Annotated in this window: 104 protein-coding genes, 11 tRNA genes, 2 rRNA genes, 4 pseudogenes and 1 other annotated feature (2 of these 122 only partly in view); of the genes and pseudogenes, 84 read left to right on the forward strand and 37 right to left on the reverse strand. The window is 41.7% G+C overall.

All coding sequences use genetic code 11. The features are described 5' to 3' along the window. The 6 genes from CDZ94_RS14785 to CDZ94_RS14810 form a co-directional block, all read left to right on the forward strand. Positions 1-361, forward strand: partial view of a GNAT family N-acetyltransferase gene (locus CDZ94_RS14785; protein WP_096440884.1) — the 3' portion only. 173 nt of this gene lie to the left of the window's left edge; 361 of the gene's 534 nt are visible here — the last part of the coding sequence; its start codon lies beyond the left edge, outside the window; it ends in the stop codon at positions 359-361. Between the two features lie 14 nt (positions 362-375). Then, complete coding sequence (locus CDZ94_RS14790) at positions 376-1,209, forward strand: nucleotidyltransferase domain-containing protein (protein WP_096438310.1); 834 nt, start codon at positions 376-378, stop codon at positions 1,207-1,209. A gap of 500 nt (positions 1,210-1,709) precedes the next feature. Then, a complete protein-coding gene (locus tag CDZ94_RS14795) occupies positions 1,710-2,714 on the forward strand; it encodes an ATP-binding cassette domain-containing protein (RefSeq protein ID WP_425352541.1) in 1,005 nt (334 codons plus the stop codon). Next, positions 2,714-3,556 (forward strand): ABC transporter permease, encoded by an 843-nt coding sequence (locus tag CDZ94_RS14800; RefSeq protein WP_198546723.1) that lies wholly within the window; start codon positions 2,714-2,716, stop codon positions 3,554-3,556. The genes CDZ94_RS14795 and CDZ94_RS14800 overlap by 1 nt, the downstream gene beginning before the upstream one ends. Positions 3,557-3,731: 175 nt before the next feature. Then, a complete protein-coding gene (locus CDZ94_RS14805; protein WP_210421732.1) occupies positions 3,732-4,223 on the forward strand; it encodes a methyltransferase family protein in 492 nt (163 codons plus the stop codon). A gap of 114 nt (positions 4,224-4,337) precedes the next feature. Further along, positions 4,338-4,694 (forward strand): SpoIIAA family protein, encoded by a 357-nt coding sequence (locus tag CDZ94_RS14810; RefSeq protein ID WP_096438318.1) that lies wholly within the window; start codon positions 4,338-4,340, stop codon positions 4,692-4,694. A gap of 372 nt (positions 4,695-5,066) precedes the next feature. Here the strand turns inward: CDZ94_RS14810 and mbcS are convergent, their stop codons facing one another. The 4 genes from mbcS to CDZ94_RS14830 are packed head-to-tail and all read right to left on the reverse strand — an operon-like array spanning position 5,067 to position 9,154. Beyond that, a complete protein-coding gene (mbcS, locus tag CDZ94_RS14815; RefSeq protein WP_096438320.1) occupies positions 5,067-6,647 on the reverse strand; it encodes an acyl-CoA synthetase MbcS in 1,581 nt (526 codons plus the stop codon). Between the two features lie 13 nt (positions 6,648-6,660). Beyond that, complete coding sequence (locus tag CDZ94_RS14820) at positions 6,661-7,212, reverse strand: hypothetical protein (protein ID WP_232735663.1); 552 nt, start codon at positions 7,210-7,212, stop codon at positions 6,661-6,663. Positions 7,213-7,234: 22 nt separating this feature from the next. Next, positions 7,235-8,881, reverse strand: a complete 1,647-nt coding sequence (locus CDZ94_RS14825; RefSeq protein WP_096438324.1) for a solute symporter family protein — start codon at positions 8,879-8,881, stop codon at positions 7,235-7,237. A 3-nt stretch (positions 8,882-8,884) separates the two neighbouring features. Beyond that, positions 8,885-9,154 carry a hypothetical protein gene (locus CDZ94_RS14830; RefSeq protein WP_232735662.1) on the reverse strand — a complete coding sequence of 90 codons (270 nt, stop codon included), beginning with the start codon at positions 9,152-9,154 and terminating at the stop codon, positions 8,885-8,887. 274 nt (positions 9,155-9,428) lie between these two features. Here CDZ94_RS14830 and CDZ94_RS14835 point away from each other — a divergent pair, with 274 nt between their 5' ends. The 4 genes from CDZ94_RS14835 (at position 9,429) to CDZ94_RS14850 (ending at position 12,566) form a co-directional block, all read left to right on the forward strand. Then, complete coding sequence (locus CDZ94_RS14835) at positions 9,429-9,638, forward strand: hypothetical protein (RefSeq protein ID WP_096438326.1); 210 nt, start codon at positions 9,429-9,431, stop codon at positions 9,636-9,638. Between the two features lie 662 nt (positions 9,639-10,300). Next, a complete protein-coding gene (locus tag CDZ94_RS14840; protein ID WP_096438328.1) occupies positions 10,301-10,963 on the forward strand; it encodes a hypothetical protein in 663 nt (220 codons plus the stop codon). Positions 10,964-11,076: 113 nt separating this feature from the next. Further along, the gene (locus tag CDZ94_RS14845; RefSeq protein WP_096438330.1) at positions 11,077-12,060 is read left to right on the forward strand and encodes a Gfo/Idh/MocA family protein; all 984 of its coding nucleotides are present in this window, start codon (positions 11,077-11,079) and stop codon (positions 12,058-12,060) included. Between the two features lie 134 nt (positions 12,061-12,194). Next, entirely contained in the window at positions 12,195-12,566 is a 372-nt protein-coding gene (locus CDZ94_RS14850; protein WP_096438332.1) for a hypothetical protein, read from the forward strand. 69 nt (positions 12,567-12,635) lie between these two features. Here CDZ94_RS14850 and CDZ94_RS14855 read toward each other — a convergent pair whose 3' ends face one another. The 3 genes from CDZ94_RS14855 to CDZ94_RS14865 are packed head-to-tail and all read right to left on the reverse strand — an operon-like array spanning position 12,636 to position 15,825. After that, the gene (locus CDZ94_RS14855) at positions 12,636-14,246 is read right to left on the reverse strand and encodes an ABC transporter permease (RefSeq protein ID WP_198546724.1); all 1,611 of its coding nucleotides are present in this window, start codon (positions 14,244-14,246) and stop codon (positions 12,636-12,638) included. Next, entirely contained in the window at positions 14,239-15,162 is a 924-nt protein-coding gene (locus CDZ94_RS14860; RefSeq protein ID WP_096438336.1) for an ABC transporter ATP-binding protein, read from the reverse strand. Before CDZ94_RS14860 ends, CDZ94_RS14855 begins: the two co-directional genes overlap by 8 nt. A gap of 15 nt (positions 15,163-15,177) precedes the next feature. Further along, the gene (locus tag CDZ94_RS14865) at positions 15,178-15,825 is read right to left on the reverse strand and encodes a TetR/AcrR family transcriptional regulator (RefSeq protein WP_096438338.1); all 648 of its coding nucleotides are present in this window, start codon (positions 15,823-15,825) and stop codon (positions 15,178-15,180) included. A gap of 196 nt (positions 15,826-16,021) precedes the next feature. Between CDZ94_RS14865 and CDZ94_RS14870 the strand changes: the two genes are divergently transcribed. Together CDZ94_RS14870 and CDZ94_RS14875 are read left to right on the forward strand one after the other, a co-directional pair. Next, positions 16,022-17,110: a tetraprenyl-beta-curcumene synthase family protein gene (locus tag CDZ94_RS14870; protein ID WP_096438340.1), complete on the forward strand. Its 1,089-nt coding sequence runs from the start codon at positions 16,022-16,024 to the stop codon at positions 17,108-17,110. A 400-nt stretch (positions 17,111-17,510) separates the two neighbouring features. Next, positions 17,511-18,548, forward strand: coding sequence for a DUF4367 domain-containing protein (locus tag CDZ94_RS14875; RefSeq protein ID WP_096438342.1), 1,038 nt, complete (start codon positions 17,511-17,513; stop codon positions 18,546-18,548). Between the two features lie 137 nt (positions 18,549-18,685). On the opposite strand, the gene CDZ94_RS14880 is transcribed toward CDZ94_RS14875, so the two are convergent. Continuing rightward, positions 18,686-19,318 carry a uracil-DNA glycosylase gene (locus CDZ94_RS14880; protein WP_096438344.1) on the reverse strand — a complete coding sequence of 211 codons (633 nt, stop codon included), beginning with the start codon at positions 19,316-19,318 and terminating at the stop codon, positions 18,686-18,688. Positions 19,319-19,600: 282 nt separating this feature from the next. Between CDZ94_RS14880 and CDZ94_RS14885 the strand changes: the two genes are divergently transcribed. The 6 genes and pseudogenes from CDZ94_RS14885 to CDZ94_RS14910 all read left to right on the forward strand — a co-directional run bounded on the left by CDZ94_RS14885 (position 19,601) and on the right by CDZ94_RS14910 (position 23,190). Continuing rightward, the gene (locus CDZ94_RS14885) at positions 19,601-19,984 is read left to right on the forward strand and encodes a hypothetical protein (protein ID WP_096438346.1); all 384 of its coding nucleotides are present in this window, start codon (positions 19,601-19,603) and stop codon (positions 19,982-19,984) included. Further along, positions 19,974-20,234 (forward strand): metal-sensitive transcriptional regulator, encoded by a 261-nt coding sequence (locus CDZ94_RS14890; RefSeq protein WP_096438348.1) that lies wholly within the window; start codon positions 19,974-19,976, stop codon positions 20,232-20,234. Before CDZ94_RS14885 ends, CDZ94_RS14890 begins: the two co-directional genes overlap by 11 nt. A 251-nt stretch (positions 20,235-20,485) precedes the next feature. After that, a complete protein-coding gene (locus tag CDZ94_RS14895; protein WP_096438350.1) occupies positions 20,486-20,962 on the forward strand; it encodes a DsrE/DsrF/DrsH-like family protein in 477 nt (158 codons plus the stop codon). 240 nt (positions 20,963-21,202) lie between these two features. Next, positions 21,203-21,769, forward strand: coding sequence for a sulfurtransferase TusA family protein (locus tag CDZ94_RS14900; RefSeq protein ID WP_096438352.1), 567 nt, complete (start codon positions 21,203-21,205; stop codon positions 21,767-21,769). A gap of 28 nt (positions 21,770-21,797) precedes the next feature. After that, a pseudogene (locus tag CDZ94_RS14905) lies at positions 21,798-22,924 on the forward strand (MBL fold metallo-hydrolase). A gap of 32 nt (positions 22,925-22,956) precedes the next feature. Continuing rightward, complete coding sequence (locus CDZ94_RS14910) at positions 22,957-23,190, forward strand: sulfurtransferase TusA family protein (RefSeq protein ID WP_096438354.1); 234 nt, start codon at positions 22,957-22,959, stop codon at positions 23,188-23,190. A 108-nt stretch (positions 23,191-23,298) separates the two neighbouring features. Here the strand turns inward: CDZ94_RS14910 and CDZ94_RS14915 are convergent, their stop codons facing one another. After that, positions 23,299-23,517, reverse strand: a complete 219-nt coding sequence (locus tag CDZ94_RS14915) for a hypothetical protein (protein WP_096438356.1) — start codon at positions 23,515-23,517, stop codon at positions 23,299-23,301. Positions 23,518-23,948: 431 nt separating this feature from the next. Continuing rightward, positions 23,949-25,082: a UDP-N-acetylmuramoyl-tripeptide--D-alanyl-D-alanine ligase gene (locus CDZ94_RS14920; RefSeq protein WP_096438358.1), complete on the reverse strand. Its 1,134-nt coding sequence runs from the start codon at positions 25,080-25,082 to the stop codon at positions 23,949-23,951. A 508-nt stretch (positions 25,083-25,590) separates the two neighbouring features. On the opposite strand from CDZ94_RS14920, the gene CDZ94_RS14925 reads away from it, so the two are divergent. From CDZ94_RS14925 to CDZ94_RS14950, 6 genes are all read left to right on the forward strand, one after another. Next, the gene (locus tag CDZ94_RS14925; protein ID WP_096438360.1) at positions 25,591-26,253 is read left to right on the forward strand and encodes a futalosine hydrolase; all 663 of its coding nucleotides are present in this window, start codon (positions 25,591-25,593) and stop codon (positions 26,251-26,253) included. Further along, on the forward strand, positions 26,254-27,087 hold the full coding sequence (locus tag CDZ94_RS14930; RefSeq protein WP_096438362.1) for a 1,4-dihydroxy-6-naphtoate synthase: 834 nt from the start codon (positions 26,254-26,256) through the stop codon (positions 27,085-27,087). Between the two features lie 25 nt (positions 27,088-27,112). After that, complete coding sequence (locus CDZ94_RS14935; RefSeq protein WP_096438364.1) at positions 27,113-27,298, forward strand: hypothetical protein; 186 nt, start codon at positions 27,113-27,115, stop codon at positions 27,296-27,298. 253 nt (positions 27,299-27,551) lie between these two features. Next, complete coding sequence (locus CDZ94_RS14940) at positions 27,552-30,851, forward strand: ATP-binding protein (RefSeq protein ID WP_096438366.1); 3,300 nt, start codon at positions 27,552-27,554, stop codon at positions 30,849-30,851. Next, entirely contained in the window at positions 30,841-31,551 is a 711-nt protein-coding gene (locus tag CDZ94_RS14945; protein WP_321196058.1) for a response regulator transcription factor, read from the forward strand. Before CDZ94_RS14940 ends, CDZ94_RS14945 begins: the two co-directional genes overlap by 11 nt. 625 nt (positions 31,552-32,176) lie before the next feature. Then, complete coding sequence (locus tag CDZ94_RS14950; RefSeq protein ID WP_096438369.1) at positions 32,177-32,341, forward strand: anti-repressor SinI family protein; 165 nt, start codon at positions 32,177-32,179, stop codon at positions 32,339-32,341. 43 nt (positions 32,342-32,384) lie between these two features. Here the strand turns inward: CDZ94_RS14950 and CDZ94_RS21855 are convergent, their stop codons facing one another. The 4 genes from CDZ94_RS21855 to CDZ94_RS14965 all read right to left on the reverse strand — a co-directional run bounded on the left by CDZ94_RS21855 (position 32,385) and on the right by CDZ94_RS14965 (position 34,705). Beyond that, complete coding sequence (locus CDZ94_RS21855; protein WP_280951858.1) at positions 32,385-32,516, reverse strand: hypothetical protein; 132 nt, start codon at positions 32,514-32,516, stop codon at positions 32,385-32,387. Positions 32,517-32,558: 42 nt separating this feature from the next. After that, on the reverse strand, positions 32,559-33,656 hold the full coding sequence (locus CDZ94_RS14955; RefSeq protein ID WP_096438371.1) for a tetratricopeptide repeat protein: 1,098 nt from the start codon (positions 33,654-33,656) through the stop codon (positions 32,559-32,561). A gap of 212 nt (positions 33,657-33,868) precedes the next feature. Next, the gene (locus CDZ94_RS14960; protein WP_096438373.1) at positions 33,869-34,090 is read right to left on the reverse strand and encodes a hypothetical protein; all 222 of its coding nucleotides are present in this window, start codon (positions 34,088-34,090) and stop codon (positions 33,869-33,871) included. A 111-nt stretch (positions 34,091-34,201) separates the two neighbouring features. Next, on the reverse strand, positions 34,202-34,705 hold the full coding sequence (locus tag CDZ94_RS14965) for a YusW family protein (protein ID WP_096438375.1): 504 nt from the start codon (positions 34,703-34,705) through the stop codon (positions 34,202-34,204). Positions 34,706-34,955: 250 nt separating this feature from the next. Between CDZ94_RS14965 and CDZ94_RS14970 the strand changes: the two genes are divergently transcribed. Then, positions 34,956-35,414: a MarR family winged helix-turn-helix transcriptional regulator gene (locus CDZ94_RS14970; protein ID WP_096438377.1), complete on the forward strand. Its 459-nt coding sequence runs from the start codon at positions 34,956-34,958 to the stop codon at positions 35,412-35,414. 5 nt (positions 35,415-35,419) lie between these two features. Then, on the forward strand, positions 35,420-36,817 hold the full coding sequence (locus tag CDZ94_RS14975; RefSeq protein ID WP_096438379.1) for an MATE family efflux transporter: 1,398 nt from the start codon (positions 35,420-35,422) through the stop codon (positions 36,815-36,817). Between the two features lie 57 nt (positions 36,818-36,874). Here the strand turns inward: CDZ94_RS14975 and CDZ94_RS14980 are convergent. Further along, positions 36,875-37,943, reverse strand: a pseudogene (locus tag CDZ94_RS14980) (IS630 family transposase). A gap of 445 nt (positions 37,944-38,388) precedes the next feature. Between CDZ94_RS14980 and CDZ94_RS14985 the strand changes: the two are divergent. The 4 genes from CDZ94_RS14985 to CDZ94_RS21860 all read left to right on the forward strand — a co-directional run bounded on the left by CDZ94_RS14985 (position 38,389) and on the right by CDZ94_RS21860 (position 43,572). Beyond that, a complete protein-coding gene (locus CDZ94_RS14985) occupies positions 38,389-38,808 on the forward strand; it encodes an RDD family protein (RefSeq protein ID WP_096438381.1) in 420 nt (139 codons plus the stop codon). A gap of 632 nt (positions 38,809-39,440) precedes the next feature. Further along, complete coding sequence (locus tag CDZ94_RS14995; protein WP_157911767.1) at positions 39,441-41,159, forward strand: transglutaminase domain-containing protein; 1,719 nt, start codon at positions 39,441-39,443, stop codon at positions 41,157-41,159. A 169-nt stretch (positions 41,160-41,328) separates the two neighbouring features. Beyond that, positions 41,329-42,249: a TIGR01777 family oxidoreductase gene (locus CDZ94_RS15000; RefSeq protein WP_096438387.1), complete on the forward strand. Its 921-nt coding sequence runs from the start codon at positions 41,329-41,331 to the stop codon at positions 42,247-42,249. Between the two features lie 30 nt (positions 42,250-42,279). Beyond that, positions 42,280-43,572, forward strand: coding sequence for a globin-coupled sensor protein (locus CDZ94_RS21860; protein WP_280951859.1), 1,293 nt, complete (start codon positions 42,280-42,282; stop codon positions 43,570-43,572). A gap of 152 nt (positions 43,573-43,724) precedes the next feature. Here the strand turns inward: CDZ94_RS21860 and CDZ94_RS15010 are convergent, their stop codons facing one another. Further along, positions 43,725-43,925 carry a YuzK family famiily protein gene (locus tag CDZ94_RS15010; protein WP_096438389.1) on the reverse strand — a complete coding sequence of 67 codons (201 nt, stop codon included), beginning with the start codon at positions 43,923-43,925 and terminating at the stop codon, positions 43,725-43,727. Positions 43,926-44,122: 197 nt separating this feature from the next. Between CDZ94_RS15010 and CDZ94_RS15015 the strand changes: the two genes are divergently transcribed. From CDZ94_RS15015 to CDZ94_RS15025, 3 genes are all read left to right on the forward strand, one after another. Beyond that, the gene (locus CDZ94_RS15015; RefSeq protein WP_096438391.1) at positions 44,123-45,961 is read left to right on the forward strand and encodes a GAF domain-containing sensor histidine kinase; all 1,839 of its coding nucleotides are present in this window, start codon (positions 44,123-44,125) and stop codon (positions 45,959-45,961) included. A gap of 4 nt (positions 45,962-45,965) precedes the next feature. Then, complete coding sequence (locus CDZ94_RS15020; protein ID WP_096438393.1) at positions 45,966-46,607, forward strand: response regulator; 642 nt, start codon at positions 45,966-45,968, stop codon at positions 46,605-46,607. Positions 46,608-46,764: 157 nt separating this feature from the next. Then, a complete protein-coding gene (locus CDZ94_RS15025) occupies positions 46,765-48,219 on the forward strand; it encodes a S8 family peptidase (protein ID WP_245415742.1) in 1,455 nt (484 codons plus the stop codon). Positions 48,220-48,630: 411 nt separating this feature from the next. On the opposite strand, the gene CDZ94_RS15030 is transcribed toward CDZ94_RS15025, so the two are convergent. From CDZ94_RS15030 to CDZ94_RS15075, 10 genes are all read right to left on the reverse strand, one after another. Continuing rightward, positions 48,631-49,233 carry a class I SAM-dependent methyltransferase gene (locus tag CDZ94_RS15030; protein WP_096438395.1) on the reverse strand — a complete coding sequence of 201 codons (603 nt, stop codon included), beginning with the start codon at positions 49,231-49,233 and terminating at the stop codon, positions 48,631-48,633. A gap of 128 nt (positions 49,234-49,361) precedes the next feature. After that, positions 49,362-50,102 (reverse strand): amino acid ABC transporter ATP-binding protein, encoded by a 741-nt coding sequence (locus CDZ94_RS15035; RefSeq protein ID WP_096440894.1) that lies wholly within the window; start codon positions 50,100-50,102, stop codon positions 49,362-49,364. Positions 50,103-50,202: 100 nt separating this feature from the next. After that, complete coding sequence (locus CDZ94_RS15040; protein WP_096438397.1) at positions 50,203-50,904, reverse strand: amino acid ABC transporter permease; 702 nt, start codon at positions 50,902-50,904, stop codon at positions 50,203-50,205. A gap of 251 nt (positions 50,905-51,155) precedes the next feature. Next, positions 51,156-52,031, reverse strand: a complete 876-nt coding sequence (locus CDZ94_RS15045; protein WP_096438399.1) for a transporter substrate-binding domain-containing protein — start codon at positions 52,029-52,031, stop codon at positions 51,156-51,158. Between the two features lie 336 nt (positions 52,032-52,367). Then, positions 52,368-52,838 (reverse strand): hypothetical protein, encoded by a 471-nt coding sequence (locus tag CDZ94_RS15050; RefSeq protein WP_096438401.1) that lies wholly within the window; start codon positions 52,836-52,838, stop codon positions 52,368-52,370. A gap of 197 nt (positions 52,839-53,035) precedes the next feature. After that, positions 53,036-53,527 carry a spore coat protein gene (locus tag CDZ94_RS15055; protein ID WP_096438403.1) on the reverse strand — a complete coding sequence of 164 codons (492 nt, stop codon included), beginning with the start codon at positions 53,525-53,527 and terminating at the stop codon, positions 53,036-53,038. 77 nt (positions 53,528-53,604) lie between these two features. Next, positions 53,605-53,928, reverse strand: coding sequence for a hypothetical protein (locus CDZ94_RS15060; protein ID WP_096438405.1), 324 nt, complete (start codon positions 53,926-53,928; stop codon positions 53,605-53,607). A gap of 209 nt (positions 53,929-54,137) precedes the next feature. Beyond that, positions 54,138-54,626 carry a DinB family protein gene (locus tag CDZ94_RS15065; RefSeq protein ID WP_096438407.1) on the reverse strand — a complete coding sequence of 163 codons (489 nt, stop codon included), beginning with the start codon at positions 54,624-54,626 and terminating at the stop codon, positions 54,138-54,140. A gap of 333 nt (positions 54,627-54,959) precedes the next feature. Continuing rightward, positions 54,960-55,034 carry a YjcZ family sporulation protein gene (locus CDZ94_RS15070; RefSeq protein WP_096440896.1) on the reverse strand — a complete coding sequence of 25 codons (75 nt, stop codon included), beginning with the start codon at positions 55,032-55,034 and terminating at the stop codon, positions 54,960-54,962. Between the two features lie 189 nt (positions 55,035-55,223). Continuing rightward, the gene (locus CDZ94_RS15075) at positions 55,224-55,307 is read right to left on the reverse strand and encodes a YjcZ family sporulation protein (protein WP_096438409.1); all 84 of its coding nucleotides are present in this window, start codon (positions 55,305-55,307) and stop codon (positions 55,224-55,226) included. 431 nt (positions 55,308-55,738) lie between these two features. On the opposite strand from CDZ94_RS15075, the gene CDZ94_RS15080 reads away from it, so the two are divergent. From CDZ94_RS15080 to CDZ94_RS15100, 6 genes and pseudogenes are all read left to right on the forward strand, one after another. Further along, positions 55,739-56,824, forward strand: a complete 1,086-nt coding sequence (locus CDZ94_RS15080) for an extracellular solute-binding protein (protein ID WP_096438411.1) — start codon at positions 55,739-55,741, stop codon at positions 56,822-56,824. Between the two features lie 147 nt (positions 56,825-56,971). Next, positions 56,972-57,964, forward strand: a complete 993-nt coding sequence (locus CDZ94_RS15085) for a LacI family DNA-binding transcriptional regulator (protein WP_096438413.1) — start codon at positions 56,972-56,974, stop codon at positions 57,962-57,964. Between the two features lie 133 nt (positions 57,965-58,097). Then, on the forward strand, positions 58,098-59,507 hold the full coding sequence (locus CDZ94_RS15090; protein ID WP_096438415.1) for a sucrose-specific PTS transporter subunit IIBC: 1,410 nt from the start codon (positions 58,098-58,100) through the stop codon (positions 59,505-59,507). Positions 59,508-59,698: 191 nt separating this feature from the next. Further along, a pseudogene (locus CDZ94_RS21575) lies at positions 59,699-60,154 on the forward strand (SAM-dependent methyltransferase); the annotation flags it as partial. A gap of 33 nt (positions 60,155-60,187) precedes the next feature. Beyond that, positions 60,188-60,688, forward strand: a pseudogene (locus CDZ94_RS21580) (GrpB family protein); the annotation flags it as partial. Between the two features lie 421 nt (positions 60,689-61,109). After that, complete coding sequence (locus CDZ94_RS15100; protein ID WP_096438419.1) at positions 61,110-61,469, forward strand: helix-turn-helix domain-containing protein; 360 nt, start codon at positions 61,110-61,112, stop codon at positions 61,467-61,469. Positions 61,470-61,519: 50 nt separating this feature from the next. Here the strand turns inward: CDZ94_RS15100 and CDZ94_RS15105 are convergent, their stop codons facing one another. The 3 genes from CDZ94_RS15105 to CDZ94_RS15115 all read right to left on the reverse strand — a co-directional run bounded on the left by CDZ94_RS15105 (position 61,520) and on the right by CDZ94_RS15115 (position 65,342). Beyond that, positions 61,520-62,170, reverse strand: coding sequence for an FMN-dependent NADH-azoreductase (locus tag CDZ94_RS15105; protein ID WP_096438421.1), 651 nt, complete (start codon positions 62,168-62,170; stop codon positions 61,520-61,522). A 464-nt stretch (positions 62,171-62,634) separates the two neighbouring features. Continuing rightward, the gene (locus CDZ94_RS15110; protein ID WP_096438423.1) at positions 62,635-64,458 is read right to left on the reverse strand and encodes a BCCT family transporter; all 1,824 of its coding nucleotides are present in this window, start codon (positions 64,456-64,458) and stop codon (positions 62,635-62,637) included. 158 nt (positions 64,459-64,616) lie between these two features. Then, on the reverse strand, positions 64,617-65,342 hold the full coding sequence (locus CDZ94_RS15115; RefSeq protein WP_096438425.1) for a GntR family transcriptional regulator: 726 nt from the start codon (positions 65,340-65,342) through the stop codon (positions 64,617-64,619). Positions 65,343-66,044: 702 nt separating this feature from the next. Here CDZ94_RS15115 and csaA point away from each other — a divergent pair. Then, positions 66,045-66,383, forward strand: a complete 339-nt coding sequence (gene csaA, locus CDZ94_RS15120) for a chaperone CsaA (protein ID WP_096438427.1) — start codon at positions 66,045-66,047, stop codon at positions 66,381-66,383. A 112-nt stretch (positions 66,384-66,495) separates the two neighbouring features. Here csaA and CDZ94_RS15125 read toward each other — a convergent pair whose 3' ends face one another. Next, positions 66,496-67,386, reverse strand: a complete 891-nt coding sequence (locus CDZ94_RS15125; protein ID WP_096438429.1) for a DUF2628 domain-containing protein — start codon at positions 67,384-67,386, stop codon at positions 66,496-66,498. Positions 67,387-67,656: 270 nt separating this feature from the next. Beyond that, positions 67,657-67,866: a binding site (T-box leader), on the forward strand. Between the two features lie 72 nt (positions 67,867-67,938). Between CDZ94_RS15125 and argS the strand changes: the two genes are divergently transcribed. From argS to CDZ94_RS15145, 4 genes are all read left to right on the forward strand, one after another. Next, complete coding sequence (gene argS / locus CDZ94_RS15130) at positions 67,939-69,621, forward strand: arginine--tRNA ligase (RefSeq protein WP_198520777.1); 1,683 nt, start codon at positions 67,939-67,941, stop codon at positions 69,619-69,621. Positions 69,622-69,718: 97 nt separating this feature from the next. Beyond that, positions 69,719-70,741 (forward strand): F510_1955 family glycosylhydrolase, encoded by a 1,023-nt coding sequence (locus tag CDZ94_RS15135; protein ID WP_096438433.1) that lies wholly within the window; start codon positions 69,719-69,721, stop codon positions 70,739-70,741. Between the two features lie 133 nt (positions 70,742-70,874). Further along, complete coding sequence (locus CDZ94_RS15140) at positions 70,875-73,118, forward strand: heavy metal translocating P-type ATPase (RefSeq protein WP_096438435.1); 2,244 nt, start codon at positions 70,875-70,877, stop codon at positions 73,116-73,118. A 652-nt stretch (positions 73,119-73,770) separates the two neighbouring features. Beyond that, positions 73,771-74,118: an AbrB/MazE/SpoVT family DNA-binding domain-containing protein gene (locus tag CDZ94_RS15145; RefSeq protein WP_096438437.1), complete on the forward strand. Its 348-nt coding sequence runs from the start codon at positions 73,771-73,773 to the stop codon at positions 74,116-74,118. Between the two features lie 5 nt (positions 74,119-74,123). On the opposite strand, the gene CDZ94_RS15150 is transcribed toward CDZ94_RS15145, so the two are convergent. Beyond that, positions 74,124-74,684, reverse strand: a complete 561-nt coding sequence (locus CDZ94_RS15150) for a hypothetical protein (protein ID WP_096438439.1) — start codon at positions 74,682-74,684, stop codon at positions 74,124-74,126. Positions 74,685-74,963: 279 nt separating this feature from the next. Here CDZ94_RS15150 and CDZ94_RS15155 point away from each other — a divergent pair, with 279 nt between their 5' ends. Genes CDZ94_RS15155 through CDZ94_RS15165 form a run of 3 tightly spaced genes read left to right on the forward strand, consistent with a single transcriptional unit; the run spans position 74,964 to position 77,904 of the window. Then, on the forward strand, positions 74,964-75,332 hold the full coding sequence (locus tag CDZ94_RS15155) for an ArsR/SmtB family transcription factor (RefSeq protein WP_096440898.1): 369 nt from the start codon (positions 74,964-74,966) through the stop codon (positions 75,330-75,332). Further along, on the forward strand, positions 75,325-77,478 hold the full coding sequence (locus CDZ94_RS15160) for a heavy metal translocating P-type ATPase (RefSeq protein WP_157812064.1): 2,154 nt from the start codon (positions 75,325-75,327) through the stop codon (positions 77,476-77,478). The genes CDZ94_RS15155 and CDZ94_RS15160 overlap by 8 nt, the downstream gene beginning before the upstream one ends. Before the next feature lie 18 nt (positions 77,479-77,496). Further along, the gene (locus CDZ94_RS15165) at positions 77,497-77,904 is read left to right on the forward strand and encodes a hypothetical protein (protein ID WP_096438443.1); all 408 of its coding nucleotides are present in this window, start codon (positions 77,497-77,499) and stop codon (positions 77,902-77,904) included. Between the two features lie 355 nt (positions 77,905-78,259). Here the strand turns inward: CDZ94_RS15165 and CDZ94_RS15170 are convergent, their stop codons facing one another. Continuing rightward, positions 78,260-78,937, reverse strand: a complete 678-nt coding sequence (locus CDZ94_RS15170; protein ID WP_100832427.1) for a GerMN domain-containing protein — start codon at positions 78,935-78,937, stop codon at positions 78,260-78,262. 473 nt (positions 78,938-79,410) lie between these two features. On the opposite strand from CDZ94_RS15170, the gene sigX reads away from it, so the two are divergent. The 3 genes from sigX to CDZ94_RS21410 are packed head-to-tail and all read left to right on the forward strand — an operon-like array spanning position 79,411 to position 81,449. Further along, positions 79,411-79,956, forward strand: coding sequence for an RNA polymerase sigma factor SigX (gene sigX, locus CDZ94_RS15175; protein WP_096438447.1), 546 nt, complete (start codon positions 79,411-79,413; stop codon positions 79,954-79,956). Then, positions 79,953-81,269: a hypothetical protein gene (locus CDZ94_RS15180; RefSeq protein ID WP_096438449.1), complete on the forward strand. Its 1,317-nt coding sequence runs from the start codon at positions 79,953-79,955 to the stop codon at positions 81,267-81,269. The genes sigX and CDZ94_RS15180 overlap by 4 nt, the downstream gene beginning before the upstream one ends. Before the next feature lie 42 nt (positions 81,270-81,311). Further along, on the forward strand, positions 81,312-81,449 hold the full coding sequence (locus CDZ94_RS21410; RefSeq protein ID WP_157812063.1) for a hypothetical protein: 138 nt from the start codon (positions 81,312-81,314) through the stop codon (positions 81,447-81,449). Positions 81,450-81,856: 407 nt separating this feature from the next. Here the strand turns inward: CDZ94_RS21410 and CDZ94_RS15185 are convergent, their stop codons facing one another. Further along, complete coding sequence (locus CDZ94_RS15185) at positions 81,857-83,269, reverse strand: sigma-54 interaction domain-containing protein (RefSeq protein WP_096438451.1); 1,413 nt, start codon at positions 83,267-83,269, stop codon at positions 81,857-81,859. A gap of 285 nt (positions 83,270-83,554) precedes the next feature. Between CDZ94_RS15185 and pruA the strand changes: the two genes are divergently transcribed. The 4 genes from pruA to rocF all read left to right on the forward strand — a co-directional run bounded on the left by pruA (position 83,555) and on the right by rocF (position 88,688). After that, entirely contained in the window at positions 83,555-85,105 is a 1,551-nt protein-coding gene (pruA, locus tag CDZ94_RS15190) for an L-glutamate gamma-semialdehyde dehydrogenase (RefSeq protein ID WP_096438453.1), read from the forward strand. A gap of 57 nt (positions 85,106-85,162) precedes the next feature. Continuing rightward, entirely contained in the window at positions 85,163-86,356 is a 1,194-nt protein-coding gene (locus CDZ94_RS15195) for an ornithine--oxo-acid transaminase (protein ID WP_096438455.1), read from the forward strand. A gap of 305 nt (positions 86,357-86,661) precedes the next feature. Further along, positions 86,662-87,573: a proline dehydrogenase family protein gene (locus tag CDZ94_RS15200; protein WP_096438457.1), complete on the forward strand. Its 912-nt coding sequence runs from the start codon at positions 86,662-86,664 to the stop codon at positions 87,571-87,573. Between the two features lie 212 nt (positions 87,574-87,785). Next, positions 87,786-88,688, forward strand: coding sequence for an arginase (gene rocF / locus CDZ94_RS15205; protein WP_096438459.1), 903 nt, complete (start codon positions 87,786-87,788; stop codon positions 88,686-88,688). A 619-nt stretch (positions 88,689-89,307) separates the two neighbouring features. On the opposite strand, the gene CDZ94_RS15210 is transcribed toward rocF, so the two are convergent. Together CDZ94_RS15210 and CDZ94_RS15215 are read right to left on the reverse strand one after the other, a co-directional pair. After that, positions 89,308-90,336, reverse strand: a complete 1,029-nt coding sequence (locus tag CDZ94_RS15210; RefSeq protein WP_096438461.1) for a cytochrome d ubiquinol oxidase subunit II — start codon at positions 90,334-90,336, stop codon at positions 89,308-89,310. Positions 90,337-90,348: 12 nt separating this feature from the next. Beyond that, a complete protein-coding gene (locus CDZ94_RS15215) occupies positions 90,349-91,680 on the reverse strand; it encodes a cytochrome ubiquinol oxidase subunit I (protein ID WP_096438463.1) in 1,332 nt (443 codons plus the stop codon). Between the two features lie 315 nt (positions 91,681-91,995). Between CDZ94_RS15215 and CDZ94_RS15220 the strand changes: the two genes are divergently transcribed. Beyond that, entirely contained in the window at positions 91,996-93,054 is a 1,059-nt protein-coding gene (locus CDZ94_RS15220; protein WP_096438465.1) for an ABC transporter ATP-binding protein, read from the forward strand. Positions 93,055-93,289: 235 nt separating this feature from the next. After that, positions 93,290-94,948, forward strand: coding sequence for an ABC transporter permease (locus tag CDZ94_RS15225; protein ID WP_096438467.1), 1,659 nt, complete (start codon positions 93,290-93,292; stop codon positions 94,946-94,948). Positions 94,949-94,996: 48 nt separating this feature from the next. Here the strand turns inward: CDZ94_RS15225 and CDZ94_RS15230 are convergent, their stop codons facing one another. After that, the gene (locus tag CDZ94_RS15230; protein WP_096438469.1) at positions 94,997-95,755 is read right to left on the reverse strand and encodes a rhomboid family intramembrane serine protease; all 759 of its coding nucleotides are present in this window, start codon (positions 95,753-95,755) and stop codon (positions 94,997-94,999) included. Between the two features lie 325 nt (positions 95,756-96,080). On the opposite strand from CDZ94_RS15230, the gene acpS reads away from it, so the two are divergent. The 14 genes from acpS (at position 96,081) to CDZ94_RS15300 (ending at position 108,430) form a co-directional block, all read left to right on the forward strand. Beyond that, a complete protein-coding gene (gene acpS / locus CDZ94_RS15235) occupies positions 96,081-96,443 on the forward strand; it encodes a holo-ACP synthase (protein WP_096438471.1) in 363 nt (120 codons plus the stop codon). A gap of 1,216 nt (positions 96,444-97,659) precedes the next feature. Beyond that, complete coding sequence (locus CDZ94_RS15240) at positions 97,660-98,706, forward strand: LolA family protein (protein WP_096438473.1); 1,047 nt, start codon at positions 97,660-97,662, stop codon at positions 98,704-98,706. Positions 98,707-98,954: 248 nt separating this feature from the next. After that, positions 98,955-100,133 carry an alanine racemase gene (alr, locus tag CDZ94_RS15245; RefSeq protein ID WP_096438475.1) on the forward strand — a complete coding sequence of 393 codons (1,179 nt, stop codon included), beginning with the start codon at positions 98,955-98,957 and terminating at the stop codon, positions 100,131-100,133. Positions 100,134-100,327: 194 nt separating this feature from the next. After that, positions 100,328-100,606 carry a CopG family ribbon-helix-helix protein gene (locus CDZ94_RS15250; RefSeq protein WP_096440900.1) on the forward strand — a complete coding sequence of 93 codons (279 nt, stop codon included), beginning with the start codon at positions 100,328-100,330 and terminating at the stop codon, positions 100,604-100,606. 4 nt (positions 100,607-100,610) lie between these two features. Further along, positions 100,611-100,961: a type II toxin-antitoxin system PemK/MazF family toxin gene (locus CDZ94_RS15255; RefSeq protein WP_026688731.1), complete on the forward strand. Its 351-nt coding sequence runs from the start codon at positions 100,611-100,613 to the stop codon at positions 100,959-100,961. A 291-nt stretch (positions 100,962-101,252) separates the two neighbouring features. Further along, a complete protein-coding gene (locus CDZ94_RS15260) occupies positions 101,253-102,074 on the forward strand; it encodes an RsbT co-antagonist protein RsbRA (RefSeq protein WP_096438477.1) in 822 nt (273 codons plus the stop codon). Positions 102,075-102,088: 14 nt separating this feature from the next. After that, the gene (locus CDZ94_RS15265; RefSeq protein ID WP_096438479.1) at positions 102,089-102,445 is read left to right on the forward strand and encodes an STAS domain-containing protein; all 357 of its coding nucleotides are present in this window, start codon (positions 102,089-102,091) and stop codon (positions 102,443-102,445) included. Between the two features lie 3 nt (positions 102,446-102,448). Beyond that, a complete protein-coding gene (locus CDZ94_RS15270) occupies positions 102,449-102,850 on the forward strand; it encodes an anti-sigma regulatory factor (protein ID WP_096438481.1) in 402 nt (133 codons plus the stop codon). 14 nt (positions 102,851-102,864) lie between these two features. After that, positions 102,865-103,878 (forward strand): PP2C family protein-serine/threonine phosphatase, encoded by a 1,014-nt coding sequence (locus tag CDZ94_RS15275; RefSeq protein ID WP_096438483.1) that lies wholly within the window; start codon positions 102,865-102,867, stop codon positions 103,876-103,878. Positions 103,879-103,940: 62 nt separating this feature from the next. Continuing rightward, positions 103,941-104,270: an STAS domain-containing protein gene (locus tag CDZ94_RS15280; RefSeq protein ID WP_096438485.1), complete on the forward strand. Its 330-nt coding sequence runs from the start codon at positions 103,941-103,943 to the stop codon at positions 104,268-104,270. Positions 104,271-104,272: 2 nt separating this feature from the next. Continuing rightward, entirely contained in the window at positions 104,273-104,767 is a 495-nt protein-coding gene (gene rsbW / locus CDZ94_RS15285; protein ID WP_096438487.1) for an anti-sigma B factor RsbW, read from the forward strand. Then, positions 104,730-105,518, forward strand: coding sequence for an RNA polymerase sigma factor SigB (sigB, locus tag CDZ94_RS15290; RefSeq protein ID WP_096438489.1), 789 nt, complete (start codon positions 104,730-104,732; stop codon positions 105,516-105,518). Before rsbW ends, sigB begins: the two co-directional genes overlap by 38 nt. Beyond that, complete coding sequence (locus CDZ94_RS15295; RefSeq protein ID WP_096438491.1) at positions 105,519-106,127, forward strand: PP2C family serine/threonine-protein phosphatase; 609 nt, start codon at positions 105,519-105,521, stop codon at positions 106,125-106,127. 122 nt (positions 106,128-106,249) lie between these two features. Beyond that, positions 106,250-108,430, forward strand: coding sequence for a Tex family protein (locus tag CDZ94_RS15300; RefSeq protein WP_096438493.1), 2,181 nt, complete (start codon positions 106,250-106,252; stop codon positions 108,428-108,430). A 163-nt stretch (positions 108,431-108,593) separates the two neighbouring features. Here the strand turns inward: CDZ94_RS15300 and cmpA are convergent, their stop codons facing one another. Then, a complete protein-coding gene (gene cmpA / locus CDZ94_RS15305; protein ID WP_096438495.1) occupies positions 108,594-108,710 on the reverse strand; it encodes a cortex morphogenetic protein CmpA in 117 nt (38 codons plus the stop codon). A 173-nt stretch (positions 108,711-108,883) separates the two neighbouring features. On the opposite strand from cmpA, the gene CDZ94_RS15310 reads away from it, so the two are divergent. The 14 genes from CDZ94_RS15310 to CDZ94_RS15375 all read left to right on the forward strand — a co-directional run. Next, entirely contained in the window at positions 108,884-109,345 is a 462-nt protein-coding gene (locus tag CDZ94_RS15310) for a SprT family protein (protein WP_096438497.1), read from the forward strand. A gap of 142 nt (positions 109,346-109,487) precedes the next feature. Then, a tRNA-Asn gene (locus CDZ94_RS15315) sits at positions 109,488-109,562 on the forward strand. 4 nt (positions 109,563-109,566) lie between these two features. Beyond that, positions 109,567-109,657, forward strand: a tRNA-Ser gene (locus CDZ94_RS15320). Between the two features lie 20 nt (positions 109,658-109,677). Then, positions 109,678-109,752: transfer RNA gene (locus CDZ94_RS15325), tRNA-Glu, on the forward strand. 267 nt (positions 109,753-110,019) lie between these two features. After that, positions 110,020-110,095, forward strand: a tRNA-Val gene (locus CDZ94_RS15330). A 22-nt stretch (positions 110,096-110,117) separates the two neighbouring features. After that, positions 110,118-110,193 (forward strand) — tRNA-Asp (locus CDZ94_RS15335). Positions 110,194-110,200: 7 nt separating this feature from the next. Then, a tRNA-Leu gene (locus CDZ94_RS15340) sits at positions 110,201-110,285 on the forward strand. A gap of 4 nt (positions 110,286-110,289) precedes the next feature. Continuing rightward, positions 110,290-110,375 (forward strand) — tRNA-Leu (locus CDZ94_RS15345). 49 nt (positions 110,376-110,424) lie between these two features. Continuing rightward, a tRNA-Arg gene (locus CDZ94_RS15350) sits at positions 110,425-110,501 on the forward strand. A gap of 20 nt (positions 110,502-110,521) precedes the next feature. Beyond that, positions 110,522-110,598: transfer RNA gene (locus CDZ94_RS15355), tRNA-Pro, on the forward strand. Between the two features lie 8 nt (positions 110,599-110,606). Further along, positions 110,607-110,680: transfer RNA gene (locus tag CDZ94_RS15360), tRNA-Gly, on the forward strand. A 65-nt stretch (positions 110,681-110,745) separates the two neighbouring features. Then, positions 110,746-110,822 (forward strand) — tRNA-Ile (locus tag CDZ94_RS15365). Between the two features lie 124 nt (positions 110,823-110,946). Then, positions 110,947-112,512: ribosomal RNA gene (locus CDZ94_RS15370) — 16S ribosomal RNA — on the forward strand. 221 nt (positions 112,513-112,733) lie between these two features. Then, positions 112,734-115,343: ribosomal RNA gene (locus tag CDZ94_RS15375) — 23S ribosomal RNA — on the forward strand; it runs 325 nt beyond the window's last position. The 16S and 23S rRNA genes sit together here with 11 tRNA genes alongside, the layout of an rRNA operon.

The following is a 115,343-nucleotide window of genomic DNA, read 5'->3' on the forward strand; positions in this document are numbered from 1 at the left end:
CTCTAAATGCTACATCATACAGGAGAAACACTTACAAACTCCTATCGGCATTACCTCATTAATTAATATTGACGATAAGAACCGTAATGCTGAATGTATTATTGATATTGGTGAGAAGGAGTATTGGGGAAAGGGGTATGGCACAGAGGCTATGAAGTTACTTCTTGATTTTGCTTTTCTAGAACTGAACATGCATCGAGTGTCATTAAGCGTTTTTTCCTTTAATAAAAATGCGATTCATTTGTATGAAAAGATAGGGTTTAGCAACGAGGGTAAATCACGCCAAAGCCTGTTTCGAGAGGGAAAATGGCATGATACTATTCATATGGGATTGCTTCAGAATGAATATATAAAGCAGTAGGAGATGAGACTTTCGTGACTGTGCAAAAGATAATAAATGACGTAAAGAATGAATTTCAAGGCGTACCTGGCATTATAGGTGTCGTTTTAGGTGGTTCGAGAGCGAGAGGCACACATCGTCCGACTTCTGATATCGATATTGGGATTTATTACGATGAATCCAAGGGGTTTGACGTAAGAGAAGTTGGCAAGCTAGCTATGAAGCTAGATGACGATCATAGAGAGAAGATCGTTACGTCTTTAGGCGAATGGGGTTCCTGGATTAATGGGGGTGGATGGCTTGTCGTTGATGGCTACCATGTTGATCTCATTTTCCGCGATGTAAACAGAGTGACACAGGTAATTGAGGACTGTTTAGTCGGGTCTGTTTCAACGAACTATCATGCTGGTCACCCGCATGCCTACTTGAATGTGATGTATATGGGGGAAATTTCGATTTGTCACATTTTAGTTGACCCGACAAATAGAATTACTGAATTAAAAGCAAAGACGATGCCATATCCACATGCATTGAAAGGCGCCATAACCAGTTACTTTATGTTTGAAGCGTCTTTTTCTATGATGTTTGCTAATGATAACGTTGATAAAGATGATGTCTCCTATGTTTCCGGGCATTGCTTCCGAACCGTTTCCTGTTTAAATCAAGTATTATTTGCTAAAAACGAAGAATACTGCATTAATGAAAAGAAGGCAGTTGCGATGGTTAACGGTTTTAACATCAAACCACATAGCTACAAGGAAAGGGTAGATAATGTCTTCGCAAAGCTGTCTACCGACCCAACCAGTACAAGAGAGGGAGTAGCGATACTTCAAGAGCTTGTCACGGAAATAGAACATTTATTAAATTGATAAACCTGCTTTGACGAATAAAAAAGATAAACCAATAGAAAGCATCGTTTCTACTCAAACGGTGCTTTCTATTGGTTTTTTATCCACCTTTAGATGGAGTCAAATTCAGACCGTAGTCTGTTAATCATTGGTGGAGCGGGGAGTATAATCAATCTATAAGCTAATAAAGGAGGAACGGAAGAAAATGTTTGTTTAACGACTAAAGCGTTTCTTTTGAGAGATTTTTCGGGAAGATTACTGAATCTACGTAGGTTTTCGACTTGTTAAACAAACGTTTGTTTAAGTTGAGAGAATTGTAGTTAATGCTCGAGTTAAGGTTGTTTTCTACCAGTAGTGTCCCTTCCAAAGCACTCGGTTACCAAATAAAACCCCCCATTATGCCACTTAACTTAACCTAATCGAACAGTGCCATTCTACAAGCTGCCAATAAAATGATATATTTCCCATCCATATGTAATATGCTGGAATGTAAAACGTGAGAGCAATGATTTTTTGAAAGGGTGAAAAAAGTGAAGAATTCCAATAACAATGAAACTAATTCTGACCTTGCCATTGAAGCAACTGGACTCGTCAAGACGTTTGGTGAAAATAGAGCGGTCGATGGTGTAGATCTGGTTGTACAAAAAGGTACGGTTTATGGTTTTTTAGGACCTAATGGTGCAGGTAAAACGACGACGATTCGGATGCTTGCTACGTTGCTTCAACCCGATGAAGGAGGAGCACAGATCCTTGGGTATGACCTTGTAGAAGAGGCAGACGAGGTTCGAAGCAAAGTCAGTCTAACAGGACAATTTGCCTCGGTTGATGAAGATCTTTCAGGTCTTGAGAACCTCATATTGATTGCCCGCCTTCTAGGTTACTCACGAAAGCAGGCAAAGGAAAGGGCGTACGAATTACTTAAGGCATTTGGTCTGGAAGACGCAGCAAAGCGGCAGGTGAAAAAATATTCTGGGGGTATGAGGCGGAGAATCGATATTGCTGCGAGTATCGTTGTCACTCCAGATTTGTTATTTCTAGATGAACCCACGACAGGGCTCGATCCACGCAGTCGTAATCAAGTTTGGGAGATTGTTCGAGCACTTGTCAGTACGGGTACGACCGTTTTGTTAACAACGCAATACCTAGATGAAGCAGACCAGCTGGCTGATCGGATTGCCGTGATTGATCAAGGGAAGATCATTGCGGAAGGGACGAGTGGTGAGCTTAAAGCATCTGTGGGATCGGGAGCGCTACATGTTCGGTTGCTTCACCCTGAAGTTCGACCACAAGCAGAACAATTACTAGCTGAGAAATTAGCGACTTCCATTCAGCTCTCATCGGATCCAGCTGCGCTTTCTGCTCAGATCTCGGACACCGAGCGTGTCGCCTATGCTCTCAGAGAATTGTCTCGGGCCAACATTACTGTTACTGATTTTTCATTAGGGCAGCCAAGTCTTGATGAGGTGTTCCTTAGTTTGACCGGACGACCAGCTGATGATGATGACACGACTGAGGAGGTAAGATGATGACTACATCTTCTAAAACGCGAAATAAGATTGAGATAGATGAAACGTTGCAAGCAGCGCTTTCAAATCGCAAACGTCCTTCTAAACCGAATGCATTGACCAACTCACTTACATTCGGCTGGAGAGCATTCCTGAAGATTAGATATGTTCCTGAGCAATTGTTCGATGTCACTGTGTTTCCGATCATGTTCTTATTAATGTTTACCTATCTGTTTGGAGGTGCAATTGCTGGGTCAACGGGCGATTATTTGCAGTTTCTTCTGCCGGGCATTCTCGGCATGACAGTGGTGACGATCACGATGTATACCGGGATGGAGCTGAACAACGACATTACCAAGGGGGTATTTGACCGTTTCCGTTCATTACCAATCTGGCGGCCATCTGTTCTCGTCGGTGCTTTGCTCGTGGATGCGGTTCGTTACACGATGGCGTCTGCAATTATGATCACGCTAGGTCTGGTGCTCGGTTTTCGACCAGAAGGAGGCGTACTAGGAGTGGTGGCAGCGGTGGCTTTGCTAGTCGTATTCTCGTTTAGCCTGTCATGGATATGGACCACTCTCGGATTGATTTTGAGAACGGAAAAATCACTAATGGGCGTCAGTATGATGGTTTTGTTCCCGTTAACCTTTGTTAGTAACGTTTTCGTAGATCCAGAGACACTACCTTCTTGGTTGCAATCATTTGTGGAAGTAAACCCAGTTTCGCTTTTGGTGACGGCAGTGCGCGGTTTGATGCACGGTACGGTGACGTTTGACCAGGTTGGGTGGGTGCTCTTAGCATCCGTAGTGATAACGGCCATTTTCGCTCCATTAACTATGTATTTGTATCGGAATAAAAAATAAATCGACTAAGCGGGGTGTAAAACCTAGATTTAAATGTTATAAGTGCTAGCCTTGTTTAAAAAAAGGGTGTTTCAATTGGTGGACAAAAAACAGTTGAAGCACCCTTTACTTATAAATTGAAGTTCGTGAAAGGTAGTGTGAATCAAGGTTGAAAAAACAAGGAGAAACGTCTTTATTGTCTCATCTGATCGCAATACTATTGTTACCGTTTAATGTGACCGTGATTATTCCTTCGCTCTTATTGTTTCTCTTCAATAACGCGATGCTTTGGCGGTTGGACTTTCCACTAACTGCCTTTATCTTGTTACTCGGTGCCACATGCACCTTAATAGGTTTAACTCTTGTAACGGCAACGGTAAGGCAGTTTGCTACTAGAGGAAGAGGAACGTTAGCACCTTGGAATGCTCCTAAAAATCTAGTTGTTACTGGTCCTTATCAATACACGAGAAATCCCATGATCAGTGGAGTTGTTTTTATTTTATTAGGAGAAATGATCTTATTTGGTTCGGTTCCATTACTCTTCTGGTTCTTGTTATTTTCAGTTGTGAACTATACCTACTTCATAGTTGGAGAAGAGCCTGCTTTACAAAAGAAGTTCGGTGAGGAGTATGCTCAATATAAAAAGAATGTACCTAGATTAATACCGAGAAGAACGCCGTGGAATTGAAAATAATGAGTTTCTTTTACTAGACCATGTTTTTAATAGCCTTCTGAACGGGAATGGATTCGTAAGAGGTCATTGTCACATTTGAATATTCCAGTTAAGTGGAGGTGAGATGCTGTGATTAGAAAGCTAGACTCAAGTAAGGGGAATGTCTTGGAATATGAAGTGAAAAGTAAGATGACAAAAGAAGAAAATGATCAGCTTATGGTAGAAGTTTCAGCAGCCATTGAGAGATTTGGAGAAGTTCGGTTGCTTGTTCGGTTGTGGGATATGCCGGGAGTCGAGTTTTCAGCTATCGATGACCGGTTGAAGTTTGCGAAAGATCATTTAATTGACATTGAACGATATGCCCTTGTGAGCGATTCTAATTTAGCTGAGTACCTGGCCGAAGTGACAGACACCGTGACGGGGATTGACCTTCGCCACTTTCGAATGGAAGAGGAAGCTGAGGCAAGAGCCTGGGTGCATGAGTAATAAATCACTTGAAAAGCTTAAAACGATAGAAGGGAAGTAGTTTGGTAAAACTGCTTCCCGTTTTTTGAAAGGTAGAATTTTTAAGTAGACAGCTACCTTTACGCCGCTCGTCTCAAGGGTATTCTTCCCTTGAGACTTAAAAATATGCGGCGGAAGCTAACGCTGCTACGATAAACCTTCAGCTATCCGGATCGTTTGACTAATCCTAATGCCGCATGCGGACCGCGGCCGGATATGTGTCAGGATCATGGCGAGTTCTTCAGGAGTGCTGGAAGCTACCCGCCCACTATGAAAAAACAATTTTAGCGGGCTTTTAAAAAATGCAGTAACTTCGTTTATTACTATGCTTCAAAAGGGTGAAAAGCCCCTTCTCTACTTCGCTAGTTCTTTCTGCCGTAGTTCAACGCGGCGTATTTTTCCTGATGTTGTCTTCGGAAGTTCTTCCAAAAACTCAATTTGACGTGGGTATTTGTACGGCGCTGTAATGTCTTTCGTATGGTTTTGAAGTTCTTTTACTAAGTCTTCATCTTGTGTCCTTGACGCGTCTCGCAGAACGACATAAGCCTTGACGATGCTACCGCGAATTTCATCTGGTGCGGCAACCACAGCGCATTCCCGAACGGCCGGGTGTTTTAGTAGTGCGTCTTCAACTTCAAAAGGGCCAATCGTGTAGCCGGAGCTGATAATAATGTCGTCACTTCTGCCTTCAAACCAGAAGTAGCCGTCTTCGTCTCGTGAAGCTTGGTCACCTGTTAAGTACCAATCCCCTCGAAAGGCTGATTGTGTGCGTTCGGGATCATCTAAGTACTCTTTAAATAGTGCTGGACAATCTTTGTGGACAGCAATATCACCGACTTCTCCAGCTTTAGTAGGTTCACCGTACTCGTTAATGATATCGACAGGGTTACCTGGCGTTGGTTTTCCCATCGAGCCAGGTTTTGTTGTCATCCCTTGCAGTGTACAGACGAGAAGGGTATTTTCGGTTTGTCCATAGCCATCCCGTAAATCAACGTTAAACGCGGAATGGAACGCTTCGATAACAGGGCGGTTTAGCGGTTCTCCAGCTGATACAGCACTTTTTAGTTTCGGCAGCTTATAGGAAGAGAGTTCATCTACTTTAGCCATGAGTCGATATTCAGTAGGTGTGCAACAAAGAACGGCGATTTTTTCCTCTTCCAAAATGTCCAAATACGTTGTTGGGTCGAAGCTACCATTGTAAACAAAGGCTGTTGCACCGAGTGTAATTGTTGAAAGAAGCGGGCTCCAGATCCATTTTTGCCAGCCAGGTGCTGCTGTTGCCCAAACGAGGTCTCCTTCTTCGACACCGAGCCACTCTTTAGCAGCTGTGCGTACGTGGGCGTAACCCCAGCCATGTGTGTGGACAACTCCTTTTGGATTTCCGGTTGTTCCAGATGTGTAGGATAAAAAGGCCATGTCATCACGCGTTGTCTGTTCTCCTTCATAGACGACAGACTCTTTTTCCGCAAGAGATTCTAACGACTTCCAGCCTTTTTCTTCGCCACCGACGATGAATTTATTTTGCAGAACTGGGAGGTCTTCGTCGATGTCATTTACTTCACTCGTCGTTTTATAGTAGGCAACGATGCCTTTTGCTTTGGCATGATGAATACGATAGAGCAGATCTTTTTTACGCAGCATTTCTGAACTCGGGATCGCGACAATGCCGGCTTTTAAACAAGCGAGATAGGTCATATACGCTTCTGGAATACGTGGAAGGATGATAAGAACTTTATCACCTTTACTAATACCTTGCTTTTTAAAGGCGAGTGCGATTTGGTTTGTTTTTTCCATTAGCTCCTTATAGTGAACGTCTCGGCGATTCCCTTGTTGATCGAGCCAGCGAATGGCGGTACGGGTATCGTCATTTGCATATTGGGAAAGTTCTTCTGCGATATTGTAGTGTTCGGGTGCGATTAATTCTTCTCGATTCATGATGAACTCCTCCTTAAGTAATGGTTCCAGTTGGTATGATCATGTAATAAATACTTGCAAAAAAAACAAAAACGGCAAAAACGGCTGCATACGCTTTCCAAGGAGCAAAACCTTGCGTGATTTCATGGATTTTTACACAAATGAAATACATCCAAATAACGCCGGCCACTAAAGAAACAACGAGAGCGAATCCTCCGTCAATGCCTGTTAGGAAGGGGATGGCTAGTAATCCAGGCACTAAAGCAATCGAAGCAGAGCGACTCACTTCACTGATTTTACCTGGGCCACCAAAACCTCTCGCCCCTGCCCAGAGAAGCACGGTAAGACCGAGCTTTGTTAACCAAACGGAAAATAATCCGAATAAGATAAAAATTAGGGGAACGACTACGTTACGTAGCAGTTCGGATTCGAAACTTGCAACAAAGGATGCATTGGCCAAAATGCCAAAGATTCCATAGACGATGCCTACTGCAATGACAATGAGTCGGCTGTAAAGAATGGATTTAGGTGCATGTGCAAATGCCCGAAAAGAAGGGGCGTGAAGTAATATCATTTTTCCAATCATGTGAACGGTCTCCTTCATAACACTACATATTCCAAGGCATCACTGCCCAAATGGCGATGACGGTAAAGAAAACGACGGTAATCGCTGCTCCCATTGTACTGTTGTAGCGTCTTGGGTGGATATCTTTCCAGCCGTGAATCCGCTCTATCAACGCATGGTCTTCTTTCGTCGTTAATTTTGAGGAAAGGCTAGGCATCCGGTTCGTTACATAGGACACGACAATAAGTAATATAAAGCTGACCGGAATCGCGAGCATCGCGCCAGATAAGCCCATACCATCGGTTACCTCATGACCCGTCATGACGATTTGCGGGAAGACGAAGGGTGACACGACGATATAGAGGGCACCTCCAATGACAGAAGAGACAATCGCGCCAAACTTGTTCGCTTCTTTCCACCAAACACCGACTAAAATAAGCGGAGCATTGGTTACACCAGCTAATCCAAATGCCCACAGAATACTAACGACCAGGAAGGCAGGAGGATTAATGGCGAGTAAAATACTGACAACTCCTCCAGCGAAAATAGCAATATAGCCGAGGCGTACCCGTTTTTTCTCCGGAAGGTCAGGTTTAAGTGTTGTGAATATGTCTTGAGATAACAACGCGCCAATGGCTAAAAGGTTTCCACTAAGTGTGGACAATCCAGCTGAAATGGCACCGGCAATAACAAGGGCTGTTACCCATTCAGGGTTGTACACTAAATTTAAAATGATCGTCAGCTTATCTGCATCAGCAGCAGAGATGGCAACCCCTTGTGTTTCAGTGGCATAAACGCCTACAAATCCCATGGCATATGTAGCTGAGAACACAAGCCCGATAATAAAAGCAAACCATACCATCGCGGATCGTGCACTTTTTAAACTGGATGCAGTATAAATACGCATCGCTAAATGCGGTAACCCGAGCGAACCAATGGTCAAAGCGATAAGAGAAACGTACCATTTCGTGGAGTACTGATAATCAAAGAAGTTCGGCATCGCTTCAATCATTGCTGGGACCATATCTGAATACAACAACGGTGGGAAAAACCAACCACTTCCACCGACAGCCTTCATAATCGCACCGAGGGGAACGATGAACATTAGCGCGATGATCACCATTTGAATAGCAGCGTTATTGGAAGCCCCAGCCATTCCGCCGATTGTAATATAGCCGACGATAATAAGTCCACCCACAATCAGTCCGGTTAAATAAGGGATACCGAGGACCGTCTCAAACGCGAGGGCGATTCCAATCATTTGGCCGAGTGAGTACATAATCGACACAAGAATCATAAACACCGCAGCGATGATTGACGCTGAAACACCGTAACGCTCACGGACAAAGTGAGTAGGGGAGAATGCTCCCATCCGCCGTAAGCTCGTTCCGTAAATGATGGTTATAAGCGGAATTGATAAAATGAGCTGAATCCACAACATAATAAACGGGACTTGCAGTTGTAAGATCAGTGCGGTGATTCCAAGAAATGTGGCTAAGCTCATATAAGTTGAAGCCATTGCAAGACCATTTGTAAGCGGCCCTATGCTTGAACCTGCTACATATAAGTCGGTAACAGATTTACTTTTACGGTTGGATATGTATCCGACGATATAAAATAATAGAAATGTCGCAATGATTGCGACAACCCCTAAAATGGGGTTCGATAACTGCCATGCTTCTTCTCCCATTACTTATGCCCCTTCCTGTTTTTGATCTTCTTGTAACGTATTTTCCCGCTCAATTTCTTGGTCAATGTGGTTGCCTAATTTACTAGCAACAATTGTTAAAAAGAAAATACCAAACCAGCCAAACAAAATCGGTACGATGTACATAATCGGGAAGCCAAATAACGTACCCTCAACGGGGAAAATGGAGAAAAATAAGCCCACATTTCCTGCCGCTAAAAGCAAAGCCGACATAATGATGGTGAACCGTACTTCCTTTTTATAAGCGTTGTTCAAGACACTACCTCCTTTCCTGTGGAGTAACACACGACTGAGTTAAGTACCTTACGACTGACTGTTCAGTCATTGCAAGAACGCTCGTACATTTCCGCTTTAAGACGATAAACTATGCAGCCTGCCTTAGCAGATAATATTGTCCCTATCTTCGGATATGTAGTCGATGACATTCTTTTGTTAGTACCGTAACGGTTATTTGTTGATTGTAAACGCTTTCGACAAACTATGTCAATGATATATTTTAAATTTTCTGAATTTGAAGGAGGGGGAGACGATGGCGGTGTATCATGTGGACCAAGCATTTGAACTGTTAAAGAAATATAAAATCACCACACATAAAGAGAGCGTTCGGCGATGGTTTCGGCAGGGTGTTATTGAAGCTAAGTCTCCAACACCTCGTAAAGACGGCTGGTTGCTTCCGAAAATATCTCTCCATGCTTTATTCAAGAGCGTTTACCTTACTTTAATGAAACGGATGTTGTAAAAGGTACGGAAAAACATAATGCAACGACTGTTGTAGTGGTGAAGAGGATATTCGTGCAAAAATGTGGATTCTGAATTAGCCCATAAAAATATTTGGGAAGGTTCTTGGAGCTTAAGAAAAATCGAATTCAAAAATGCATTAAACACGTGGTTATTCAAGTACATTGAGAGGGAGGTATGGAAGACTTGTCAGGGAAACAGGAGTACTTAAAGTACTTATAGCAAGTGTAGAGTCTTCAATTTACTTGATGCATTTGGTGTTGAAGATCGGCGGCACTTGTTAGATCAAAATTTCAGTGATCTCGAGGAATTTATCATTTTTTCGATCATTGAGTATGTTCAGAAGGAAAAGGTCGTGGACTTGTCTTAATTGCTCAGTCAGCAGTTACGTGCGCACATATCTCGTATGAGGGTATAAGCCCTTCTTAATATGGCTTATACTCTTAGGTATTAAAATGAAAAAAGGTGCTTGGAAACCTGTGTTTTTTTGAAAACTTAGGTTTTGAATGGAACCTTCTAGGAGTTCAAGTAACACGTACTTTAGCCCTTTTTATGGTTTTGGGAGATAGTAGATTTCTATACAAATGTTGCTTTACCTATGGATCTACATTACTATAGTTTACTAGGTCAAAATAATGTCACTTACAAAGGAGCAAGAGCAGGGTGAAACGATTATCAACATTAGTTGCTATTGGCTCTCTTACATTTGTTATAACAGCTTGCACAAAGACAGCAGAACAAAATGAAACGAGTGAAAGTGAACCAGTGGAACAAGAAGAGATTAATGACAGTGAACAGGAAGAAGGTGGAAGCCACGAAGCACTGACGAACAAAAGTAAAGGGGATGTCCTCTTACAGGAGTACACAGTGATTGAAGGAGCAAACCTTAACGAAGTTCAAACATCAGGTCCTGTGGATGTGACGTTACGTGACCTTTACATAGTGGAAAGCAATAAGACTCAAGGTGACTACCACGGACTGGCCTATGTTCATGTGAAAAATACCGGAGATGATTCGGTTATCTTTGATTTCTCTGCAGGTTTCGTACCAGATTCAGAGAGTCGTCTTCTGATTGACAATCAGGATATTGAACAGGAATATAAGACTCACGCGATTAGTCCGCATTTGGTAGGAAATGAAGAACAAAGTGCCCTTCTGTGGTTTCCTTTAAATGAAACCGATCCAAACAGACTGACACTGGTTATAAGTGGCCCTTATTTATTTCCATTAGAGGGAGACTCTAAAAGCATAAATGTCGATGATATGGAGGCACTTTCAGCAGAGGATAGGATAAGTGATGATATTCACTTTGATATCACATTTTAGGAACCGCCCCTTGCTTCCCGGTGCCTGACCCCCGGCGCGCTAACGCGTCACCGCGCCGGGGGTCAGGCACCGAAAAAGGAACCGAAAAAAGGAGCCGAAAAGGAGTGGGTTAGATGAATATCGCAACAATAGGTACTGGGATGATTGTAGATCGCTTTCTATCAGCGTTAGAAAGTATTGAAGATGCTAAATGTGTTGCCATGTATTCACGAAAGGAAAGCACAGCAAAGCCGTTAGCTGAAAAGTATAATATAAATAGCATTTATACGGAATTAGATGGGATGTTAAATGATTCTGCTGTTGATTTTGTTTATGTTGCATCTCCTAATAGTTTACATTACGAACATACTTACAGAGCGCTTCAAGGTGGGAAGAATGTTATTTGTGAAAAGCCGTTTACTTCGACCTTAAAAGAACTTGAAAGCTTGATGTCGCTTGCTAAACGAAAAAGTTTAATGTTGTTTGAAGCGATAACGACGATTCATCTGCCAAATTTTAAAATAATTAAAGAAAACTTAACTAAACTTGGGACGATTAAATTTATTCAATGTAACTATAGTCAATATTCCAGTAAATACGATCGTCTGCTAAACGGAGAGACGCCGAATGTTTTTAATCCAAAATTTTCAGGTGGAGCCTTAACGGACATCAATATTTATAACTTACACTTTACGATGAATTTGTTTGGAAAACCAAAAGCAATAAATTACACAGCTAATCAACATCCTAATGGTATTGATACATCAGGTGTTTTAGTATTGAAATATTCTGGTTTTATCGGGGAGTGTGTAGGGTGCAAAGATACTCGGAGTATGAACTTTGCGCTTATTCAAGGTGAAAAGGGCTATATTCATGTTGAAAATGGGGCAAATGGCTGTCAAAAAGTGATCCTCCATACAGACGATGAAGAAGCCACGTTGAATGTACAAACAGAATCTAATCCGTTATATTATGAAGTGCTGGCTTTTAATAATATCTACAAATCAAGCGATATTGAAAAGTGTTATGAACTGCTTGATTACAGTCATTCTGTCATACATATGCTTGAAGAAGCGAGAATGGATGCAGGTATCGTTTTTGAGGCAGATACTCATTAGTTAAACTGAAATTCCGATCAGAAAGGTAGTCAGAAGGGTGCCACAGCCTACCTCTTCAAAAATGAAAGAAAGGGATAGGCTCATTTTATATTTTCTTATCATTTGCATAAACTAATGAAAAAGGGGTGTTTGTGATGAGTCCATTAATAGACAGACTAAATGATGTTTCTAAACATATTGGTGAAGGGGTCACGAATCTTTTTAAACGAGGAGAAAAGCGAAATATTCGGATTCGTGACTTGGCTTCGTCTATTCTCACACACCAAGAAACGACGAAGAAGTCCCGAGCCATGTTAGGACTTGTATTTAACGAGTATCGTCTTTCTATTGGTCCAGTTGCGTTCAAACTTGAAACAAAAGGCAAAAACGACGAACACATTTTGGAACTATCAGCAATGGAGCAAGGTGTGAAGCTTTTCACCTACAAGTCCTTTGATGAAAAACATTCCGAAAAGGACAAACACCCCCTCCCAGAATACGCATACCACTATTTGACCAAAGCTTAAAGGTGCCTGACCCCCGGTGCTGTACCGCGTCACCGCGGCGGGGGTCAGGCACCTTTTCACAACGATCCTTTATACATCGAGGTCACGTCGCCGGAATCCAAGCCAGCCAATAATGATTAGGATGGCTGCTACAGCTGTAAGGCTGAGAAGAGGCATCCAATCAAATTCCTCAGCTGGGATTCTTGGTATATGACCGAATGGAGAGAGGTTTGTCATCCAATCGGGCATTTGGAGTGCTCCTCCAAGATAGACGACAACAAAGGCGTACACGACAATGGCCCAGCTCAATGCAGTTCCTTTAGGGAAAATACCAAACAATGCAACGGCTAACCCGATGGCAACCCAAAGAGCGGGTGTGAAGGCTATTCCTGCAATCGTTAGGTCAACGAGGTAGCTGGAATCGTCCATACTTTGACTTCCGGTAATTCCCATCCCAATGCCTGCCATGAAAAGTAGAAAAACACTGCTGATTAATGCAACGATTACATAACTGCCGAGTAGACGGGAACGGGATAATGCCGCTGAAAGCATCGGCTCCGTTCGACCTGCATTTTCTTCACTACGCAGCTTCAAAATGCTCTGTAAGGCAGGAATGCTTGCAACCATTGCAGCTACCGACATAAACATTGCGGCAAAACTGTCAGCAAGTACGCCACCGTCCAGAGTCGGGAGCATATCATCGAGCGAATCTCCGAGGGTACCCATCATTTCTTCCGCTTCTCCTATGAATGCACCGTAAGCCATACCAAACAAAAGCATAGCCACGCTCCAGATGATTAAATTGGTGCGCTGCAAGCGAAAGGCAAGGCCAATCGGTTTTGTGAGAAAATTAGTCGCGTGAGCTTTTCCGCGACGTGGACGAACCATGCCCGCACCCACATCTCGCTTTGTACTCAGTGGGTAAGCAATCGCAATAAGAACGATAGTGAAAGTCAGGCTCAGTAATAATGGCGCCCAGTTATTATCAACATAAGCGGCCGTCTGTTGTGCCCAGCCGATTGGTGAAAGCCAAGATAAAGCTCCTTCTCCAAGGTCACCAACAGCGCGAAGACTAAAGGCGACAGCAATCATTCCTGCACCTAATCCAGTTGCGCCACGTGCATGCTCCATTAGCTGCACGAAAAGAATCGCAACACCTGCAAAAGAAAGTCCAATGGAGGCTAAGGCAGCTCCAAAAAGAAATGAACCTGCCCACGTTACAGATTCAAACCCTAATACTCCCATCCCTAAAGCCAGGATGAGCGCGAGTACAAGATTGACTCCTACAACGAAAATTAAAGCCGCTGTCGTATTTGCATGTCTTCCTGTCACAGAAGCACGAACAAGCTCAGCGCGTCCGGTTTCTTCTTCCTTGCGTGTATGACGAACAATGAGTAACACACTCATTAAAGCAACTACAATTCCTGTCATACCAAGCATTTGGTGAGAGATCATCGCACCAACTGTATAATTTTCCAAATAAAGGTCAGGACCTGTCATCGCAATCGACGCTGGATTCGCCATCGTCACAGCCATTCCTTGACGCTCAGCATCTGTCGGATAAAGCTCCTCAAAGCTGATGAGGGAAGCTACGACAGCAATCGTAATTCCGAGAATCCATATTGGAACCCGGATACGGTCTCGTCGCAGCATAAAACGAAGCATTGTCCCCGTTCCTGTGAATGACTGTTGTTTACTCACGTTTGCCACCTCCTTGAGAAGCACCTTCCTTACTACTATCGTCGCCATAGTGACGCATGAAGAGCTCTTCTAATGTTGGCGGTGTGCTTGTTAAACCTCTCACCTCAAACTGTGTTAAAAATTTAAGCACTTGGTCCATTTCGGAAGTATCGACCTGGAACTTCGCTTCTTTGCCATTCAATTCGAGGTCATGAACACCAGAAAAGCTACTAAGACCATCAATTTTTTGCGCGGTTTTAACCGTGATGAATGTACGAGTTAAATGGCGTAGCTGATCGAGTGAGCCGGATTCAACAATCTTTCCTTCACGAATGATTCCGACACGGTCACAAAGCTTCTCGACCTCAGCCAAAATATGACTCGAAAGTAAGACCGTTTTGCCTTGCGCTTTTACCTCTGCGACACACTCTTGGAAAATAGCCTCCATTAATGGATCAAGTCCGGAAGTTGGTTCATCTAAAATAAACAGGTCTGCTTGTGAAGCAAAGGCAGAAACAAGCGCCACCTTTTGCCGGTTTCCCTTGGAATACGTACGGCATTTCTTCGTCGGGTCAAGGTCAAATCGTTCTAGCAATTGATCGCGCTGCTTCGGGTCAATGTCTCCTCGCAGACGGCCGAATAGGTCAATCGCTTCTCCACCTGTTAAGTTCGGCCATAAATTGACATCACCAGGTACGTAGCTAATACGACGGTGAAGTTCAACCGCTTCTTTCCACGGATCTTTGCCAAATAAGCGCACCTCTCCACCTGATTTACGGAGAAGACCAAGTAATACACGAATGGTTGTCGATTTTCCAGCTCCGTTTGGTCCAATAAATCCGAGGACCTCTCCTTTATTTACTTCAAGATCCAGACCATCAAGTGCTAAAACCTTCCCATAATACTTTGTTAGCTTTTTCATTTGAATCACTGACATCTTTTCCACCCCCGCTTATTTGTAAAAGGCTTGCTTTAACACTTTTAAATAGTCATCGAACTCTTGAAACAAAACATCATATTCCTCTCGTCTCAACTGTTTACCTTTTAATTCTCTTTCTTTCGCAGACCGGTAGCCATCCATGGCCCAGGTGAGAAGCTGAAGGGCTTTTTCAACGTCCATCTCATCTCGAAACATGGTTGTATCAATATTTTTATATAGCCTTCCATATCCATATTTTTCTAGTTTCTGTCTACGGTCATTTAGCTCTTCCATTAAGTGGTCGGTATTCGTGATTAGCGCCATACTCATAAAGTCAAATAAGTAAGGCCGTTTCATTAAAATTTCTTGTTTCAGCAATGAAGCTTGTCGAAATCGTTTAATGATATCTCCTTCCTCGATATCAATCGAATACAAATACTCCCTCTTCATAATCTCGCTGCAGTAATCAAATAGATAAAGAAACAGGTCTTTTTTGCTATTAAAGTAATGAAAAAGCATTCCCTTTCCTATTTGTGCCTTTTTTACAATGGCATTCGTAGACGCCTGCTCGAAGCCTTTCTCAACAAACTCTTCAATAGCAGCATCAATAATCCGCTGTTTTTTCGTCTCCTCTAATTTATGAAATGCAGAATTAATATGGACTACCTCCTTACGTATCAACGATCATACGACATATTGACCACCCGGTCGACCACATCATATCACAACTTAGACCACCCGGTCTACATATATTCAGAAAATTTTTTTGAGGCACCAGTAAAACTTGATTTCGATGATTGTTTCAAAGGATAATAGAATTAGTCATAAAACGTCGAATAATGTAAAAGTATACAAGACTGGATGAGGAGGCTAACCTTTGAAAGCACCGACAACAATGTGGATGATGGTTTATAAAGTGTATAAAGAAGTTGTTCCGGAGGTTCATCAAATTTTGGATGAGTGGAGGAAAAAAGCCGAAAAAATTGAGAATAATGAGCTTAGAATGTATGCGCTCGAAAGTATCAATGAAAACACCTTTCACAATGAAGGGGGCGGGGTATTTGCCCTCTTAACAAAAAAAGAAGTGAGGACGGATGTCCTCTGGTTTATCGTGTCCTACCAAATTATCTGTGACTATTTGGATAGCTTGTGCGATCAAAGCGAATCACTGGATCCGAATGATTTTCGCTCACTTCACGAAGCGTTGCGCCAGGCGTTGGCACCTGGTTCACAAGAAGATGTCTATTACGAGCACCGTGAACAAAAGGATGATAACGGGTTTTTAAGAGATCTCGTCACGACTTGTCAGGAAAAAGTGCAAGCTTTTCCTGGATTTACAGGCGCACAAGCATCGATGGAAGAGCTTTCCTTGCATTACCGGAACCTTCAGGTGTATAAGCACGTAGAAAAAAAGGACCGAGAACCGTACCTAATCAGTTGGTACGAAGAAACCAAGGAAAAATACCCTTATTTAGCAGATATGAGATGGTATGAGTTCGCTGCAAGCACGGGATCTACTTTAGGCGTCTATACGTTAGCAGCATACGCTTCAAAAGGGAAGATGGCCAAAGCAGAGGCTGAGTCGATGAAAGACAAGTATTTTCCGCATGCCCAAGGGTTACATATTTTGCTTGATTATTTTATTGATCAGGAAGAGGACCTTGAAGATGACGAGTTGAATTTTTGTGCTTACTATAAGAACGAAGAAGATATGGTAGAAAGAATGCGCTACTTTAAAACGGAAGCTGAGAGAAAATTAAAGCAGATGCCCGATTCCGCTTTCCATTCCCTTATCAACAAAGGGATTATCGCCATTTATTTAGCCGATGAAAAGGTGCAGAAAAACCCTCAAATAAAAAAGACCGCTAATAGAATGATCCGTTTTGGTGGACTCTCGACGGCATTTTTCTACTTGAATTCGTGGATTTTCAGGAGAGTCTCTGATAACAACGAAATCGCTTCTTAAGTTTTCTACTAACAGTTAAATATTTATACAATTTTTCATCTTTGTACCTCGAGTTCTCTTGTATAATTAAAAGAGGTAAAAATTTCTTAAGGTGGAAGGTGGTTGGGAGTTTTTATTCAGAGTTAATAAAGTACAAAAATCTACGCTTCAATGTCTAACTCCAGCGACAAGCATTACTTCGTGAAAAAGCTACGGATTGTCTCGGGCGGATACACGCCGGAGCATGACTAACAGAGGAAGAGACAGCTACGAGGTTACTTTAGCTTGTTAGAAGAAGCCAAAAAAGCGACTTCAATCTGCCAGTCGAAAGTGCTTGTCACACGACGCCAATATTACTAACGGAAAATGAAGCGAAGTACTCGTTATTGACTTTAATTAAATTATATTGGGGGAACAAAAAATGAAGAAACAACTATTATCATTGGGTATTGCACCAGTGGTTTTATTCGCCGCAGCTTGTTCAGTTGAAGATACGGATGAAATCATTGAAAATGCTGTTGAAGCTCAAGGAAATCTAGAAAGCTACTATGCAGAAGTCTCGAGCAGTTTTGAATTTGATGGTGTTTCAGAAGAGGACTCATATAAAGAGTGGTCTGCTAAACCGAACAAACACCGCATTGAGCAGGACGGATTTATCTCTGTATCAAACGGAGAACAGTCATGGTCATATAATGAAGAAGAAAATAGTGTCATAGTTTTTGATGATATAGGTGAATGGTCAGAGGAAATGCCGGATGAATCCGAAATGATGCGTGAGATGTTAACGGAAATGATGGGTTCAAATGATGTAGTTGCCCATGGTAAAGAAACAGTTGCTGATCGCTCAGTGATTCATTTGTCACTTACACCTAAAGAGGGTGAAGAGGAGTTCTTATTAGGTGATGGAAGCTATGAAGTTTGGGTTGACGAAGAGACATATATGCCGTTAAAAATGAAAATGGAGGGCGAGGAATTCTCCTCAGAAATGGAATACACCCATATTGAGTACAACATCGATATCGATGAGGAAATTTTTGAGTTTGACATTCCAGAAGGAGCAGAACTTCAATCGATGGATGACTTGATGCCAGAAAGCCTTTCTATCGATGAACTTCAAGAGGTCACAGCTTTCGATGTACCTGAATTCACAAAACTTCCAGATGGTTATGAATTTCAAGGAGCAAATTACCTTGAAGAAATGGATTCGGCGATGATTGAGTACATCGATTCAGAAGGTAATTACCTCATGCTGTCCATTTCATCAGAATCGACGGACTTTTCACTTGAAGGGGAAGAATCTGAAAGTCTTGAGATCGGTGAGCACGAAGGAACGTATATGAGCATGCATCAAATGCAATTTATCACATGGAGCGATGGAGACCTTCATTATGAGCTATCTTCTTTCGCTGAAGACATGACAAAAGAAGAACTTGTCGAAGTAGCAAAAGGCCTTAAATAATAAAATAAATGAGCTGAAACCGTTGAGGAGTCATCCTTAACGGTTTTTTCATAAAGATAAAAATAAAGCTACCTTCACGCCGCTCGTCTCAAGGAAAAACATCTTTGAGACTTGTAAAGGTCATTTGGGTACGTACGCTACCGTGTCAAGAACTCTTTTAACTTTGCCAAGTCGGCATGTATTAAGTCCAACAAGCCTCGGTTATAAAAAATTGAAGCTGGGTGGAAGGTTGGGAAAAGTAAGTAGGATTCGTTTGTCCATTCGTAACGGCCATCCTTTCCTAGACGTTGTACAGGTTGGTGTAAAAACCTTCCGTGGCATTCAGTTATTTTTTTATTTGCACCGCCCAATCGTTTGAGTCCGATATTTCCGAGGGTGACAATGACAGGTACTTTTACGTGTTCGATTTCGTAATCTAGAAGAGGAGCGTGGGCGACGATTTCTTTTGCTGTCGGCGGTCGGTTGTATTTTCGTTTTACTACCTCACCATTCCTTGACTTTTTCTCTCCCCACCGATAAGGGCGGCTGCGAACCGTACTTGTAATGTAAACATCTTCCCTCGTGAGCTCAAGCCGATCCAAAAAACTCATCAGTTCTTTCCCAGCTCTACCGCTAAAAGGAACGCCATTATGAATTTCTGTTTCACCAGGTGCTTCTCCGACGAGCATAAGTGCAGGGGTATCAGGTCCCTCCCCATAGACAAACCCCTCTACTGGATAGGAGTAAATTCGTTTTTTTCCCTCTTCGGCAAGGCTTTCTGGTAAGCGCATGTGATTTCCTCCTCTAGGTTCTCTAATATCAGATATACACTTTTTCACCATTTTTTACACGCGGTTTGTTGTTTGGAATGAGAAAAATGCGTGACATAGTGAGAACCAGTAACAATAAATCGTAAAGGACCAACAAAAGACCTTTCTCCCTTCCCTTATTTGTGCTATTTTCTTCTTAGTGTCAAAAGCTTATAGGTTGACTACATACCCTCGTAGGTATAAAATTGCTTTGAGACAAGCTCCCCCGGAAAAGTGAAGTAACGAGTAAAAAGAGGTGATGTTATGAAGATGGTGTTGATTTTCACTATCTCCATTATTATAATCCGTATTTTATATTATCGATACGTACCCTTGTTTGGTGTCGAATGTGTAAAGCTAGACGATATTCGCAATCAAGAGAGTATGGTTATTCTCGATTTGAGAGATTTTCAAACGGCCCATCAGTCTCCTATTCAAGACGCTGTAAATATCCCAATGGCTCATGTAAACAGGCATTATGTCGAGGTAGGAGAAAAGAGTGTTTGTCTTGTTGCCTCAAGCATGGTAGATATCCACTTAATAGGGCGATTTTTAAAAAAGAAAAGGATAAATGTTGGAGGTTTTGCTCTAATAAATGAAGCGAATCAACAATTATGTAAAAAAGGACGTGAGATCCATGAATTATAATGATCAAATGAAACATCGTGTAAAGAGAATTGAAGGGCAAGTAAAAGCAGTCTCGAGAATGATGGAAGAGGAAAAAGATTGTAAAGATCTTATTGTGCAAATGTCAGCGGCGAGAAATGCATTAGACAGAGCTATTGGTTTAGTAGTGAGCACAAACTTAGAGCAGTGTGTTCGGGAACAAATTGAAAAGGGCGAAGACACAGATGAATTGATCCAAGAAGCCGTTAACTTATTAGTGAAGAGTAGGTAAAAAGATAGGAAGTTCAAAAAGGCGGGTGTCATAGTCGCGAGCCTGGTTGGAGTGACTTCCGTATTTTTGAGCACGTACTATCAAGGGACTAGCAGTATTCAGGTGAAATTGTTGACAAGGACATTTCAATCGGTTAATATACCCCCCATGGGTATATGTTGTTTTTATCTATAAAAAAGAAAATGTATATTTTTTTATCATTTAATATACCCATACAGGTATATGTATATTATTAAAGGAGGAGCGCATTAATGGAAAATAAAAAAACAACAATTGTCTTATTTAGCGGAGAATACGATAAGGCAATGGCAGCTTATATTATTGCTAACGGTGCCGCGGCATATGATCACGAGGTGACGATCTTTCACACTTTTTGGGGGTTAAATGCCTTACGTAAAGACGAGCAAGTCTCAGTTAAAAAGGGATTCATGGAAAAGGTGTTCGGCAAAATGATGCCGCGCGGTGCTGACAAAATGGGACTTAGTAAAATGAACTTTGCTGGTATGGGACCGAAAATGATTAAGCAACTCATGAAAAAGCATAATGCGATGCCATTGCCTCAGTTAATTGAAATGGCGCAAGAACAAGGTGTAAAACTTGTATCCTGTACGATGACAATGGACCTTCTCGGCTTACAGAAGGAAGAATTACTTGATGAGATCGAATATGCGGGAGTAGCCGCTTACCTCGGGGACGCATCAGAAGGTAATGTGAACTTATTTATTTAAAAGTTGTGCTATTTGATTATTAAGCTTGTTGATTTATTTATTATGAAAAACCTTTATAATTCGGCAAACTTTGAACTATCTGCAATTTTTCGACTTGTTAAACAAACGTTTGTTTAAGTTAAGAGGATTGTAGTAATGGCTCGAGCGAACGAGGAGGTGATTCGCTGTTTTAGGAGTAGGAGAGAATTAGCTTTTTAATTCGAATGGATGTCAGCTTGCAAAAGAACAGGAGGAGTAACTATGATTAAAACCGACCGCGTGTTAGATGCAAAAGGGTTAGCTTGCCCGAGTCCAATAGTAAGAACAAAGAAAGTGATGCAGGACCTTTCCCCTGGCCAAGTACTAGAGGTGCTAGCAACAGACAAAGGCTCAACAGCTGACTTGCAAGCATGGGCAAAAAGCGGGGGACACGAGTATATAGGCACTACTAACGAAGGGGAAGTGTTAAAGCACTACCTTAGAAAGGCGTGTAGTTACGAGGAAAAGCAAGAAACAAAACACCCTCACGTGATCGATAATGATGGATTAAAAAAGAAGCTTGACGAAGGAAACGCCGTTGTTGTGGATGTTCGTGAGCAAGCGGAATACTCGTTTAATCATATTCCAGGATCACTCTCACTTCCACTTGGTGAGTTGGAATACCGTTTGAATGATTTAAAGAAAGGTGATGAAATCTATGTCGTTTGCTACACGGGTAACCGAAGTGATATGGCGGCAAAAAAGCTAGTTGAGAGTGGGTTTACCAATGTAATCAATGTGGTTCCTGGTATGAGTGACTGGTCAGGTCCAACCGAAAAAAATTTTTAATCTACAACATACACTGGGGGGTATGAAGATGACTATAAAAGAAATGAAACCAAAAGAATTGGCTAAAAAAGTAATTAAGAAAGAAAATTTATTTATTTTAGATGTTCGTAATGTACCTGATTTTGAAAATTGGAAAGTTGACGGTGAACGATTTGATTATTTAAACGTTCCTTATTTCGATTTACTAGATGGAGTAGAAGGAATCATTGATCAAATTCCTAGGGACAAAGAGGTACTCGTTGTTTGTGCGAAGGAAGGCTCTTCTATTATGGTGGCAGAAATGCTGTCAGAAGCAGGGCGTGATGTTTCATATCTTAAAGGTGGTATGAAGGCGTGGAGTGAACATTTAGAACCAGTTAAAATTGGTGACCTTGAAGGCGAAGGTTCAATTTACCAATTTGTCCGTTTAGGGAAAGGCTGCCTTTCTTACTTGGTTGTCTCTGGTAATGAAGGGGCCATAATCGATCCGCTTCGTTTAGTTGATCAATACAAAATGTTCGCTGATGAGTTAGGTATCAAAATGCTCCACATGCTTGATACACACTTGCATGCCGATCATATTTCCGGGGGCCTCAGGCTAGCAGAGGCAACGGGAGGAACGTACTACCTGCCGCGAAAAGATGCCGAAGAAGTTCAGTTCAATTACAAACCACTAGAAGGTGGAGAAATAGTAACCTTTGGTGAAAGTGGGGTGAAGGTGAGGGCTGTCTATACACCTGGTCATACGATTGGTAGCACCTCACTCATTGTCAATAATACGTATTTAATAACAGGTGACATTCTCTTCCTAGACTCGATTGGCCGTCCTGACTTAGCAGGTAAAGCAGAAGACTGGGAAATGATTTGCGCGAATCATTATATGTGCGTTACAAAGCTTTGAACCAAGAATTACTTGTGTTGCCTGCTCACTTTGCAAAATTAACAGAGCTTGATGACGAAGGACGCGTAGTTGCTCGGCTCGGTGATTTGTATCAAGAAAACCATGGTCTGCAAATTGAAGACGAAGAGGAGTTCCGCAAACTTGTATCTAAAAACTTACCGCCACAACCTAACGCATATGAAGAAATTCGCAAAACAAACATGGGTTTAATCACCCCGGAACCAGCAGAGGAAACAGAAATGGAAATCGGACCTAATCGCTGTGCAGTTAGCTAGGTAGTAAAATATTAAAAACAGGAGTGGTTGAGATGTCAAGCAAGTCAGATAAAGTTTTAGATGCAAAAGCTCTGGCATGCCCAATGCCAATCGTAAGAACGAAAAAGGCGATGGAGGAATTGGCGAGTGGTGAAGTCCTTGAAATTCACGCTACGGACAAGGGTGCGAAGAGTGATCTTATTGCTTGGGCAAAAGCGGGTGGACACGAATTTCTTGGTGACAAAGATGAAGATCCAGTGTTGAAGTTTTGGATTAAAAAAGGATAGTAGTTGACTGAAAGCTGTTGAGGAGAAATCCTTAACAGCTTTCAAGTAAGCAAAACCTGTTGATTTACAAGCAGAAAAAATCCTACACAAAGCACCATTTATGCTAATTCAGCTTCCTTTATTTTTGATCATTCTCGCTCCTTGTAATAAAACAAACCCAACTATCATCCAGACAAGAAGAACCGGAGCATATGTAATAATTTCGTTCGGATCTCCTGCGCGTATGTCTTTTAGCCAAATGAATGAAGTCGCTAAAAGGGGAAGCATCAAAAGCAGAAGAATTGATTTTGTAACGGCGTTGGACAAGGTGTTCCACTCCTTTTTCATAGTGGTATGCTCCTTATAATTTTAACAGGATTTTACTAATCCGCAATATATGAACTCCCGTAATGAAGGTGAGGTAAGTGTTGATCTAACGCTCAGAAAACAAAATAGAGCAAGGTTTATAGTGTCTGTTTTCTTTACAGCTCTTTGCTTTTCAACTCAAATGATCGTGGAGGTGTGATCATTTGAGCTGAAAAACTGTCACGCTATCCGCGACTGTTAACCATCCACTTGCCTAGCGCTCAAAAAGAATTCTTTTAGAAAAGAAACTTTATAGAGGATGTTCAAAAATTCCGCTTAAAATAGCTATCGTATCTCTTCGCCTTTTGATCTACTCGGCTCTTTTTTATGCTCCAATTGAAAACGCACTTATAATAATGCCATTGAAAAAGGAGTGTCCTTTATTGGACCTCCTATTTTTCGAATATAGATCGCTATGCTTTTTTTCTTTTGCTTCTTGTTTTTCGCTTACGAGTGCTGTATCTGGCGAGAAAGCCTACGGTTATCGTCATTCGCTTTCGGTGAGAACCTTTAACTAGATATACAGTGTTGGGGCTAAAAGTTTTCTTTAACTCATTGTGGAGTTTGGTTCGGTCTGTAAACGAGTGAACATTTTTAGCAGGAAAACCATGCTTAACTGCAGCTTTACAGATCCACCTGGCCGCATTTCCATAGGTGTAGATTTTTTGGATGTTCTTTTTAGCCAAATACTCCCCGACAGACTGATGTCCTGCTGTAGAGAGATCCCCAAGTTCGAGCATACTTCCTAAAATAATAATCTTCCTTTTCTTTTTCGCTACATTTTCGAGGACATCCGCCGCTGCTTTAACAGATTGCGGATTTGCATTGAACGTGTCATCAATGAGGAGAGAGTTTTGTGGCAGTTTGGTTACCTTTAAGCGACTTAACGGAACTCGGAATTTCTTTAAGCCTAACCTCATTTGTGCAGGAGTAAAGCCAAGGCGGTGGCTGATGGCGATCGCAAATAAAGCGTTAATCACATTGTGGCGTCCGAATGTAGGGATGAAAAAGTTTTCTCTTTTCTTATTTAAAACGACTTGAAAGCTCATACCTGTTTCTAAATAACGAACGTTTAGACCATTATAGGTTGCTTTATTTTTAATGCCAACAGTGATAATGGTTCCTTTGAAAGGTGTAATTTTCAGTAATTTTGAGTTGTTGTCGTCTTGGTTGATTAGTAACGTTCCTGAAGAGCTTAAGTTACGAATTAAGACTGATTTAGATTTAGCTGTAGCTTGGATACTATTACCAAGTTTTCCGAAATGAGCTGTTCCAATGTTGGTAATAACACCAAAGTTAGGGCGAACGTGACTAAAATGATATCTGCCGGCATCACGACCTAACCCCATCTCCAAAATAACGGCCTTGTGGTGTGAGCGAATCTGACTGATCGTCTTTTTTGTATGCCGTGGTAAATTATTATTTCCTTTTGTTTTTAACACGTTCCATCTTGTACTCAAGATTGAATATATAAATTCACATGTTGTAGATTTTCCGGCGCTTCCGGTAACTCCAATGGTTGGAATGGAGGGCTTTAGTGGTCTCAAATGACTAACTCCTTTCTAAAATGCTAGGATACTATCATCCTATTTTTACTAGGAGGGACCTGTGTAGTTTATAAGCCAAGCTTTTACAAAAAAAGGCTATCGCTGAAGTCAATTTCTTGACAGGTGTTGATGTAATGGAATATTTACTTACAAAAAGTAGGTATTATAGGGAAGATGTGTTCTACCACCATCAGATTGGACTTACCACGTGAGAGCAGGTAGTATAAAAGACCGCTATGGGTTTTACCTTGAAAATAAAGCCAGGACTAGCGATATTTTCAGCAATTTTTTACTTCTTTCGGGAAATTATTTATTTTAATCAAACGTTTATTTAACATGCTTTTTTTAGAGAATCATGTTAATTCCAGAAAGTCTTCTAGTTTGATTTTAAAAGTCGAAACGTTGTTATCGTAGCTTTAACATTACAGGACTCGCCTTGTTAAAAACGGTGAACTATTGGTAAACTGGTAACGAGACACTCCGATATATTGTAGTAAGGGAGCATGCTATGAGTGAAAATACAGATTTACATACAAAGATTCTAATTATTACTTCTGTGGAGGCGGAAAAAGAAGCTGTGCTTAATGGGCTTGAAGATGATCCGCGTTTTAATGTAGTTGTTGGAGGTGTCGGCTTGGCTTCGGCAGCTGCCAGTACAGGAGCAGCATTAGCAAAAAACGCTTACGATCTTGTCATTAATATGGGGATTGGTGGTGGTTTTGCTGGAAGAGCAGAGGTAGGTTCTCTTGTCATCTCCAGTGAAATTGTCGCAGCTGACTTAGGAGCGGAAACAATGGAAGGATTTAAACCGATAGATGAATTGGGCTTGGGTAACTCACGAATTTTGTGTGACGAAGAACGAGGAGGACGATTAAAGATAGCGCTGGAGAAGATGAATTTATCTGTCCATTCCGGCCTGATTCTCACGCTTTCTACTGTCACCGGAACGGCAGAGACGGCTCGAGCTCTATCCAATCGATTTCCCGAAGTTTTTTCCGAGGCGATGGAAGGGTATGGCGTTGGCATTGCGGCTAAGCAATATGACCGTCCGGTAATGGAAGTCCGATCTATCTCTAATACCGTAGGTCCCAGGGATCGCGGTGCTTGGAAAATTATCGAGGCACTCGCTCAATTAACAAAAGCGAGCCGTGTATTACGGGAGGTTATCTAAATGAATATCGCATTTTCACCGTGTCCAAACGACACATTTACTTTTCATGCATGGGTGCATGGACTTATTTCCGGCGGAGAAAAACTTGATGTAACGTATGCAGATATTAATATAACGAACAACTGGGCTACTGAAGTGAAGGGACCTGAAGTGATGAAAATCTCGTATGCGGCGCTCCCATGGGTGTTGGAGGATTATGCATTAATTCCTTGTGGAGGAGCTTTGGGCAGAGGCTGTGGCCCTCTTGTGTTAACCGCAGGGAACATGAAAGACCCGGCATCATTAGCAGGAAAAAAAGTAGCGGTGCCAAGTGAAAAATCAACCGCGTATCTCCTATTCCGGCTTTGGGCTGCAGACAATGTTCCAGGTGGTGTTGGAGAAATAGAAGTGATGCCATTCGATCACATTATGCCAGCTGTCCGTGATGGTAAAATCGATGCTGGTCTCGTTATCCATGAAGCGCGGTTTACGTACCATCAATTTAACTTAACGATGATGAGCGATTTAGGTGAGTGGTGGGAAAAAGATACTGGCCTTCCGATTCCTTTAGGAGCAATCATCGCCCACCGGTCACTCGATCTGAAAAGCATTGAAAAGTGGACGAGAGAATCGGTAGAGTATGCGTGGGATAATCCGGAAGCATCTCGCGAATATGTTCTCGAGCATGCACAAGAGATGTCGCCCGAAGTTGTACAAGCCCATATTGATCTTTATGTAAATGAGTTTACAAGAGACTTGGGTGATGAAGGATACACGGCTATTGAAGCTCTCCTCGGACGTGCAGCAAAAGAAGGAATCGTCCCAGAGTTTGACCTAAAAGCTTTACGAAAATAGTAATGTCAGGTAAAAGGAGAATGGAATGAAAAAAATACAAGAATCGATCGGATTGTTGTATGCTTACTGCCTTATTATCGGTCTGGTAATCGGTTTGGCAGTAGGCCTTTATTTAAATGTACTCTTTATTGGATTCATGATGGGATTGGGTGTCGGGGTAGGCCTCGGCTTAATGGTTCATGGGCTCATTCTCATAAAAAACAGTTCGTAACAGAAGGAGAACAACATTTAATAGATAGAAAAACATGCTTTAGAGGTAGAATAATCGATAATTTCGTTAGAAAAGAGGACTGCTATTCTAAAATAGTCCAAAATGAATGTAATGTTAAAACGCTTGAGAAGATTCTCAAGCGTTTTTGTTCCTCATTTTTTCAGAATATTACGTAATATAAACTATCAATTTCTACCAGGTTTTAGTATGATTTCATTAGAATCTAGTTCATTGAATACTGGGGGGAGAGTAGATGAAGATTTTGAGACTAGCAGGTCTGTTGGCAATCTTATATCTAGTGCTTGATTCTCTCCCTGAAACAGTAACTAAAGCATCTTCTATAAAGGTGGACGGTGAATCGGACCGTTACGAACTCCATTCTCAGATGGAATTGTTAGAAGATAAGGACCGCCAATGGGACATAGAGAAGGTGAGGCAGCCACCATTGAATGCACAATTTATTGAGAGTGGCAAAGGGGTGCCGAGTTATGGTTACACGTCCGCGGTTTATTGGGTTCGATTCGAAGTACATAACACGACATCTGAGGAGAACTGGTTATTAGAAGTTCCGTATCCGCCTCATGATGCGATAACGTTATACACTGAGGAGAATGGGAGTTTTACTAGTAATGAAACGGGAGATTTATTGCCGTTTGTGGAACGCGATGTTGAGCATCGGAATTTCGTATATCAGTTATCGTTGGAAGAGGATTCATCTCAGACCTTTTATGTAAGGTTTGAGAGTGAAGGCTCCATGCAGCTTCCATTAACATTATGGTCGGAGGAACAGTTTCTTCAAAAAAGTCAGCATGAATACCTTTTGCTCGGTTTGTATTATGGGATTGGGTTTGTGATGATTTTGTACAATTTATTTTTATTTTTTTCGCTCAGGTTACGTAGTTATCTGTGGTATGTCTTGTTCATATTTAGTTTACTATTTGTTCATTTTACGCTGAACGGCTTAGCATTCCAGTATGTATGGCCAGAATTACCATGGTGGAATCACCGGGCGATTGTATTTTTTATGGCGGTGGCAAATGGAACGGCTCTCTTGTTTTCGAGGAGCTTTTTAAATCTTCGTCTCCACATCCCTAAACTTGACTCGATGTTTAAGTGGTTTGTACTTTTTCAATTTTTTATAGCTGTCATTTTAATGGTAAACTACCAGCTAGCTTTGAATTTGGTGATGGGCTCTACCATTGTCCTTGTTTTTGCAGTCATTTGTGCTGCGTTTATTTGTTGGAAACGTGGGTACCGTCCAGCTCGTTTTTTCTTGTTTGGATGGGTGATCTTCCTCATTGGAGTGTTTGTTTCATCTTTAGCAGATGCGGGTCTCATTCCCGTTTTGTTTCTAACGAAGTACGCTTCTCAAATTGGATCGGTGTTGGAAGTTATTCTTTTTTCCCTTGCGTTAGCGGATAAATTTAAGATTCTTCAGCTTGAGAAAGAGCATGCTGAACGAGAAGCGAAAGAAAGTCAGAAAATGGCTGTTGAACACTTGCAGTGGGCTAACAAAATGAAAGATGATTTTTTAGCGTCAACGACTCATGAGCTGCGAACGCCATTAAATGGGATTATCGGGATAGCAGAATCTTTAAAAGACGGAGCGGCTGGTGAGGCAGATGAACGATTAAAGCAAAACCTCGGACTCATTATTAGCAGTGGCATGCGCTTATCACACTTAGTTAATGACCTGTTGGATTATTCGAAGCTAAAGCATAAAGACATCTTACTTAAAATAAAACCGGTTCGTGTGAGAGAAATGGTGGATGTTATTTTTTCACTCCTTTCGTCATTAAAACGAGAGTCGGTCCAGTTTGAAAATAATGTTCCAGTAAATTTGCCACCAGCAAAAGCAGATGAGGATCGGATACAGCAAATCTTTTATAACTTAATAGGAAACGCCCTTAAATTCACTGAAAAAGGAAGCATTTCCGTTTCTGCATTTTTAAAAGACGACAAAGTTACCATTGAGATTGCCGATACTGGAAAAGGCATTACACCCACTACGATGGAGGTCTTGTTTGATGACTTCGAACAAGGCGAAGGTGCTCATAAGAAAATGGGGACTGGAATTGGTCTAAGTATTACGAAACATCTTGTGGAGCTGCACGGCGGGAGCATTCGAGTTGATTCTAGAATAGGAAAAGGATCGACCTTTTCATTTGATATGCCATTTTATGCTGACGGGACAGTGCAAAAACATGATGAGGCTCAGCCAGGTGTGAATGCAATTGAATTTCCGGTTTTTGGGACGAAGAGGATGAAGTCAGAAAAAGGAACCATTCTTGTAGCAGATGATGAACGGGTAAACTTACAAGTGATTGTCAATCAACTGGTGTTAAATGGATATGAAGTACTCATGGCCCAGAACGGTCAGCAAGTTCTTGAGATGGTAAAAGAACCTGGGAGGATCGATCTCATTATACTAGATGTCATGATGCCGAAAAAAACGGGTTATGAAGTAAGCCGTGAAATAAGGAAGTCGTTTTCGCTGACTGAACTGCCGATTCTTATTCTTACCGCTCGAAGTGATATAAAAGATATTGTTACTGCTTTTGAGTCTGGTGCAAACGATTATTTAATGAAGCCCTGCTCAAAAGAAGAGTTGCTGGCTAGGGTGGAGACGCTCATGACGCTAGAGAAAGTAATGGAGCAAGTACATGAGAAAGCTGAACAGTTGAGTGTGCTCAATGAGGAACTTTCACGATTAAACAACAATTTAGAAGCTAGGGTAAAAGATAGAACGGAACGTCTAGAGAAAAAAACAAATGAGCTAGCGAGGGTAGAAGCTTCAAGGAGGAAGCTATTATCGAATATCTCTCATGAGTTAGGCACACCCATGACGTCTCTTCAAGGGTATGTAAAAGCGATGATTGATGGGATAGTTGAAGTCAATGACCCTCACTATTTAAATTTGATCTACCAGAAGGTCTGCTTTTTAGACCGGATAATACAAGACTTATATGACCTGTCCAGGCTTGAAGCGAGACAAGTAAGCTTTCAATGGCGTGAAATGACGGTGGAAAATGTGATCGACTATTTTTACGATAGATTTGAGCTGGATATTACCTCTCGGGGAGTTCGATATGAATACAATGTAAAAGACGTGATAAAAAAAGAGCGAGGTGCGACTGCTCGAGTCGTTGTAGATTTGGACCGCCTTGAGCAAGTGATGTCCAACCTTGTGTTTAATGCAATAAAGCACACATCTAAAGGCGGCCATGTTGAAGTAAGGTTTGAAACACAAGAGGTAAAACAAATGCCGTCTCAAGAGTCATCTTTTAGCGATTCTGCTTTAGTAATGAGCGTGCATGACAATGGACAAGGCATTCGCGAAGATGAATTGCCACAAATTTTTGATCGTTTTTTCAGGGGAGATGAATCTCGGACGAGTAAAGGGGGCAACACTGGGCTTGGTTTAGCCATTTCAAAAGAAATTGTCGAGTACCATAAGGGAAGAATTTGGGCTAAAAGCAAAACCGATGCAGGAAGCTCTTTTTATGTAGCGTTGCCTTTACAACCAGTGAAAGGAGTGGTCGATGTTGGCTAGTGAACGAGTGTTGATCGTAGAAGATGACAAAGAAATTCAACAGCTCCTCAAGTTGTATTTGGATAATGAATTTGCTGTTTATACCGCAGAGGACGGTGAGGAGGTACTGCGGTGTGTTGAAGAAATAGAGCCGGATTTGATTTTATTAGATATTCTCCTTCCGAAACTGAATGGTATTGACGCTTGTAAAAAATTGAGATTGAAAGGAAAGACAGCACCGGTTATATTTTTAAGCTGTAAACGAGAAAATGAGGATAAAATTATTGGACTTGATGCAGGTGGGGACGATTATATTACCAAGCCCTTTGACCCAGGTGAGGTAGTTGCTCGTGTAAAAGCTCATTTAAGAAGAGCAAAAATGAATCAAGGATCATTTGGTGAATCGTCTGATGGAGTTAAGACATTTGGCTCGCTAAAAATAAACGTGAACAGCTATACAGTTTCCATTAACAACAAACCAGTAAGCCTCTACGCAAAAGAAATGCAGCTGCTCTTATTTTTTGTAAACCGGCCTGGTCAAGTTTTTAGCACGGAGCAACTGTATGATCAGGTCTGGGGTACTGACCGGTACGGCGACATGAAAACGGTCATGGTACATATCAGCAACCTAAGAAAGAAAATAGAAGAAAACCCGGCTGTGCCTCTATACATTCAGACGATCAGAGGCTTTGGATACAAATTTAACCCCGTAACGATATAATGGTGAAAGGTAAGTTTTCTTTACTATAATAGAGCGGAAAGCTACCTTCACGCCGCCTTTATCAAGGGAAGAATATCATGGAGACTCTAAAACACAGAGAGCTAACACTGTTTTTTAACACCTATTATAGCTTGTATGAATTTCATAACTCTGACCCAGGCGACTCAAGGGCTCTAAGACATAAAAAAGGAGCACCTACCCAAATGTCGAATTTAGTAAGTGACTAAACAAACGAAATGAAATGGGAGGAAACCCCTGTGTCTATTGTACGACAAGAGAGTCTTTTTAGCCCCCTACGTAGTAGGCCGGATTCTGCGAGACTCCTGCGGAAAAACGGGCCAGCCAAGACCCCGCAGGGCGCATTTCCCGAGGAGGCTTGGCGGTTCGTCCGCGGAAAGCGAGCAGATGCAGGCCAACGGAGCTGCAAAAAGATACGCTTTTTACAATAGTAGTAATCAAAAATGGAAAGAAATATTTTCTTGAAGTAGTGTGCTTTTTTAAACAAATGATTTATGAAGGTGAAAAATTTCAGTTTTTTAACGCTATTTAACCTTAGCCCCTTATGCTTATCATACCGATATAGTTTGTTCACGATAATGGATATCTTTTGGATGGGGTGAAGGCAATGCAGATCCAAAAAGACAGCCAGAAATTAGATGCCGAATGGATTGAACTGGTGGAGGAGGCCAAGGAATTAGGGTTAACAGTCGATGAAATTAGACGCTATTTAAAAAATGGAGCAATCCCAGAGGGGAAGACGGAAGAAGCTTTGGTCAAGAAAGTGCCGTGAATGAAAAACCGTTCAAACGTAGAATGTGTTTGAACGGTTTTTGTTAGTTATTCTTTTCCCCTGAAGTTGGTTCAGGATGATCTTCGGCGAAAAGATCGAATGTGGGAACTGGATTGATCACTGCAACTAAACCTAAAGAACAAGAGATAAAAAGCAGACAAACGAATCGCTTCATCTTCAGTTTCTCCTTTAAAGGTTATTATATAGCTTGGCAACATTATTGAAAGTGAGCTACTTCCTTAAGGTGTTTATTGCTCAATTTTAGATAGAAAGTTGCTTGGATAAAATCTTCTTTTTCAATATAGGTTTCTGCTAGTTTTTCCGCATAAAAGTGAATTTGCTCACGATCTCCAATGCGTTGGAAGAAAGGAATCGCCTTATTTTTTAAGAAATCTTCTAGTAAATGAGCGTTCGTTGTAGAGTGCTGCAAGTAAAAATAGGTGATATGGTAAGTATAGGGGTCATCTTCATGACCCTTTGTTAGTTCGTACCCTATTTCTAACCATTCGGCCATTTCAGCCGTTCGATTCGTTTTATTTAATTCCTGAAGAATGGAGTAGACTGTCACAGTTTTTCCTCGTCCAGTCTTGTGTTCGAACCCTTCTTTATAAAACGAAATGGCCGTATCATGATCGCCGGATTTTGCATAAAATTCGCCGAGGTTTGTAAGCACTCTGCCAATTAACTCAACATTATCAATGTCTTTTGCCATTTGCATGCTTAATAACAAGTAATTTTCCGCTTTTTCGAAATCATTTACCCGTTTATGTGCTAATGCCATTAAGATATAGCAGTCGGTCATTCGTTCAAAGAAGTTCAATTCACTATATAGCGGGATTGCTTTTTGTGCGTAATTAATGCTTTGGTTCACTTCATGAACTTTAATTGCTACTAGCGAAAGTTGAAAGTAGAGATCAGCTTCTTCCATTTTTGATAAATCCGTGCTTGTCCGTAACAGAAATGCACGGTGATAACTTTTTTGAGCTTCTTGAAAATCTAGCTTTAAAAAAGCTAGCAAAGCTGAGAATTTATGAAAATAGTATAAGATTAATGGTTTTTTTTCATCATAAATAATCTTGCTTAAATTATCTAAAATAATTTCAGCATTGTCAATTTTTCGGTGGAGCAAGTGATGTCGTGCTGTCAATAAACTGTGTAAAATAAACAATTCTGTATTAGAATTCTTCTTCATTGCATTATTTACAAGCGTATAAAAATGCTCTGCCTTTTCTTTGTCACGGTATAAAATTGCACCTTTCCACTGACGCAAAAGCTGACGAATTTCTTGGTGATGATGAAGGTTCAGTCTTTGCATAGGAATGCCTCCTACATAAATCCTTTCATTTAAAGAGGATGTTTAAAAACTCCGCTAAAATAGCTGGCGTACTAAAGGAGCTTCTGCTCTTTTTAAGAAGATAAGATAGTATATGTGGTCAAGTGCAAGGCGCCATTTAGCGGGCGCCTTGCGATTTTCTTAACTTATTTATAAAGTATATCATAGTAATTAGAAAGAATTGTTGGGTCCGGTTAGTCTTTGAGGATGTTTCGTACATTCTCAGCTTCTTCGGCCATTTCGAGGTACAAGTCCTCTTCCTGCTTATTGACTTCGGCCATTTCACGTAAGATGTCAGCTCTGTCTTTTAAAGCTAAATCAAGAACCGCCATTTCCTTTGGTGTTACGTCTTTTAAATCATAAACCGGGTCATCAGGTTTAATCTTTTGATCCGTTTCTTTAATCGATTTTCGCACGGGAAAAACTCCTTACAAAACAAGTGTCTTCATATTATGTCATACTTAGATTCAATAAAGAAAGAGGGTATTTCAAAAGGTTTTTTTCGACCTATGAAATACCCTCATCCCTTATTCGTCTTCTACTTCAGCTTCTGTATCGTCAAAATACTCGACTTCGATTTCAAACTCAAGGTAATCTTCCTCGAGGTCAAAAGCTTCAATAGTCGCATCGATAACTTCCTCATGATTCATGTCGCTTGTAATTTCGAGAGACGTAAGAGGACTTTCAAGTTCTTCTAATGCTTCCTGTCCTTCCATCGAAATCGTTTCTCCTTGTCTAGTGTCGTCAATTTCAGCTTCTGGGTTGCCGTTATTATACTCATATTCAACCTCATAATCCCCGTGGTTGTACTCGACATCCAATTCAAAATCCTTAAAGGTCAGTTCTTGATACCAATTTCCAGCACCTTCTTCAGCCATGTCGTCTTCAGTAGTGTCATCATCCTCTTGGTTTATATCTCCTGTGTCTGGATCATCTATTGTTCCAAGGTCGTCGTTATCTTCAGCTGTGCCACATCCAACTATGATGAAGGCAAGACAGGCAGCTGTGAAGGCTAATCCGAATTGTTTCATGTTGTCATCCTCCTATTATTATGATGGTGGGATGGAGCCTTTAATAGGGTTCCCTGTAAAGATGTAAAGTAAACTTTGAGAGCGATTTCTAGAAAAATGGAATCGATTTCACTTCGGAATGTAGCTTATTTTAAATTTCGGAATATTAGTAAGCTAAATAAATTTGGAGTGAATAAGCTGTGAAACTATTGATTATTTGAGATAAAAATGATTAAATGAGGATGTATGTTTATTAGGGGGCTAAGTAATTATGAAGCATGAAATGAATCAAATGGTCGGTTATCATATTAATTTGGTTTCTCATTTTATGCAGAATCAATATAACCGAAACCTTTCGGATCTGGGATTAACGATGGCTCAGGCAAAAGTTCTTTATCTACTATTTAATGATGGCAGTCAATCGCAGTCTGAACTACAAAAGCGTTTATTCATCAAAGGATCAACGATGAACGGCATCATTGAATCGATGCAGAAGCGGGAGTTAATTTCAAAATCCGATAGTTTGGAAGATCGCCGTACCAAGATTATTGCCTTAACTGAGAAAGGCAGATTATTAGAAGAAAAGCTTTGGCATGAAATGAGCCAACTAGATCAAGAGCTTGTAACTGGCTTTTCTAAAGAAGAGCAGGAAGTCCTCATCTCCTGGTTAAAAAGAATGCAGAATAACATTCATGTTGAAAAAGAAAATTCAAAAGGGGAGGGGGAATAGACAGAATGGAACAGAAAGAACAAAGTCAAAGATTAGGCACAGAACCTATTCCAAAACTACTTAAAAACCTCTCCATTCCAGCTATGATTGGAATGTTTGTCATGGCTTTCTATAACGTGGTCGATACCATTTTCATTTCATGGTTTGTGGGAATTTCAGGCGTTGCAGGCGTGACGATTGCTTTTCCAGTGATGTTGATCATCATGGCTGTGGCTGCTGCTGTTGGTATTGGCGGCGCCTCTGTTATTTCCCGTAGGCTAGGGGAAAATAGAGGCGGTGAGGCAAACCAAGTATTCGGAAACATTTTAACGATGATCATAATTTTCAGTGTGTTTGCATTTATTGGTGCTTTTACATTTTTAGAGCCGTTACTTGGCTTGTTTGGTGCAACACCAGAAACGATGGGGTACGCCATCGATTATATGTTCCCAATCATGCTTGGGACGATCTTTTTCTCGTTCGCTTTTACAACGAACAGTATTATCCGATCTGAAGGGAATGCTCGTTTTGCAATGATGACGATGATTATCCCGTCAGTATTAAATATTGCGCTTGATCCCGTGTTTATTGTATTGTTAGATATGGGCGTACAAGGCGCAGCTGTGGCAACGGTGATCTCACAAGCGTCTGTTTCTATTGTTGTCATTCGCTACTTCATGAAGGGGAAAAGTACATTGTCGCCTCGTCTTGCTGATTTTCGTCCTGTTTATACAGTGATAAAGGAAGTCGTCGTCATAGGGATGCCTGCGTTTGTAAGGCAAGTTGCGGGAAGTGTCATGATGGTGGCGATTAATGCTATGCTTCTCCGGTTTGGAGGGGACTTTCATGTTGGCGTCTTTGGTATTGTCCAACGAGTTGCGATGTTTACCCTCATGCCAATGATGGGAATTCTTCAAGGAATGCAGCCGATCATCGGTTATAATTATGGAGCGAAGCAATTTGGTAGATTAAAAGATACTGTTTGGCTTGGTTTGAAAGTGGTAACCGCATTTTCTGCCCTCGTTTTCATTATTGTGATGTTTTTTCCACATTGGTTTATGCGCATATTTACAGCCGATCCGGAAACGATTGCCGCTGGAGCAGAGGGAATGCGAATTATGTTTGCCGCAGCACTGTTAATTGGTGCACAAGTTGTCAGTGGCGGAATTTATCAAGCGCTAGGTAAAGCAAAACCAGCACTGTTGTTATCGATGGCAAGGCAAGTATTATTTCTAATCCCACTTGTCCTCATTTTGCCGCATTACTTCGGGGTCATGGGTGTATGGTTAGCGTTTCCGCTTGCCGATGTATTAGCATTTGCGTTATCAGCAATCCTCCTTTACCGAGATCGAAAATTGTTCCTCGTTAAAACGGAAAGTGATCTAATATATCAAGAACCAAAAAAGCAAGCAGCGTCTTCATAAAAAACTGCTCTGAGAGTGAAAGATTCTCAGGGCAGTTTTTTTAATATATAAGTTGAACTAAAGATTTTCTGTAACTTCATTAGATTCCATTCTGACACACAAGCGATCTACGATTTTCATTGGATCCTCCAGGATCCTTTGCATGAAACGATGGACGTTCTGGCGGACTTCTTTAACGCTGCTGTAAAACACGTTATTAACGACATCAGCTTTCAGCCATTTCCATAACCCTTCAACGATGTTGAATTGTGGACTGTATGGCGGAAGGAAGACAAATTCTAATCTGCCGTTAAGATCTTTCAAATAGGGTTTAAGCAGTTTCGCATGGTGAATCCTTACATTGTCCAGAATCATGACCATTTTTCCAACCGGGTATGCTGCCATCACTTTTTTTAGGAATGCGAGAAATTCCACCACCGTATATTGTATGTGCTCCTGCCAGACGATAGCGCCAGTAACGTAGTCTATCGTAGCTAATAGCTTGACACCACGGTGTTTTCCCGTTGTCCGAATGATGCGTTGTTTCCCTTTTTCGAACCAAGTGTACTGGAGCGCTTGGTAATCGCGAATCATGCTTTCGTCTTCAAACAAAATGTGATCAATTTCGCCAGCTTCCCATTTTTTTTACCCCAGGGAAGGTGTTTTCGACAAATTCTTTTTGTTTCTCTTCATCAGCCTATGCAAGAGTATAGGTTGGCTTGGTATAACTCAGATCCATTCGCTCCAGCATTTTGGAGACTCCTCGAAGTGAATACGTTTTACCAAATTCCTGTTTGATGTAGGCTGCGATGATTTCCAGTGTCCAATTAAACTTGGTTGGAAAACCAACCTCGTGAGGAAGCGAGTGTATAATCGTTTGTTTTAATTGCTCTCGTTGTTCCTTCGATAAGCGTGGTGGCTTTCCGGAGGAAACGCCCATGGTCAGCCCATTGAGTCCGTGATCTTTATAACATTTAATGTATGTGCGAATGGTTTTTTCAGAGCAGTTTGTTATCTCGGTAATTTCACTAACAGGATAACCCTTCATGTAAAGCCGAATGGTTTGATAACGTTCATACATGCGTCTATCTTGTTCTTCCTTAAGCTTTTCTTCAATTGCTTCTAATTCCGAAGGATTTGATTTCATAACAAATCACCGCCTTTTGAAGGTGATTAAACGTTCGACGAATAAAGATAAGAATCCTTCATAAATACCAGGTAACTTATAAATTCAACCTATATAGTAAAGAAAAGCATAAAAATCCACGTTTCGATGTCTAGCTCCAGCGTCTACGAGCTCGAGGTCATTTTAGCCTGTCAGAAGAAGCCAAAAAGCGGCTTCAATCTGCCATTCGAAAGTGCTTGTCGCTCGTGACCAAGGCTCTTGCGCTTTTGTTCATAGCTCTGGCTTCTGTAAAACCAAAGCTCCTTCACTCGTTTCTAAAATGCTAATCTACTTGCCAAAATGCTGAATTTACTAGACACCTATTATTACAATCTTCATGCTAAAAGTTTGAATGAATTGTTACAGGAATGTTACGATCATGAGATGAATAGAGTATAATGACCACGCATTTTTAAGGGGGGATTCTGTGGAGGTAAATAACCCAGCCGGTTTTTGGATAAGGTTTTTTGCTGGCTTAATAGATGGTATTATCTTGGGAATTGGAGTATTGATTCTCGGGGCAGTATTAGGCTTCGGGGGTGATGGGATTGCCTCGGACGTTCTTTCGACAATTATTAATTGGAGTTACCTCGTCATTGTGCCGGTTCTTTGGTATGGCTATACAATAGGGAAAAAAGCCGTTGGTGTGCGGGTCGTAAAGAATGATAGCTCGGATGTTACATGGGGAACGATGATCCTTCGCGAAGTAGTAGGAGGACTTTTGTATGGGATCTCGTTTGGAATTTTAGCCATTGTCAGTGCGTTTATGGTTGGCCTTCGTAAAGATAAGCGGGCGATTCATGATCTGATTGCGGGTACCTATGTTACCTATCATAAACCTGAATAACGACAATAAAAGAGCACTCGAAAGGGTGCTCTTTTTTAAAGAGTTAAGAAAGTATAGAGCGACCGAGCATAGGTCGCATCCTGTAATGGGTGTCAATCCCATCGGGGTAAGTGCTAGCGACTCACCCGTAACGCGTCTTGGAGGGTTGTGGGTAACCATAATCTTTAAGCGTAGACAGTGGGCCGTAAGCAAAGCGGTTGGAGGGATAGAGCTCCTATATCTTATGACTTGGGAAAGCTGATGATCTTATACTCTCAGAAAGCAACATCTCTCCAAACGAAAGGGCGAGTGAGGAGGGTGGTTCCCCGGATTTTATGACCTCTACACGCTGGACATCGTTAGGATATGGCAACTCGGGAGATCCTGAATGATCTTTCGGATAGAAAGTATGGTGGACAAGCGATACAAAGTGAGAGAACCAAATGTCGTTCAGGAAGTCGGAAAGTGGCGTCGCGGGCAAACAGTTAATTGAGAAAACAAATGAATTTAGATATGAGAAAGAGCTGCCGATCGGTAGCTCTTTTTAATAAAATACACCAAAAGTTGGTAGAAATTTGCATGGGAATCGATTAGAATGACTAGGTGTACATAAAACAATCACCTAAAAAGATGTGTAAATGGAGTGGATGATGATGAATATACGTAAATACTTAAGTGTACTCAGTGTTTTTGCCATCATGATCATGGCTGGCTGTGGTGAGCAGGAAGAAGACGCTGTTAATCAGGATAATGACCCAGTCTCTGAAGAAGGGGACTTAGGGACAGAAAGTGATTTAGAAGAAGTGAGTAACGAGGAGGGGCTCGATTTAGAACTTCTTGAGTTACAGCCTTTTGCTGAAGAGATTGGCTTATCGTTAACGTCGCCAGAATATCGGGAGTTTTCAACGGATACAACAGTTTTACTTGAAGGATCTGTTGATGATAGCAGCGGGCTGAATAGCGATGCTTTATGGGTATTGATCAATTATACTGAGCCAGGTGAAAAGCCGTTTCGTAACAATTTTAACTATTATGTACCGATTGAAGAAGACGGGTCGTTTAAAAAAGAAATTTCCCTTCATTCAGGCGAAGGTGCGTACAGGGTTACGGTGCGAGCACCGAGCAATAAACAAGGAGAAGACAACCGGTTCTATGATGTAGCCCAGATTTACCCGACAAATACTAGTGATGAATTAGCTAGAGAAATAGAATATACCGAAGTTGGACTTGATAACGAGCTTGAAATTGTTGAGCCATTAACTGGATACGAAGAAGCAGAAGGTTCTGTTCCACTTGCCGGTTATTTACCTGATGCAGAAGACGATCATTATGTCATGGTTGAGATTAAAAAAACCGCAAGTGAACGACGTGATACGGTGATTCCCATTCAAGATGGTTACTTTGAAAGTGAAATACCGCTCCATTTCGGAGGTGGGCTCCATGAGATTATAGTAAAAGTTTATAATCCGGAAAATGAACGTTATTATGATTCAGCTAATTTCTTTGTTGATAACCGCACGGATAAACAATTCGTTCATATTGAAGAGTATCGTGAATATTTTGAACGAGGCATTACCCTCACGCATCCTACTCCAGTAGAATCTTTTGATTATAACGGTGATACGTATCGTTTAGCAGGAGAAATAGATCCTGATGCACCGGGAGCTGACGAAATCACTCATATGATTGTAAAAACAGAGTATGAGAATGAGGAAGCTACGTACTACCTTCCAGTAGAAGATTATCGTTTTGATGAAGAGATCTGGTTCCGTTTTGGTGAAGGAGAATACAAAATTACGGTTAATGTACCGGAGCTTGGTCACGAGGGTGGAGGCTTTTTTAGGTTTAATGGCGTGGTTCATTTAACACACCATGTTCACGATGTAGAAGATCAACGAAGCTTGCTGCCTTCCCGAGGGATTCAATCAGACCATGTGGACATTCAGAAGTTAGCAGAAGAACTGACCGATGGTTTGAGTGATGAACGTGAAAAAGCAAAAGCTGTTTATCAATATGTGGCAGAGAATATTTCGTATGACGTGAAAAAGTTTAGAGAGGATTTATTTGAACTAGATGATAGCGCTTTAAAAACACTGGAAGAACAAAAAGGTGTCTGCCAGGATTATGCGTTCCTTGCTGTAGCGCTGTTAAGATCGATTGATATGGAAGCTCATTACGTAAGTGGCTATGCCGGAGGTCGCCACGCATGGGTTGAAGTGAAAGTCGATGATGACTGGCTAGAGATGGATCCTACATGGGGATCTGGTTATGTAGATGGAGAAGAATTTGTGTTTCATTATAATGAAGACTATTTCGATCCAGAGCCTGATTTCTTTGAAGAAACTCACCAGCGTATAGAAGTGATGTATTAGAAAATTTAGTAAAAGCCTCTAAGAGCAGATAAACTGTTCTTGGGGGCTTTTTACTATTTCAAAAAACGAGATTCTAACTTCTCCATGTTTAATATCTATTTGTCCCATAGATTGCGAGAATTAAAACTAGTAAAATAGATGTATACAAGGAAAAAGGTGGGATAAACCGATGGAGTCCAAAGGAACGGTCATTTTAGCCGGAGGTTCTGGCTTTCTCGGGAAGTCATTGGCAAATTACCTTATATCGCAGGATTATGAAGCAGTAATTTTAACAAGGAGCACAGGAAAAGAACAAAACGGTATCCGTTACGTGCAGTGGGATGGGCGATCGCTTGGACAATGGCAAAAAGAACTCGAAGGCGCCGCTGCAGTTGTGAATTTTACTGGTAAAAGTGTCAACTGCATTTATACGAAAACAAATAGAAAACAAATCATTAATTCCAGAATTGATTCTGTCAACGTACTTCATGAAGCGATGAAAGCCTGTGACAGACTGCCAGAAGTATTCATTCAAGCTGGTTCTCTTGCAATCTTTGGCGATACGAAAGAAGTTTGTGATGAGGGTAGTCAGCACGGCTCGGGATTTTCAGTGGAAGTTTGTCAACGGTGGGAAGAAGTCTTTTATGCCGAGCCTGTTTTGAGTGCGCGAAAAGTTCTTTTTCGAATCGGGTTTGTACTCGGAAAAGATGGGGGTGCATTAGACCCGTTAAAAAAACTTACGAAAGCTGGTCTTGGTGGAACCGTTGGAAAGGGAGATCAATACATAAGCTGGTTACATATTGATGACTTAAACCGGATGATCCTAGAAGCAATCGTAAATTCTAAGGTTATCGGGACATACAACGCGACCAGTCCGGAGCCCGTTCAAAACCGTGATTTTATGATGCTGTTACGTCAAACGATGGGACGTCCTTGGAGTCCACCGGCACCGAGGCCTGCTGTCATTTTTGGCGCTTATACTGTTATGCGTACCGAACCGAGTTTAGCGTTAACCGGACGCCGTTGTATTCCTAAACGTCTTCTAGAAGAGGGGTTTACATTCAATCATACTGACTTGAGGACGACACTAGAAAAGCTTTTGTTAAAATAAAAAACATAGAAGAAAAGGGAGACAGAGAAAGTGAAATTAACAAGCATACGACGAAAAGAAGGAAAAGAAAAGTCATTTGAATACACAGCAAATGACGTTCGGCTAGAGGTTTCCGGAAGTCTGAAGCAGCAAGTTGAAATGATTGGTTTGACGAAGGAACAACTAGCGATAATTAAATCGCTCAGACCGTTAGTACAGAAGCACATTCACACAATTGTTGATCAATTTTATAAGAATTTAGAGAATAATCGCCACCTGACCAACATGATAAATGATCATAGTTCCATTGAGAGGTTAAAAAAAACGTTAAGAAAGCACATTGAGGAAATGTTTAGTGGTGAAATTGATGATACCTTTATTCAACAACGCATTAAAATTGCCCAGATTCACGTACGGATAGGGTTAGAAACGAAGTGGTACATGTGCGTATTTCAAGATTTATTACAATCCATTGCTACTATTTTGAGAAAAGAATATTCAGATTCTTCAAAGTGTATTGAAGCTTTATTGGCCGTCTCAAAAATATTAAATATTGAACAGCAACTCGTTTTAGAGGCTTATGAAAACGAAAATGAAAGAATTAGAAACGAAAGCTATGAGGTTCAGCGTTCTTTAAAAAGAAAAGTAAGCGAAACATCAGAAGAGCTTGCGGCGCTATCTGAAGAGACGAGTGCTTCAATTGATGAATTAAAAGATAAGACAGAAGGCGTGCTGACCTTTAGCCATGCGGGGTCTCAGTCCTCTCAAAAGGTTGAAAGCTTGTCGAAGGAAGGACAAGTAAAGTTAGAAGAGCAGTACACCGAAGTGAAAAAAGTCAATCAACATATGGAAGAGATCTCTTCTGAAATAACTTCTTTAAAGGAAATGTCTGAAAAAATCAATGACATTGTAACACTTGTCCAATCCATAGCAGATCAAACGAATTTATTGGCGTTAAATGCAGCGATTGAAGCCGCAAGAGCCGGAGAAGCGGGCAGAGGCTTCACCGTTGTCGCAAGTGAAGTGCGCAAGTTAGCTGAACAAACCAAAAGCTCTGTAAGTAATGTGTCGGATTTAGTAGCGAAAACAAAAGAGAGAATTGTTACTGTCTCTGATTATGTCTTTGAAATTGAAGGGCTTATTGAGAAAAATACAGAGGGGTTATCAGACACAAGCCGGTTTTTTGACAATATTGTTGGGGAAACCGAAAAAGCAAAAGAACAAAATACGAATGTAGAAGAAGAGTTGCGTCACGTTTCCATTGTAATTAAAGAAATGAATGATGCGGTTTATCAGGTAGCGGTAACGGCAGATAATCTTAATTCTGAAACGAAAACGTTATAGAGGATGTTCAAAAGGTTTGGGAAAAATAGCTGCCGTACAGAAGGAGATTTTTACTGAACGATCTTCGACCTCGTTTGTGGCTCCTTATTGAACACAAACTCTTAGAATAAAGAAGCACCTCCGACAGTCTGTTGGAGGTGCTTTCTAAAAGCTTATTCTCTTGAATGGTGAAGATCATTGGCAATTTCACGTTCAATTTTTTGGCTATCTTTGTGGCTTTTTTCTCTGCGTTTTTCAACTTCGATTTTTTTCTCTAAGCTATTATTTAGTTTTTCGTGGCCGATGCCGTGCGTTTGACGAAGGCCTTTTTCCATATGTTCCGTATACTTTGGTTGTTCTTCATTATCGTTCATCGCTGAGTCTCCTTTTTCAATTAAAGATCTTACGAGTATAACTGTCTACTTCCACAACACAACAAATTTAAAACTTCTATTTAAAACTCGGTTGTGACAGGTAGTATTTCCAAAAGGTGGATAATAAATTCACAAGGAGTCTGCCGGTTTTTGACGAATAGTATTACAGGGTCTGTCGTTTTGAAAAGGAGCAGTGAATGAAGGAGTACTCTATGGATTATTTTCAACCAGAAGTGAGAGAAACAATAGCAAAAGGCTATATGAGCATCGTTACTTTTGTGGGGATTTGTGTGGTTATCGGGACGCTTCCCTTTATAGATGTCCCGGATTCTTTATCCATCTTCTTTCTTCTTATTTTATTTTTAATCATTACTGAATTCTTTGCTATACCTGTTTGGAAAGGGGTAACAACTCTCGGGTTCCCGATATTATTTACAATTGATTTATTGTTTGGGCTACCTTTAACCCTCGCGACGTATGGAGCAGCTGTGTTAGTAGTTAATATTCTACAACGCCGCCCACTGAGAGCCACATTATTTAACCCATCACAACTCGTGTTAAGCTTTCTTTTCGCAAAGGGAATCCTTTTTCTTAGTACAGAATTATTTTGGACCGAAACCGTTTCATTAACAGGAAATATAACCCAGGCTGCTTTATTGACGTTATCTTTTTACGCTATTAACCATCTGTTAGTTGATATTGTACTTTGGATCAGGCCCCAGTCCTTCACCATATCAGAATGGAAGAAAAAGCTCGCGGTTGAATCGATCGGACTTGTCTTTTCTATTGTTTATTTAGCTTTGTTCTATTTACTTGGTACACAAAACAGAGGCGTAGTAGATATCTTTTCATTTTTCTTTTTCTTTTCACCATTGGTTGGGTTGTCATTAATAGGGGCTAGCAATTTTAAACTTCGAAGAGAGAAAAATCGCCTAAAAGGACTCATCGCCATTAATGAAGATTTGAACCATGGGATCCCAGAACAGGATTGGTTAAAAGGAATGGAAAGCCACTTGCCAAAGCTGTTTAATTATGATGCGCTCAGTGTTTGGGTGAATGAGACAAGCGGGTGGGAGTGCCAGCTAGCCCTTGGTGCTTCTACTCTTAAACTGGAGCCGTGGGTACTTGAGAAGTTCGTCGATGATACACCCGAGCTACATACGATTTCACCTCTATCTAAAGCAGCTCCATACTATTGTGAAGGGTTCCAACGAGGGATGAAGGCTGCTATTATCTGTCCATTAAAAGTAGATGACGAGGTGAATGGTCTCATCATCATTGGAAGACGGCGGCCACAGCAAACGAGTCAAGAAGAAAGTAAGATGATTAAAGCACTAGGCAATCAATTGGAAGTGTTGATCAAAGGAAGAAACTTGATCTCGGAACGGGAAAAACGGATGTTATTAGAAGAACGTAACCGGATTGCTCGTGAAATTCATGATGGGATTGCCCAATCTGTTGCAGGAGCAGTTATGAAGCTGGAAATCGCTCAACGTCAGTCTCAAAAAAATCCTGAACAGGCTAAAGATATTATAGATACAGTTTTACCTGAATTAAGAAGCAGTGTAAAAGAAATTCGTGAGTCGATATTTGCATTACGTCCTTACCCAACGGAAGAACGCGGGTTACATCAAGCTATTGAAGAGGAAGTTCTACGCTTACACCAGCGAGAAGAGGTGAAAGTTGCGTTTACCAAACGAGGAGAACATCGGCCTCTTTCTCCGGAAACTGAAAAAGTAATCTATCATACATTTAAAGAGAGCCTTCAAAACGCACTCAAGCATGCCAACGCTTCAATAATTAATGTGTCTATTTGTTATCGCAAAGACCAAGTCACCTTAAAAATAGAAGATGACGGACAAGGTTTCTTGTTAAAAGAAGCCCTGCTTAAAAGTCAAAAAGGGAAACACTTTGGAATTATTACCATGAATGAGGAAGCGAAGTACCTTGACGCAAATCTTCAAATTGATAGTGTGTTAAAAAAAGGTACAAGAATTAAATTAATAGCCGCCAGTTCTTCAAGAGAGGGGAGTTAATACGTTGATTAACATCATGATTGTCGATGATCACGCCGTCTTAAGAGATGGTCTAAAAACGATTTTTTCACTGGAAAATGACTTTGTAGTAATAGCGGAAGCTGAGTCGGGAGAAGAAGCTTTAACTAAACTAGAGAAGAATGTGCCAGACCTCATCATTATGGATATTAATTTACCTAAGCAAAATGGCGTTGAGATTTCCGGAAAAGTAAAAAAACAGTATCCTCACGTGAAAATATTAATTTTAACGATGTACAAGCACGATGAATATTTCATTTCAGCCATTAAAGAAGGAGCAGATGGATACCTTTTGAAAGATGCTCCCTCAGATCACGTAGTCGATGCTGTACGCTCCCTAATGTCAGGAGAAGCGGTCATACACCCATCGATGACAAAAAAGCTATTAGACCTTCATCAACATGCTGATGATAAAAAGGAAAATAATCAACTAACCGATCGCGAAAAAGAAGTTTTAGACTGCCTTGTTAAAGGATACAGTAATAAGGAAATTGCTGAGGAGTTATATATCAGTGACAAAACAGTAAAAATTCACGTAAGTAAAATCTTTAAGAAACTGCGTGTAAAAAGCCGTTCTCAAGCGGTCATTCACGCGATACAACATCAACTAGTTTCTCTTTCGGAGTAAGTGAAGCCTGCAGACTCAAAGCTGCAGGCTTATTTTATCCTTTTGAATAGACAAAAAGTCGTATACATAGCCAAAAAAATACATCAATTGTTTAATATGAATGAATATTCAAAACATAGATAATAGAATGACATTGGATTATAAAGGAGAGAACACGATGCTTACAAAACCTAGCTTTAAAGTAATGATTTCATTTCTTTTAGTTTTGGCCCTTCTTCTCCCTTCAGGAATTACGGGTCAGGCTTTAACCAAAAATCTTCTGCCGCTAGATCCAGTATTAGACTCAAAATTGGTAGAAGAACTTAAGGGTGTAGGAGTAGCTGAAGTGATTGTCACTTTCCACGGTGATGATGCCCTTACAGATTCAGAGTTATCTATACTAAACGATGTAGGTCTTACTGATGTCGTCACATTGGAAAGTTTACCAATGGCAGGGGTTTTAGCAACGAAAAGTCAGGTCGAAGCGCTTGCAGAGCAAGATGATGTATTGTCAATCTATTTAAATGAAGAGCTCGAGTATTTCAATGCTGATTCTACTGATCTTACACGTGTAGATGAAGTTAGAACGGACGACGATATGCGCAAGAAAAACGGTGGACTTCCGGTTTCAGGAAGTGGCGTTGGCGTTGTGATAAATGATAGTGGTGTTGATGGAACTCATGATGATCATAAACTTGGAAATAATCTCGTGCAAAACGTTCTCGGAACGACAAACCTGAGTAATTTGAGTGGAATTTTTCCTGTCACGTATATTGAGGATGTTGCCAATACAGATACGAATTCAGGTCATGGAACGCATGTGGCTGGAACTGTAGGAGGAACAGGGGCAAAATCTGCCGGACAGTACGAAGGTGTTGCTCCTGGTGCTGATATGATCGGCTATGGATCAGGCGCAGCGTTACTTATTTTAGATGGGATTGGCGGTTTTGACTATGCAATTACAAATCAACAGCGTTATGACATTCGTGTGATTACGAATTCCTGGGGGGGTTCTGGGGACTTTGATCCGTTCCACCCGATTAACATTGCAAGTAAGAAAGCCCATGATCGTGGGATTGTCGTTTTATTTGCTGCAGGAAACGCCGGACCTGAAGAAAATACCCATAACCCTTATGCTAAAGCCCCATGGGTCATTTCGGTTGCAGCAGGAAATAAGGATGGAACGTTAGCTAATTTCTCTTCTCGAGGAACAGAAGGAGCAGGTGGTTCTTTTGAAATTGATGGAGAAGAGTGGGAATGGAAGGACGAGCCTACTTTAACGGCTCCTGGTGTAGACATCATTTCAACGCGTGTTATTGCTCCTTTATCTGCTCTGGCCGTAGAAAATGATGCGGAATACATTGAGCCTGGTCATCTTCCGTATTACACAACGATGAGCGGAACGTCAATGGCAACACCTCACGTAGCCGGAGTTGTTGCTCTAATGCTTGAAGCTAACCCAAAGCTTTCTCCAGGGGAAGTAAAAGAGATTTTACAAGCGACAGCTTCACCAATGGAAGGTAAGGAATCCTGGGAAGTGGGTGCTGGTTACGTAGATGCTTATGAAGCGGTAGATCAAGCTTTGAGTCATGAAGAAGGTAATGGTAACGGAAAAGGGAGAGGAAATAAATAAATTCGATTAAAGTGACCTACCTGCATTAGGTAGGTCACTCTTTTTGATCGTTTAGGAATTTATATATGCTTAGGTTGTCGATACCTTTTTAGTAATTGGAGTAACATCTAGCTCCAGCGACAAGCATTACTTCGTGAATAAGCTGCCGATTGTCTCGGACGGATACACATCGGAGCATGACTAGCAGAGGAAGGGAAAGCTACGAGGTCATTTTAGCCCGTCAGAAGAAGCCAGAAAGCGATTTCCATCTACCGGTCGAAAATGCTTGCACTTTCTGTATAAAATCATTGCGGGCGCCTTGCGCTTTTGTTCAAAGTTGAGAAAGTATAGAGAGGATAGCTACCTTCAAGCCGTGCGTCTCAAGCTAACGCTGTTTTTAATTAAAGACCGCTATGCGGTTTTTCTTATAAATCATTTGGTTCTTCTTAGGATCAATGCTTGATAGTTCGGACCTTTTTCCATTGGGATGACATCGAAATCGAGAATGGTAAAGTGTTCACTTACTACTTGTTTTAAGTGTTTATTTGTATAAAAAGAGAAGAAGCGTTTAGGGTTATAGACATCATTTTCCCAAATGCCTTCTGAATCGTAGCCTCCATAAACACCTAGATAAAAGATGCCCTTGTCTTTAAGGGCACAAGCAATTTGCTGTAAAATACTAGGTAAATCTGCCTTGGGAACGTGAAGCAAGGCGTTCATAGACCAAACCGCATCTAGACGCTCATCGATGTCTAAAGAATAAAAGTCCATCACTTGTCCGCGAAGCCCTTTTTGTTCACAATTTTTAATCATTTCCGGTGAGAAGTCTCCGCATAAAACGTCAATTCCCTGGTTTTGAAAAAATGCCGCGTGCTGTCCAGTACCTGCGCCTAAATCAAGAAGTCTGTCTCCTTGAGATAAGTAAGATAATACCTTATCACGCTCTTGTTCTTTCCAGTCTTGGATTATCATATTTTCTCGATCTTTAGCGTGATTGTTATAACTTGTTAATAACTGGTTGGAGTGTTTACCCATCCCTGTTTCCTCCTTAAATGATCTTAATAATCACTATACTATAGCTGTGAAAAGAAGGAAAAAGTTGCGGGTCTTGGCTTTCATATTAGAAACACCACAGACAACTGATTTGTCCGTGGTGTTTCGCTCTATTCTGAAAGCAGTTGCAGGAACTCCTTTGTGCGCGGCTCTTTAGGGGCTGTCAGTATTTCTTGTGCCTTCCCGCTTTCAATAATATATCCGTTGTCTATAAAAAGAACCTTATCGGCTACTCGTTTAGCGAAATTCATTTCATGGGTGACGATCACCATTGTTTGCCCTTCATGTGCAAGACCTTCAATTACTCGTAATACTTCTCGGACAAGCTGAGGATCTAAGGCAGAAGTGGGTTCGTCAAACAGCATTACTTCCGGTTTCATCATGAGCGCTCTTGCGATAGCAGCCCGCTGTTGCTGACCGCCAGAAAGAGCATCAGGGTATTTGTCTTTATGTTCAAGCATTCCAACCTTACGAAGGAGTTCTTCGCCTTCCTTTGCGAGGTCTTGTTTGTTTCGTTTCCGAACAGTAAGTGGAGCTTCGATAATGTTTTCTGTGACGGTTTTGTGCGGGAAAAGATGGAACCCTTGAAAAACCATGCCTGAGTATTTGCGAAGTTCCTTCATGTCTCGTTTTGAAAGCTTTCCTTTACCGAAGTTGACGTTTTTATCACCAATGGTAATTTCACCATCATTTGGAGTTTCGAGCAGATTTAAACAGCGTAACAGCGTTGTTTTCCCTGATCCGGATGGTCCAACGAGACAAACAACTTCCCCTTTTTCAACGGAAAAATCAATCGATTCAAGGACGGTTGTATCATCAAACGATTTTTTTAACTTATTAACAGTGATCAAAAAGGTCACCTCGATTTTATAAAATTTCTTCTCAGCATCAGATCTGGGATTTAGTAGCGGGGAGCAAGTTTTACGAGCCAACCAACATGCTCTCCCAAACCTAACGTTGGCTCAAGTAGCGGTTATATCGTTTTTCAAGCCTTTCTTGAAAATGACCGATTATAATACATACAACCCAATAGATAAGAGCGGCAGTAATGTACATTGTCATACTGTCAAATGTTTGTCCGGCAACGAGCCTAGCGCCATACAGCAATTCGTGTACTGTGATAACCGAAGCAAGAGACGTTCCTTTTACGATGTCCAGGAATATGTTAAACGTTGGCGGCAATGCAATCCGTGTTGCTTGTGGAATAATAATTCGCTGCATCGTTTGCCAATAGTTCATTTGTAATGAGGCTGCTGACTCCCATTGTCCTCTAGGAACGGACATGATTGACGAACGAATCACCTCAGCGTTATATGCAGCAAAATTCAAGCTGATCCCTACTATAGCGGCGACGATTGCACTACTAAATTCAACTCCTAATACAGGGATGCCATAATAGAGAATGAAGAGGAAGACGAGTAGAGGTGTTCCTCTCATAAATGAAATATAAACACGTGCCGGCCATCTCCAAAACCAATGCTTTGACATTCGGGCAATGGCTAATACTAGCCCGAGAAGCAAGGAGAAGACCATACTTAAGAGAGCGATGAGCATCGTGATTTGGAGCGCTTCAAGTAAAAAAGGCAGGGAGTCCCATGCAAGTTCAGGGTCATATAAGTACTCCCATTGTATTTGTCTAAACCATTCAAACATAAGTATCCCCTTTTCTCGGACTTGTCGGAAGTTTAATTAAGAGTTAAGAAAGCATAAAAATCTACGTTTCGGTGTCTAGCTCCAGGTGCCATCGGCTCGCGTCAAATATCCTGCCCGATCAAAAGTAAAAGCACTTTTGATCGGACAGAACATTTGCATGTCGTCGGGTCTAACTAGGCTTGGAGATAATCCTAGATTTCTTAAAAAAAAGATACAAGGAAAGCAATCCCTGTATCTTTTTCTATCGAGCTTTAGTTTCCTTCGAGACCGACAACCTCATCTTCATCAACAGGTTGAGAAATATCTTCACTTAAAAATTCTTCTGCTAATTCAGCAACGGTTCCGTCTTCAAGCATTTCAAGAATCACTTCATCAAGGACTTCTTTTAACGCTACATTGTCTTTTTTCATCATCATGACAGTTTCTGTCGAATGATATTTCACGGGTTCAGCAACAACGAGTCGGTCATCGCCAAACTCTTCAAGAGTACGTTCTAAGACTAACCAATCATTCAAATAGGCATCTCGGTTTCCGTTAATTACGTCACGTAAAATCGCCTCTGTTCCACCATCATAGGCTGTTCCATCTGCGCCGATATTCTCTGCAAACATCGCATAGTTACTCGTAAGCGATCCAAGGGCGACAGATACGCCTTCTAGGTCATGAGCAGAATCAAAACGATCCCGGTCTTCTGCTCTTACTACCGCAGATCCGTAGGAGAATTTATAAGGCTCTGTTAATTCAAATGTTTCTTGTCGTTCTTCTGTTATTGCAAAATCATTTGCTGCAACGTCAATTTGGCCATTTCTTAAGGCAGGTAAGATTCCATCAAAGTCCATTGTGCTAAATTCAACTTCTAAATCTAAACGGTCGCCAATTTCTCGGGCCATTTCCACATCGAAACCTGTCAGCTCATTATTTTCATGAAAAGTAATTGGCGAGTATGTGCCCGATGTTCCTACAACAAGTTTACCGGATTCCTGGATTTCATCCCAGGAAGTCTCCGTTTCTTCTGTGTCTTCAGAACCTGATGTATGATCCTCTTCTGTAGTGTTGTCTTCTGTTGTGCCACATGCAGCTAAACCTACTAAGAAGGATAATGATAATAGCGATACAAATTTTTTCACTTTATTCAGCCCTCATTTCTTTTTTCCTATAATTCATAGTTGTTAAATCGGGATTGCGCTCAACGTATAATATCACCTTTTAATTATAGTGTCAATAAAAATTACAAAAATTCACTTGATCTTTTATTATTTTCTAGGCATTTTTAGATACTACAGTATAAGTAGATTTCACAAAAATGAGGGCGAAGGAAGAGGTTAGTGTTGTCATCAGATTAAAAAAACGGTGCCGCACCATTCATTATTCAAAAGATGAGTATCAGAGGGCAGCTACCTTTACACCGAAACCCCAAGGAAAGAGCATCCTTGAGACTTCGGTGGGAGCTAGCGCTGTTTTTCTTAGTCTAATTGATTAATGATCTGACGCAAACTGCCAAGGTGATACGCGGAATGGGCAAGGCCAGCAGCAGCTTGCTTCATTCTCAACTCATTCCATTCAAGGTTGTCTAAAATCGTAAGTAGGTTTTCGTATTCCTCACGTAATTGGCTTTTAAAAGCTTGCCACGTACCTTCATCTACTTCGTGAATTTTCCAGCTCAATGACCAATCTATTTGACGATCTTCGTTTAATAGTTGTGCGGAGAAAACTTGTAAGTAATAAAGAGTGTGATGAACGTGAGCGGCGATGGAAGACTCTGAAGAAGACAGGATCATCGAAGCCTCTCGGGCATTGATCCGTTCAATGGTTCCAAATAATCCACAATTCGGTTCGCTGTTAGTATACCAGCTCCCTGATGATTCTTGACCTTCAAATGTTTCTTTAAATAACGTTTTAAATGGAACATGAATTTCCTGCTGCTCATTTCCCATCACAATCACTCCTCATTATTAATGGCTTCCACTACATTACTTAAGGATAGGGGGAGATAATTCCTTCTTTCTCGTAAAGAAAGTAAAAAACTAAAAAACCTTCCCAAAAAAGACAGGGGACAGGAAAGTTTGTACCCTATTTTTTGAGAAGGGGAGTTAACAACGCTGTTTAATAGAAGACCGCTATGCGGTTTTTCTTATAAGATATCTAGCTGAACAGAGATGAGGATTAAGAGTTGAACAAGAATCTGTATGCTTACTGATAGCTGGGTGTCAGTAGTTGTCACGTCAACGTTTTGAGAACCTTCAACTACAATCTTTTGAAGAGAAACTTGCTTGGTTTTAACAGATTGCATTAAGTCATTTGTAATATTTTCTGCTTGATTAGAGTCGGCAATAGAGATGCTTATTAGAATAACGATGGCTGCTTGAAGAGCCGCTTGAAGATTGACAGCTGCTTTCGTGTCCGTTGTATTCACTGTTACGTCACAAGAGTTTCGCACCACGATCAACTCTTCTGACAATTGAAGTGTTTTGTTTTCGACCTGAGCATCTACTGTGTCTTGGTCTTTTTTGCAGAGAGGATGAGGTAGACCACTAAGGGCATTCCAGTCCGTTTGAGTACGGCGAGGATATCCTGTTCCTGCTACAGGAGTTTGGTTTTTTACAACATAATAACCATGTTTCATTTACTTCACCTCCTCACTTTGTAATATCCTATGAAAGGCGATGTGACTTGTTTGGACAAACTATTCAGTCAAACTACCTATTTTTTCTTTTTGCGGTATAAATAGGGTTTTCTCATAATTTCAAGTGTTTTTGCAACTGTTTCTTCTTGAACTATTTGGGGTGAAGATGGAGGGTTGTTATTCTTATTTGCATTAGTCGTTTTAGTAGCTTTAGGAGCGGTTGCTCTTTTTGTCTCTGCATTTTGAAGGAATGTCTTCACTTCCCCTTCCATATCATTGACAATATCTCTCAAGCGAGCTTTTTGTTCATCAGTTAAGTCAGATTTTATTTTTTTTACATTATGCTTTTGGAAGGTTTTTTCGACGAGCATTTCTAAAAGTTTATTGGTCGAGTTCACCATTACTGCCTCCTTCCTTGGTAGAGTTGTAGACATGATAGTGTATGTACCATATTTCGATTGGTATGGACAGATCATCTATTTTTTTAAAAAAGCGAAGAATATGCGGATGGCATGGGAGAGGCGACTAGCTTTGTACGTAAGGCCCGGTCAGGTTTTAGGTAAAAAAATAAGCTCCCAATATTGATGGGAGCTCATCTTATGAATGGTAATTAGGAATTCATTTGTAGAGAGTGAATGCTTTCTCCAATATAGGAAGAATATAAAAAGCTTGCTACTTCTTTTACGTGCTTTTCATCATGTTTACAAAGCGCCTCTACGTATTCAAGGAGTGTATAATGAGTGTTTGCAACAGTGAAGGAAGTCGACAGTTCTGAGGCGTGAAAGCGTTCTGCAAGTTTTAATCGAGAAATAATAGCTTTGTCAATGAGAGTGTTTTTTGAGAGTGTTTTAGAAAATTGCTCAGCTTCTCTGTTCAATGATTCTACGCTGTTTTTGCAGCTAGGCATTGCTTCTCCCTTAAGCATATACGGGAGTCTTTCAGTTACTATGAATTGGTCCCAATAATAAAAATGTGCGACGATGGCAGCCGTTGACCATTTTCCTTCTGCAATAGGCTGATAAAAAGTTTCATCATCTATTTGATTAAGGTGATTAAAGAAGGAAGTCAACTGTTCAAACTTTGAAATAACTGTGTTCATCCAATCCCTCATTCTATTTTTTTATTCCAGTAAAACTACTTCCTCAATTGTATGAAAATTCCTCATAAAAAGAAAGAAAACTCACACGATTTAGATAAATAGTTCTATAGATAAGAGTGAAAATGACTAGTTACCCAGTATATCGTATGAGTCCTTTTCACATGATTACGATTATTTATGTAAAGACAAGGCTCATTTTAAGGTTGTAGGTGTTGAAAAAGTCCTGCATTACAACGGGTAATCTTAATAAAATTGTCTTTAGTAAACAGCCTTACTCAAAAAGAAAAAGCCCGCATTAACATACGGGCTTTTTTTTAGGGGAGATGCTACTATTTAGTAGGTGCAAGAGCAGCCAACAATGACAAGCAATACAAACAAAACAACCACAAAAGCGAAAGTGTTTTTCATCGAAATTCCTCCTTAACTCACCAGATCTTGAGGGGGATCTTTCAAGGCGGGCGTCCATTTGAAAGAATTTAAGGAATACCACGAATGTCCGGTTTTGCAGGGTTGTCATTTACCATTACACGAAATACGCAAAGGAGGCTTGCTTTTCTTGATATGGTGAATGGAGTTGGCTCTATAGCTTATTGTTTATTATTTAAAGCAAGAGCAGCCAATAATAACTAAAAGGATAAACAACACTAAAATCAACGCAAAGCTGTTGCCGTAGCCCATCATATCTCCTCCTGTTTTTAAATATTTGAGAGGCCTCTCACTGATACTCTATGTGAAAATTGAAAAAGAGTATGGACAAGTGAGGGAGGTAATTTGCCTGTTTTTCTAAGAGTTAAGGAAAGCATAAAAATTTACGTTTCTATGTCTAGCTCCAGGCGCAATCAGCTCGTGTGTCAAACAACCTGCCCGATTAAAAGTAAATAGCACTTTTTATCGGGCAGAACATTTGTATTTCGCTGTTAAGCAGGTGGCTTGCGCTTGTTTAGTAAGCAAAATATTGATAAGTTCGTTTGAATCATTTGGTTATTCAATATTTATAGCTAAATTGGTACAAAAAAAGAAAAAACAATTGACAATGATTCTCAATCCCATTATCATTAGGATTACAGTATTGAGAATCATTATCATTACATAGTTCATAGGAGGAAAATGAAATGCGAAAGTGGTTTATGGTAGGTTCAATGGCACTAATGGCTTTAGGAATTGCAGCGTGTGGTACAGATTCTGATGATAGTACAGATGAAAGCGCCGGTAATGGTGGGGACGGTGAATCTGCAGCTGAAGAAACAGGAGAACTTATTGTATATTCCTCAAGAAATGAAACGTTTGTTGATGAATTATTAGCAAAGTTTGAAGAAGATACAGGCATTACAGTAGAAGCTTTTCATGGTGGTGACAATGCCATTAATCGTTTAAAGACAGAAGCAGAGGCAGATAACGTATCTGCAGATATTTTCATTTCAAATGATGTTGGTGCACTCGAACATTTGAGAATGGAAGAATTGCTTCAAGAGTCTGATCCTGAAGGGATCGACACAATTGATGAAAATTATCGTGCAGATGATAATTCATGGTTTGCACTGTCAGCCAGAACACGTGTCCTAATGTATAACAAAGATATGATTACAGAAGAAGAAATGCCGAAAAACATTTGGGATCTAACAGACTCTGACTGGAAGGGTGAATTTGCGATTACCCGTGGTGGAAATGGGGGTATGATTGGCCACGTTTCAGCACTTCGTCAAGAGTGGGGAGACGAACAAACTTCTGAATGGCTTGAAGCAATCAGTGAGAATGCCGGAACGATTACAGATGGTCATGGTGACATCCGTCGTGCTGTAGGAGCTGGAGAGTTTGCCTTTGGACTTGTTAACAACTATTACTACCATCAACAACTCCAAGAACCAACAGACAATAATGTAGGCGTTATTTATCCCGATCAAGATGATGGTGACATGGGAGCAGTAGTTAATGCAGCAGGTATCGGGCATATTGCTGATAACCCGAATGCGCAAAGCGCTGAAGTGTTCTTAGAGTGGATCTTAGAACTGGAAAATCAGCGTGAGTTCTCTTTTAATTCTTTAGAAGTACCAATTAACCCCGATGTTGAGGCGATTGAAGGTGCAGCTTCAATTGATGAATACAAAACTCACGATATGCCGTTAAGTCAGCTTGGTGAAGTTTGGGAAGATACGCGAACACTTATTGAACAATCAGGACTCGACTTAGAAATTAGATAAAAAGACAAAACGAACCGACTTTCGCCCGCTGTGTATTTCATAGCGGGCTTTAAAAAATACTTCGGCTCCGCTCACAGATTAAGCTTGTCTTTACATTTGTTCTGCTGAGTCGCTATAATATGTCCAGATGTTGAATGAGGTGAAAATATGGTAACGATTAGTGATATTGCAAAATTGGCTAATGTCTCGCGGACAACTGTTTCAAGGGTGTTGAACAATTCTGGATATGTGAGTGAAACAGCAAGAGAGCGTGTACATAAAGCTATTAAAGAAACAGGTTACGTCCCAAGCGAGCAGGCGAAATCTCTCCGTACTAAAAGAACGCAAGTCATTGGCGTAATATTACCTAAGATCAGTACAGAAACAGCCAGCCGTGTAGTTGATGGGATTGATGCGGAATTGAGTCCTCGGGGGTATCAGATTTTACTAGCCAATGCCAACCTCCAAATCGAGAAAGAGATTGAACAAATGAAATTGTTACAAAGCAGAAGAGTGGACGGAATTATTTTGCTTGCCACTAATATTGAAAATAAATTATTGGATGCTATTAAGGAACTCAAGATTCCATTAGTGGCACTAGGCCAGGATATTCCCGATGTATCTTCTGTTGTTTATGACGATTATCACGCAGCTAAACAATTGACCGAGGTGATGATTGAAAAAGGACACAATCGTATCGGGTTTATCGGTGTAAATGAAAGTGACAGAGCTGTTGGCATGTTGCGGAAGAAAGGATATCTTGATGCGATGCATAAGTATCGTCTTCCAGTCGAAACTTCCTGGGTTCAAAAAGGTATTTTTGATATCCAAACAGGGTATGTGGCAGTCAAGAAAATTTTAGAAGCGAGTAAGACTCCTCCGACCGCTATTTTTGCAGTAACTGATCGTTTAGCTATTGGAGCGCTGGAGTATTTAAAAGAAAAGGACATAAAAGTACCAGATCAAATGGCGATTTCCGGGATCGGGGCTTCCGAAATTTCCAAGTATGTAACGCCACCGCTCACTACCGTGGACTACCACAACGAGAAGGCTGGAATGAGAGTGGCTGCACTCCTCCTTGATGAAATTGAAAACAATATAGAGAAAAAAAGGAAATTGTCGATGGACTATAGACTTATCATTCGAGATAGTTTAAGATGATTTATGGAATCGATTACATATAAGGTTTTCTCTCTTTTTTTTGAGCTTTATGGAATCGATTCCATGCTTGAAACATATTTGAATTGAACACAAATTAATGGACATAATTTCAATGATAGGAAGGAGATTATCGATGTCTGAAAATCGTAGAATTGCCGAACAGTTAATCGCGGCCATCGGTGGCCAAGAAAATGTGGAATCCGTTGCGCATTGTGCTACTCGCTTGCGGATTATGATTAATGACAAAGAGAAAATCGATCAAAAGCGAGTAGAAGAATTAGATAAAGTTAAAGGCGCTTTTTATAATTCTGGCCAATACCAAGTAATCTTTGGTACGGGGACTGTGAACCGGATTCATGAAGAGGTCATTAATTTTGGAGTTTCTGAATCCTCAAAAGGTGAACAGAAAAATGAAGCCGCGAAACAAGGAAACAGCTTTCAACGAGCGGTTCGGACTTTTGGGGACGTTTTTGTTCCCATAATTCCAGTTTTAGTAGCAACGGGGCTATTTATGGGGTTACGTGGCCTTTTAACACAAGAAACCGTATTAGCCTGGTTTGGGCTCATTCCGGAAGATATTTCTGAGAACTTCCTCTTGTTTACTGAAGTTTTAACTGATACGGCATTTGCGTTCTTACCAGCGCTCGTTGCTTGGTCAGCTTTCCGTGTATTTGGTGGAAGTCCGATTATCGGGATCGTTCTCGGGCTCATGCTCGTAAGTCCTGCTTTGCCGAACGCATGGGCTGTAGCAGAAAATCCGGATCTTGCACTAACGTTCTTAGGCTTTATTCCTGTTATCGGTTATCAAGGCTCTGTACTTCCAGCTTTTATTGCAGGTTACGTAGGGGCAAAGCTTGAAAAATGGATTCGTAAACGTGTACCTGAAGCACTCGATTTAATTTTAACGCCATTCTTAACATTACTTATTATGATTACACTTGCTCTGTTTGTGATTGGCCCAATATTTCATGCTGTTGAAGCAGCAGTAATGGCTGCCACTACAGCTTTACTTCAATTACCGTTTGGAATCAGTGGTCTTATCATCGGTGGTCTGCACCAAATTATTGTGATTACAGGTGTACATCACATATTTAACTTCTTAGAAATTCAATTGCTCAATGAATTTGGAAATAACCCGTTTAATGCAATTATCACATGTGCAATCGCTGCTCAAGGTGGGGCTGCGTTAGCGGTTGGGGTGAAGACGAAGGTGAAAAAACTAAAAGCCTTGGCCCTTCCTTCTTCGCTTTCGGCATTTTTAGGAATTACTGAACCGGCTATCTTTGGTGTAAATCTCCGTTATATGAAACCATTTGTAATGGGGCTGTTTGGAGGTGCTGCCGGAGCCTTCTTCGCATCCATCGTAGGATTAGCAGGAACCGGCATGGCGATTACCGTACTCCCAGGAACATTGTTGTATCTTAATGAACAAATTGTCCTTTATCTATTAGCGAATATCATTTCAATCGGGGTAGCCTTCGTATTGACTTATATGTTTGGATACACAGATAAAATGAAAGAAGAAATGGACGGAGAAGCGTAAAATGAATCTAGAGAAAGAGACTGCCTGCGGGTAGTCTTTTTTTATAATATAAGAATTCATAAGTGGACAGCTACCTTCACGCCGCTCGCTATACGGTTTTTCTTATGGTTCCGAAGTTGAAATGCAGAATGCTTCGCTGTTTTGAGATACGCTATAATAAAACGGAAACACAAAGGAAAGGGGAGTGCAATATGTACCAACTAGAGCCGGTAGCTTATGTGAAAAACAGTCGGAAAGAAATAGAAGATGATAACTGGGGTAACATTCATTCGGTGTTAACATTAACGGGTTCATTTCCTGAAGAAAGCTTGAAAGGAATTGGAGAATTTAGCCACGTCGAAATTATTTTCTATTTTGACCAGGTAAAAGAAGAAAAGATTCAAACCGGAGCGAGGCACCCAAGAAATGATGAGTCGTTGCCGAGAGTCGGAATTTTCGCACAGCGTGGGAAAAACCGTCCGAATCGGATTGGATCGACAATTGTGCGGATCATTAAACATGATGGGAAGAAGCTGTATGTGGAAGGTTTGGATGCAATAGACGGAACCCCCATTTTAGACATTAAACCTGTAATGAACACGTTTCTCCCAAGGGAACCTGTAACCGAACCCGCATGGACAAAAGAAATTATGAAAGAATATTGGAAGTCTGAAAAGAAAGTGAAGCGACCTGTAATAGTGGTGGACTATAACTCGAGTTGGAAGGAGGACTTTCAAAAAGAGGCTGAGAAACTAACAGCTGTATTTGGTAGACAGTTCATGAACATCCACCATATTGGCAGTACCTCTGTTGAAGGCTTAGCCGCAAAGCCGATCATTGACATTCTCATTGAAGTGAGAGACCTGAATGGCGTTGATGTATTTAACCAGTCTATGAAACAGCTGGGTTATGTTGCTCGTGGAGAAAACGGGATACCAGGCCGTCGGTATTTTTATAAAGGAGAAGGGAAGAGCCGTAGTCATCACATTCATGTATTTCAGGAAGGATCAGAGCAAGTAGAGCGGCATCTAGCTTTTCGTGATTATTTACGAGAGCACAGGAAAGAAAGTCTGCGTTACGCTGAACTAAAAAAGAATTTGTCTCGACGGTTCCCTACTGATATTGAAAGCTATCTAAAAGGGAAAGTTCGTTTTGTTGAAGAGCTGGAGCGCAAAGCAGTTTATTGGAAGAATCAAGGCTAGAGAAAATGGGCATCCTCCTAAGGATGCTTTATTTGAAGAGTTTATAAGAGGACAGCTACCTTCACGCCGCTCGTCTCAAGGTAAAACCATCCTTGAGATTTTAGAACAAACGGCGGAAACTAAAGCGTTGCCCGCGGAAAAACGGGCCAGTCAAGACCCCGCAGGGCGCATTTCCCGAGGAGGTTTGGCGGTTCGTCCGCGGAAAGCGTCCGCCTGTAGCGGATTCCAACGAAGGTCTTATTTTATTAAAAAGCAATAATCTTTTAGGAAACTGGTTTAACAAAAGACCGTTATGCGGTTTTCTAAATTATCTTGGTTTCCTATATCGAACAAAAATAAATAGACTAATGGACGTTAGTTCGATATAATGAACATATAAGTGGTGTTGTTCGTTGTAAAGAATGTGAAAGGTGGTGGGACTATGGGTGAAGTGGGAAAAAGAATTAAAAAATACCGTCTTAGAAAAGGCTATTCGATTTCAAGATTGGCAGATGAAAGTGGAATAGCGAAATCATATATTAGTTTTTTAGAGCGAGATCAACGAAAAAACCCGTCTGTAGAAACATTAAAAAAGCTTTCCGTTGTATTAAAAATACCTCTGGAGCTTCTTATGGTGGATGAAAAGCGTGAATCTGTTCTGGAAGTTTTGGATGACGATTGGCTACATTTGATAAAAGAAGCTAAAGAGAGCGGCGTGAGTAAAGAAGAAGTTAAAAACTACATTCGCTTTATTCAATATACTAATTGGAATGAGGAGGTAAAAAGAAATGGAAGGGATTGAACATAAAACCCTTGGCCTATAATAGCCAAGGGTTCTGGGACTGTTTCATATTATAATTGACTTACTTTATCTTTAGAAAATCCCTCAACCGCTGCTGCTGCTGTATCTTTTGCTTCGCTTAAGATTTCTCCTACACGATCTGGGTATTGGTTCATTCCTTCAACAGGAATATGCGTGTAATCGGTAATTCCGATAAAGCCCATGATCCCTCGTAAATATTTATCCGCAAATTCAAAGTCCATGGCTGGACCTTCTGAATACACACCGCCGCGTGCTTGGACGTGGACAACTTTTTTGTCTGTGAGTAAACCTTGCGGGCCCTCTTCAGTGTATTTAAATGTTTTTCCTGCGATCGCAATGTTATCAATAAATGCCTTAAGCTTTGGAGGGTAGCTTAAATTCCACATAGGTGTAACGAATACGTATTTATCCGCTTCTAAAAATTGCTCAAGGAGTTGGTTCATACGAGAAGTAATCGCTTCTTCCTCTTCATTTAGAGGTTGTCCTTTTTGAAGCTTTCCCCAAGCTCCTAAAACCGTTTCATCAATAAGAGGAATATATTCTTTATATAAGTCCAAGCGTTCTACTCGATCCCCTGAATTCTCCTCCTGATACTTTTCGATAAAATGCTCTCCAACCTGTAAACCGAAGGACTCTTCGACAGCTTTAGGATTTGCTGTGATGTATAATACTTTAGCCATTTTCTATTCATCCTTTCTGTTATAACAAAATTTAATGTAGTGGCAATACAAAAGATAGTATATTACTTTTTGTAAGTTAAGTAAAGGAATTTGTTTTTGGGAATTGTTGGGGATCAGAGTAGGCGGGAATTTAAACAAACGTTTGTTTAATTTACGAAAAAGAAAAAGTTCGAGAAGATGCTGTCGAATTACTTATGCTTCATTAAAAAGAAGCAGCTCTCTATGTAATAGAGGCTGCTTCTCTGCGTCAAATTAATCTGTTTTTTTAAAGATCAGAAAGTATAGAGCGGTCAGCTATCTTTTCGTCGCTCGTCTCAAGGAAAAAGCATTCTTGAGAGGAAGTTAATGCGGTTTTATAAAGGCTCTTTTTTAAAAAGATTGTTACTATTTTGCTTAGAAAAAACGCTCGAAATGCAACAACTTTACGGAAACCGCATTAATCAAAGTCGACTATGAGGTTTTTCTTAATGATTGTTTTTGTCCTTAGATGAATCTGAATTTTTTTCATCAGAATCTGGTGTATCCAGTTCTCCGTTTAATTGGTCACTTAAATCTTCGCGTAAATCATCATAGACGCGCTCTTTAAATTCGTCATAAACCTCATCTTTAATGTCATCATAAACTTCTTCTTTTATATCACCGTAAACCTCTTCTTTTATATCGTCGTACACTTCTTCTTTAATATCATCATAGACGTTTTCTTTCATTTTATCGTACATATCGCCGTAAACTTCCTCTTTTACTTTTTTCGTATGCCGGCGTGATTTTCGCTTTTGCTCTACTTTCATATCCCGTCCCATCATCATAATTAATGAGAAGACCATCACGACCATGATCATAGCAAACGGGAGGGCTGCAACAATGGAGGCGGTTTGAAGTCCCTCCAATCCGCCACTCGCTAACAGGACACTGGCAGTACCGGCAATCAAGAATCCCCATATAATTTTGACGCTTAATCGAGGATTTAAGCTTCCACTGCTTGTCATTGCGCCGAGAACGTAAGACGCGGAATCTGCAGAAGTTATAAAGAAAATAATAATGAGCGCTATCGCTAGGAGACTCATAATCATCCCTAATGGCAGTTCACCTAGAGTGACGAATAGGGCTACTTCTACGTTTTCCATAACTAGGTTACCAATTTGTTCGTTTCCGCTTACGATCATATCGAGCGCGGTTCCGCCAAACGCAGTGAACCAAACGGCCGCGAGTAAAGACGGAACAATGAGTACACCAGCTACAAATTCCCGTATTGTTCGGCCGCGAGATATTCGAGCGATAAAGATGCCCATAAACGGAGCCCAAGAGATATGCCAGGCCCAGAAGAATATCGTATAGATGCCTAACCATTCCCCGTCACCAAATGGATCAAGGTCTAAGCTCATTTGTGTGACATTTGCCAAGTACCCACCGATCGTGGTGACGATACTTTCCGCAATAAATAACGATGGTCCCATCACAATCACGAAAATAAGTAAAATGGCGGCGATTGTTAGATTAAGGACACTTAGAATGCGAATCCCTTTATTTACACCGGACGCAGCAGAGAAAATAAAAAGAACGGTAACAATGGCAATAATAATAAAATTAGTAAAGGAATTGTTTGGAATGGCGTTGTTCGTTATATAAGATAGTCCGCCGGTAATTTGCAGAGCACTTAAGCCGAAAGTCGTGGCTACCCCTGTAGATGTGGCTAAGACTGCAAGCGTATCAATACCTTTACCAAATGGACCGTAAATCCGATCTCCCAATAATGGCTGAAAAGCAGAACTAATTAAAGCGGGCTGGTCTTTTCTAAATTGAACATAGCCTAATGTTAATGCTACAAGGGAGAATATCGCCCACGGATGCAATGCCCAATGGAAAACGGCGTACCGTAAACCGGCGTCTGCTTGGGTAGCTGTATCCGCATTTATGTAATCCGGGTGTGGATCGAGGTAATAAAGAGCAGGTTCTGCTACTCCCCAGAACACAAAGCCAACACCAATCCCGGCTGAAAATAACATGCCGATCCAGGTATAAAACTTGTACTCGGGTCGTTCACCTGGTTTTCCCAATTTTAGCTTTCCAAATGGGCTGACTGCTAAAAAAAGAACAAAAGCAATGAAGAGTGCGGTTGAGAGCATGTAGAACCAACCAAAGTTGTCGAGAGTAACGCCCAGAGCATCATTGGAGACGCGGTCTAGTGATTCGGGTCCTATAGCACCCCATAATACAAAAAGTGCTACTAGTGGTGCAGAAATATAAAATACGATGCTAGGTTTTTTCGTTTCGTATTCAAATTTTCTCACATTAAATTCATCCGAATAGCTTCGAATGGTCCTCCTTTCGATATCTGTTTATGTAGATAGCTAGGTAGTCGAGCGTAACAGATGGAATCGGACTCGTAAAGAATTAGAACATATTAACGTTACTTTCCCCTAAAAGAGGTAGATAAAACAAGATTGTACTAACTACGGTGCATGGTGGTAATAAACGTATAACGGTCAGCGCGATAGGACGAGCGGACCAACTCAAGCACACGTCCATCTTTTAAGTGTGTTTTTCGTTGGATTTGTAAGAGTGGTTCACCCTTCTCAACATGAAGGTACTCTTTTTCGTCTGTACTTGCTAGTGTGGCACCGATCACTTGTGTTCCATAGTCAATCGTATGATTAAGCGTATCTTCTACATAGTGATAAAAAGAAGTTTGTATGACATCGGCAGTTAACCCCGGCGTTAAGTCGATTGGAATATAAGATGTTTCAAGTGCAATTGGTGAACCATCTGCCAGACGAACCCTACGGATAAGATAAACTTTTGCACTTGGGTCAATTCCTAACTCTTTGGTAATCGCCGGGTCAACAATTTCTTCGTCAAAGAACAGTAAACGATTGCTAGGAATCATTCCCCTGTTTTTCATATCTTCTGTAAAGCTTGTAAGGCCTTGCAAAGGCTGCGCAATCTTTTTCTCTGCAACGAAGGTTCCTTTTCCTTTTTTTCGAAACAACAGATTTTCATTAACTAAGTTGTTAATTGCTTGGCGCACGGTCATCCTACTTATATTGAAGGTTTCAGCCATCTCTCTTTCAGAAGGCAATATGTCTCCAGGTTGAAACTGTTTATTTTGAATTCTTTCCTTAATATATTCTTCTATTTGATAATAAATGGGCAAAGGAGAGTTCTTGTCAATCAACGCTTTAAGCTCCTTTCGTTAAATTTGTCTTATTATACGCGGATAGTCTGACCGTTTGTTGGATCATCTACTCGGTCATTTTTCTATTTTACACGGTTTGCAGTACGTTTTCATGTTTTTGAGGGAAAAAATGGACGGGAGACAGAAGAACAAATAGTCGGATTGCTTCATGACTTATCCAACACCGCGCTTTCCCATTTTGTTGATGTCGTTTATGAAAAAGAGAGAATACTCCCGCGAATAGATTTTTCGAAGTCTTCTTGAAGGTTATGACGTACCATGAATATTAACGAAGTACGGATATCAATCTGAGAAGGTGCTGGCGATTTCAAACTTACACTATCCTATACTAGAGCAACCTCTATCTGTCCTGTGTGCGGATCGAATTGACTATACGCTCCGGGACCAGCACCTTTATTTCGGAGTACCCATACAAAATATTCATGCATTTTTACGTCAATTAGCAATCTCAGAAACCGGCGGTACGTGCTTCAAAGGTTTCCTCTTTTATCGGGAAAAAGATAGAAGCTGCTAGTAATTTTGAGAGACATATACTAGTAGGTATTACTTAGGATGAAAACACGAAATCTGACCCCACCCTCGGTTTGCATTGGGTTAAGGACACGATGTAAAATAAAGGGAAAATCAATAGATAGTCGAACTAGTTAGTATAAACATTTATCAGTTAAGGAGGACTTCATTATGGCGGATGTAACGATACAAGACTTTCAAAAAGTGGATATGAGAATTGGGACAATTGTTGAAGCAGAGCCTTTTGTTGAGGCTAGAAAACCTGCGATCAAATTGGTGATTGATTTTGGTAGCGAATTGGGACTTAAACAATCTAGTGCACAAATCACGAAACGGTACGAACCAGATGGCTTAATAGGAAGGCAAATTGTTGCGGTAGTCAATTTTCCACCAATGCGGATCGCTGGGTATAAATCAGAGGTCCTTGTCATGGGGGGCGTACCTACCGAAGAGGATGTTGTTCTGCTAAATATTGATGAGAAAGTAGAAAACGGTACAAAGGTTAGCTGATGCACTTCAGAGAGGATATCTAAACCTAAATAAACATGGTAAGCCCGCTATGATAAACACAAAGCGGGCTTTTTAAAATACAACGGCGTTGGCTGTTGTTTTTTTAGTTATCTTAAGATTGTGGTGATACCATAGTGAATTTAGCTGAATCCTGTTTTTGATCTCCGACATAGACGTCGATTTCATATTCACCGGTGGATAGGTTGGGGTCACCCGTATCTAAAAGTGCGACATTAACACTGCTTGACCTGAAAAAAGAATGAGATTTTTCGTATATTTTTTCTCTATTATTATCATCAATGTGGAATATTTCTACGTAAACCGTCTCGTTCTCAATAGGGTCTATGTTTTCATAAAAAAGCATTAATCTGGATGAAAATAAACGGTGGGAGGGATTTTCTTCAATATCCCAAGGTGCATGAGGAGCACCTTCTTCATCTAAGTAGACAAAAGCTCCTTTTGGAAACCCGGGTGAGTACTCCCACTCTAACAGTTGGATAAAAGGGTAGATAATAAACATAGCTACAATAAGTGGTCCTAATAAAGCAGAAAGAAAGCTTACACCCGCTTGTGAAAAAAGCGGTACTTGTGCGTAACCCGGTTTTGGTACCTGGTACTTTTGTACTTTTTTCTCAACTTTTTTTGCAAATAATGCATTCCCGAATAACCCTGTTAGAATGTGCAACGTAAAAATAGTACCAATAAAACCAGCCCAAGGGTAAGGGAGCGTTATCTCAGTTGCATATTGCAGGAAGGGAAGAAAAGCGTCTCCTAGGGCGTATAACAGGATAACTAAAAAATACAAGCTCATCCAACCATACATTCTTCGATAAGAAAACCAGAAGGGCGCTGCTAAAAAGCTTGCCCAATTCCAACCAGAGAACCGTGTTGGGGCGGTTGCTTTCGTCCATTGGTTTACATAATATGTATGATTTTTTCCAATTGTTGAAACGACATCTTCTTTTTGTTTGGAAAGAATACGTGTGAATAATTTCTTACTCATGATTGTTCCCCTTTCTTTACCACCATTATTTTACCATGAGTGACTTTGAAAGCGAACGATTAGGACTTTTCCTAAGGATGTTTTTGTAAAATTTGTTGTTTTATGAGCGTTTTTTCGACTCAAAATAAAAGAAAAAGAGCCTTTTCAGTGCGGAATTTCTGCGCCACTTGTACTTTTCACTAAAGTTATGTATGATACATAACAATATAAAAATACATGGATCGTTTTAAAAAGGAGGATAACTAAATATTATTAAAAACCTCCTAAATATCTATTTCGATGAAGAAGAGAGTAGTCAACAAGTAGCCTTAAGCGAGCTGGTGATGGTGAGAGACCGGCGGAACCTTGTAGATGAACCGCACTTCCGAGAAACCGGAGGACCGTTGTGAAGGTCTTTTTCGGTCGGGTATTCCCCCGTTATCCTATGAGGTGGTTTGAAAAACAAACAGAGTGGTACCGCGGGTAAATCTCGTCTCTATTAATGAAGAGGCGGGATTTTTTGTATGCTAAGACATCGTAATTTAATTAATAATCATGATTGGAGTGATCAAAGTGAATGTGAAAAGCGAGTTTGTTGATGCGTTAGCAAGTGTGTTAAAGGGAAACCTTCCGAATGATACGATCAAAAGCTTAATTGAAAAGCCAAAAAGTGAGGAACATGGAGATCTGGCATTCCCTTGTTTTCAGTTGGCGAGAACCTGGAAAACCGCACCTCCTTATATTGCAGTAGAAGTGGCCAGTAAGCTGCAGTCTCCTATGATTGAAAAAGTCAAAGCAGTTGGACCATATGTGAATGTGTTCTTAAAAAAAGAGCTGGTAAGTGAGAACGTCTTGAAAGAAGTTGTAGAAAAAGGAAGTCACTATGGTCATCATTCAGCTGGTCAGGGGAAAAATGCGGTGTTTGATTTTTCTTCACCGAACATTGCCAAGCCTTTTTCAATGGGGCATCTAAGATCTACGATTATTGGTCAAAGTCTCGCAAACCTTGCAGAAAAAAACGGCTATCAACCCGTCCGCGTTAATCATTTAGGAGATTGGGGTACTCAGTTTGGGAAGCTCATGAGTGCGTATACCCGCTGGGGGTTTGAGGAAGAAGTTCAGCAAGCACCCATTCCTAGCTTAATGCGTTACTATGTCCGCTTTCATGAAGAAGCTGATAACGATCCATCTTTGTTGGACGAAGGGAGAGCATGGTTTAAGAAATTAGAAGAGGGAGACTCGAAAGCCACTGAATTATGGACGTGGTTCAAAGAGGAATCACTCAAGGAATTTGAAAAAGTTTATCAGCTTCTTGGTATTACGTTTGACTATGTTCAAGGGGAATCATTTTACAATGACAAGATGGAGGCCGTTGTTGCAGAGTTAGGAAAGAAAGGGCTGCTTACGGTTTCTGAGGGGGCTCACGTTGTAAAAGTGGGAGAGGAAAAACCTCCATGTTTAATCAAGAAGACAGATGGTACAACGTTATATGCCACGCGTGATTTGGCAGCAGCGATTTATCGTCAGCAAACGTTCAATTTTTCCAAGTGTATTTATGTTGTAGGAGCCGAGCAACAACTGCACTTTCAGCAAATCGTTCACGTTCTCGCTCAAATGGGTTATTCCTGGGCTAAGGAGATGGTTCACGTTCCGTTTGGGCTTATCTTGAAAAATGGTAAAAAGATGTCGACACGTAAAGGGAAAATTGTGTTACTTGAAGATGTATTAACAGATGCCATTACCCGAGCGTCATCTAACATCGCGGAGAAAAATCCGTCTTTAACAGCAAAAGAGGAAGTGGCCAAAGATGTCGGCGTCGGCGCTGTTATTTTCCATGATTTAAAAAATGAACGAATGAATTCCGTCGAATTTAACCTAAAACATATGCTCACATTTGAGGGGGAAACAGGACCATACGTTCAATATACACATGCACGCGCGATGAGTATTTTAAGGAAGGCTGAAAGTTATAACGGCGAAGTCCGAGGGTTAGGTGATGAAGCTTCCTGGATTGTTATTAAAGAGCTGATGAACTTTCCTGAGGTAACGAAGCGAGCATGGGAAAATTACGAACCTTCTGTTATGGCAAAATATCTTCTGGCTCTTTCGTCTGCCTTTAATAAATACTATGGAAAGGTAAAAATATTAAACAGTGACGCTGAGCTTTCGTCTCGGTTAATATTGACGAAGGCAGTCGTTATTGTACTTAAGGAAGGGCTTCGGTTGCTCGGGATGAAAGCTCCGAATCGAATGTAATCAACGTTTGGTGTATTGTCACATTCCACCTATTGATATAGGCTACCTGTCCATATACAATAAAAAACAGTACGATACGTATAGGGGGTAAAGGAATATGAAGAAACGGTTAGTTCCTTTGTTAGTCGGAGTTATTGGGAGTGTCGGCATTGTTGGATGCTCAAATGATGATGTTTCAGAGACACCAGGGGACAGTTCGAATATAGATGAAAAAAATGAAGACGAGGCTTCTGTTAAGTTAGACAGCGATGACTTTTTTGTTGAGAACCCTGACCTTGAAATCACGCATATGCATGGGTTAGGCTATGCAGGGAACGATGAAATTCTTTATATAGCTACTCATCATGGTCTTGCCATGTTTGACGGAGGTACATGGTATGAAACAGCAGAAGAGAAAAATGATTACATGGGTTTTAATGCCGTGGAGAATGGATTTTACACGAGCGGACACCCAGGAGAGTCTTCTTCATTTGACGTCGATCCGATCGGACTTGTAAAAAGCGAGGATGGAGGCAAGACTGTAGAATCCTTAGATTTGCTAGGAGTAACAGACTTTCACGTAAAAGGAGCCGGTTATCACACGGATGCTATCTATGTATACAATCCGTCACCCAGCGACCGTTTAGAGGAGACAGGTCTATATTTTACATTAGATGACGCAAATACATGGGAGAAAAGTGAGGGCGCCGGTTTACCCGATGTAGGCTATGACCAAGGTGGATTTCCTAACTATGCAATTGCCGTCCATCCTCACGATGAAGCGGTTGTGGCGATCGGTACCGCAGAAGGACTATTTCTTTCCGAGGATTACGGAGATACCTTTGAAAGGTCTGACCTCAAGTCTCCTGTATTTTCGCTTACGTATGATGAGGAAGATTTGTATGTAACGACATGGAATGAAGAAGTGACTTTGGTGCACTACACCGAAGAAGGCGATATTAACGCTATAGAGAGCCCTGAACTTGGTGAGCGGGATGTTATTCAATACATCGCCGTTAATCCGCAAAACCGAGATGAAATCGCAGTCACGACAGTTGCCGGAGACGGTCACATTAGCTATGATAATGGAAAAACGTGGAACCAGATCATTAAAAGCGGAAACGTCTCCACACTTGAATAGTAGAAATAAGGTGCCTGACCCCCGGTACATTAACGCTTCACCGCGGCGGGGGTCAGGCACTTTTCACTTGAATAAAATACCCCTATGAGGTATATTGGTTTTAGAGGAATCAATTTACACTAGGAGGGACGTTATGTCTAAGGTGCGTTTTGGAATAGATGGGATGCATTGTGCATCATGTGTAAATAGGGTAGAAAAGAAGATTTCCCGAGTAGAAGGTGTTGAATCTGTTAACGTCAATTTGGCCACTCACCAAGCTCAGGTCACTGGAGACATTACAGATGATCGCGTGAGTGAAATTGTTGCTTCTGTTGAAAAAATCGGGTTCGGCGCTAAACAGATTCATGATGAAAAAGAAGCCGATTTATCCGAAAAACAAGCAGCAGAATCGAAAAAATTAATGCGTGACTTTACGTTTGCCGCGATTGTGACGGTGATTGTTCTTATCGGAAGTATCCCTCATATGATGGGGACTTGGGGCGGCTGGGTTCCTGGTTGGTTATCCAACCCATTTTTCCTGTTAGCCTTAACCACTTATGTCCAGCTTGTACCCGGTTGGAGATTTTACAAAAACAGTTATAAAGTTTTGCGCAGTAAGTCAGCTGATATGAACGTTCTTGTCGCGATGGGAACGACGTCAGCTTGGTTTTATTCAGGTGCAATGACGCTGTTTCCCGAGTTTTTAACTGGTGCAGGTTTTCCTTACCAGCTGTATTACGACGTTACAACGGTTATTACAACGCTTATCCTTTTAGGGCGGTATTTTGAAGCGAAAGCAAAAGGGGAAACGTCGACAGCGATTAAAAAGCTGATGAACCTTCAGGTAAAAACCGCGCGAGTCGTGCGTAACGGGGAAGAACTCGAGCTGCCGGTTGAAAAAGTCGAAGTGGGAGATGAGGTGCTCGTCCGCCCTGGTGAACGTATTCCGGTCGATGGCACGATTATTAAAGGGGCGTCTACGGTTGATGAATCGATGTTGACAGGAGAATCTATCCCGATTGAGAAACAAAAAGATGACGCTGTTATTGGAGCAACGATCAATAAGACGGGCAGCTTTACGTTTGAAGCGAATAAGGTAGGCAAAGATACAACGCTTTCGCAAATCATTCGTATGGTAAACGAGGCACAAGGGTCTAAAGCGCCAATCCAGAGAATGGTCGATGTTATTTCTGCTTACTTTGTTCCCGCGGTAGTAGGATTAGCTTCACTTAGCTTTCTTGTATGGTTGATTTTTGGCCCAGAACCTTCCTTTATTTTTGCCTTGACGACGTTCATTGCGGTTTTAATCATTGCCTGTCCTTGTGCGTTAGGCTTAGCTACTCCGACAGCGGTTATGGTCGGAACTGAAAAAGGTGCTGAAAACGGGGTTCTTATCAAAGATGCATCGAGTCTAGAGCAGGCTCACAAAGTAGAAACAGTTGTACTGGATAAGACAGGTACCATTACTGAAGGGAAACCAACAGTAACCAATATTTCCGTTGGCGGGTCTTGGTCAGAAGAAGAACTTCTTGTCATGATTGCTTCAATTGAATCTGCGTCAGAACATCCGCTCGGTGAGGCAATTGTAAATGAAGCGAAAACACGCAATTTAGTATTAAGCGAACCAGACACCTTTGAAGCGATCAGTGGTCATGGTATTGAAGCAAACTGGAACGGAAAAGAGTGTCTAATCGGAAATAAACGATTGATGAATAAACATCAAATTGAGCTACATGAAGCTGAACGTTTCGCCGATGATCTTGCTGCAGAAGGGAAAACTCCGATTTTTATTGCAGCTGACGGTCTTTTTGCCGGTGTTATAGCTGTCGCTGACCAGCTTAAGGAAGATGCAAAACAAGCCGTTCAAATGCTAAAAGAGATGGATATCGAAGTCGTGATGCTGACAGGAGATAATGAAAGAACAGCAGCATCGATTGCAAAAGAAGCTGGGATTGAACGCTTTGAAGCGGAAGTACTTCCAGGAGATAAAGCTTCTTTTGTGAAGAAGTTGCAAAGAGAAGGTAAACGAGTAGCGATGGTAGGAGATGGCATAAATGATGCACCGGCACTTGCTCAATCGGACATTAGCATCGCTATTGGCACAGGTACCGATGTTGCTATGGAAGCAGCCAATATTACATTAATGCGTGGCGAGATCATGAATGTTGTTACTGCCCTTCGATTATCTAAATCCACGATGAAAATGATTTGGCAAAACCTAGGCTGGGCTTTTGGTTACAACATTGTCCTCATCCCTGTCGCTGCCGGACTACTCTATCCGTTTTTCGGACTCCTGCTAAATCCAATGCTCGCAGGAGCCGCAATGGCGTTTAGCTCAGTATCGGTTGTGCTTAACACACTGCGTCTGAAAAAATTCAAAGCAATCCCGTCGGCTTAGGCTGACGGGGTTTTTTAAAAGAAAATTTATAGAGCGGAAAGCTATCTTCACGTTGTTCGTCTCAAGGCTTTTGGTAGAATTGACTCACTTTGATGAAGTTTAGTTTCCTTTTGGTAGAATTCCATCATTTTTGTGTTGAATAAACTTTCCATTGTGTTTAATAATCCCTCTTTTGTGTAGAATTGACTCACTTTGATGAAGTTTAGTTTCCTTTTGGTAGAATTCCATCACTTTTGTGTAGAATAAACTCTCCATTGTGTTTAATAATCCCTCTTTTGTGTAGAATTCACTTACTTTGATGAAGTTGTAAAGCATCCTTGAGACTTTAAAACATACGGCGGAAGCTAACTCTGTTTTTAATAAAAAACCGCTTTGCGGTTTTTCTTAGGTTAAAAGAGAGTCTTCGAGCCTCAGGGGAAGGAAAATCGTACGAAACAGTGAGGGAAAGGCAGTGTTAACGAGACGTGTGGGAGAACTTTACGAGGCAAAAAGGTTGTTTTATGAGTCGAAAGGGTGGTTTTATGAGCAAAAAAGTATGACGAGCCTAAGCAAAATGTACGCACCACCAATGAACTAACATTAGACTCTTGAACTTATCAACGTTTAATCCTAAAAGAAAACGGAAAAAGACTGTCAGGAGGTGTCTAGTACGATGGCGACAAGTTCTTTCACCCAATATTCACAAGCATGGGTTCCGACCAATCTAACGTGTAAAATGAACAAAGCCTTTGCCATCACGATTCCTAAAAAGCTACGAACCAAATTGAAATTACAAAAGAAGAGCTCGATTGCGTTGGTTATAGAGCGGGACAGCATCATAATATCAACTGAAGAAATAGAACAATCACTCCACATCCAAAGTCACATCAACAATAATGGCTCACTTTACCTCCCAAAAGAAATCAGAAACCAATTAACAATCGACCCCGGCACCGAATTCGAAATCTTTACGGGGACTGTCCCCGCACAATTTTGTGAACTTTTGCTGAAACGGGTTTAGAAAAGTTAAGGTTGGGTATGTTGATGGTGGTCATGACTGGGTTCGTCGATTTCCGTTTGCATATCGATAAACGGTGGGGCAGTTGTGTAAAAATAAAACGCAATCCCTACATAGCTCATAGTTACGATTAAGCATTTAAATGAGAAAGGCGTACTTTTTTTGTTTTTCGCTCTTACCCATTGAAGAGTTGTAAGTGTGCAGACGATTGTGAGTAACATGAAAAAAAACAGCCCAATGGAAACTTCTCTGATCGTAAGCATTTCCGCTGTCATGGCCCCCATCATTCCCGCCATTCCACCAGAAAACCCTCCTTCAACCATGGCCATCCGGTGTAATGGCCATCCTAAAACAACACCGAGGATAACGCCGCTAGCTAAAGCTACTGCCAAAGAATAAAAAAACAAGCCATGAAACAACCCTCCAGCATATATCCCAGTTGTTAAACCGTATAGCATGGCTAATGCCATGACGGCCATCATTTTTTCCATTATTGTAAGAGAGCCCTTGTACCGAGCGTTAGTAATGAAAAATAAAATGAGCGGTAGAAGAATCAAAACGAGTGTCATAAACCAATACCCCCTATACGTTTCATTCCTTACATCTTTATTCGGACAACCGCTCCATTAGAAGTGCCCAAACATTCAAAAGTTCTTTTGACTAACTAATCTGCATATAGTATACTCAAACCAATATTTGAATAAAGAATCCATATTATAAATGAGTGTGTTCAAAAAGGAATAAAGAGGACCGAGATTCAACTAACCACCGCAGGAGTATCATCCTGTGCGGCGCGACAGCTGTTTACCCAAACTTTTTGAACATCCTCTAAAATGAGGTGTAAAATGATGAGTAAAAACGACACATGTGACGTCTATTCCTTTGATAAAGCAAAAGTTTCACATCTAAAGCAAACAATCATAGATTCAGAGATTCACGGAACGAGTCAAATTTTTAAAATCTTAGCAGATGAAAAAAGGTTGAAGGTAGCCTATGCTTTGACTCTTGAAAAGGAGCTTTGTGTATGTGATGTCGCTCATTTATTGCAGTCATCAACAGCGACTGCTTCTCATCACTTAAGAATGTTGAAAAAAATGGGATTAGCGAAATACCGAAAGGAAGGAAAACTTGTTTTTTATAGTCTTGATGATGATCACGTAGTCGATGTTATTAAACTGACGATGGAGCATCAACGAGAGGGGAAGCATCATGAGTAATCATGAAGAATTTCAAGTACGGGGGTTTACTTGCGCGAGCTGTGCGACTCAATTTGAGCGGAATGTAAATAAGTTACCTGGAGTAAGTGAAGCAAAGGTTAATTTTACAGCTAGTAAACTATCAGTTGACGGCACGGTAACAGTTGAGGAGTTAGAGCGAGCGGGTGCTTTCGAAAACTTAAAAATTCAAGAGGCTTCTTTTAGTAATAATGATTGGGAAAGTGACCCTATATGGAAACAAGGGAAAAATATCCGTGTTGCCATTGCCTCTCTTTTCGCTCTTGCTGGCTGGATCGCGTTGTTTCAGCTTGGAGGAGAGAGTCTCCTTAGTGTTTCGTTATTTCTAGGTGCGATAACAATCGGCGGTTATCAGCTGTTTTGGCAAGGATTAAAAAACCTTGTTCGCGCCCAGTTTGATATGAAAACCCTAATGACGATTGCGATCATTGGTGCTGCTTTTATTGGCGAGTGGGGAGAAGCGGCTGTTGTCGTCGTTCTCTTTGCAATAAGTGAAGCACTGGAAAGCTATTCTATGGATAAGGCACGACGTTCTCTAAGAAACCTCATCGATCTGACACCAAAAAACACGACAGTTTTACAAGGGACAAAAGAAACCAGTGTAAGTGTGAGCGATGTGAATGTTGACGATGTGCTTCTTATTAAACCAGGTGAAAAAATTCCAGTAGACGGTACGGTGATGGAAGGTCATTCATCTGTTAGCGAAGCCTCAATCACCGGGGAAAGCATTCCAGTGAATAAGAAGGAAGAGGACCGTGTTTTTGCTGGCACAGTGAACGAGGAAGGGATTCTCAAGGTTAGAGTTACCAATAGAGTAGAAGATACAACATTGGCGAAGATTATTCATTTAGTGGAAGAGGCCCAGCAGGAAAAAGCCCCAGCACAACAGTTTGTTGATCGATTTGCCAAATTTTATACCCCAGCTATTATGATATTGGCAGCATTGGTTGCTACCGTACCTCCGTTATTTATGGGAGCGATATGGAGCGAATGGATCTATCTTGGTTTGGCAACGTTAGTCGTCGGCTGTCCTTGTGCCTTAGTCATTTCAACGCCTGTTGCAATCGTTACTGCGATTGGACACAGTGCTAAGCAAGGTGTACTAATTAAAGGTGGTATCTATATGGAGCAGGCAGGAAAGGTCAATGCCATTGCCTTTGATAAAACAGGGACCTTAACAAAAGGAGTGCCCGAGGTGACTGATGTTGATCCTTTAGATGGAGAAGATAAGGTACGATTACTATTAACTGCTTATCATCTGGAAAAATACGCAAACCACCCATTGGCTAAAGCGATTGTTCAATATATTAAAGACCTCCCAGAACATGTAGATAGCGAGATTGAAGTGACCGATTTTGTAACACTTACCGGCCACGGAGTGAGAGGGAAAATAAACAGTGTGGAAAGTTTTGCAGCAAGTCCTACCTTTGTAAAAGATCATTATCCTGCTATGTTTACCAAATCGTTAATGGAAAAGGTAGAGTCTTTGCAAAAAGAAGGGAAAACGGTCGTGGTTGTTGGTGACGCAAAGGAAATCACCGGTCTTATTGCCCTACGGGATGAAGTAAAACCACGGACGAAGCAAACGTTAACAGAGCTCACACGGTTAGGTGTTAAAAAAATCGTAATGCTCACAGGAGACAATACTTACACAGCAAACGCTATTGGCACCGAAGCAGGTGTGACAGAGGTTCGTTCACGTTTGCTTCCAGCAGATAAACTGAATGTAATAAAAGACATGCAGCAAGCTGGTTACAGCGTAGGAATGGTAGGGGACGGAATGAATGATGCTCCAGCACTTGCCGTAGCTGATACGTCAATCGCGATGGGGAAGGTCGGAACGGATGCAGCTCTTGAAACGGCTGACATTTCCTTAATGGGGGATGATTTAGCGAAAGTTCCCTACACGATTCGCTTAAGCAGAAAGACGATGATGATCATTAAGCAAAATATTGTTTTTTCATTGGTACTAAAAGCGTTGGCATTGTTGTTAGTTCCTTTTGGTTGGCTTACGCTTTGGATTGCAATATTTGCCGATATCGGAGCTACTCTGTTAGTAACATTAAATAGTTTGCGCTTAATTCGTACAGAAAGTGGAACAAAAAAGCCGAATAATCGTAAAGGATAGAGATAGAAAGGGGAGGCAATGGTCTTTTTACACTTGGATAAGCGGAAGAAGAAATGCTCGTTTCATGAACAGCGACATTGTGAAAGTCTGATAAAAGCGAGGGATAAGTCATCATTAGAACCTCTGAAACATGAGGTTCTTTCCTTTACAGATTTTCAGAAAGCAAAGTATTACTATTTACGAGAGTACGAGAGTTATAAATGGAAGGATCATTGTCACAAAGAACGCAACCAAAAGGAGAGAGGGTTACCAGCTCACGAACCGTTCAATGAAATCGGTCGCCAATCGCACAACCTCGGCATTCCTATGGTAAAGCCAATTCGCCTTTCTTCATTACCGAAGTGGCTTCGTGTGTTTTACTATGGTGTGGTATGTATTTTAGGGATAGGTTTTCTCTTAATGTTATATGTAAGGTTATTATTGTAAGTCCCTTATTGATTATAGAGGATGTTCAAGAAGGCCGCTATAAATAGCTGTTGGAGAATATGATCTCCTGCTAAATACGGCCACGTCCTGTGGCGAACACAGGAGTCACCCCATCCTGGGCACGCTCGTTGGCTTGCCTCTTCGCTCCTCACGTATTAACACCATACGTTCCGGTGTTCTAAGACTTCTCCGCCTCGATCTACTCGGCTCTTTTTATGCTCCTATTGAACACACGGACTTATTGATAAAAGCCGCACTTCAAATTGGAAGTACGGCTTATCATCTATGAATAAGTCCGGAGCTGTTGCCGCCGGATCTTCTTAGAGGTTAAAAAAATCGATTACGCGGTTTGTTCCTATTCAAATTCACTATATTCACTTACATCAGGTGCTGTAAACGGTTCACTTACATCTAAATGCCCTAAGAACTCAGAAGGCACTTCCTCATCGATTAATAGCTGCGTACGGTCAAATCCAAACTGAACCATCATCATCGCTAATTGCTCAGATAACATGAGTTCACCAGAAGAACCTAAGTTGGCTTCGGCAATTTCAGAAGAAAATGAAACATGAGCTACATCGTCAACGAAGGTGACCGATTGAACAGTGGTACCTTCTGGAACGAGGTTCGCTAGACCTTCTTTATTTGGTCCTCCTGCCCATTCTTGCAGAGCTTCTTTTGCTCCTTGCTCATCACTTGTAACGGATTGGTCCGATGTCACGCGGAACTTTTCCATTAACTGATCATCACTGAAATAGAAGGTAACTTCATTAATCATCGCTGCTTCATCTTCTTCAGTAGATTCTTCACTTTCTTCTTCAGAAGTTCCTTCATTTTCAGAAGTGTCACCTTCCTGGCTTTCTTCAGACTCTTCGTTTTCCTCTTTAGAACCTTCTTCGTCAGTTTCTTCAGTTACTTCTTCACCAACGTTATTTTCTCCACCAACTGCATCTTCGTCTGGCTCCCCTTGCCCACATGCAGCTAACACGAGTACGGCACTTATTGTAACGAACAACCATTTAGCTCTTTCCATCATTATGACCTTCTTTCGTCTTTTAGTTGATTACTTTAATAGTCGCTATACGTAGCAAAGCGTTACAATATTAGCATAATTTTCTTCTGGAAAAGAGCAAATAGAATAAAAACATGTCTAAAGACTTAGTGTTATAGCGAATTGAGTCCTATTCCTATTGTTTTTTGATCGTTAGGCAAGTGGATGCTTGCATTATGCGAAGTTCCTTCATGTTACTATATGAAGAGGTATTCTCTAATAAATACGTTTGATATAATATACGGGTGAATCAATTACATTTGGAAGGTGGACCTACCATGCGAATGAAAAATACAACATTAGCAATCATTTTGCTTATTATCGGGTTTATTGGCGGAGCCCTCTATTGGGTTTGGGCATTTACCAGCTAAAATGGGTAGAAATATACAATTGTCAAAAATAGTGTAACTTATCTTAGCGTATATCGACAAAACTAGTGACAGGGAGGGAAAACTGTGAGAGAGGAGTTTGAGCGCTTGTATGAAACCTATCATCATGCGTTATTCCAGTACCTGTTTTACATGGTTCGAAACCGTGAAACGGCAGAAGAACTCGTACAAGAGGTCTATATAAAAGTTTTACAATCATATAAAGGTTTTGAAGGTAAAAGTACTGAAAAAACATGGCTTTATTCCATTGCTAAACACGTAGCAATTGACTGGATGCGAAGTCAAAATCGAAAAAAACGAAAGTGGCTCGGGAAACAATATGAGCTGTCAGAGAGAGCGTTTGAGATGCGGGATCCCGCTCCGCTGCCTGATGAAATTGTTGAGCAGAATGAAGACGTCCAATATGTTTATCACATGATGGAGCGTTGTACTCCTGATCAAAAACAAGTATTAATTTTACGTTATGTTCAAGCGATGTCGATACAAGAGACGGCTTCGGTTCTTGGGTGGACCGAAAGTAAAGTAAAAACGACACAGCATCGTGCGATTAAATCTTTGAAGAAACACCTGGAAAACGAAGAAAGTGAAGGGGAGGAGGCAAAGAGAAGATGACCAAAAAACCGCGCTGGAATGAAAAGGATATAGAAAATACATTGAAAAACCTTCCCCCAGTAAAAGACCGGCAATCAAAAGATGAACTTTTTTCGAAAATTGAAACAAGAGCTGCCGAGCACTCGTTTTCAAGAAGTAAATCTCGTCGTTCAAAGACTTGGATCTATCCAGTTATCGCCAGTGCAGCTGCAATTTTCCTTCTAATATTAATTGTTCCTTCATTTTTAACAAACGAGAATCAACAGTCACTCACTCTAGATTCGACAGAAGATAGAGATCAATCTAATGATGAATCTAATGATGAATCAACAATCTTCTTTAGTGAGGATGATCATGATTCAGAGGCCGACTCCGGTTCAGAAGAGGAATCAATCAGTGGTGATGAACAGGAGGAAGCAGCTCAGCCTAAGGCGGATCAAGAAGCGGCAGAGCAAGACTCCGATGAAGTTGAAGTCGCTGAAATTGAAGAGGAGAATGGCGAAGAAGTTCAAGAAACGGATTTTGTGAATATTCCAGTTGCATATCTTTATGCAACGACTGATCGTACCATTGCTGCGGTAAAAGGAGAGGTCGTAGAAGCCGACCATCAACTAAGTGAACTTTTACTTGAGAAGTTAACGAGTAATGATGATGACGGCCAGCTTACGTTAGAAGGGTTAAAAAACATTTCCTTTATTGACAGTGAAACGGTCCAATTGGATTTTGCAGAATCGGAAACCGCACATTACCAGAGCTTCTCTTCTAATGAAACGAATGGTTACAAAGCGGGAATTGAAGAGCTTTTTGCGACTCTCGGATATGAACGTATTCTTCTTACCACGGACGAGGAGCCTGGGTTCATGTTCGGAGCAGAAGGAAACGTGAATAGCTGGGAAATAAGAGAAGGCAAAGAGATTCGCGGTTATTTATTGTTTGAAACCGATAACGGCGAGAACCTCATTGTTCATAGCTCTCAAACCATTGATGAGGCCGTTTCCAGTAGTTTTGAAGAAACACTCAATATGATGCGGGAGTTTGATGGAGGAGAGGATTCCCCCTTCTTGTCACCTTTTTCGTTCATCGAGGATAATAATGAGACGGTTATAGATGAAGTGACGGAAGAGGAAGGTGGAGTTGTCATCACGTTTGATGAACAATTCCTACTTGATGAACATTCGGTAGAGCAAAAGCAAATGCTTGAAGCGATTATTCACACAGCTGCAGAATTTCATTATGATTACATTTTATTTGAAGGAGCGGGGGCCGAACAAGTGATGAACATTTCCATCGGCTATCCCATCGCACCTTATAAAATCTCCAACGTACAAAACTGACGAAAAGAAGCCTTCACTGTCAAAAAAGTGGAGGCTTCTCTTTTGTATGAAAATAAGGAGAGCCTCGTTTTAGCGAGTGTTCCTTATTACGTAGGTTTTCATCTGAATCACCACGCACTTAAAGGAAGAAACGACAAGGAAACCGTTCCTTATGCGAATATGGTATCAAAATTTAGATAACATTCGGGTATTTCCTGGTTTGAAACAATAATTATTGTCATTACGACGATTTAATTAACCCGGAGTCGAAGAGTGTTTCCCGGGAAATGATGCTGTCGAATGAAAGTACGTTAAGAAAAGATGAAAACCGACAACGAAATAAAAAAGCGTGGCAAAGAGACAATTATCGCTTTATATGACATGACACTCCATAAAACTCGATCTATTTTTAGCAAAAAATCATATCATTACCCTTTTAAAGAGATTGCTTAAAAGTCCGCTAAAAATAGCTGTCGTATTCTCTTAGTCGGAAAATGGGAAGTAAAACCTTCTGTCTCTTCCTCTGCTAGTTAAGCTACGCAGCTAATCCGACGATATGTCGGTAGCAGCCTCGACCTACTCGGTAATTCTTATGCTGCACGCTCTTATCATTTCTTTATTTCATACTTTTTCAAACGATATTGAAGGCTTTGTCTACTGACGCCTAGTTCTTTAGCAGCTTGGGTTACATTCCCTTCGCACTGTTGAAGGATTTGTTCGATGTAGACCTTTTCGGCCTCTTCCATAAACGATTGCAGTGTTCGATTTGGTCTCTTCTCAGCAGGTTGTGACGCGGGTTGGACCGGCGCAAAAGAATAAGTAGCGTAGAGGGGAAATTTATGCCGAACATGAGGAGGAAGATGGGTGTAATCGATTTCCTCATCAAATTGAATAAGGTTCATTGCCCCTTCAATCATATGCTCAAGTTCCCGGACATTTCCTGGCCAATCGTATTCTCGAAAAAGCTCCATGACTCCGTGAGATACACTCGGTACCTTCAATTGAAAACGGTAGTTGTATTTATCAATAAAATGTTCCACTAAATGTGGAAGGTCGCTCTTTCGTTTCCGTAGGGGAGGGACGACGATGGAAACAACACTTAATCGATAATACAAATCTTCACGAAGGTCATTTTTATCCATGGAAATTAAGGGGTCTTCGTTGACGGTAGCTAAGATCCTCACATCCACAGGCCTGTCCTTTGTGTCGCCAATTCGGCGTATCGTTTTTTCCTGAATGGCTCTTAAAAGTTTTGCTTGCAAAGGAGTGCTTAATGAATTAATTTCATCAAGCATTAATGTCCCTCCGTCGGCCTGTTCGAAAAGTCCAGGGTGCTCTGAAGCTCCTGTAAATGCACCTTTCACCGTTCCGAATAAAATACTTTCAATAAGTGTATCTGGGAGGGCGGCACAGTTTTGACTAATGAAAGGTTTAGAAGAACGGGCGCTGCCATTATGAATACTTTGGGCAAAAAGCTCCTTACCCGTTCCGGTTTCACCTGTAATTAATACAGATGAAGTCGTACGAGTGGCTCTTTTTGCATTCTCAATAACATCAATGATGGGTTGACTTTTTCCGATGATTTGGTCAAATGTATATTTCGCATCAGGCTTTTCACGGACGCTTTCACGCGTAAGCTTCTCAAGGCGAGTGATGTCTTTAGCGATCTCAACCGCACCAATAATATCGCCGTTTTCATTTCGCAATGGGAAGGTATCATTAATGGTTGTAATTTCCTGACCTTTAAAATTGAAGTAAGCTTGTTTAGCATTCTTCCTTACGTCTCCTTTACGGAGTGCTTGCATAAGGCGGCTTTCTTCCTCGCTTGTGAAAATAAAAATATCCATAATGTTTCGTTGAAGTACATCAATTTTCTCCATGTCTTCAATTTCTGACATTTTTCGGTTGTAAAGAACAGAAATTCCTTCATTATTAACAACGTGAATACCAACATCGATGGCATCTAACAGTTGCTGGTAAATGCCATCAAGTGTGGGTAATGAATGATTGTTGACCGGCATGAGCCTCCCCCCCGTTTCAAAGAACTGCTGTGATTATTCAGAACGTCTAAAACTGTCATCATCTGACTGTAACTGACATCTTTAGTTTACCTTTCCCCCATTTAAAAGTGCAAACATATTTTGCATGAAAAGTGCAAAAATTTTTTTCAATGCAAAATAAATTTGCATACCAAAAGACTAAAAACCAACCTATGTAAGGGCTTACATTTTGGCATAGTTCTTGCAATATAGAATAGTGTAAACATTATCATTATGATGAATTTTGTAAAAGGAGTGGATTGACCCATGGTAGTACCTTACAAACACGAACCATTCACGGATTTCACAATTGAGGAAAACCGTAAAGAAATGGAAGCAGCATTAAAATTAGTTAGTGGTGAACTAGGGAAAGATTACCCACTAATTATTGGCGGAGAGCGTGTCATGACAGAAGATAAATTTGTTTCTGAAAACCCTGCGAACCGTAAAGAAGTGGTTGGGTATGTTTCTAAAGCAACACAAGAGCATGCAGAAAAAGCGCATAAAATTGCGGATGAAACTTTTGACACGTGGAAAAAGTGGAAGCCAGAAGCACGTGCTAACGTCTTGTACCGTGCATCTGCAATGATTCGTCGACGCAAGCATGAATTTTCTGCTTATCTCGTGTATGAAGCAGGTAAGCCATGGAAGGAAGCAGATGCAGATACAGCTGAAGCGATTGACTTCCTAGAATACTATGCTCGTCAAATTAATCGTCTTAAAGACGGCTTCCCAATTAACTCTCGTGAAATTGAAGATAACCAATTCAGATATATCCCACTTGGAGTCGGTGTTACGATCTCTCCTTGGAACTTTGCGTTTGCCATTATGGCCGGTACGGTAGTTGGACCTATGGTAGCAGGTAACACAATTCTCTTAAAACCTGCTAGTACAACACCGGTAATTGCGTATAAATTTATGGAAGTTCTTGAAGAAGCAGGTATGCCAGCAGGTGTTGTTAACTACATCCCTGGTAGCGGCTCTGAAATTGGCGACTATCTTGTTGATCACCCTCGTACACGTTTCATCAACTTCACTGGTTCAAGAGACGTTGGTGTTCGCATTTATGAGCGCGCTGCAAAGGTACAAGATGGTCAAAAGTGGCTCAAGCGCGTCATTGCCGAAATGGGCGGAAAAGATACGATCGTCGTGGACAATGACTCCGATCTTGAACTAGCAGCTCAATCTATCGTACAGTCTGCATTCGGATTTTCTGGCCAAAAGTGTTCAGCTTGTTCACGTGCCGTTATCCATGAAGATGTGTACGACCAAGTATTAGAGCGTTCTGTAGAGCTTACAAAAGAACTTACTGTAGGCGCAACGTTTAAAGATAACAGCAACTTCATGGGGCCTGTTAACGATCAAGGTGCATTCGATAAAGTTATGAAGTATGTTGGAATTGGTAAAGAAGAAGGTCGACTCATGGCAGGTGGAGAAGGCGATGACTCTGAAGGCTACTTTGTACAGCCAACGATTTTCGCAGATGTTGATCCAAAAGCGCGCCTTATGCAAGAAGAGATCTTTGGTCCAATCGTTGCATTTACAAAAGCAAAAGACTTTGACCATGGCCTTGAAATTGCTAACAACACAGACTACGGCTTGACAGGTGCTGTTATTTCAAATAACCGTGATCGCCTTGAGCAAGCTCGCGAAGACTTCCACGTAGGTAACCTTTACTTTAACCGTGGATGTACAGCTGCGATTGTAGGTTACCAGCCATTTGGTGGCTTTAACATGTCAGGAACAGACTCTAAAGCCGGTGGACCTGATTACTTGCTTCATTTCTTACAGCCGAAAACGGTATCTGATCAGTTTTAATCAAGTAAACAAGGCGCTTCAAGCTTAGTCTATAAATGAATGGAAGGAGGCTTTCATATGCCGGAAACGAAAGAAATTATTGATTTAACCGAAAAGTACGGTGCCAGAAACTACCATCCGCTGCCGATTGTTATTTCAAAGGCTGAGGGTGTTTGGGTGGAAGATCCTGAAGGCAATCGTTACATTGATATGCTTAGTGCCTACTCAGCGGTTAATCAAGGACATCGTCATCCGAAAATTATTCAAGCTTTAAAAGATCAAGCCGATCGTATTACTCTTACATCTCGTGCCTTTCATAACGATCAACTCGGTCGTTTTTATGAAAAAGTAACGAAGATGACGGGTAAAAATATGATTCTTCCAATGAACACAGGTGCCGAAGCGGTAGAAACAGCAATTAAAGCTGTCCGCCGCTGGGCTTACCGTGTGAAGGGTGTAGAGCAGAACCAGGCAGAAATCATCGTCTGTGAAGAAAACTTCCATGGACGTACGATGACCGCAGTTTCTCTTTCATCAAATGAAGAGTACAAGGCAGATTTTGGACCGATGCTACCAGGAATTAAAATTATTCCTTACGGTGATACAGGCGCGCTGAAAGATGCGATTACACCGAACACAGCAGCGTTTATTTTTGAACCGATCCAAGGGGAAGCAGGCATTAATATTCCTCCTGAAGGTTTCTTAAAAGAGGCGTATGACATTTGTAAAGACAACAATGTCCTTTACGTAGCCGATGAAATTCAAGCCGGTCTCGGTCGTTCAGGAAAAATGTTTGCCTGCGACTGGGAAGATGTAAAACCGGATATGTATATTCTCGGAAAAGCACTCGGAGGCGGAGTAATGCCAATTAGTGTAGTGGCAGCCAACGATGATGTTCTCAGTGTCTTTGAACCTGGTTCACATGGATCAACATTTGGCGGTAATCCACTCGCTTGTGCTGTTTCCGTGGCATCGCTGGAAGTCATCGAAGAAGAAAAACTCGTAGAACGTTCTTTAAAACTAGGAGAATATTTTATGAGCGAACTTCGTAAAATTGACAACCCGAAATTGAAAGAAGTTCGGGGTAAAGGTCTATTTATCGGTGTCGAATTGACTGAACCAGCCAGACCTTACTGTGAAGAATTAAAAGAGCTTGGGCTTCTTTGTAAAGAAACACATGAAAATGTCATTCGATTCGCCCCACCTCTAGTCATTTCCGAAGAGGATTTGGAGTGGGCCCTAAATCGAGTTCGTAAAGTACTTTCCGCATAATTTCAAAAACCTTAGAAGAGAGGAGAGTCTCTCCTCTCTTCACTAAACCATCGATGTCTTACGGGGAAAGCTCTTTGGTTTAGCAAGTAGTAAATTAGTGAAAACAGTCTATAACTGAGCACGTGCCGTGTTGGATTGTCTTTTTTTGAATAGGCTATAGCATCAGGAAATGCAAAATTGAATTCATCCTTAAAGCGTATGTTCAAGTAGGAGCATAAAAAGAGCCAACGAGAGATCCAAAAGCCATTTTTAGCGGACTTTTTGAACAACCTATAAAAGGTATGAAAAGGTAAGGGGGTTCATGGATGGAGATGATCACAAGAAATTTTTTTCTCTTCCTCTCTCAGAATAAGTTCATTAAAAATAAAGCAACAAAATGGGGCCCTAAATTAGGAGCTAAGCAAGTGATTGCGGGTGAATCGATTCGCGAGGCAATGGAAACTGCTGCGAAGCTAAATGAAGATGGGCTCGTTTGTACTGTAGACCACTTAGGGGAATTTGTATTTAATCGTGAAGAAGCGATCGACTCGGCTGATTATTGCATCAATACTTTGAAAGCGATTTCAGAAACCGGCGTGAATTGTAATCTTTCGTTAAAATTGACCCAGCTAGGGCTAGATGTAGATCCAAGTCTTTGTCGTGATAACATGGTCCGCATTTTAGAAACAGCGAAAAAGTACGGCAATTTCGTTCGTATTGACATGGAAGACTACACTCATTTGCAGCCAACACTTGATTTACTTGATGATTTAAGAAAACAATATGACAATGTTGGAACAGCCATTCAAGGTTATTTGTTCCGAGCAGAAAAAGATATTCGTCACTTAGAGGGCGTTAACCTGCGGCTTATTAAAGGCGCATACAAAGAATCACCACAAGTGGCTCATCAACGTCAAGAAGACGTTGACAAAAATTATCTGAACATTATTAAAGTTCACTTATTAAACGGAAGCTATGCCGCCGTGGCAACTCATGACCATAATATTATTGCTGAAATTAAAGAGTTTGCAAAAGAAAATAATATTCCAAGAGATCAATTTGAATTTCAAATGCTCTATGGTTTCCGGTCTGAACTTCAAAAACAAATTGCTTCTGAAGGTTATAAAATGAGAGTGTATATTCCGTTTGGCGAAGATTGGTATGGGTACTTTATGAGGCGCCTAGCAGAACGTCCGCAAAATGTTTCATTTGCTCTTAGGGGTTTCTTTTCCAAGTAAAGCCTAGAATGAACGAGCATCGCGTACATCATCTCTTGTAGCCTTGAGCAATGGGCAGATATATCACTCAATCCTGTTTGCACAATGATAGCGACCTTCGTAATACTAAATAAGGGAAGCAAAGCGGTCATTCGTCAATGTGATAGAATGATCGTTTTTAGAGTGTTTAAGAGTTTGTTAATTTAATAGTAAAAAGGTGAGGTGTAGTGTCAATGAATAAGCGTATTTCAATCATCGGTGTTCCCATGGACCTTGGTCAACGTCGTCGTGGTGTTGATATGGGCCCAAGTGCGATCCGCTATGCAGGGGTTGTAGAAAGGCTCGAGAATCTAGGGTACGAAGTTAACGACCGTGGCGACATTGAAATTGGACGACCAGATAAATTCGATGTCGTTGAAGAAGGAAATCTGAAGGATCTAAATGAAGTAGTAAAAGCAAGTCAAGGTCTTGCTGACACGATTACTCGATCAGTAGGAGAAGGAGACTTTCCGTTAGTGTTGGGCGGAGACCATAGTATTGCAATTGGTACACTCGCGGGAGTTGCGAATAAATGTGAAAATCTAGGTGTGATTTGGTTTGATGCACACGGTGATTTAAATACAGGAGACACGTCACCTTCAGGAAATATTCACGGAATGCCTTTGGCTGTCAGCTTAGGGATCGGACATCCTTCCTTGACTGAAATTAACGGCTACGCTCCTAAAATTAAACCGGAAAACCTGGTGATTGTAGGTGCGCGCTCACTTGATGGAGGAGAACGTGAGCTGATCAAGGAAAAAGGAATCAAAGTGTTTACGATGCACGAAATTGACCGCATGGGAATGACAAAGGTTATGGAAGAAGCAATTGAGCATGCGTCCAACAATACGGACGGGGTTCACTTAAGCCTCGATTTAGATGCCCTCGACCCACACGACGCTCCGGGAGTTGGTACGCCAGTGGTGGGAGGAACGTCTTACCGTGAAACCCATTTAGCTATGGAAATGCTGGCGGAGCGTAACTTGCTCACTTCCGCAGAGTTTGTCGAAGTAAATCCGATTTTAGACTCCAAAAACCAAACAGCAGAAGCAGCTGTTGGTTTAATTGGCTCTTTGTTTGGAGAAAAGTTGCTGTAAAACTTAGTTAATGGAAAGAGCAGAATCCGGTCTGCTCTTTTTTGAATAGATAAGAAACTTATATAATTTGCCCCTTTTTAGCTCACAGCTCCTTCACACCGCTCGTATCAAGGGAGAGCGTCCTATAGACTTTAAAACATGCGGTGGAAGCTTACACTGTTTTTAATAGGCTGTTTTCGTAAATATTGTTGCTAATGCTATAAGAAGGACCATTTTCTATTTTACGGTACCGTGTAATTAGTGCGCTTACTTAACCACTTAACAGGGTTTGAATAGAAAGGAGAGGTTATTATTGAATTTACCTAATTGTGGTCGTGTAATTATACTTTTAGGTACCGAGAAGCTCTCAAATTTTTCTTCTTTAAGAAATGTCCAAAGTGTATGGCAAAACAATATTTAACAACCAAAAGTAACATAAGAACTGGTATTCCTACGTTATTAATCATTTTTATCCCTACATTTTTAATGAGGGCATTTTGGTGTTAAATTAAGAGGAGCTTTATGGAGCTCCATTGTCCTGCATCTGCTCGCTTTCCGCGGACGAACCGCAAAGTCTCCTGGACTCAGAACTATGAAATTCATTCAAAAGTAAATGAATTCTCCCCCCCGTCACTCATTTCTATTTGTCCGCTTGTAAATAACGCTTATCTTTCATAAATAAACGCCAGAAGACAATGAAAGCCGGGATGAGGATTGCCATCCCTGCTGCATACCCTACTAAAAGCCAGCGAAACATTGCTGGGTCCGTAAATGCATCTTGTATCGTAAGATCGGGGTAGAGAATGTATGGCATATGAGAAAGTCCATATCCGAAGCTTGCTAAACCAAACTGAAGGACGATGAAAATGACACTTAATCTTGGGCGACCTGGGTTTTCTTTTTGTGAAGGTAAAAACAGCGCAATGTATCCGATGATAAACGCTATGAGAGAGAGGGCGAAGAGATACCAAACGTTTACCATGTTTTCAACCATCCATCCTGCTTCAGGGAGTAAAGTAAACGTAGCAGCAATGGCAAATAGCAATGTAACAGGTCCTAACCAAAGCGCATTTTTACGATAGACCCGATAGGTTTCTTCAGACTGAGCTTCTCTGGAGTAGTCACTTAATAATAACGCCGATAAAAATAATTCTGTACTTAAGCCGAATCCAACATGTGTGTATAGGGTGGGGCTCGTGAAAATTTCATTAAATAATAGATAATCGCGCTCGCCACCGATTGAAACGAATCCGCCTATAGCTACTGGAAGAGTAGCAACAAGAAGTGCTGGGATAAATAAACCTGTAGTACCAGAAATAATGGTAAGCATGCGAGAATATTTCTTTGAAGAGTAGGCATAGATCATAAACGTCCCGCGAATGGTGAGTAAAAAAAGGACGAGACTAAATGGAAGAATCATTAACGTTCCTAAGTAAGAAGCCGCCCCTGGGAAAAAACCGACAAGGGCGATTACGAGCAGTACTAAAAAGACATTTGTCACTTCCCACGAAGGAGAAAGGTACCGGTTAGCGATAACAGAAGCTTTAGATCCTTGTTTTTTGTCATAATACATCGCCCAAAAACCTGCTCCAAAATCAATGGAACCAGCAATGGCATAGACGAAAAGAAACACCCAGATAATTGTAATTGCTATATATGGTTCACCCATGGTTTGTTCCCCCTATACATTCAGATTTTGCAGCTCTTCATTGACAGGATTGCGACCAAAGTAGAACTTTAGGACAAGGGCTGTTAATACTAGCAAGGTAAGGTAGAGGCTAATAAAAAGGACAAATAAAAAGCCCAGGTTCCCTGAACGGGTAGCCGCTTCTTCAGTAAGTTGAACGCCATAGATAGTCCATGGCTGACGGCCAGTACAACTAAAAATCCAGCCCGTTTCGATCCCAAGCATCGCGAGGGGGCCGGTTGTAACGAGTGCACCGAGTATCCATTTAGGCAAGGCTTTTCTCGGGAACACAAACCTGTAAAAAAGAGCACCAAATGAAAGTCCTATTAAAGTAAATCCGATGCCGACCATGACGTTAAATAATGTATGTACGAACAAAGGTGGCCACTCTTCCTCGGGATAATCGTATAGTCCTTGGACAACACCGTCGGTAGAACCTGAAGCAAGCCAGCTGAGCATACCAGGAATCTCAATGCCACCCACGACTTCTCCTCGCTCTGGATCAGGAATTCCCATGATGGCTAAAGGAGCGTTAGCTTGTGTTTCAAATAACCCTTCTGCAGCTGCTAGTTTTACAGGAAGGTATTCGTAGAGCATTTTTGCAGTATCATGACCATTTATAGCGGTATAAAAGCTCATAATCGCTCCGATCGCCAGTGAAATGGCCAGCCCTTTTCTATGATAGGATTTCTCATTATCCGAAAGGTTGTTTTTCATAAGCTTAAAGGCTGCAATTGAGGCTAACGCAAAAGCTCCAGCCATATAAGCTGTACTTACAACGTGGGCAACCGTTACAAACACACTCGGATTAAATACAGCATCCCACGGCTGCACGTTCGTCACTTCCCCATTAACATAATCAAAGCCTCTAGGTGTGTTCATCCAAGCGTGAGCATCTGTGATAAGGACAGCAGATGCAGTAGCGCCGAGAGCAACAAAGCCGACACTGACGATACGCATTGTATTTGAAAGACGGTCAGCAGCGTAGATATAAATCGACATAAAGACCGCTTCAAGAAAAAAGGCAAATATCTCAATCTGGAAAGGCAGCGCTATAACGCGTCCGACAATCCCCATAAAACCAGGCCATAATAATGAAAGCATAACGCCTACAATCGTACCTGATGGGATCGCTACCCCAAGCAGGACGGCAAATCCTTTTGTCCAACGCTTTGCCATCACACCGAAATGGTCGTCTTTTGTAATCGCTCGAACAATTTCCGCGACAAAAATCATTAATGTCAACCCAACTCCCAATGTCGCGAAAATAATATGGAAGGCCATTGAAGACCCGAACAGCATCCTTGCCAATAAAACCTCGTCCATAACACACACCTCTTCACGCTAGTCACTTACTCATACGATTTGCAATAATTCTTCTTTATAGGGTTCTAACATTAGCGGAAAGTATTCATTATTTTTCCATATGAGGTAAAATACCTCTGACATTAGTTAGGACGGCTGACTTTAGAAGAATAGGTATCGATGAAAATGTTTTTAGGATTTGTCATCCTTCATTGACTCAAAAAAATTTTCTGTGATATAATTCAGATAAATAATGAAAATCATTCTCAACTACTTATAACGATTCTAAATAAGAAATATAGAAGATAGAGAAGCACGCGAACTGGGGGGAAAGATATGAGCTTTATTCAGTTAAAAGGGATTACTAAATTTTTTTCGAGCACCCTTAAACCTGCAGTAGACTCTTTGGATTTATCAATAGAAAAAGGGGAAATAATCACGTTGTTAGGACCGAGTGGCTGTGGCAAAACGACGACATTAAGAATGATCGCGGGATTCGAACAGCCTAGCGGTGGTGAACTTATTATTGATGGAAAAGAAGTTTATAATTACACTCATTCTTTACCTCCAGAAAAGCGGGGCATTGGTATGGTGTTTCAAGATTATGCTCTCTTTCCACATATGAGCATTTTAAAAAATGTTATGTTTGGCTTAAATAAATGGGGGATGCGCGAAAAAAAGAAGCGAGCGAAGGAAGTATTAGAGCTCGTTGGTCTTGAGGAATACGCTACTCGCTACCCTACCGAATTGTCCGGGGGCCAGCAGCAACGTGTCGCTTTGGCGCGCGCGTTAGCACCTAAACCGCACGTTGTCCTTATGGATGAGCCATTTAGTAACCTTGATGCGGGGTTACGTGAAAAAATGCGTTTTGACGTGACAAACATTTTGCGTAAAGCAAATACGACAGCGATCATCGTGACTCATGATCAAAAAGATGCCTTTGCAGTATCAGATCGAGTGGTTGTTATGAAAGATGGTATTATTCAGCAAATCGCTGCACCGAAGGAAATGTACCGTTGTCCGAAGAATTGCTTTGTAGCGCAATTTGTCGGTAAAACCAACTTACTCACGGGTACGATGGACAATGACCAAAGGAGTATCCATACTAATATTGGTAAAGTGGATCTCCCAGAGCAATGGAAGGAACGCTTGGAAAACGTGAAGCTATCCATTCGTCCTGAAGGCTGTCGCTTAGCAAAAGAAGGACAGTATTGTGGAGAGGTAGAGCGTGTCACGTATGGTGGAGAATACCAAGAATTATATGTACGGCTGCATTCTGATCGAATGCTCTCTAAAGAACCAATGATGATTTACGCGCCTATTGAACAAGACGTGGATGTTGGCTCTATTGTATCGTTCGATATAAAACCAGAGTTAGTAGCCCTTGTTGAATAATTTTCGTAACCGTTTCAGAGAGCATTTAATCTCTTTCTTAACTGATGAAGAAAGGGATTAGGTGCTTTTTTTCTGCAAAGATATTAGTATAGATAGAAGAGACAAGCTTAATTGTAAAACGAGTTAGTATCGCTTAATTATAATGATTACTTAATTATAATTATTATCGATAGGTTTATTTTTGTCAAGAGTAAACATGACTAGTTTATAGAATGTGTACACAGGAGTTGGCATGATGAGTTATAACAAAGAAGAGAAGGATGAGCATAAACAAAATAGACAATCACCCATGTTATTTTTCCATCGGCTTTGGCAGCAAATGTGGAATGGCAATCCTCCTGGTCTTGTACTCTTTCTTTTAGGGATAGCAACTGCCTTTGTAATGGCGGTGCCCATTGTTTATGTGGTGTGGCAGTCGTTATTTGCTGGAGCGGATCGATGGATGCGCTTATTGGACGAACGAATTCCAGGGTTGTTGTGGAATACGTTATCATTAACCGGGATGGTGACGTTATTTGCTGTCATTATCGGTGTATCGTTAGCGTGGTTTGTAAACCGTACGAATTTACCTGGAAGAAAAACATGGCAATGGCTTTTAGCTTTGCCGTTAGTCATTCCTCCTTATGTAGGGGCGGTTACGTATATCATTGTAGCGGGCCCAACAGGATGGCTGCGTGACTGGTGGCGTGATTCCGAGTGGCTAGTGTCCTTGTTTGGAGAGTATCCAATTACCATCTATTCTTTTTGGGGCGTTTTTTTCGTATTGACGATGTTTACGTATCCTTATGTTTTTCTCATAGCTAGTGCCTCTCTTAGAAAAATGAACCGTAACTATGAAGAAGTGGCGAGATCACAAGGCATGAATACAAGGCAAATTTTTTGGAAGGTAAATCTTCCATTCTTAAGGCCAGCAATAGGCGCAGGTGCCATTTTAATTGCTTTGTATGTCCTGTCTGATTTTGGGGCGATCGCTATGCTCCGCTATAACACGTTCACGGCGGCCATTTATTACCAAATGGGAAGCTTTGACACGCTTTCAGCTACTGTCCTAAGTGTCGTATTGATCGGGCTCACACTCATCATTTTATGGGGAGAGTCAATTACACGACGAAGGCAAAAATATTACCAAACAACCAATACGTATAAAGCTCCGGATACGTTAAGCCTTGGACGATGGAAATGGCCGACTTTGATTTATGTATCTGCTATTTTCTTTTTATCCGTAATCGTACCTATTGGCGTTCTTATTTACTGGTCGGTTCAAGGTGTGACTCATGGAGCGATTGATTGGGACTTTTGGAAATATGCGTGGAACAGTATCCGGGTTTCCGGCTTAGCAGCTTTATTCTGTATGACTTTAGCATTACCAATTATTTATATGAAGTCACGATACCCTTCTGTTCTGACAAATGTGATTGATAAGTTGAGTTACTCGGGTTACGCGCTTCCTGGTGTGATTGTAGCTTTGGGAATCATCTTTATTTTTAGCCAGTATTTCACTTTTCTTTACAATACCTATTATCTAATTGCCATAGCTTTTGTCGTGAGATTTTTACCACAGGCAATGCAGGCTGGGGAAGCATCCTTAAGTTTAATATCACCAAGAATGGATGAAGCGGCTAGAAGTTTAGGTTACCCTCCTTGGAAGGTAATGGTCAAGATCATCATTCCATCGATTTTACCAGGTGTGTTGGCTGGAGGGGCACTCGTTTTTGTGAGTTCAATTAAAGAGTTACCCGCAACTTTGCTATTAAGACCCGCCGGCTTTGACACGTTAGCTGTCCGAATTTGGGTAGATACCAGCGAGGCGATCTATTACACCGCTGCGCCAGCGGCATTGTTAATTATCCTCTTGTCTATTTTTCCTCTAAAATATATGTTAAAGAAATATTAAACAAGCAGCCTGTGAGGGCTGCTTGTTTGTTTTGATTGAAGAGCTTTCTTATAAAAACCTTGCCAAAAAGGCAATTGCGGCTAAAACGAGAATGCTGATAAACGCAATTTTCTTGAAAAGTTGTTTATTTCTTGATTTTTTCTGCCAACGTTGAGGGTCGAATGTAACTTCATGGTCATCAGGCCTAGATTGCCTTCGAACATAAGCAAACCGGCTAATCTTATAGAGGATGATCGGGCCGATGGCAGCACCAGCAATAAGTCCGAACAAATGAGCATAAATGTTAATTCGCGGGTTTACGAATGTCATGATAAGACCGATGATTAATATCGTCATAACAACTTGGGCGTTGGCTGAATCAATTAAGTCTTTGCGGTAGAGTACCATGTATAAATAGATTCCAAAAAGGCCAAAAATCGCACCTGAAGCTCCTAAGTGCGGGAGGTAGGAAACTCCGCCAATAAGAAGGGTCGCTACATTTGCTAAAATACCCGTAAGCAAATATGCTGCGATAAAGCGCGTCTTACCGAGCATTTGCTCTAATGCAGGGCCAAATAAAAACAAGGAGAATGAGTTGAATAACACATGGGTTATCGTGACGTGAAGAAAAATGGGTGTGACAAGGCGCCAGTACTCGCCCATCATGATAAACGCATTGATTCCTATACCCTGATTCCGAATAAAATCCCCACCTAAAAATGGGAAGAGATTCATCCATAAGAATAAGACGAAATGAATGCCGATAATCGTAGTAACGACTGGGTAGGATCGTGTGAAAGATTGAAAGCTTTCGTTTCGAATAAACATATTGAGTTACCCCTTTAAAATAGTAGGATGTCATAAGTAGAGGCGCTGAATAAGTAGCATACGCCTGCGGAAAGCGAAGCCATGGAAGCGGCACCCTTTGTATTTGAGTTCTAGAGTTATTCAGCAATCCCTAAGTAGTGCTTTGTTTATTTTATCATATGATTTACGGGGGAGTCTTTATGAACCACCCTTCAAAGGTTTTTTTACAGGCTCATTTTTAACCCAAAAAACAACCAAGTATACACTAACAGTTATTTTACAAGCGCGCTTAGGGAATCATCCCTTTCCGTGATAAACTAAAGAAAACATTGCAGGAGGATAACCGATGATAAAAGGAATAGGCTTAGACGTCATCGAAATTGACCGAATAAAAACCTTACTTAACCGAAAGCAAAAATTTGCTGAACGAATCTTAACAAAAGAAGAACTAGATGTTTTCAATAAGCTCGATTTCAAACGGAAACCGGAATTTTTAGCAGGGCGTTTTGCGGCAAAGGAAGCGTTATCGAAGGCATTAGGATGTGGGATTGGGGAAGAGTTTTCTTTTCAAGATGCATCTGTATTGGCAAATAATCGCGGAAAGCCTAGTGTTCATTTCGTCAATCCCATACCAGGGAATATACATATCTCGATCACACATACAACAGGAGTCGCGGTGGCTCAAGTGATTTGGGAAGATGAATCGTGAAAATAACCGGCTTGTCATGGCTAGTCTGCATATTGTAATGGACAGTCTCATATAGTGTTAGTGCGGATGGGAGGGAACGAAGGAATGTACGTGGTATCGGGTGGCAAAATGCACCAAATTGACCGCTGCACCATGGATGAGTTGGATTGTATGAGAATATGCTGACTGAAAATGCGAGAGCAGCCATTTTTAATGACATGGTAAGGAAGTATCTTTGAATAATCGACAGACTGTTAAGGTCGGATCAAGGAATCATGGTGGTGATGGTGTTTGTTGTTGGTAGCATTTTAATGATCTCTTGTTATTGCTCTTTTATAAAAGGTTGTTGCTATATGCTTTACGAGAAGAGCCTTTGTTTTAAAGTGAAAAGGAACTGTGAGAGACGATGGAAAGATCTTTTGCCCGTTCAAAGTGTAAGGAATTGAAAAAGAATCCCACTTACTACCTTGAGCTAAGTAAAGGTTTGCCAGCAGCAAAAAAACCAACCGGTTGATAGTTGAAGCGAACTGTACGAATATCATTCAATCTTCTAAGGATCTACTTTTAAGAGAAAAGGAGATTACTAGAAAGTTATGAATGATAAAAAACGTCTAGCAATTACTTCCTACCCAATGCTTTCAAATGTCTCGATTGATACTCTTCGTAGTCAGGCTAGAATGCGAATCGTCATCGGAGGTTCGAAGGGGGTGCCGGGAGCACTGAGTCTTACTACATGCGCAAAGGCATTGGCCTCTATAAGTATAAGAAGCCCTGCCTTAAGAATTTCACCTTGTGGCCCAGAATGCGACTGAAGCAACCGCTTGAATTTCTTTCCGAAGTGAACGTTGCCTGCGAGGGTATTGTCGATTGATCTCCAAACAGGTGAGAGAAGGCACCACTATTCATTGTTAAGGCTCTGGATAGGAAGGGAATATTAAAAAATGGACGGGATGGCGTACAGGAACATCTCCTAGAAAAAGGAGGAAGTGGAGATAAGTTAACGGGAATGACTCTCGCATTATTAATTCAGCATAAATATTCAATGTAATAGTATGATTCGCGCTGTCTATGTCGATAGACTTGCAGCCGTCCAACTAATCTATGAAATGAATTCTGTTTCGGTTACAGCATCCGATGTGATTGAACAGATTCCTAGCGTGAATAACGTCACTGCGTTACCCTTCATAAGGATCGAATCCCTCCTTTGTCGTCGAAATGACACAGAGGGGTTGAGTGTATGAAAAAAATCATTTCTCTTCTAATGTTGGCTGCATTAACAATGGTGTTGGCTGCTTGTGGGGAAAAGAGTCAGGAAGATGTCATCGAAGCCCTGGATAAAAACCTGGATGATCTCACGGGTTACAAAGCAACTGCGACGATGACGCTGCAAACTGGAAAAGAGCCACAGTCTTACGAAGTCGATGTTTGGTATCAATATCCAACTTATTATCGCGTTGCTTTAAGCAATGCCGAAAGTGATCAGAGTCAAATCATTTTGCGAAATGATGAGGGTGTGTTTGTTTTAACACCTGCTTTGAATAAAAGCTTTCGTTTTCAAAGTGACTGGCCTGAAAACAACAGTCAAGTGTATTTGTATGAATCACTCATTAATGATATCTTGATGGATCCTGAACGCTCGTTTACAGCAACCGACGATCACTATGTTTTTCAAACCAATACCAATTACACGAACAAAAATTTAAACCAGCAAGAGGTTATGCTTGATAAAAAAGAGCTTACACCAACTTCTGTAAAAATTATGGATGTTGATCTAGAAGTTTTGGTTGAAGTTGATTTTAAAGATTTTGAACTCAATGCGTCCTTTGATGAAGCGGATTTTGATATGGATCGCAACATGACCGAGGCACGGTTAGACTCGGGAGTTCCGACGATGACAGAAGAAACTGAAGGGGAAGACCAATCGGGCGAGGATGCCTTTACAGTCTTCTTCCCGATGTACGAACCGCAAGGAACAGCATTTGAAGAATCTCGAGAACTTGAAACAGAAAACGGAAAACGAGTGATTCTGTCATACGAGGGGGAACAACCGTTTACCCTTGTCCAGCAACAAAGTCAGGTCTTGGAGGCGTCAACGCCAGTTCATGTTTCCCAAGGGTCCCCTGTCGATTTAGGTTTCACTTACGGAGCTATATCTAAAGAAGGGGAAACAACGACCGTTTCATGGTCCTATGAAGGAACGGATTTCTTCTTAGCCTCGCAGCACTTGGATGACGAGGAAATGATGTCAATTGCCAGAAGTGTTTATGGAACGGAAGAAAAATAGAGCTTTTTGGAGGAAGCAGGCTCTCTCATAACGTTGGGAGCCTGCTTTTTGAGTTGAAAAACTGTCACGGTAGGCCCTTTATTTATTGAATTGCCGATATCCAAGATATTTCTGTTGATAAAATACCTATTTGCGCCGATAAATGCTTGAGCAGATGATATATTGTTCAATATTGACACGGCTATAGAATGGTTTGATAATATATAACAGTGATAATCGGGTAAGTTGGATAAAGGAGAGTGCGGCCGTTGGAGAATTTACATGCTTTTTACCGCGACACATGGTCAGAGGTAGATTTGAATGCTATAGAGGAAAATATACGGGGAATACAGAAAAGTTTACCTGACCATGTGACCTATATGGCTGTAGTAAAAGCGAATGCATATGGACACGGAGCAGTAGGCGTGGCTAAAACGGCGGTTCAAGCAGGCGCTCAATACCTTGGTGTTGCTATTTTGGACGAAGCGCTAGTGCTTCGTCAAGCAGGGATTAAAGCGCCCATCCTAGTCCTCGGTTATATCCGTCCAAGTGATGTCGAGCTAGCGGCAAAATACAATATTACTGTGACGGTTTATCAAGATGAGTGGGTAGAGAAGTCCGTTGCTTATTTAAAAGAAGGTAGTCCAAAGTTGAAATGCCACCTAAAAGTGGATACGGGTATGGGAAGGATTGGTATAAGAACGGAAAAAGAAGGAAAGTCTTTAACTAACCGTCTTCAACAGCATTCTCAATACTTTACAATAGAAGGGGTCTACACTCACTTTGCAACAGCAGACGAATTGGATGCTTCCTATATAAAGAAGCAGCATAATCGATTTGAGGCTTATTTGAACTGGCTGAAGAAGGAAATGGGTGTTTCTGTGCAATATATCCACAGCGGAAATAGTGCGACCGCCCTTCGGTATCATGAATATTCTTATAATATGGTCCGCGTCGGTATTTCCACGTATGGCCTTTCCCCATCAGAAGAAGTGAAACCTGAAATTAAGGTGCCCTTAAGGGAAGCATTTTCTCTGCACAGCCGTGTCACCCACATTAAACAAATGCCTAAGGATGAGGGAATTAGCTATGGCGCAACTTACCATACAAAAGCGGATGAGTGGGTAGCGACTATACCAATTGGGTATGCAGATGGATGGCTTCGTGCCAATGCTGACGGGGGAGAAGTGTTAGTCAAAGGAGTGCGCGCACCTATCATCGGTCGTATTTGCATGGATCAGCTTATGATTTCACTTCCTTTCCCAGTTGAATTAGGAACAAAAGTCACCCTTATTGGAAAACAAGGATCTGAAATCATTTCTGTAGACGAAATAGCAAAACGATTGGGTACGATTAACTATGAAATTCCATGTATGATTAGCCATCGGGTCCCAAGAGCGATTATGAATGATGGAAATTTAATACATGTTGTTAATAAAGTGTTTTAACAATTATGCTCAATTTATTAAGAGGAAACGCTCCAAATGGGGATTCTCTATAAAAATAGAAGGATATTCTTTTTCTTTGGAGAATATGATGTATAGTTGAAAAAATACAAAAGTCACTTTGCAAAGCTTATGAGCTAGTGATATGATTAAAAAGGAAGAAAATCAGGGTGTTAGCTGCGTTGGAGGTGTTTTTTGTGTCCGAAGAGCACACAAAAAGAATAATGGTAAGTTTGCCACAACATCTAGTCAATGAATTAGACGGATTATTAGAAAATGAAGACATTAATCGAAGCGAAGTCATTCATCAGGCTACAAAAATGTACCTTCGAGAACGAAAGAAAAGTAAAATTCGTGAAACAATGCAACAAGGTTACATGGAAATGGCAAAAATTAATCTTAACATTGCGACGGAAGCCTTTCTTGTTGAGGAGGAGGCAGAGCACACTTTAGATCGCTTAGTAAGTGGGGTGTAACGGTTTGATTGTAAAACGCGGTGACGTTTATTTTGCGGACCTATCACCCGTCGTTGGTTCCGAGCAAGGAGGCGTTCGCCCGGTTTTAATCATTCAAAATGACATCGGCAACCGTTTCAGTCCTACTGTGATTGTAGCTGCAATCACCGCTCAGATTCAAAAAGCTAAGCTTCCGACTCATGTTGAAATTAATGCGAAGCGATACGGCTTTGATCGGGACTCCGTGATCCTGTTAGAACAAATTCGCACGATTGATAAACAAAGGTTAACAGACAAAATCACGCATTTAGACGACGATATGATGCTAAAAGTAAATGATGCATTGATGATCAGCTTAGGTCTGATTGATTTCTAACAACTACACACTTAAAGTTCCGTGGGAAAAGTTGCTTCTATCTTTATAGAGAGCAACTTTTTTGTGTTTTTAAAAAGTTGAAAGTGGCATCAAGTCAACCATCTGCGATTCGATGTCATTTTAACTATTAGAAAGACAATAAACGTGGACGAAGTAACGTAAAAATGCCGGTTCAAGGAGGAAAATGTAAAAGAAGCTATTTTCTGAAAACGAGGGACAGCATTCGTTGCAATCACTAGTAATCAGTGGAATAATAAAGTTAACTAAGTTGTTAACAATGGGGGAAACGATATGAATGAGCAGATTCGAGAGCTTCTCGATGAACATAAACTTGTCATAGCTGAGGAGTGGATGGTAGAAATCGAGAAATTCAGAACCGAAGACCATCTTCAGAATATCTCAGACACAGTCTACCAAAATACGAACAGAGAATTTGTTGAAACGTTATTCCGCACAATGGGGAAAGATAATGAGAAAATGAAAGAAGAAATCAGTGATTATTCCGGTCGGCTTATTCAATTAGGGTGGCCATTAAATTATATAACCCGTGGTCTTCAGGAGTTTCGAAAAGTGACTGTAGGTACCCTTACGAAACTCGATTCATTAGACAGAAATATGGAACTCCACCAGGATATAGAGGATTGGGTCGACGAAATTGTCAATGTGTTAGTCAGTCATTACTCAGGGTCATGGGAAAACACGGTATTTTTGCAAAGGATGGCGTTGAAAGAACTCTCAGCACCGCTTATTCCTGTATTCGAGGGTATCAGTGTTATGCCTCTCATTGGTACGATTGACACTGAAAGGGCAAAACTCATCATGGAGAACCTGCTTAGTGGCGTGATTGAACACCGTTCCCAAGTGGTGTTAATCGATATCACAGGTGTACCTGTCGTTGACACAATGGTAGCTCATCATATTATTCAGGCTTCTGAAGCTGTGAGACTAGTTGGAGCAAAATGTATTTTAGTAGGGATTCGTCCCGAAATTGCCCAAACCATTGTCAATTTAGGGATTGACCTTGGTAAATTTCCAACGAAAAGCAGCCTAAAAAAAGGAATTGAATCAGCGCTTGAAATGACTTCCCGACAAATTGTAGAAATCAACAAGTAAAGGAGGAGCTAGTTTTGAGAATCCCAATATTGAAACTTCATGACTACCTGTTGATTTCTGTGCAAGTAGATTTAGACGATCAAACAGCACTTCAGTTTCAAGAGGACGTCTTAAATAAGATTCATCAAGAAGAGTCTCTGGGGGTTGTCATTGATTTGACATCCGTGGAAATGATCGATTCATATATTGCGAAAGTTCTTGGTGATGTGGTAGATATGTCCAACTTGATGGGGGCTAAAGTAGTCCTAACAGGAATTCAACCAGCTGTAGCTATTACATTAATTGATATGGGAATTGCGTTAAATGAGGTGCCGACAGCTTTAGATCTTGAGCAGGGGTTGGAAAGACTCCAGCAAGAATTGGAGGGATGATGAATGCAAGTCCAAACCCATGTAGACATTCATAGCGAGTGGGGGATCGTGGCTGCTCGGCAAGCGGGTCGAAAACTAGCCCGAGAAATCGGATTTGGATCTGTGGATCAGGCTCGAATAACAACAGCGATTTCGGAGCTTGCAAGAAACATCTATCTATACGCACAACAAGGTCAAGTTTATATTGAAGAAACCGTCATTTCCGGAAAACGTGGAATTAGGATTATTGCTACGGACCAAGGGCCTGGAATTAAAGATATTCGTAGAGTAATGGAAGATGGCTTTACGACATCCGGGGGCTTAGGAGCTGGTTTGCCGGGAGTGAAAAGGCTGATGGACGAGTTTTTAATAGACTCCGAAGTGGACGAAGGTACCACCATTAAAATGATTAAGTGGATCCGGTAAGGAGGTTCCCGATTATGGAGAAGACACAGATTTCCATGTATCAATTATACAAAGATATGCTGGATAATTATCTGCAAAGTAAAAGTGAACATGCCCTATATGCTGCACAACAATTCAGTAAAAAGATGATGGAAAATGACATGTCTCCTGAAGAAATGGTGAGCTTGCATATGTCTGTATTTCAGGAAATGGTGCCAGAGCTACCGGAAGAGGTCGTCGATTCGTTTGACTTACTATTAGAAGTCATGATTGGCTATGGTCTGGCTTATCGTGAACACCTAAGTTTAAAAGATAGACAGCGTGAATTGGAGTCAGAACTAAATGTAGCTGCACAAATGCAGCAATCTTTGCTACCGCAAGAACCGTTAAATACAGATGAAATCGATATTGGTGTTATTAGTGTCCCCGCAGGAAAAATGAGCGGGGATTACTATCATTTTATAAGAGATGACAACGGGTGCCTCGGTCTGGCTGTGGCGGATGTTATTGGCAAAGGCGTACCTGCTGCTATGTGTATGTCGATGATTAAATACGCAATGGATAGTATCCCTGAACAGCGTCTTCAACCAGCAGCTCTACTCGAAAACTTAAATCGCGTAGTCGAAAGAAACATTGACAGCAATATGTTTATAACAATGGTTTATGGTACTTACGACCCTCGAGATCACCGGTTTTATTATGCCGGTGCCGGCCATGAACCTGGCTTTTATTATTCCGCAGCAACGGACTCTTTTGAAGAACTGACGACAAAAGGGCTTGTACTCGGTCTTACGCCAAAGGTTAGCTACGCTGAGTATGTAAAAGACGTTCAACCAGGAGATTTCTTCGTTCTTCTTTCGGATGGTGTCACAGAATGCCGTACTGAAGGCGAATTTATCGAACGGGAACAAATCACTGAAATGATTCACAAGTACTCTCACCTTCCTGCGCAGGAAATTGTAAATCGTGTATATCGAGAACTAGAAAAAATGCAGGACTTCCAGTTAAGGGATGATTTTACATTACTTATTTTAAGAAGAAGTGTTTAATCTAAAAGGAATCCGGGTATTACAAAAGAACGTAGTGAAATTGATATTCAGGAGGGGAAGTTATGAATCTACAAGTTGATATTCAGGAAAAAGAGCAAACAGCCCATGTTTTTTTACAAGGAGAAATAGATGTTTACACGGTTCCGAAGCTTAAAGAGGAGCTTATCCCTCTGGCTGAAGAATCTGGAAGAAAGATTATTGTTGACCTTTCAAGCGTGAATTATATAGATAGTACCGGACTTGGTGTTTTTATTGGAGCTTTAAAAGCGACGGATCAAAGTGGGAGCACGTTAACCATTACCGGTGTAAATGATCGTGTGGAACGATTATTTACGATTACGGGCCTGGATGAAGTAATCGATATCGAATTAGATGAGAGAGAGGAGGCGTAAGTATGTCTGCAAAATCTGATTACATTGAAATGAAGCTTCCTGCAAAACCGGAATATGTAGGTGTTGTTCGTTTGACTGTCTCAGGAATCGCGAATCGATTGGGCTATTCATATGACGATATTGAAGATATTAAAATCGCGATTGCTGAAGCTTGTACAAACGTGGTAAGCCATGCCTATCAAGACAGCACGGATGACGATGCTGTGATGATGGTCGGTTGTGGTGTTTATGACAACCGGATGGAACTTATGGTCGCCGATAAAGGCAATAGCTTTGACCTGAACTCATTGAAGAGAAACCTAGGACCAGTAAGTGCTGATCAACCTGTTGAGGAACTTAAGGAAGGAGGTCTAGGCCTCTTTTTAATCGAGACCCTCATGGATAAAGTTGAAATCAACGGAGATTCAGGGGTCATTATCGTTATGACAAAGTTCCTTCAAAGAGATGGGGTGGAACATAATGGCGACGGAATCTCAACAACGACAACGCACCAATAAAGACCATATTTACAAATGGATTGAGAGATTTCAAGAGACAGGTGACGAGGAAATTCAGACTAAGCTCGTATTAGAATATGAAGGTCTTGTTCATTCGTTAGCGAGGAAATTTGCCAAAGGACAACGTCATGACGAAGATCTTGTCCAAGTAGGTATGATTGGTTTAATCGCCGCACTGAGGAGATTTGACCCTGCATATGGCAGAAGTTTCGAATCCTTTGCAGTTCCTACGGTTGTTGGTGAAATTAAACGTTTTATTCGGGATAAAACGTGGAGTGTTCATGTGCCCCGCCGTATTAAAGAGCTTGGACCAAAAATTAAGGCAGCTGTTGAGGAATTAACAATTAATCTCCAGCGTTCTCCTCGTGTCGAAGAGATTGCTTCACACATTGGAGTAATGGAAGAAGAGGTTTTAGAGACGATGGAAATGGGGAAAAGCTATCAAGCGCTCTCTGTTGACCGTTCTATTGAGGCGGACGATGAAGGTAGTGTTGTTACACTACTTGACCTTGTTGGCTCTAAAGAGGAAGGGTATGAAAAGACCGACCAACAAATGTTGTTGGAAAAAGCTTTCCACGTTCTAACAGAGCGAGAGCATCAAATCCTTTCTTACACCTATTTTGAAAACATGAGTCAAAAAGAAACCGGAGAACAACTCGGGATTTCACAAATGCACGTTTCACGATTGCAAAGGAGAGCCTTACAAAAATTGAGAGAATCTATTCGTATTGAGCCGACGGAGTGTTTGTAAATGATAAAACACCACCAGCTAAACGGCATCGATGTCACTTCGTATCACACGGCGAAAAGGGGGAATTGGTGTTCGGGTGATGCATATCACATCTCCAGCGGAGAAGGTCATGTCATCTGTGCAATCGTAGATGGGCTCGGTAGCGGCGAAGAAGCGATGAAGGCATCTCAAGCCGTTATCCAAGTGATAGAAATGGACCAAGATGAGGCTATCGAAGAGCTGATGTCCCGGTGCAATAATGCACTCAGGGAAAAGCGCGGGGCGGTGTTGACTATTATAAAAGTGGACATGGCCCGCGAAGAAATCATTTATAGTAATGTGGGGAATATCGGGTGTATCTTCTATTCACCATCTGGAAAACTAGTACGCCCGATCCCAACGCGAGGGTATGTGTCAGGGAAAAGGCAAAAGTTTAAATCTCAGCGCTATCAATTTGAAAAAGGAATGACGTTTCTTTTATATTCAGATGGCCTTTCGTTTGACCCTGCTTTTCACACGTTTATGATGAAAATGACTTCGACGAATAGAGCGATGCAACAAGTAGTTGAGATGATGGCTCATAATGCGGATGATACAACGATTCTTATAGGAAAGGTACCTGCACTATAATCTCAAATTGTGCCCTAAAACTTCCCCCTTCGTCTTAAAACTACCTATATAGTAGGTGGTTTTTTTGTTTTGGTTTAGCTAAAATGTAGACGAGCCTAAAAAATGTTGCAGGAGGCGTATAGATGGAATGGACAACGGATTCAACCTTATTACTAGAGCAAGTGACAAAATCTGTTCAATTAAATAAAGATCGTGTGAAAAATGTGATTAACCTTTCTGAGGAGGGAAACACCGTCCCTTTTATTGCTCGTTACCGAAAAGAACTGACGGGAGGGATGGATGAGGATCAAATACGTTCGATTTTAAAAGAGTGGGAGTATGCAAACAGTTTATCAAAACGAAAAGATGAAGTTTTACGACTGATTGATGAGCAGGAAAAGTTAACGCCTGAACTGAAACAAAAAATTGAAGCTGCTTCTAAGTTACAGGAATTAGAAGACCTCTACCGCCCTTATAAACAAAAACGGCGAACGAAGGCGACAGTTGCCAAAGAAAAAGGGCTGGAGCCTTTAGCAAAATGGCTGTTGTCACTCCCGGGCTCGAGCGATGTTCATGATGAAGCGAAGAAATACGTGAACGTTGAAAAAGAAGTAGCAACGGAAGAAGAGGCATTACAGGGAGCTAGAGACATTATTAGTGAGTATATTTCAGATGACGCAGATATTCGTAAAGAAGCCCGGAAGCTAACTCATCGAGAAGGATGGTTTGTTTCACGGGTTAAAGACCAAGAGGCTGATGAAAAAGCGATTTACGAAATGTACTATACATATGAAGAGGCGGTCAGAAAGATCGTTCCTCACCGCGTACTTGCGATGAATCGCGGCGAAAAAGAAAAAATCCTTAAAGTTTCGATTCGTCCTCCTCGCGAGCGAATAGTACACCTTATAGAAAAGCGTTTCATAAACGACCATACAATTGCCGAATCACAATTGAAAGAAGCGATTGAAGATGGCTATAAGCGATTAATCGAACCTTCCGTTGAAAGGGAGATTCGAAAAGAGGCAACAGAAGCTGCGGAAAAGCAAGCGATTCATATTTTTTCAGAGAACCTCCGTAATCTACTACTTCAACCACCGCTAAAAGATAAGGTCGTGTTAGCGGTCGACCCCGCTTACCGAACGGGGTGTAAGCTCGCAGTTGTAGATGGGACCGGGAAAGTACTAGATATTGCTGTGATCTATCCAACACCACCAAGGAATGAAGTGGAAAAAGCACGAGAGGTCGTAAAAAAACTTGCCGTTACATACGATTGTGATGTGATTGCAGTAGGAAATGGAACAGCCTCTCGTGAAACAGAGCAATTTGTAGCAGAAACGATAAAAGAAATTGAAAAGCAAATTTTTTATGTCATTGTTAATGAAGCAGGAGCGAGTGTATACTCTGCTTCAAAGCTCGGAAAAGAGGAGTTTCCTAAACTTCAAGTTGAAGAAAGAAGTGCCGTTTCCATTGGTCGACGTCTACAAGACCCATTGGCTGAACTCGTAAAGATAGATCCGAAATCGGTCGGAGTTGGACAATATCAACATGATGTTTCACAGACCCAGCTCAATGATTCTTTAACATTTGTGGTGGAAACAGTAGTAAACCAAGTAGGGGTCAATGTAAATACAGCTTCAGCTTCTTTACTGCAATATGTAGCAGGACTCTCGAAATCAGTCGCTACAAATATTGTGAAGCGAAGGGAAGAAGAGGGTCGTTTTACAACTAGAACAGAATTAAAGGCTGTACCTCGATTAGGCGCAAAAACCTATGAACAAGCGATTGGTTTTATGAGAATACTGGATGGAAAACAACCTCTCGATGAAACAAGCATTCATCCGGAAAGTTATAAAGTGACGAAGCAAATTATGACGCGGCTCAATATAGGTACAGGAGATATCGGGACTTCTAAGATGGCTGAAAAACTTGAAGGTGTGTCAGTGGAGGAACTAGCGAAAGAAAATGAAATCGGGACACCAACATTAAAGGATATTTTAGATGCGCTCGCCCGCCCAGGACGAGATCCGCGTGATGATGTGCCACCTCCGATATTGAAACAAGATGTTTTATCTATGGAAGATTTGCAAAAAGGGATGGAACTAAAAGGAACGATTCGAAATGTTGTTGACTTCGGTTGTTTCGTTGATATCGGTGTAAAACAAGATGGGCTCGTTCATATATCCAAACTAACAAACCGCTTCGTCAAACACCCAATGGAAGTCGTCTCTGTAGGCGACATCGTTACAGTCTGGGTAGCAGATGTCGACCAACAAAAAGGCCGCATCGCATTAACCATGCTCTCCCCAGAAAAACAAAACACCTAGCAAAGTAGACCCCACACCTAGGGTCTCAGGCCTGGGGTCTGACCCCACACAATTTCGTGTAAAATTGTGGAATAGGTTGACTTGTGTGTATATTTTGATCTAAAGGGCCTTTCATAAAGAGTGGCGGTGACAGGTGGGGAACATTTTACTCGTATAGTAGGTGCTAGGCGCCTTGGTTGTTGTTTTTATAATAAAACCAACATTGGTTAAGTACTTTGATTCTCCGCCTGTCTTTTTTGTAATACGCTTCTTTTAATTGTTTTTTAAGCCACGTGGGCATTGGTAGCCCTCCTTTTCCATAAAGAAGCTGGAAACTGGTTAATCGTCTAACGGCCATAGTAGTATTACATACTATATGCTCTACAGATTGTCTGTGTTAAAAGTTAAAAATTCTATGTTCCAAAGTAAATTTTAAGTTGAAGTATTAAATGGCTTGTGTGAGGGGGCGCATTGATGGACAATAATGAACTGCAAACTTTGGTAGAAGAAGTTTCAGAGAAAAGTTTCGGTAAACCTTTTTTGCACAATGCGACATTCAATAAACGACTGCGGACTACAGGGGGGCGATACCTCTTGGCTTCTCACAATATTGAAATGAATCCAAATCAGCTTGAACGGTTTGGGATAGAAGAATTTATAAGAATTATTAAGCATGAACTTTGTCATTATCACCTTCATATAGAAGGGAAAGGATATCAACATCGAGATGAGGATTTTAAAACTCTGCTTGAGCAGGTCGGAGGGTCTCGATACTGTCAATTGATCCCTGAGCTACGACGTCAATCAAAAAAGACTCATGTTTACCGTTGTGGATCTTGCGGACTTCAATATAAAAGGAAGAGACAAATTAACGTAAAAAGGTATGTATGCGGAAAGTGCCAAGGTCGTTTAAAAAAGCTAGAGACAATTTCTTGAGGAAATGTTGACTGGCATTATGAACTATGGTACATTATAAAAGTCGCTGAAAGGACAGGCGATAACATTTCGAAAAAAATGTGTTGACATATTTGGATCGAGTGTTTAAAATATAAAAAGTCTTTTCATTTAATGACATTGTTCCACAGTAGCTCAGTGGTAGAGCAATCGGCTGTTAACCGATCGGTCGTAGGTTCGAGTCCTACCTGTGGAGCCATTTAGGAGAAGTACTCAAGTGGCTGAAGAGGCGCCCCTGCTAAGGGTGTAGGTCGTGTAAGCGGCGCGAGGGTTCAAATCCCTCCTTCTCCGCCAGTTCTCATTTTATTTTTATTGGCCCGTTGGTCAAGTGGTTAAGACACCGCCCTTTCACGGCGGTAACACGGGTTCGAATCCCGTACGGGTCACCAACTTATTTTCATTAAAACAAAGATTCGCAGGTTGATATATTTTCGTGAAGGAAGACCGAGACGTACCCAAGTACGTGAGGATCTGAAAGAACGCATCTGACGAAGAGATTCGCAGGATAAAGCTCACCTGATTGTTTGAAAGAAGCAAGAAGGTCGAGGAAGAAAGTGAGAGAAGACCGGAGCGTACCCAAGTACGTGAGGATCTGAAAGAACGCATCTGACGAAGAGATTCGCAGCTTATTTCAAACAATCTCTAAAACAATATTTGGAGGATTAGCTCAGTTGGGAGAGCACCTGCCTTACAAGCAGGGGGTCGGCGGTTCGAGCCCGTCATCCTCCACCATAAAACTTAACTTAAAGAAAGTGGTCCCGTGGTGTAGCGGTTAACATGCCTGCCTGTCACGCAGGAGATCGCCGGTTCGATCCCGGTCGGGACCGCCATTTTTATGCGGGTGTGGCGGAATTGGCAGACGCGCTAGACTTAGGATCTAGTGCCTTCGGGCGTGGGGGTTCGACTCCCTTCACCCGCACCATATTGCGGTCGTGGCGGAATGGCAGACGCGCTAGGTTGAGGGCCTAGTGGGGGAGACCCCGTGGAGGTTCGACTCCTCTCGACCGCACCATAGTTATTATCTTTAATAATAAATGATAGATGAACGCCTATGTATATAGGCGCCCGTAGCTCAATTGGATAGAGCGTCTGACTACGGATCAGAAGGTTAGGGGTTCGACTCCTCTCGGGCGCGCCATTTAAATAGTATTTACTTATCGGGAAGTAGCTCAGCTTGGCAGAGCACTTGGTTTGGGACCAAGGGGTCGCAGGTTCAAATCCTGTCTTCCCGACCATCTTATTTGCGGGTGTAGTTTAGTGGTAAAACCTCAGCCTTCCAAGCTGATGATGTGGGTTCGATTCCCATCACCCGCTCCAAAATAATTTTTAAAAACCTCTTGCAATAATCTAGTATAACTGATATGATAGATAACGTTGCTTGAGGGCCTGTAGCTCAGCTGGTTAGAGCGCACGCCTGATAAGCGTGAGGTCGGTGGTTCGAGTCCACTCAGGCCCACCATAATTTTTAGCACAGTATGTTGAAACATTGACCTTTGAAAACTAAACAAAAAGCCAAGCGAAACGTGGGATATCGAGAGATATTCCGTCAATGAATTATTTATGATGTCAGAGACATCGAACTTTCTACGGAGAGTTTGATCCTGGCTCAGGACGAACGCTGGCGGCGTGCCTAATACATGCAAGTCGAGCGCGGGAAGCAAGTGGATCCCTTCGGGGTGAAACTTGTGGAACGAGCGGCGGACGGGTGAGTAACACGTGGGCAACCTGCCTCACAGACTGGGATAACTCCGGGAAACCGGGGCTAATACCGGATGATCAAAGGGATCGCATGATTCTTTTGTAAAAGTTGGGTTTTACCTAACACTGTGAGATGGGCCCGCGGCGCATTAGCTAGTTGGTGAGGTAGTGGCTCACCAAGGCGACGATGCGTAGCCGACCTGAGAGGGTGATCGGCCACACTGGGACTGAGACACGGCCCAGACTCCTACGGGAGGCAGCAGTAGGGAATCATCCGCAATGGGCGAAAGCCTGACGGTGCAACGCCGCGTGAGTGATGACGGTCTTCGGATTGTAAAGCTCTGTTGTTAGGGAAGAACAAGTGCCGTGCGAATAGAACGGCACCTTGACGGTACCTAACCAGAAAGCCCCGGCTAACTACGTGCCAGCAGCCGCGGTAATACGTAGGGGGCAAGTGTTGTCCGGAATTATTGGGCGTACAGCGCGCGCAGGCGGTTCTTTAAGTCTGATGTGAAAGCCCACGGCTCAACCGTGGAGGGTCATTGGAAACTGGGGAACTTGAGTGTAGGAGAGGAAAATGCAATTCCAAGTGTAGCGGTGAAAGGCGTAGATATTTGGAGGAACACCAGTGGCGAAGGCGACTTTCTGGCCTACAACTGACGCTGAGGCGCGAAAGCGTGGGGAGCAAACAGGATTAGATACCCTGGTAGTCCACGCCGTAAACGATGAGTGCTAGGTGTTAGGGGTTTCGATACCCTTAGTGCCGAAGTTAACACATTAAGCGCTCCGCCTGGGGAGTACGGCCGCAAGGCTGAAACTCAAAGGAATTGACGGGGGCCCGCACAAGCAGTGGAGCATGTGGTTTAATTCGAAGCAACGCGAAGAACCTTACCAGGTCTTGACATCCTCTGACACCCGTAGAGATAAGGCTTTCCCCTTCGGGGGACAGAGTGACAGGGGGTGCATGGTTGTCGGCAGCTCGTGTCGTGAGATGTTGGGTTAAGTCCCGCAACGAGCGCACCCCTTGATCTTAGTTGCCAGCATTAAGTTGGGCACTCTAAGGTGACTGCCGGTGACAAACCGGAGGAAGGTGGGGATGACGTCAAATCATCATGCCCCTTATGACCTGGGCTACACACGTGCTACAATGGATGGTACAAAGGGCAGCAAAGCCGCGAGGCCGAGCGAATCCCATAAAGCCATTCTCAGTTCGGATTGCAGGCTGCAACTCGCCTGCATGAAGCCGGAATTGCTAGTAATCGCGGATCAGCATGCCGCGGTGAATACGTTCCCGGGCCTTGTACACACCGCCCGTCACACCACGAGAGCTTGTAACACCCGAAGTCGGTGCGGTAACCTTTTGGAGCCAGCCGCCGAAGCCGGGACAGGTGATTGGGGTGAAGTCGCAACAAGGTATCCCTACCGGAAGGTGGGGATGGATCACCTCCTTTCTAAGGAGCTATTAAAGCTCAACGAGTTTTCCAAAGGTTTTGCTTTGGTCTTTTTGTTTAGTTTTGAAAGGTTAATCCTTTCAAAACCTGTTCTTTGAAAACTAGATAACAGTAACGACGTCAAATTTCTAATTTGAAAAAACTTTTTTATGAGTTTCACCGGTTGTTTGATTATTTGAGAGAACAACCGAGTGTCTTAGAAAAAGACCAACGACATCGACGGTTAAGCTAATAAGAGCGCACGGTGGATGCCTTGGCACTAGGAGCCGAAGAAGGACGGGACGAACACCGATATGCTTCGGGGAGCTGTAAGTAAGCTTCGATCCGGAGATTTCCGAATGGGGGAACCCAGCACGCGTAATGGCGTGTTATTTATACCTGAATACATAGGGTATAAAAGGCAGACCCGGGGAACTGAAACATCTTAGTACCCGGAGGAAGAGAAAGCAAAAGCGATTTCCTGAGTAGCGGCGAGCGAAACGGAAACAGCCCAAACCAAGAGGCTTGCCTCTTGGGGTTGTAGGACACTCCATTGGAGTTACAAAGGAACGGAGTAGATGAAGCGACCTGGACAGGTCCGCGAGACAAGTTAACAGCCCTGTAGTCGAAACTTCGTTCCCTCCGGAGTGGATCCTGAGTACGGCGGGACACGTGAAACCCCGTCGGAATCTGGGAGGACCATCTCCCAAGGCTAAATACTTCCTAGTGATCGATAGTGAACCAGTACCGTGTGGGAAAGGGGAAAAGCGCCCCGGGAGGGGAGTGAAAGAGATCCTGAAACCGTGTGCTTACAAGTAGTTGGAGCCCGTTAAAGGGTAACAGCGTGCCTTTTGTAGAATGAACCGGCGAGTTACGATTACGTGCAAGGGTAAGTTGAAGAGACGGAGCCGCAGCGAAAGCGAGTCTGAACAGGGCGTATCAAGTACGTGGTCGTAGACCCGAAACCAGGTGATCTACCCATGTCCAGGGTGAAGTCCAGGTAACACTGGATGGAGGCCCGAACCCACGCAAGTTGAAAATTGCGGGGATGAGGTGTGGGTAGGGGGGAAATGCCAATCGAACTTGGAGATAGCTGGTTCTCCCCGAAATAGCTTTAGGGCTAGCCTCGAGGTGAGAGTGTCGGAGGTAGAGCACTGATCGGACTAGGGGTCCCTCCAGGATTACCGAATTCAGTCACACTCCGAATGCCAATTACTTTTTACTCGGGAGTCAGACTGCGAGTGCTAAGATCCGTAGTCGAGAGGGAAGCAGCCCAGACCATCAGCTAAGGTCCCAAAGTATACGTTAAGTGGAAAAGGATGTGGAGTTGCTTAGACAACCAGGATGTTGGCTTAGAAGCAGCCATCATTGAAAGAGTGCGTAATAGCTCACTGGTCGAGTGACTCTGCGCCGAACATGTACCGGGGCTAAACGTATCACCGAAGCTATGGATTGTCCTTCGGACAGTCGTAGGGGAGCGTTCCAAGTGCCGTGAAGTCAGACCGAGAGGACTGGTGGAGCGCTTGGAAGTGAGAATGCCGGTATGAGTAGCGAAAAGAGGGGTGAGAATCCCCTCCGTCGAAAGCCTACGGTTTCCTGAGGAAGGCTCGTCCGCTCAGGGTAAGTCGGGACCTAAGCCGAGGCCGAAAGGCGTAGGCGATGGCAAACAGGTTGAAATTCCTGTACCACCTCCTCACCGTTTGAGCAACGGGGGGACGCAGGAAGGTAGGGTAAGCGCGCCACTGGATGTGCGCGTCCAGGCAGTAAGGCTGGCAAGTAGGCAAATCCGCTTGTCGTAAGGCTGAGCTGTGATGGCGAGGGAAATTATAGTACCGAAGTTCCTGATCCTACACTGCCTAGAAAAGCCTCTAGTGAGGTGAGAGGTGCCCGTACCGCAAACCGACACAGGGAGGCGGGAAGAGAATTCTAAGACGCGCGGGAGAACTCTCGTTAAGGAACTCGGCAAAATGGCCCCGTAACTTCGGGAGAAGGGGTGCTCTTTCGGGTTTATAGCCCAGGAGAGCCGCAGTGAAAAGGCCCAAGCGACTGTTTATCAAAAACACAGGTCTCTGCCAAGCCGCAAGGCGATGTATAGGGGCTGACACCTGCGCGGAGCTGGAAGGTTAAGAGGAGGGGTTATCCCTTAGGGGAGAAGCTCTGAATTGCAGCCCCAGTAAACGGCGGCCGTAACTATAACGGTCCTAAGGTAGCGAAATTCCTTGTCGGGTAAGTTCCGACCCGCACGAAAGCTGCAACGACTTGGGCACTGTCTCAACGAGAGCCCCGGTGAAATTATATTACCTGTGAAGATGCAGGTTACCCGCGACAGGACGGAAAGACCCCATGGAGCTTTACTGTAGCTTGATATTGGATTTTGGTACAGCTTGTACAGGATAGGTAGGAGCCTTGGAAACCGGAGCGCCAGCTTCGGTGGAGGCATCGGTGGGATACTACCCTGGCTGTACTGACATTCTAACCCAGGACCGTGATCCGGTTCGGGGACAGTGTCAGGTGGGCAGTTTGACTGGGGCGGTCGCCTCCTAAAAAGTAATGGAGGCGCCCAAAGGTTCCCTCAGAATGGTTGGAAATCATTCGCAGAGTGCAAAGGCATCAGGGAGCTTGACTGCGAGACATACAGGTCGAGCAGGGACGAACGTCGGGCTTAGTGATCCGGCGGCACCGCATGGAAGGGCCGTCGCTCAACGGATAAAAGCTACCCTGGGGATAACAGGCTTATCTCCCCCAAGAGTCCACATCGACGGGGAGGTTTGGCACCTCGATGTCGGCTCATCGCATCCTGGGGCTGCAGTAGGTCCCAAGGGTTGGGCTGTTCGCCCATAAAAGCGGTACGC

It is taken from the genome of Alteribacter populi, from assembly GCF_002352765.1.
Taxonomy (GTDB): domain Bacteria; phylum Bacillota; class Bacilli; order Bacillales; family Salisediminibacteriaceae; genus Alteribacter; species Alteribacter populi.

Coding starts and splice junctions, on each gene's coding strand:
- CDZ94_RS14825 (WP_096438324.1), bottom strand. CDS start 8,881: ATGGGAGAAGAAGCATGGCAGTTATCGAACCCCATTTTAGGGGTTGTC.
- CDZ94_RS15015 (WP_096438391.1), top strand. CDS start 44,123: ATGAAGGAGTACTCTATGGATTATTTTCAACCAGAAGTGAGAGAAACA.
- CDZ94_RS15185 (WP_096438451.1), bottom strand. CDS start 83,269: ATGCCGGTCAACAATCATTCATTACCCACACTTGATGGCATTTACCAG.
- CDZ94_RS15105 (WP_096438421.1), bottom strand. CDS start 62,170: ATGGCTAAAGTATTATACATCACAGCAAATCCTAAAGCTGTCGAAGAG.
- CDZ94_RS14875 (WP_096438342.1), top strand. CDS start 17,511: ATGAAGAAACAACTATTATCATTGGGTATTGCACCAGTGGTTTTATTC.
- pruA (WP_096438453.1), top strand. CDS start 83,555: ATGGTAGTACCTTACAAACACGAACCATTCACGGATTTCACAATTGAG.
- CDZ94_RS15170 (WP_100832427.1), bottom strand. CDS start 78,937: ATGGAAAGAGCTAAATGGTTGTTCGTTACAATAAGTGCCGTACTCGTG.
- CDZ94_RS15165 (WP_096438443.1), top strand. CDS start 77,497: ATGGTCTTTTTACACTTGGATAAGCGGAAGAAGAAATGCTCGTTTCAT.
- CDZ94_RS15300 (WP_096438493.1), top strand. CDS start 106,250: ATGGAATGGACAACGGATTCAACCTTATTACTAGAGCAAGTGACAAAA.
- CDZ94_RS15275 (WP_096438483.1), top strand. CDS start 102,865: ATGGAGAAGACACAGATTTCCATGTATCAATTATACAAAGATATGCTG.
- CDZ94_RS14995 (WP_157911767.1), top strand. CDS start 39,441: ATGAATATACGTAAATACTTAAGTGTACTCAGTGTTTTTGCCATCATG.
- CDZ94_RS14900 (WP_096438352.1), top strand. CDS start 21,203: ATGATTAAAACCGACCGCGTGTTAGATGCAAAAGGGTTAGCTTGCCCG.
- CDZ94_RS15030 (WP_096438395.1), bottom strand. CDS start 49,233: ATGGGTAAACACTCCAACCAGTTATTAACAAGTTATAACAATCACGCT.
- CDZ94_RS14850 (WP_096438332.1), top strand. CDS start 12,195: ATGAGTCCATTAATAGACAGACTAAATGATGTTTCTAAACATATTGGT.
- CDZ94_RS14930 (WP_096438362.1), top strand. CDS start 26,254: ATGAATATCGCATTTTCACCGTGTCCAAACGACACATTTACTTTTCAT.
- CDZ94_RS15090 (WP_096438415.1), top strand. CDS start 58,098: ATGTCTGAAAATCGTAGAATTGCCGAACAGTTAATCGCGGCCATCGGT.
- CDZ94_RS14975 (WP_096438379.1), top strand. CDS start 35,420: ATGGAACAGAAAGAACAAAGTCAAAGATTAGGCACAGAACCTATTCCA.
- CDZ94_RS14890 (WP_096438348.1), top strand. CDS start 19,974: ATGAATTATAATGATCAAATGAAACATCGTGTAAAGAGAATTGAAGGG.
- mbcS (WP_096438320.1), bottom strand. CDS start 6,647: ATGAATCGAGAAGAATTAATCGCACCCGAACACTACAATATCGCAGAA.
- CDZ94_RS15010 (WP_096438389.1), bottom strand. CDS start 43,925: ATGAACGATAATGAAGAACAACCAAAGTATACGGAACATATGGAAAAA.
- CDZ94_RS14950 (WP_096438369.1), top strand. CDS start 32,177: ATGCAGATCCAAAAAGACAGCCAGAAATTAGATGCCGAATGGATTGAA.
- CDZ94_RS15000 (WP_096438387.1), top strand. CDS start 41,329: ATGGAGTCCAAAGGAACGGTCATTTTAGCCGGAGGTTCTGGCTTTCTC.
- CDZ94_RS15075 (WP_096438409.1), bottom strand. CDS start 55,307: ATGATGGGCTACGGCAACAGCTTTGCGTTGATTTTAGTGTTGTTTATC.
- CDZ94_RS15160 (WP_157812064.1), top strand. CDS start 75,325: ATGAGTAATCATGAAGAATTTCAAGTACGGGGGTTTACTTGCGCGAGC.
- CDZ94_RS15230 (WP_096438469.1), bottom strand. CDS start 95,755: ATGTTTATTCGAAACGAAAGCTTTCAATCTTTCACACGATCCTACCCA.
- CDZ94_RS14845 (WP_096438330.1), top strand. CDS start 11,077: ATGAATATCGCAACAATAGGTACTGGGATGATTGTAGATCGCTTTCTA.
- CDZ94_RS15220 (WP_096438465.1), top strand. CDS start 91,996: ATGAGCTTTATTCAGTTAAAAGGGATTACTAAATTTTTTTCGAGCACC.
- CDZ94_RS15240 (WP_096438473.1), top strand. CDS start 97,660: ATGAAAAAAATCATTTCTCTTCTAATGTTGGCTGCATTAACAATGGTG.
- CDZ94_RS15050 (WP_096438401.1), bottom strand. CDS start 52,838: ATGGGAAATGAGCAGCAGGAAATTCATGTTCCATTTAAAACGTTATTT.
- CDZ94_RS15140 (WP_096438435.1), top strand. CDS start 70,875: ATGTCTAAGGTGCGTTTTGGAATAGATGGGATGCATTGTGCATCATGT.
- CDZ94_RS15040 (WP_096438397.1), bottom strand. CDS start 50,904: ATGTTTGAATGGTTTAGACAAATACAATGGGAGTACTTATATGACCCT.
- CDZ94_RS15135 (WP_096438433.1), top strand. CDS start 69,719: ATGAAGAAACGGTTAGTTCCTTTGTTAGTCGGAGTTATTGGGAGTGTC.
- cmpA (WP_096438495.1), bottom strand. CDS start 108,710: ATGCCCACGTGGCTTAAAAAACAATTAAAAGAAGCGTATTACAAAAAA.
- CDZ94_RS15310 (WP_096438497.1), top strand. CDS start 108,884: ATGGACAATAATGAACTGCAAACTTTGGTAGAAGAAGTTTCAGAGAAA.
- CDZ94_RS14835 (WP_096438326.1), top strand. CDS start 9,429: ATGGCGGTGTATCATGTGGACCAAGCATTTGAACTGTTAAAGAAATAT.
- CDZ94_RS21855 (WP_280951858.1), bottom strand. CDS start 32,516: ATGAAGCGATTCGTTTGTCTGCTTTTTATCTCTTGTTCTTTAGGTTTA.
- CDZ94_RS14910 (WP_096438354.1), top strand. CDS start 22,957: ATGTCAAGCAAGTCAGATAAAGTTTTAGATGCAAAAGCTCTGGCATGC.
- CDZ94_RS14880 (WP_096438344.1), bottom strand. CDS start 19,318: ATGCGCTTACCAGAAAGCCTTGCCGAAGAGGGAAAAAAACGAATTTAC.
- CDZ94_RS15295 (WP_096438491.1), top strand. CDS start 105,519: ATGATAAAACACCACCAGCTAAACGGCATCGATGTCACTTCGTATCAC.
- CDZ94_RS14895 (WP_096438350.1), top strand. CDS start 20,486: ATGGAAAATAAAAAAACAACAATTGTCTTATTTAGCGGAGAATACGAT.
- rocF (WP_096438459.1), top strand. CDS start 87,786: ATGAATAAGCGTATTTCAATCATCGGTGTTCCCATGGACCTTGGTCAA.
- CDZ94_RS14940 (WP_096438366.1), top strand. CDS start 27,552: ATGAAGATTTTGAGACTAGCAGGTCTGTTGGCAATCTTATATCTAGTG.
- CDZ94_RS15260 (WP_096438477.1), top strand. CDS start 101,253: ATGAATGAGCAGATTCGAGAGCTTCTCGATGAACATAAACTTGTCATA.
- CDZ94_RS14965 (WP_096438375.1), bottom strand. CDS start 34,705: ATGAAACAATTCGGATTAGCCTTCACAGCTGCCTGTCTTGCCTTCATC.
- CDZ94_RS14970 (WP_096438377.1), top strand. CDS start 34,956: ATGAAGCATGAAATGAATCAAATGGTCGGTTATCATATTAATTTGGTT.
- CDZ94_RS15125 (WP_096438429.1), bottom strand. CDS start 67,386: ATGAGTAAGAAATTATTCACACGTATTCTTTCCAAACAAAAAGAAGAT.
- CDZ94_RS15270 (WP_096438481.1), top strand. CDS start 102,449: ATGCAAGTCCAAACCCATGTAGACATTCATAGCGAGTGGGGGATCGTG.
- CDZ94_RS15215 (WP_096438463.1), bottom strand. CDS start 91,680: ATGGACGAGGTTTTATTGGCAAGGATGCTGTTCGGGTCTTCAATGGCC.
- CDZ94_RS14915 (WP_096438356.1), bottom strand. CDS start 23,517: ATGAAAAAGGAGTGGAACACCTTGTCCAACGCCGTTACAAAATCAATT.
- CDZ94_RS15080 (WP_096438411.1), top strand. CDS start 55,739: ATGCGAAAGTGGTTTATGGTAGGTTCAATGGCACTAATGGCTTTAGGA.
- CDZ94_RS15195 (WP_096438455.1), top strand. CDS start 85,163: ATGCCGGAAACGAAAGAAATTATTGATTTAACCGAAAAGTACGGTGCC.
- rsbW (WP_096438487.1), top strand. CDS start 104,273: ATGTCTGCAAAATCTGATTACATTGAAATGAAGCTTCCTGCAAAACCG.
- CDZ94_RS14885 (WP_096438346.1), top strand. CDS start 19,601: ATGAAGATGGTGTTGATTTTCACTATCTCCATTATTATAATCCGTATT.
- CDZ94_RS15200 (WP_096438457.1), top strand. CDS start 86,662: ATGGAGATGATCACAAGAAATTTTTTTCTCTTCCTCTCTCAGAATAAG.
- CDZ94_RS14935 (WP_096438364.1), top strand. CDS start 27,113: ATGAAAAAAATACAAGAATCGATCGGATTGTTGTATGCTTACTGCCTT.
- CDZ94_RS15145 (WP_096438437.1), top strand. CDS start 73,771: ATGGCGACAAGTTCTTTCACCCAATATTCACAAGCATGGGTTCCGACC.
- CDZ94_RS15180 (WP_096438449.1), top strand. CDS start 79,953: ATGACCAAAAAACCGCGCTGGAATGAAAAGGATATAGAAAATACATTG.
- sigB (WP_096438489.1), top strand. CDS start 104,730: ATGGCGACGGAATCTCAACAACGACAACGCACCAATAAAGACCATATT.
- CDZ94_RS14925 (WP_096438360.1), top strand. CDS start 25,591: ATGAGTGAAAATACAGATTTACATACAAAGATTCTAATTATTACTTCT.
- CDZ94_RS15210 (WP_096438461.1), bottom strand. CDS start 90,336: ATGGGTGAACCATATATAGCAATTACAATTATCTGGGTGTTTCTTTTC.
- acpS (WP_096438471.1), top strand. CDS start 96,081: ATGATAAAAGGAATAGGCTTAGACGTCATCGAAATTGACCGAATAAAA.
- CDZ94_RS14820 (WP_232735663.1), bottom strand. CDS start 7,212: ATGATTGGAAAAATGATATTACTTCACGCCCCTTCTTTTCGGGCATTT.
- CDZ94_RS14955 (WP_096438371.1), bottom strand. CDS start 33,656: ATGCAAAGACTGAACCTTCATCATCACCAAGAAATTCGTCAGCTTTTG.
- CDZ94_RS15055 (WP_096438403.1), bottom strand. CDS start 53,527: ATGAAACATGGTTATTATGTTGTAAAAAACCAAACTCCTGTAGCAGGA.
- csaA (WP_096438427.1), top strand. CDS start 66,045: ATGGCGGATGTAACGATACAAGACTTTCAAAAAGTGGATATGAGAATT.
- CDZ94_RS14945 (WP_321196058.1), top strand. CDS start 30,841: ATGTTGGCTAGTGAACGAGTGTTGATCGTAGAAGATGACAAAGAAATT.
- CDZ94_RS14860 (WP_096438336.1), bottom strand. CDS start 15,162: ATGTCAGTGATTCAAATGAAAAAGCTAACAAAGTATTATGGGAAGGTT.
- CDZ94_RS15100 (WP_096438419.1), top strand. CDS start 61,110: ATGGGTGAAGTGGGAAAAAGAATTAAAAAATACCGTCTTAGAAAAGGC.
- CDZ94_RS14800 (WP_198546723.1), top strand. CDS start 2,714: ATGACTACATCTTCTAAAACGCGAAATAAGATTGAGATAGATGAAACG.
- CDZ94_RS15025 (WP_245415742.1), top strand. CDS start 46,765: ATGCTTACAAAACCTAGCTTTAAAGTAATGATTTCATTTCTTTTAGTT.
- CDZ94_RS15085 (WP_096438413.1), top strand. CDS start 56,972: ATGGTAACGATTAGTGATATTGCAAAATTGGCTAATGTCTCGCGGACA.
- CDZ94_RS15225 (WP_096438467.1), top strand. CDS start 93,290: ATGAGTTATAACAAAGAAGAGAAGGATGAGCATAAACAAAATAGACAA.
- CDZ94_RS15060 (WP_096438405.1), bottom strand. CDS start 53,928: ATGGTGAACTCGACCAATAAACTTTTAGAAATGCTCGTCGAAAAAACC.
- CDZ94_RS15280 (WP_096438485.1), top strand. CDS start 103,941: ATGAATCTACAAGTTGATATTCAGGAAAAAGAGCAAACAGCCCATGTT.
- CDZ94_RS15065 (WP_096438407.1), bottom strand. CDS start 54,626: ATGAACACAGTTATTTCAAAGTTTGAACAGTTGACTTCCTTCTTTAAT.
- CDZ94_RS15155 (WP_096440898.1), top strand. CDS start 74,964: ATGAGTAAAAACGACACATGTGACGTCTATTCCTTTGATAAAGCAAAA.
- CDZ94_RS15150 (WP_096438439.1), bottom strand. CDS start 74,684: ATGACACTCGTTTTGATTCTTCTACCGCTCATTTTATTTTTCATTACT.